87 protein-coding genes, 5 pseudogenes and 1 riboswitch are annotated in these 95,978 nt (G+C 37.3%); of the genes and pseudogenes, 77 read left to right on the top strand and 15 right to left on the bottom strand.

The features are described from left to right. Window positions 1-93 precede the first annotated feature (93 nt). The 4 genes from HMPREF2542_RS04770 to HMPREF2542_RS04755 all read right to left on the bottom strand — a co-directional run bounded on the left by HMPREF2542_RS04770 (window position 94) and on the right by HMPREF2542_RS04755 (window position 2,767). Complete coding sequence (locus tag HMPREF2542_RS04770) at window positions 94-411, bottom strand: DUF960 domain-containing protein (RefSeq protein ID WP_006269734.1); 318 nt, start codon at window positions 409-411, stop codon at window positions 94-96. Between the two features lie 119 nt (window positions 412-530). Next, window positions 531-1,064: a nucleoside tri-diphosphate phosphatase gene (locus HMPREF2542_RS04765; RefSeq protein ID WP_058670202.1), complete on the bottom strand. Its 534-nt coding sequence runs from the start codon at window positions 1,062-1,064 to the stop codon at window positions 531-533. 86 nt (window positions 1,065-1,150) lie between these two features. Next, the gene (gene recX / locus HMPREF2542_RS04760; RefSeq protein ID WP_058670203.1) at window positions 1,151-1,927 is read right to left on the bottom strand and encodes a recombination regulator RecX; all 777 of its coding nucleotides are present in this window, start codon (window positions 1,925-1,927) and stop codon (window positions 1,151-1,153) included. Window positions 1,928-1,990: 63 nt separating this feature from the next. Next, window positions 1,991-2,767: an aminoglycoside 3'-phosphotransferase gene (locus tag HMPREF2542_RS04755; RefSeq protein ID WP_058670204.1), complete on the bottom strand. Its 777-nt coding sequence runs from the start codon at window positions 2,765-2,767 to the stop codon at window positions 1,991-1,993. 56 nt (window positions 2,768-2,823) lie between these two features. Here HMPREF2542_RS04755 and rlmD point away from each other — a divergent pair, with 56 nt between their 5' ends. Continuing rightward, window positions 2,824-4,188, top strand: coding sequence for a 23S rRNA (uracil(1939)-C(5))-methyltransferase RlmD (gene rlmD / locus HMPREF2542_RS04750; protein ID WP_058670205.1), 1,365 nt, complete (start codon window positions 2,824-2,826; stop codon window positions 4,186-4,188). Between the two features lie 629 nt (window positions 4,189-4,817). Here the strand turns inward: rlmD and HMPREF2542_RS04745 are convergent. Beyond that, window positions 4,818-5,750: a nitronate monooxygenase gene (locus tag HMPREF2542_RS04745; RefSeq protein ID WP_003070210.1), complete on the bottom strand. Its 933-nt coding sequence runs from the start codon at window positions 5,748-5,750 to the stop codon at window positions 4,818-4,820. A 335-nt stretch (window positions 5,751-6,085) separates the two neighbouring features. Here HMPREF2542_RS04745 and HMPREF2542_RS04740 point away from each other — a divergent pair, with 335 nt between their 5' ends. The 12 genes and pseudogenes from HMPREF2542_RS04740 to HMPREF2542_RS04690 form a co-directional block, all read left to right on the top strand. Then, complete coding sequence (locus HMPREF2542_RS04740) at window positions 6,086-6,319, top strand: DUF1858 domain-containing protein (protein ID WP_003070208.1); 234 nt, start codon at window positions 6,086-6,088, stop codon at window positions 6,317-6,319. Continuing rightward, window positions 6,319-7,680 (top strand): DUF438 domain-containing protein, encoded by a 1,362-nt coding sequence (locus tag HMPREF2542_RS04735; protein ID WP_058670206.1) that lies wholly within the window; start codon window positions 6,319-6,321, stop codon window positions 7,678-7,680. The genes HMPREF2542_RS04740 and HMPREF2542_RS04735 overlap by 1 nt, the downstream gene beginning before the upstream one ends. A gap of 12 nt (window positions 7,681-7,692) precedes the next feature. After that, window positions 7,693-7,947 (top strand): DUF1912 family protein, encoded by a 255-nt coding sequence (locus tag HMPREF2542_RS04730; protein WP_039676675.1) that lies wholly within the window; start codon window positions 7,693-7,695, stop codon window positions 7,945-7,947. Between the two features lie 385 nt (window positions 7,948-8,332). Continuing rightward, complete coding sequence (locus HMPREF2542_RS04725) at window positions 8,333-8,914, top strand: GNAT family N-acetyltransferase (protein WP_049476497.1); 582 nt, start codon at window positions 8,333-8,335, stop codon at window positions 8,912-8,914. After that, a complete protein-coding gene (locus HMPREF2542_RS04720) occupies window positions 8,911-9,888 on the top strand; it encodes a hypothetical protein (protein WP_049476498.1) in 978 nt (325 codons plus the stop codon). The genes HMPREF2542_RS04725 and HMPREF2542_RS04720 overlap by 4 nt, the downstream gene beginning before the upstream one ends. After that, window positions 9,881-12,526: a valine--tRNA ligase gene (locus HMPREF2542_RS04715; RefSeq protein WP_058670207.1), complete on the top strand. Its 2,646-nt coding sequence runs from the start codon at window positions 9,881-9,883 to the stop codon at window positions 12,524-12,526. Before HMPREF2542_RS04720 ends, HMPREF2542_RS04715 begins: the two co-directional genes overlap by 8 nt. Before the next feature lie 7 nt (window positions 12,527-12,533). Further along, window positions 12,534-12,923 (top strand): hypothetical protein, encoded by a 390-nt coding sequence (locus HMPREF2542_RS04710; RefSeq protein ID WP_003070197.1) that lies wholly within the window; start codon window positions 12,534-12,536, stop codon window positions 12,921-12,923. Between the two features lie 67 nt (window positions 12,924-12,990). Continuing rightward, the gene (locus tag HMPREF2542_RS04705; RefSeq protein ID WP_058670208.1) at window positions 12,991-15,807 is read left to right on the top strand and encodes a hypothetical protein; all 2,817 of its coding nucleotides are present in this window, start codon (window positions 12,991-12,993) and stop codon (window positions 15,805-15,807) included. Window positions 15,808-15,965: 158 nt separating this feature from the next. Further along, window positions 15,966-20,462, top strand: a complete 4,497-nt coding sequence (locus tag HMPREF2542_RS04700; RefSeq protein WP_070484426.1) for an NACHT domain-containing protein — start codon at window positions 15,966-15,968, stop codon at window positions 20,460-20,462. A gap of 148 nt (window positions 20,463-20,610) precedes the next feature. Then, entirely contained in the window at window positions 20,611-20,772 is a 162-nt protein-coding gene (locus HMPREF2542_RS09910; RefSeq protein WP_003070190.1) for a DUF6290 family protein, read from the top strand. Window positions 20,773-20,853: 81 nt separating this feature from the next. Further along, window positions 20,854-21,000 carry a hypothetical protein gene (locus HMPREF2542_RS04695; RefSeq protein ID WP_020998973.1) on the top strand — a complete coding sequence of 49 codons (147 nt, stop codon included), beginning with the start codon at window positions 20,854-20,856 and terminating at the stop codon, window positions 20,998-21,000. Between the two features lie 211 nt (window positions 21,001-21,211). Further along, window positions 21,212-21,487 (top strand): annotated as a pseudogene (locus HMPREF2542_RS04690) (cell filamentation protein Fic); the annotation flags it as partial. 205 nt (window positions 21,488-21,692) lie between these two features. Here HMPREF2542_RS04690 and cysK read toward each other — a convergent pair. Both cysK and HMPREF2542_RS04680 read right to left on the bottom strand, forming a co-directional pair. After that, on the bottom strand, window positions 21,693-22,622 hold the full coding sequence (cysK, locus tag HMPREF2542_RS04685) for a cysteine synthase A (RefSeq protein WP_058670211.1): 930 nt from the start codon (window positions 22,620-22,622) through the stop codon (window positions 21,693-21,695). A 99-nt stretch (window positions 22,623-22,721) separates the two neighbouring features. Beyond that, window positions 22,722-23,357: a YigZ family protein gene (locus HMPREF2542_RS04680; RefSeq protein ID WP_058670212.1), complete on the bottom strand. Its 636-nt coding sequence runs from the start codon at window positions 23,355-23,357 to the stop codon at window positions 22,722-22,724. A gap of 56 nt (window positions 23,358-23,413) precedes the next feature. Between HMPREF2542_RS04680 and HMPREF2542_RS04675 the strand changes: the two genes are divergently transcribed. The 9 genes from HMPREF2542_RS04675 to HMPREF2542_RS04635 all read left to right on the top strand — a co-directional run bounded on the left by HMPREF2542_RS04675 (window position 23,414) and on the right by HMPREF2542_RS04635 (window position 30,735). Beyond that, window positions 23,414-24,721, top strand: coding sequence for an ATP-dependent helicase ComFA (locus HMPREF2542_RS04675; RefSeq protein WP_058670213.1), 1,308 nt, complete (start codon window positions 23,414-23,416; stop codon window positions 24,719-24,721). Then, window positions 24,718-25,383: a ComF family protein gene (locus HMPREF2542_RS04670; RefSeq protein ID WP_003043136.1), complete on the top strand. Its 666-nt coding sequence runs from the start codon at window positions 24,718-24,720 to the stop codon at window positions 25,381-25,383. Before HMPREF2542_RS04675 ends, HMPREF2542_RS04670 begins: the two co-directional genes overlap by 4 nt. A gap of 79 nt (window positions 25,384-25,462) precedes the next feature. After that, entirely contained in the window at window positions 25,463-26,005 is a 543-nt protein-coding gene (hpf, locus tag HMPREF2542_RS04665) for a ribosome hibernation-promoting factor, HPF/YfiA family (protein ID WP_003032381.1), read from the top strand. A 187-nt stretch (window positions 26,006-26,192) separates the two neighbouring features. Then, window positions 26,193-26,741, top strand: a complete 549-nt coding sequence (gene rsmD, locus HMPREF2542_RS04660; protein ID WP_172459566.1) for a 16S rRNA (guanine(966)-N(2))-methyltransferase RsmD — start codon at window positions 26,193-26,195, stop codon at window positions 26,739-26,741. Then, window positions 26,731-27,228: a pantetheine-phosphate adenylyltransferase gene (gene coaD / locus HMPREF2542_RS04655; RefSeq protein WP_058670214.1), complete on the top strand. Its 498-nt coding sequence runs from the start codon at window positions 26,731-26,733 to the stop codon at window positions 27,226-27,228. Before rsmD ends, coaD begins: the two co-directional genes overlap by 11 nt. Further along, window positions 27,209-28,264: a SepM family pheromone-processing serine protease gene (locus tag HMPREF2542_RS04650; protein ID WP_058670215.1), complete on the top strand. Its 1,056-nt coding sequence runs from the start codon at window positions 27,209-27,211 to the stop codon at window positions 28,262-28,264. Before coaD ends, HMPREF2542_RS04650 begins: the two co-directional genes overlap by 20 nt. Before the next feature lie 286 nt (window positions 28,265-28,550). Beyond that, complete coding sequence (locus HMPREF2542_RS04645; protein WP_049481726.1) at window positions 28,551-29,108, top strand: YutD family protein; 558 nt, start codon at window positions 28,551-28,553, stop codon at window positions 29,106-29,108. Between the two features lie 33 nt (window positions 29,109-29,141). Continuing rightward, a complete protein-coding gene (gene rlmN / locus HMPREF2542_RS04640; protein WP_039676704.1) occupies window positions 29,142-30,224 on the top strand; it encodes a dual-specificity RNA methyltransferase RlmN in 1,083 nt (360 codons plus the stop codon). Next, window positions 30,217-30,735 (top strand): VanZ family protein, encoded by a 519-nt coding sequence (locus HMPREF2542_RS04635; RefSeq protein ID WP_058670216.1) that lies wholly within the window; start codon window positions 30,217-30,219, stop codon window positions 30,733-30,735. The genes rlmN and HMPREF2542_RS04635 overlap by 8 nt, the downstream gene beginning before the upstream one ends. Here HMPREF2542_RS04635 and HMPREF2542_RS04630 read toward each other — a convergent pair. Further along, on the bottom strand, window positions 30,730-31,404 hold the full coding sequence (locus tag HMPREF2542_RS04630) for a prepilin peptidase (protein ID WP_058670217.1): 675 nt from the start codon (window positions 31,402-31,404) through the stop codon (window positions 30,730-30,732). The two genes, HMPREF2542_RS04635 and HMPREF2542_RS04630, sit on opposite strands and share 6 nt — an antisense overlap. A 150-nt stretch (window positions 31,405-31,554) precedes the next feature. Between HMPREF2542_RS04630 and HMPREF2542_RS04625 the strand changes: the two genes are divergently transcribed. The 3 genes from HMPREF2542_RS04625 to HMPREF2542_RS04615 all read left to right on the top strand — a co-directional run bounded on the left by HMPREF2542_RS04625 (window position 31,555) and on the right by HMPREF2542_RS04615 (window position 32,944). After that, window positions 31,555-32,082, top strand: a complete 528-nt coding sequence (locus HMPREF2542_RS04625) for a Dps family protein (protein ID WP_058670218.1) — start codon at window positions 31,555-31,557, stop codon at window positions 32,080-32,082. A 263-nt stretch (window positions 32,083-32,345) separates the two neighbouring features. Beyond that, window positions 32,346-32,570: a YqgQ family protein gene (locus tag HMPREF2542_RS04620; RefSeq protein ID WP_003070161.1), complete on the top strand. Its 225-nt coding sequence runs from the start codon at window positions 32,346-32,348 to the stop codon at window positions 32,568-32,570. Then, the gene (locus HMPREF2542_RS04615; protein WP_003070160.1) at window positions 32,564-32,944 is read left to right on the top strand and encodes a rhodanese-like domain-containing protein; all 381 of its coding nucleotides are present in this window, start codon (window positions 32,564-32,566) and stop codon (window positions 32,942-32,944) included. The genes HMPREF2542_RS04620 and HMPREF2542_RS04615 overlap by 7 nt, the downstream gene beginning before the upstream one ends. A 20-nt stretch (window positions 32,945-32,964) precedes the next feature. On the opposite strand, the gene HMPREF2542_RS04610 is transcribed toward HMPREF2542_RS04615, so the two are convergent. Then, window positions 32,965-33,690 carry a 16S rRNA pseudouridine(516) synthase gene (locus HMPREF2542_RS04610; RefSeq protein ID WP_058670219.1) on the bottom strand — a complete coding sequence of 242 codons (726 nt, stop codon included), beginning with the start codon at window positions 33,688-33,690 and terminating at the stop codon, window positions 32,965-32,967. 180 nt (window positions 33,691-33,870) lie between these two features. Between HMPREF2542_RS04610 and typA the strand changes: the two genes are divergently transcribed. From typA to HMPREF2542_RS04530, 17 genes and pseudogenes are all read left to right on the top strand, one after another. Then, window positions 33,871-35,712 (top strand): translational GTPase TypA, encoded by a 1,842-nt coding sequence (gene typA / locus HMPREF2542_RS04605; protein ID WP_049481734.1) that lies wholly within the window; start codon window positions 33,871-33,873, stop codon window positions 35,710-35,712. 64 nt (window positions 35,713-35,776) lie between these two features. Further along, entirely contained in the window at window positions 35,777-36,055 is a 279-nt protein-coding gene (locus tag HMPREF2542_RS04600; protein WP_003070154.1) for a DUF3165 family protein, read from the top strand. 79 nt (window positions 36,056-36,134) lie between these two features. Further along, the gene (murD, locus tag HMPREF2542_RS04595) at window positions 36,135-37,487 is read left to right on the top strand and encodes a UDP-N-acetylmuramoyl-L-alanine--D-glutamate ligase (RefSeq protein ID WP_058670220.1); all 1,353 of its coding nucleotides are present in this window, start codon (window positions 36,135-36,137) and stop codon (window positions 37,485-37,487) included. A gap of 1 nt (window position 37,488) precedes the next feature. Next, window positions 37,489-38,559, top strand: coding sequence for a UDP-N-acetylglucosamine--N-acetylmuramyl-(pentapeptide) pyrophosphoryl-undecaprenol N-acetylglucosamine transferase (locus tag HMPREF2542_RS04590; RefSeq protein WP_058670221.1), 1,071 nt, complete (start codon window positions 37,489-37,491; stop codon window positions 38,557-38,559). Then, complete coding sequence (locus HMPREF2542_RS04585) at window positions 38,556-39,614, top strand: cell division protein FtsQ/DivIB (protein ID WP_058670222.1); 1,059 nt, start codon at window positions 38,556-38,558, stop codon at window positions 39,612-39,614. The genes HMPREF2542_RS04590 and HMPREF2542_RS04585 overlap by 4 nt, the downstream gene beginning before the upstream one ends. Before the next feature lie 122 nt (window positions 39,615-39,736). Continuing rightward, window positions 39,737-41,122 carry a cell division protein FtsA gene (gene ftsA / locus HMPREF2542_RS04580; RefSeq protein ID WP_070484423.1) on the top strand — a complete coding sequence of 462 codons (1,386 nt, stop codon included), beginning with the start codon at window positions 39,737-39,739 and terminating at the stop codon, window positions 41,120-41,122. Window positions 41,123-41,140: 18 nt separating this feature from the next. Further along, window positions 41,141-42,415, top strand: a complete 1,275-nt coding sequence (ftsZ, locus tag HMPREF2542_RS04575) for a cell division protein FtsZ (protein WP_037597659.1) — start codon at window positions 41,141-41,143, stop codon at window positions 42,413-42,415. 1 nt (window position 42,416) lies between these two features. Then, a complete protein-coding gene (locus HMPREF2542_RS04570) occupies window positions 42,417-43,088 on the top strand; it encodes a YggS family pyridoxal phosphate-dependent enzyme (protein WP_058670223.1) in 672 nt (223 codons plus the stop codon). Window positions 43,089-43,097: 9 nt separating this feature from the next. Then, a pseudogene (locus HMPREF2542_RS10275) lies at window positions 43,098-43,188 on the top strand (cell division protein SepF); the annotation flags it as partial. 86 nt (window positions 43,189-43,274) lie between these two features. Further along, window positions 43,275-43,640 (top strand): annotated as a pseudogene (locus HMPREF2542_RS04565) (cell division protein SepF); the annotation flags it as partial. A gap of 4 nt (window positions 43,641-43,644) precedes the next feature. Then, entirely contained in the window at window positions 43,645-43,908 is a 264-nt protein-coding gene (locus HMPREF2542_RS04560) for a YggT family protein (RefSeq protein ID WP_003028359.1), read from the top strand. Window positions 43,909-43,912: 4 nt separating this feature from the next. After that, complete coding sequence (locus tag HMPREF2542_RS04555) at window positions 43,913-44,704, top strand: YlmH family RNA-binding protein (protein WP_058670224.1); 792 nt, start codon at window positions 43,913-43,915, stop codon at window positions 44,702-44,704. A gap of 9 nt (window positions 44,705-44,713) precedes the next feature. Further along, window positions 44,714-45,475, top strand: coding sequence for a DivIVA domain-containing protein (locus HMPREF2542_RS04550; RefSeq protein ID WP_003070139.1), 762 nt, complete (start codon window positions 44,714-44,716; stop codon window positions 45,473-45,475). A gap of 263 nt (window positions 45,476-45,738) precedes the next feature. After that, complete coding sequence (ileS, locus tag HMPREF2542_RS04545) at window positions 45,739-48,531, top strand: isoleucine--tRNA ligase (RefSeq protein WP_058670225.1); 2,793 nt, start codon at window positions 45,739-45,741, stop codon at window positions 48,529-48,531. A 481-nt stretch (window positions 48,532-49,012) separates the two neighbouring features. Continuing rightward, window positions 49,013-50,137 (top strand): AI-2E family transporter, encoded by a 1,125-nt coding sequence (locus HMPREF2542_RS04540; RefSeq protein WP_058670226.1) that lies wholly within the window; start codon window positions 49,013-49,015, stop codon window positions 50,135-50,137. A 246-nt stretch (window positions 50,138-50,383) separates the two neighbouring features. Then, window positions 50,384-52,030 carry a phosphoenolpyruvate carboxykinase (ATP) gene (locus HMPREF2542_RS04535; RefSeq protein WP_058670227.1) on the top strand — a complete coding sequence of 549 codons (1,647 nt, stop codon included), beginning with the start codon at window positions 50,384-50,386 and terminating at the stop codon, window positions 52,028-52,030. Window positions 52,031-52,143: 113 nt separating this feature from the next. Further along, window positions 52,144-53,484, top strand: a complete 1,341-nt coding sequence (locus HMPREF2542_RS04530; protein WP_058670228.1) for a hemolysin family protein — start codon at window positions 52,144-52,146, stop codon at window positions 53,482-53,484. Window positions 53,485-53,538: 54 nt separating this feature from the next. On the opposite strand, the gene treR is transcribed toward HMPREF2542_RS04530, so the two are convergent. After that, on the bottom strand, window positions 53,539-54,252 hold the full coding sequence (gene treR / locus HMPREF2542_RS04525) for a trehalose operon repressor (RefSeq protein ID WP_006267488.1): 714 nt from the start codon (window positions 54,250-54,252) through the stop codon (window positions 53,539-53,541). A 175-nt stretch (window positions 54,253-54,427) separates the two neighbouring features. Between treR and treP the strand changes: the two genes are divergently transcribed. From treP to HMPREF2542_RS04485, 8 genes are all read left to right on the top strand, one after another. After that, a complete protein-coding gene (treP, locus tag HMPREF2542_RS04520) occupies window positions 54,428-56,440 on the top strand; it encodes a PTS system trehalose-specific EIIBC component (protein ID WP_058670408.1) in 2,013 nt (670 codons plus the stop codon). A 180-nt stretch (window positions 56,441-56,620) separates the two neighbouring features. Further along, a complete protein-coding gene (treC, locus tag HMPREF2542_RS04515; RefSeq protein WP_058670229.1) occupies window positions 56,621-58,252 on the top strand; it encodes an alpha,alpha-phosphotrehalase in 1,632 nt (543 codons plus the stop codon). A 158-nt stretch (window positions 58,253-58,410) separates the two neighbouring features. Then, window positions 58,411-60,615 (top strand): endonuclease/exonuclease/phosphatase family protein, encoded by a 2,205-nt coding sequence (locus HMPREF2542_RS04510; protein WP_070484420.1) that lies wholly within the window; start codon window positions 58,411-58,413, stop codon window positions 60,613-60,615. Between the two features lie 166 nt (window positions 60,616-60,781). Continuing rightward, window positions 60,782-61,579 (top strand): pyruvate formate-lyase-activating protein, encoded by a 798-nt coding sequence (gene pflA, locus HMPREF2542_RS04505; protein WP_049476527.1) that lies wholly within the window; start codon window positions 60,782-60,784, stop codon window positions 61,577-61,579. 143 nt (window positions 61,580-61,722) lie between these two features. Next, the gene (locus tag HMPREF2542_RS04500; protein ID WP_037597626.1) at window positions 61,723-62,658 is read left to right on the top strand and encodes a manganese-dependent inorganic pyrophosphatase; all 936 of its coding nucleotides are present in this window, start codon (window positions 61,723-61,725) and stop codon (window positions 62,656-62,658) included. Window positions 62,659-62,708: 50 nt separating this feature from the next. Then, entirely contained in the window at window positions 62,709-63,221 is a 513-nt protein-coding gene (locus tag HMPREF2542_RS04495) for a YiiX/YebB-like N1pC/P60 family cysteine hydrolase (RefSeq protein WP_058670231.1), read from the top strand. Further along, entirely contained in the window at window positions 63,214-63,912 is a 699-nt protein-coding gene (locus HMPREF2542_RS04490; protein WP_058670232.1) for a DUF1803 domain-containing protein, read from the top strand. Before HMPREF2542_RS04495 ends, HMPREF2542_RS04490 begins: the two co-directional genes overlap by 8 nt. Window positions 63,913-64,308: 396 nt before the next feature. Next, window positions 64,309-65,067 (top strand): CPBP family intramembrane glutamic endopeptidase, encoded by a 759-nt coding sequence (locus HMPREF2542_RS04485; RefSeq protein WP_058670233.1) that lies wholly within the window; start codon window positions 64,309-64,311, stop codon window positions 65,065-65,067. A gap of 119 nt (window positions 65,068-65,186) precedes the next feature. On the opposite strand, the gene HMPREF2542_RS04480 is transcribed toward HMPREF2542_RS04485, so the two are convergent. After that, the gene (locus HMPREF2542_RS04480; protein WP_058670234.1) at window positions 65,187-66,632 is read right to left on the bottom strand and encodes a UDP-N-acetylmuramoyl-L-alanyl-D-glutamate--L-lysine ligase; all 1,446 of its coding nucleotides are present in this window, start codon (window positions 66,630-66,632) and stop codon (window positions 65,187-65,189) included. 85 nt (window positions 66,633-66,717) lie between these two features. Here HMPREF2542_RS04480 and HMPREF2542_RS04475 point away from each other — a divergent pair, with 85 nt between their 5' ends. The 13 genes and pseudogenes from HMPREF2542_RS04475 (at window position 66,718) to HMPREF2542_RS04420 (ending at window position 80,386) form a co-directional block, all read left to right on the top strand. Next, complete coding sequence (locus tag HMPREF2542_RS04475; protein WP_070484418.1) at window positions 66,718-68,346, top strand: putative polysaccharide biosynthesis protein; 1,629 nt, start codon at window positions 66,718-66,720, stop codon at window positions 68,344-68,346. Window positions 68,347-68,517: 171 nt separating this feature from the next. Then, window positions 68,518-68,613, top strand: a pseudogene (locus tag HMPREF2542_RS09545) (PLP-dependent transferase); the annotation flags it as partial. A 1-nt stretch (window position 68,614) separates the two neighbouring features. Continuing rightward, a complete protein-coding gene (locus HMPREF2542_RS04470; protein WP_070484415.1) occupies window positions 68,615-69,781 on the top strand; it encodes a MalY/PatB family protein in 1,167 nt (388 codons plus the stop codon). Between the two features lie 68 nt (window positions 69,782-69,849). Then, a riboswitch (M-box (ykoK) riboswitch) is annotated at window positions 69,850-70,002 on the top strand. Between the two features lie 208 nt (window positions 70,003-70,210). Next, window positions 70,211-72,865, top strand: a complete 2,655-nt coding sequence (gene mgtA, locus HMPREF2542_RS04465) for a magnesium-translocating P-type ATPase (RefSeq protein ID WP_058670237.1) — start codon at window positions 70,211-70,213, stop codon at window positions 72,863-72,865. A 97-nt stretch (window positions 72,866-72,962) separates the two neighbouring features. Then, on the top strand, window positions 72,963-73,592 hold the full coding sequence (gene upp, locus HMPREF2542_RS04460; protein WP_003025639.1) for a uracil phosphoribosyltransferase: 630 nt from the start codon (window positions 72,963-72,965) through the stop codon (window positions 73,590-73,592). Window positions 73,593-73,680: 88 nt separating this feature from the next. Next, entirely contained in the window at window positions 73,681-74,295 is a 615-nt protein-coding gene (locus tag HMPREF2542_RS04455; protein WP_225791046.1) for an ATP-dependent Clp protease proteolytic subunit, read from the top strand. Window positions 74,296-74,385: 90 nt separating this feature from the next. Beyond that, entirely contained in the window at window positions 74,386-74,655 is a 270-nt protein-coding gene (locus HMPREF2542_RS04450) for a DUF2129 domain-containing protein (protein ID WP_006269844.1), read from the top strand. An 82-nt stretch (window positions 74,656-74,737) separates the two neighbouring features. Continuing rightward, window positions 74,738-75,901: an ABC transporter substrate-binding protein gene (locus tag HMPREF2542_RS04445; protein WP_058670238.1), complete on the top strand. Its 1,164-nt coding sequence runs from the start codon at window positions 74,738-74,740 to the stop codon at window positions 75,899-75,901. A gap of 383 nt (window positions 75,902-76,284) precedes the next feature. Then, on the top strand, window positions 76,285-77,154 hold the full coding sequence (locus HMPREF2542_RS04440) for a branched-chain amino acid ABC transporter permease (RefSeq protein WP_003043257.1): 870 nt from the start codon (window positions 76,285-76,287) through the stop codon (window positions 77,152-77,154). A gap of 3 nt (window positions 77,155-77,157) precedes the next feature. After that, window positions 77,158-78,108, top strand: a complete 951-nt coding sequence (locus HMPREF2542_RS04435) for a branched-chain amino acid ABC transporter permease (RefSeq protein ID WP_003070047.1) — start codon at window positions 77,158-77,160, stop codon at window positions 78,106-78,108. Continuing rightward, a complete protein-coding gene (locus HMPREF2542_RS04430; protein ID WP_003070045.1) occupies window positions 78,108-78,872 on the top strand; it encodes an ABC transporter ATP-binding protein in 765 nt (254 codons plus the stop codon). The genes HMPREF2542_RS04435 and HMPREF2542_RS04430 overlap by 1 nt, the downstream gene beginning before the upstream one ends. Continuing rightward, a complete protein-coding gene (locus HMPREF2542_RS04425) occupies window positions 78,872-79,582 on the top strand; it encodes an ABC transporter ATP-binding protein (RefSeq protein WP_049481782.1) in 711 nt (236 codons plus the stop codon). Before HMPREF2542_RS04430 ends, HMPREF2542_RS04425 begins: the two co-directional genes overlap by 1 nt. 147 nt (window positions 79,583-79,729) lie before the next feature. After that, window positions 79,730-80,386 (top strand): CBS domain-containing protein, encoded by a 657-nt coding sequence (locus HMPREF2542_RS04420; protein ID WP_003070042.1) that lies wholly within the window; start codon window positions 79,730-79,732, stop codon window positions 80,384-80,386. A 57-nt stretch (window positions 80,387-80,443) separates the two neighbouring features. Here HMPREF2542_RS04420 and HMPREF2542_RS04415 read toward each other — a convergent pair whose 3' ends face one another. Then, complete coding sequence (locus tag HMPREF2542_RS04415) at window positions 80,444-81,307, bottom strand: YitT family protein (RefSeq protein ID WP_058670239.1); 864 nt, start codon at window positions 81,305-81,307, stop codon at window positions 80,444-80,446. A gap of 152 nt (window positions 81,308-81,459) precedes the next feature. Between HMPREF2542_RS04415 and tmk the strand changes: the two genes are divergently transcribed. The 7 genes from tmk (at window position 81,460) to nth (ending at window position 85,857) form a co-directional block, all read left to right on the top strand. Further along, window positions 81,460-82,098, top strand: coding sequence for a dTMP kinase (gene tmk, locus HMPREF2542_RS04410; protein WP_058670240.1), 639 nt, complete (start codon window positions 81,460-81,462; stop codon window positions 82,096-82,098). Then, window positions 82,095-82,988, top strand: coding sequence for a DNA polymerase III subunit delta' (locus tag HMPREF2542_RS04405; RefSeq protein ID WP_058670241.1), 894 nt, complete (start codon window positions 82,095-82,097; stop codon window positions 82,986-82,988). The genes tmk and HMPREF2542_RS04405 overlap by 4 nt, the downstream gene beginning before the upstream one ends. A gap of 34 nt (window positions 82,989-83,022) precedes the next feature. After that, the gene (yabA, locus tag HMPREF2542_RS04400; RefSeq protein WP_009568211.1) at window positions 83,023-83,340 is read left to right on the top strand and encodes a DNA replication initiation control protein YabA; all 318 of its coding nucleotides are present in this window, start codon (window positions 83,023-83,025) and stop codon (window positions 83,338-83,340) included. A 2-nt stretch (window positions 83,341-83,342) separates the two neighbouring features. Next, window positions 83,343-84,206 carry a 16S rRNA (cytidine(1402)-2'-O)-methyltransferase gene (gene rsmI, locus HMPREF2542_RS04395; protein WP_058670242.1) on the top strand — a complete coding sequence of 288 codons (864 nt, stop codon included), beginning with the start codon at window positions 83,343-83,345 and terminating at the stop codon, window positions 84,204-84,206. Window positions 84,207-84,217: 11 nt separating this feature from the next. Continuing rightward, window positions 84,218-84,727, top strand: a complete 510-nt coding sequence (locus HMPREF2542_RS04390; RefSeq protein ID WP_058670243.1) for a methylated-DNA--[protein]-cysteine S-methyltransferase — start codon at window positions 84,218-84,220, stop codon at window positions 84,725-84,727. Between the two features lie 17 nt (window positions 84,728-84,744). Beyond that, on the top strand, window positions 84,745-85,098 hold the full coding sequence (locus tag HMPREF2542_RS04385; protein ID WP_058670244.1) for an arsenate reductase family protein: 354 nt from the start codon (window positions 84,745-84,747) through the stop codon (window positions 85,096-85,098). A gap of 135 nt (window positions 85,099-85,233) precedes the next feature. After that, complete coding sequence (gene nth, locus HMPREF2542_RS04380; RefSeq protein WP_058670245.1) at window positions 85,234-85,857, top strand: endonuclease III; 624 nt, start codon at window positions 85,234-85,236, stop codon at window positions 85,855-85,857. A gap of 26 nt (window positions 85,858-85,883) precedes the next feature. On the opposite strand, the gene HMPREF2542_RS04375 is transcribed toward nth, so the two are convergent. Further along, a complete protein-coding gene (locus HMPREF2542_RS04375) occupies window positions 85,884-86,711 on the bottom strand; it encodes an exodeoxyribonuclease III (RefSeq protein WP_024052028.1) in 828 nt (275 codons plus the stop codon). Window positions 86,712-86,795: 84 nt separating this feature from the next. After that, window positions 86,796-87,467, bottom strand: coding sequence for a methyltransferase family protein (locus tag HMPREF2542_RS04370; protein ID WP_058670246.1), 672 nt, complete (start codon window positions 87,465-87,467; stop codon window positions 86,796-86,798). 425 nt (window positions 87,468-87,892) lie between these two features. On the opposite strand from HMPREF2542_RS04370, the gene HMPREF2542_RS04365 reads away from it, so the two are divergent. The 3 genes and pseudogenes from HMPREF2542_RS04365 to metG all read left to right on the top strand — a co-directional run bounded on the left by HMPREF2542_RS04365 (window position 87,893) and on the right by metG (window position 91,796). Continuing rightward, a complete protein-coding gene (locus HMPREF2542_RS04365) occupies window positions 87,893-89,215 on the top strand; it encodes an AbiH family protein (protein WP_058670247.1) in 1,323 nt (440 codons plus the stop codon). Window positions 89,216-89,316: 101 nt separating this feature from the next. Beyond that, window positions 89,317-89,670 (top strand): annotated as a pseudogene (locus HMPREF2542_RS04360) (DUF421 domain-containing protein); the annotation flags it as partial. A gap of 128 nt (window positions 89,671-89,798) precedes the next feature. After that, window positions 89,799-91,796 carry a methionine--tRNA ligase gene (gene metG / locus HMPREF2542_RS04355; protein WP_058670249.1) on the top strand — a complete coding sequence of 666 codons (1,998 nt, stop codon included), beginning with the start codon at window positions 89,799-89,801 and terminating at the stop codon, window positions 91,794-91,796. Window positions 91,797-91,885: 89 nt separating this feature from the next. Here metG and HMPREF2542_RS04350 read toward each other — a convergent pair whose 3' ends face one another. Beyond that, a complete protein-coding gene (locus HMPREF2542_RS04350) occupies window positions 91,886-93,067 on the bottom strand; it encodes a DUF2974 domain-containing protein (protein WP_058670250.1) in 1,182 nt (393 codons plus the stop codon). Between the two features lie 91 nt (window positions 93,068-93,158). Between HMPREF2542_RS04350 and HMPREF2542_RS04345 the strand changes: the two genes are divergently transcribed. The 4 genes from HMPREF2542_RS04345 to HMPREF2542_RS10130 all read left to right on the top strand — a co-directional run bounded on the left by HMPREF2542_RS04345 (window position 93,159) and on the right by HMPREF2542_RS10130 (window position 95,926). After that, window positions 93,159-93,845, top strand: a complete 687-nt coding sequence (locus tag HMPREF2542_RS04345; protein ID WP_070484412.1) for a response regulator transcription factor — start codon at window positions 93,159-93,161, stop codon at window positions 93,843-93,845. Then, window positions 93,829-94,809: a sensor histidine kinase gene (locus tag HMPREF2542_RS04340; protein ID WP_070484409.1), complete on the top strand. Its 981-nt coding sequence runs from the start codon at window positions 93,829-93,831 to the stop codon at window positions 94,807-94,809. Before HMPREF2542_RS04345 ends, HMPREF2542_RS04340 begins: the two co-directional genes overlap by 17 nt. Window positions 94,810-94,932: 123 nt before the next feature. After that, a complete protein-coding gene (locus tag HMPREF2542_RS04335; protein ID WP_070484406.1) occupies window positions 94,933-95,691 on the top strand; it encodes a TraX family protein in 759 nt (252 codons plus the stop codon). A gap of 106 nt (window positions 95,692-95,797) precedes the next feature. Then, the gene (locus tag HMPREF2542_RS10130) at window positions 95,798-95,926 is read left to right on the top strand and encodes a hypothetical protein (RefSeq protein ID WP_006269833.1); all 129 of its coding nucleotides are present in this window, start codon (window positions 95,798-95,800) and stop codon (window positions 95,924-95,926) included. Window positions 95,927-95,978: the final 52 nt, after the last annotated feature.

The raw sequence follows: 95,978 nt of genomic DNA, 5'->3' as shown, positions 1-95,978 counted from the left end.
TTTTTTATAGCAAAGGGACTATTGTCCCAGACTCACTTATTCTCAGATATTTTTAAGCAGCCATCAATCTTGTATGCTTCAGATTTTGTGCTATCATATCAAAGTATATTCATCTGGCAGCATAATGGTTTCTTTACCGTTATTGTCAGTTACAAAGATTTCTCGTGGAAAAAATGGGTCGAAAGTGTCATTAAAATCAAAGGTAAGAATGGTTGCTAGACTATCTTGTGAAAATCGGAAAGTTGTTTTTCCTTTGTTGTTGATGAGTTCAAACTGAAGCAGTTCGTCTAGCTCAAACACACCCTTTAGAAAATTATCAATAATATACCAGAAAGAATCAATGATATTATCTGGTAAACTTGTTACAACGCCAAAGCTAGCATAGCGTCCACGTGTATTTGTAAAAGCCATTGTCTCTTCCTTTCTGTACTTATTCATCAAAGGATTTTCTATATGATACATAAAATAACCTTGAATTGCAAGAAATTGTTCTTTGAAAATCAAAAAGGACCAGTGGTCCTTTGGAAACTTTAGCGACTCTTTAGCTCCACATAACGTTTGTACCAAATATTAACATAGGCTTGCGAAAAAGGTCCGCGCTTATTGTTAATCCAATCTACTAAGATTTTGACATTCTCTTTGAGGATATAATCTAAATCATTAGAGTAGTTCATCTGCCGTTTGTGACGCTCGTATTCATCGACATCAAGTAATCGCTTTTCACCATTGGTAAAGACTTTGACGTCTAAATCGTAGTCTATGTATTTTAATGCTTCTACATCAAGATAATACGGACTGGCTAGATTGCAATAGTAAGAAACCCCATTTTCGCGAATCATAGCGATAATATTGAACCAATATTTTTTGTGAAAATAGATAATAGCTGGCTCACGTGTCACCCAACGTCGACCATCACTTTCTGTGACCAAGGTGTGGTCATTGACACCAATAATGGCATTTTCTGTTGTTTTTAGTACCATGGTGTCGCGCCAAGTGCGGTGCAGACTTCCATTATGCTTATAACTTTGAATTGTAATAAAGTCGCCTTCTTTTGGAAGCTTCATCTTCTACCAACTTTCTACAATTAATCAGGTTATCGCTCTTATTGTAACATATTTTCATGAAAAAACATAAATAAACCTTACATTTTTTATAGATATTCTCTGAGAGCGCTAGCAATATCAGAAAAATCGTAGCCTTTGCGCGCAAGAGTTTGAGTAAGACGTTGTTTTAGCTCATATCCATTGTATTTTTTAGAATACTTGCGGTATTGCTTGTCTAATTCTTTGTACAGTAATTTCTGCTGAGTTTCCTCATCTTCTTTGATATCTAAGGTTTGATAAGCTGCCTTAGCTTCGGTATAGGAAAAGCCTTTGTTCATCATAGATTGAAGAATTTTATCCTGCAGGGCCTTACTTGGTAGTTTGCTTTGATAGTTGCGGAGTAGTTTTGCAGCGACTTTTTGACTTACTTCTGTAAAATCAAATTTGCATAATTCTTCATCAATAATAGGAGCTGTGATACCTTTTTGAGCCAATTTTTGCTTGAGGACAAAAGCACCTTTATCACCAGATAGAAGATTGGAATGAATAAAGGAATAAGCATATTGTTTGTCATCTATCCAGTTATCTTTTATGAGAATCGTTAGGACTTTCTCGATAGTATCTAAGGAAATCTCGTGTTTTGTCAAATAATCCCGCACTTCTTTGACAGTTCTTTGCTTGAAAGAAAGATAATATAGAGCTAGATTTTTTCCGTAAGAAAACTGTGCGTAGTCCTGAATTTCTTTTAATTTTTGCTCACTGATATTCATGCCTTTTGATAACATAAAGTGAACAATAGTATCTTCAGTGATGTAAAGTTTGTCAGTTTCGTCCAATTCTAAAAGATAGAGACGCTTTTTCTTTTCAATTCTAGTGATTTTCATAATCATTCTTTCGATAACTTGTGTGAAATTTGGAGCTGATAGATGGAATAGTAAGTGTGACTATTAGCCAAATGCTTCAAAAGCTGCGATAAGTCGTAATTTCTCGGAGTTGATATTTTCTCGACCATAGTAGTCCAAAAATAGGTCGCCGTATTTTGGATTGCCTAGATTATAATTCAGTGACCAGATAGCCCAGTAAAGGTCAATGTGGTGATCACTAAAGCCAGATAGCCCAACATCAATGAAACAGGAGAACGTCTTAGCGTCTTTTAAGATAAAGTTGGGCAAACAAGCGTCACCGTGAATAAATGCATCTCTTGTAAGAAGATGTCCCTGTTCTTGGATAAGCTGATAGGCTTCTTTTCTACTGCGAATCTGAAATTGTGGCAGGAGAGCTTTTTCATAGAAAAGCCCTTTTTGATAATCCTCTTCCGCTAGCTGAATATAGTTCTTTAGAAGTGAGTTTGTGGGAAAGTGGACTGGTTGGAGGTTATGGAGCTGTCTTAGCGCTGTTGCCATGGTTTGGCAGAGGACTTCTGGTTGGTCTAGCACTTCCAATCCTGATATGCCGGATGCTTCTTTAGTGAGCAAGTAGTCCCTGTCTTGGCTGATGTATGTCAAGACAGGAACACCGAGCCCTTGTTTGTCAAACCATTTAGCACATTGTGCCTCTCGTGCTAGCTTTCCTTTTTGGTCTATTTTAAGATAGTAGCCTGTGTCTAGATAAAGCACGGTTGCGCCTGAGTGGGAAGAACTGTCATACAAAGTGGCTTTCTCTGTATATATTCGTAATTCTTCTGGGAATTGAGAAATTGTGAGAGTTACTTTTTCTTTTTTCATACTGATTATTGTACCATATTCTCAACATTATCGTGTTAGCGTGGTATAATAGAAACATGAATCTGAAAGTAAAGCAAAGAATCCCTTTAAAAATTAAGAAAATGGGAATTAATGGGGAAGGGATTGGATTTTATAAAAAGACCTTAGTCTTTGTACCAGGTGCTTTAAAAGGTGAGGATATTTTTTGTCAAGTTACGACGGTTAAGCGTAATTTTGTCGAAGCAAAGCTCTTGACGATTAATAAGCATTCTAAGTATCGAGTAGAGCCGCCTTGTGAGATTTATGAAAAATGTGGGGGCTGCCAGATTATGCACTTGCATTATGACAAACAGTTAGAATTTAAGACAGATTTATTGCGGCAGGCTTTGAAAAAATTTGCACCAGCTGGTTATGAAAACTACGAGATTCGTCCAACGATTGGCATGCAAGAACCACTTTACTATCGGGCTAAGCTTCAATTTCAGACACGGAAATTAGCAGATGAAGTCAAAGCAGGGCTTTATGCGCAGAATTCCCATTATCTGATTTCTTTGAAAAACTGTTTGGTTCAGGATAAGGTAACGCAGAAAATCATCAATAAAGTGGCTCTCCTTTTGGGGAAGTACAATCTTCCTATCTACGATGAGCGTAAGAGAGCAGGCGTTCGGACGGTTATGATTCGCAGGGCTCGGAAAACGGGACAGGTGCAGATGATCTTTGTCACGGGAAAGAAGTTGGACTTCTCTCCAGTCATTCGAGATTTAACAGCAGAATTTCCAGAATTAGAAACAGTGGCGGTCAATTACCATACGACAAAATCAAGTGAAATTTATGGAGATAAGACGGAAATTATCTGGGGAAAAGAGACAATTCAAGAAGGTGTTTTGGATTACGAGTTTTCCTTATCGCCTAGGGCTTTTTACCAGCTCAATCCAGAGCAGACAGAAGTGCTTTACAGTGAAGCAGTCAAGGCGCTTGATGTGACATCTGAAGAGCATTTGATTGATGCTTATTGTGGCGTGGGAACGATTGGCTTTGCCTTTGCTAAAAGAGTCAAGTCTCTGCGAGGTATGGACATTATTCCGGAAGCTATTGAAGATGCTAAGCGAAATGCTGCTCGCTTAGGCTTTAACAATACTCATTATGAGACTGGGACTGCTGAAAGCATTATTCCTCGTTGGTATAAGGAAGGCTATCGGGCGGATGCTTTGATTGTCGATCCACCACGAACTGGCTTGGATAAAAAGCTGCTTGAGACGATTGTCCGTTATGCACCTAAGAAAATGATTTATGTCTCTTGTAATGTCTCTAGTCTAGCCAGAGATTTGGTGCAATTAAGCAAGATCTATGATGTCCATTATATCCAATCGGTGGATATGTTTCCGCACACAGCTAGGACCGAGGCTGTAGTGAAATTGGTGAAAAAGGAAGAGGACAATTAAGGTCAACATAGATTTGACTTGTGTTCAATTAAAGATAATGTCTTGAGAAAAAAACTAGTTTTAATAGAGTGGGAAAATGACAATGAATCAGAAATGAAGCCCAAAGATTTCCAAATTGTCTATCTGACAAAGAAGCGTCTATTACAACATTAGGGATATTATGGAAATAAAAATAGATGGAGAAAAGTCCTATCTTGAATATAGCGAACGAGCAAATTCTTAGTGAAAATGCTCGTTTTATTTTATTCGTTTTTTTAAATAGATGTATTTGAATTAAATTTTGTGATTTTTGCTGTTTAGTTTGCAAAATATGTCTATAAATTGGGAGAAATAAAATCAAAGGTTGCCTTAAAATGTGGAAGTATTAACTTATAATAAAAAGACAAGTTGTCAATCAATTTAGGGAATTATATACCTGTTTACACAACTACAAAGTATAGTTGTCAAATTTACAAAAATCTTATTTTAAGATACTATATATTGTGATTAGGGTAAAGTGCTATATAGTTCCCATAATAAATTCAGATAATTATTGTGGTAAATACTAAAATGTTAAACCGCACCTCAAAGTTTAGATTTTTCTCTAACTTTTGGGGTGCGGATTATTTTCATAATATTTTCATAAACATTTACAGCCTAATCTCTGTATTTTCCAGCACTTTTTGGGCATTGGCTACGATGGTTTCAATGATGTCTTTGCATGGTCGGATTTCGTTTATCATGCCAGCGATTTGACCGCACATCATGGAGCCATGTTTGGTATCTCCTTGATAGACAGCTTTTGAGAGGGCACCGATTGTGATTTCTTCTAGTTCTTCACGATTGGTCCCTTTGTTTTCAAGTTCTATGTAGTGATCGGTCATTTCGTTTCGAATACAGCGAACAGGTGCACCAGTAATGCGCCCAGTTACAGCTGTGGCTGTGTCATTGGCGTGGATGACAGCTTCTTTATAGCTTTCGGCAATGGGGCATTCTTCTGAGGCGAGGAATACAGTTCCAAGTTGTGCGCCTTGTGCACCTAAAACAAAAGCAGCAGCCAGTCCACGCCCATCCGCAATTCCACCTGCGCCAATCACGGGAATATCAACAGCGTCAACAATTTGTGGCAACAGAGCCATCGTATTTGTTTCTCCGATATGACCGCCCGCTTCTGATCCTTCTGCGATAACGGCATCAACACCTAATTCTTGCATTTTTTTAGCATGCTTCACGCTTGCAATAACTGGGATAACTTTGATACCGGCTTCTTTTAAAAAGGGTAGAATGAATTTTGGAGTACCTGCACCAGTTGTGACAACAGGGACTTTCTCTTCAATGATGACTCTGACAATTTCTTCGATATTTTTCATCATTAGCATCACATTAACGGCAAAGGGCTTGTCTGTTAGCTTGCGTAATTCACGAATTTCTTTACGCAGTTGTTCACCAGTCATGCCACCTGAAGCGATAATTCCCAAACCGCCTGCCTCTGAAACAGCAGCAGCTAACTGATAGTGAGAAATTTGAGCCATAGCACCTTGAACAATTGGATATTTGATGTTCAGTAAATTTGTAATAGACATAAAATCTCCTTAATCTGTTTTTTTCTATTATTATATCACGGGTAGAAAAGCGTTTTCAACTCTAGTATTTATTAAAATTTCTTTTGTTTGTGATACAATTCACTCTGAGCACTTGATTTATCAATTTCATTGATTGTGAAAAAGAGTAAAATAGATATCCTATAACAATAATTTATAGCCTATTAAAAATAGTTATAGGTTATTTCAATGAAGAAAAGCAATTTATAAAGCAGAATTTGGGAATCCCTAAAAGAGAATAATACTTGATTTCATTTTACTGAGAAGTCGACACTTTTTTATGTTATAATGATAGAAAAATGAGGATGAGGTGAGGAATGGACAATATCATTGATGTATCAATTCCTGTTGCAGAGGTGATTGACAAACATCCAGAGGTGCTGGAAATTTTAGTGGAGCTTGGGTTTAAACCTTTGGCAAATTCTCTCATGCGTAATACAGTTGGGCGGAAAGTTTCGCTGAAGCAGGGGTCTAAGCTGGAAGGCACACCGATGGAGAAAATTGTTAGGACCTTAAAAGCAAATGGCTATGAAGTGATAGGACTAGATTAATGGTAGATGAACGAATTGAGGTTTTGAAGAATATTTTGCTTGATTTGCACCATGGAGCAAAGGCAGAAGCAGTTCAAGAAGAATTTAATAAACATTTTACCGGTGTTTCTGCTATTGAAATCAGCTTGATGGAACATGAGCTGATGAATTCCGACACGGGTGTAACCTTTGAGGATGTGATGTCTCTTTGCAATGTCCATGCGAATCTGTTTAAGGGAGCTGTTAGAGACGTTGAAGTTGCAGATACGGATCATTCAGGTCATCCTGTGCAGATTTTCAAGCAGGAAAATTTGGCTTTGCGAGCAGCTCTGATGCGAGTAGGTAGACTGCTGGATACTTATGCAAATTCTGATGAGGAAATGCAGGAAGAAATTCGCAAGGGCTTGAAACGACAGTTGAGCTTGGTGGAACAATTTGAGCGCCACTACAAGCGCAAAGAAGAACTCATGTTTCCAATCATGGAGAGCTATGGACATGATTCACCACCTAAGGTCATGTGGGGTGTGGACGACCAAATCCGTGAATTATTTAAAGAAGTGAAAACAGCGGCAGAGCAGTTGCCTGCTTTAGACATTGAAGAGGTCGCAGAAAAGTTTCGATTATTTGCAACTGAGTTTGAAGCCATGATTTTTAAGGAAGAATCAATTTTACTCATGATTCTGTTGGAATCTTTTACACAGGATGATTGGTTGAAAATTGCGGAAGAAAGTGATGTTTATGGTTATGCAATCATTCAGCCGGCAGAGAAGTGGATTCCGCATCGTCATTCATTCTCGGAGAAAGAAACAGACAATTCTACTAAGGTGACAAGCGAAGTGCTAGTCCGTTCAGAGCAAACTAATGATGGCAAGTTTCAGCAAGTTATTGACACACCTGATGGGCAGGTCACCATTTCTTTTGAGCCAAAAAAGAAAAAGGTAGAAAACAACTTTGCTCGGCAGACCCAACAGCCATTTGGACACGGCTATTTGTCAGTGGAGCAAGCAAATCTGATCCTGAATCATTTGCCAATGGAGATTACCTTTGTCAATAAGGAAGATATTTTCCAGTATTATAATGACAGTGTACCAGCAGAGGAGATGATCTTTAAGCGAACACCGTCTCAGGTGGGGCGCAATGTTGAGCTGTGCCATCCGCCTAGATTTTTGGAGAAAGTGCGCCAGATTTTTAAAATTTTGCGTGAAGGAAAGAGGGATAAGTTTGAGATGTGGTTCAAGTCGGAATCGCGGGGAAAATTTGTCCATGTGACTTATGCCGCAGTACATGATGAAGCGGGAGAATTTCAGGGGGTGTTGGAATATGTGCAGGATATTCAACCTTTCCGTGAGATAGATGGTGATGTTTATCGTGGTTTGGATTAGAAAGAAGGAACAATGACGTACGAACAGGAATTTTTAAAGGACTTTGAAGCTTGGGTTGAAACTCAAGTTAAGATTAACCAGATGGCGCTCAAGGAAAGTCAAGCTGTCTATGAAGCTGATAAAGATGAGCGAGCAAAGGATGCTGCGATTCGTTATGAAAGCCGGTTAGATGCTTATGAGTTTCTTGTAGGAAAATTTGCTAATTATCGAGCAGGAAAAGGATTTCATGATTTGCCAGACGGGCTTTTTGGTGAGAGAAGTTATTGATTTTCCGTAGGAAACATGATAGAATAAGGTCATTAGAGGTGTTTTGAGTCCCATTTGTCACAGAAAGCGGTGTTGCTGAGAAATCCGTACAAATGTCAAAACTGGTTGCTAAAACTGAAAATGAAATAACAGTGTCTTTTTGTTTACTTTTAGAACAAGGCAGCGAGCTGCAGGTTGCTCAGAGCATTGCTTTGAGGGTGTAGATAAGGCTGACAAAGTCAGTAAAAGGCGTACGCCCAAGCGAGCTAACGACGTCCTAAAAGAGCAACAAGAAGACTAGAGTTGCGGGCATGGCCCGAAATTGGGTGGTACCGCGGATAATTGCATCCGTCCCTGTCATGTATGGCAGGGGCGAATTTTTATAAGCGGAATGGGGAGAGAAATTATGATAAATATTTTAGGTCAAATTGAAGATAATAAACTTCCTGATATTGAGACAGAGCGGCTGTATTTGCGCGAACGTCTAGTCTCAGATGCTAAAGAGATTTTTGCTTATGCGAGTTTGGCAGAGGTGACTTGGCCAGCTGGTTTTCCACCTGCAGAAAGTGTGGAAGAAGAGGAAAATTATCTCGAAAACATTATGCCAAAGCGCTGGATTGAGCAAAAAATACCGTCTGGTTATGGTATCTGCTTGAAAGGAACAGATGAAGTCATTGGCTCGATTGATTTTAATAATCGCTATGCTGATGATGTTCTTGAAATGGGCTATTTGCTTCACCCAGATTATTGGGGGCAAGGGATTGTGACAGAAGCTGCGCGTGCGCTGTTGGAAGTTGGATTTACCCTACTCAATCTTCACAAAATCGAAATTGAATGCTATGGATACAACAAAGCAAGCCAGCGTATTGCTGAAAAACTTGGCTTCACCCTCGAATCTCGCATCCGTGACCGCAAAGATAGCCAAGGCAAGCGCTGTGATGATTTACGATATGGATTGCTAAAAAGTGAGTGGGAGGAGAATAAGTGAGAAAGAAGATTTGCGAATTTTTAAGAGATACAGGGGCGTTCCAAACTTTTCTTAGTCTCGTATTGGTTTTTGTGTTCATTGTGGATAATCTCATTCCTTCACTAGGTATTTCAATAAAAGAGAACAATTTCTTTAATTGGTCAATCATCACTACTTTCTTCATTTCATCCTTGTTTTATATTTTTAAGTATAGGCCGATGAATGTTGGATATATTGAAAAAAGTACAGATTATAAAAAAATTATTTCCTTAATTAGGGAAATTGATTATACAATTTCTTTAATAGTGGTGACTGCTGTTGTTTATCGTTTTTGTATGCTAATAAATATTTTGTCAGTTAGTACAGAAAACAGTTTAGGTATCATAAACATAATAGCGCTAATAATAACCATTAGACTATACTTTTCTGTTATTTCAATTATTATCGGATTAAAAAAGTGGGTATTATTATTACTTATAATAATTGGAGTTCCTCTGATATATTTAGTAGGTGTGTTTGATATTAGTTGGTGGGCGCTAATATCAGGTTTAATGATTATATGGAATTTTATTAATTCAAAAGATTTTCTAACACTTTTTAATAAAGGGACAGAAATTGATAAAGTTCCTAAAAAATTAAACTTTATTTGGCAAAGAAATAAAATAGTTTTTTACATAGTTACAACGTTAATCTACCTAGTATTGATAATCTCAGGCTCTTTTGAAAACAATAAAATGAGTATATTAGATAGGGCAAATGTAAGAATAACAACCTTAGCACTATTGATGATGGCTATCGTATTTATATTCGTGGTAATTTTATTGCTTAAATACTTATTTAGTCATAATAAAATGCTGCAAAAATTTGTAAAAGGAAGAAAAGAAAACTGGTTTTTTATCAAGCTAGCAAGTATTATTGAATTTTATCTTAAGTATCACAAGTATATAATAAGTCTAAATAATAAAAATAAATATAGGAGAATAAAAAATGACTGAACTTTCACCAAAATACAATCCAGCCGAGGTTGAGGCTGGACGTTACGCTAAATGGCTTGAGGAGGGTGTTTTCAAGCCATCAGGCGACAAAAAAGCACCCCCTTATTCAATTGTCATCCCACCACCAAATGTGACGGGGAAATTACACCTTGGTCACGCTTGGGACACGACTTTGCAGGATATTATTATCCGCCAAAAGCGCATGCAGGGCTTTGATACGCTCTGGCTGCCGGGGATGGACCACGCTGGTATTGCCACACAGGCCAAAGTAGAAGCTCGTTTGGCTGAAGATGGCATTTCCCGTTATGACCTTGGTCGTGAGAAATTCTTGGATAAGGTCTGGGAATGGAAGGACGAATATGCGGCAACCATTAAAGAACAGTGGGGCAAGATGGGGATTTCTGTTGATTATTCGCGGGAACGTTTCACCCTTGATGAAGGCTTGTCCAAAGCGGTCCGCAAGGTTTTCGTAGAACTCTATAAAAAAGGATGGATTTACCGCGGCGAATTCATCATTAACTGGGACCCTAAGGCCCGCACAGCCCTTTCTGATATCGAAGTTATCCACAAGGACGTGGAAGGTGCCTTCTACCACATGAACTACATGCTGGAGGATGGTTCACGCGCCCTTGAAGTTGCGACAACTCGTCCTGAAACAATGTTCGGTGACGTTGCCGTTGCAGTTAACCCAAATGATGACCGTTACAAAGATTTAATTGGGCAAAATGTTATCTTGCCAATTGTTAACAAGCTGATTCCAATCGTAGCAGATGAACATGCTGACCCTGAGTTTGGAACAGGTGTGGTTAAAATCACACCTGCCCATGATCCTAACGACTTCCTCGTTGGTCAGCGTCACAATCTGCCTCAAGTCAATGTCATGAACGATGACGGAACCATGAACGAACTGGCTGGCGAATTTGCTGACATGGATCGTTTTGAAGCTCGCAAAGCAACTGTTAAAAAGCTAGAAGAAATTGGTGCTCTTGTCAAAATCGAAAAACGTGTTCACAGTGTTGGTCACTCAGAGCGGACTGGCGTTATGGTCGAGCCACGTTTGTCTACCCAGTGGTTTGTCAAGATGGACCAATTGGCTAAGAATGCCATTGCCAACCAAGATACTGATGACAAAGTGAAATTCTACCCACCACGTTTCAACGATACTTTCCTTCAATGGATGGAAAATGTTCACGACTGGGTCATTTCCCGTCAACTCTGGTGGGGCCACCAAATCCCTGCTTGGTACAATGCAGATGGCGAAATCTATGTCGGTGAAGAGGCTCCAGAGGGTGACGAATGGACTCAAGATGAAGATGTCCTTGACACTTGGTTCAGTTCAGCTCTATGGCCATTCTCAACAATGGGTTGGCCGGATGTGGAGTCTGCAGACTTCAAGCGCTATTATCCAACATCAACCTTGGTGACTGGCTATGATATTATCCCATTCTGGGTATCTCGGATGATTTTCCAAGGTTTGGAATTTACCGGCAAGTCGCCATTCAAAAATGCCCTCATCCATGGCCTTATCCGTGACGAACAAGGCCGCAAGATGTCTAAGTCACTTGGTAACGGTATTGACCCTATGGATGTTATCGAAAAATATGGTACGGATAGTCTGCGTTGGTTCCTTTCAAATGGCTCTGCACCAGGTCAAGACGTCCGCTTCAGCTATGAAAAGATGGATGCTGCCTGGAATTTCATTAACAAAGTTTGGAACATTTCCCGCTATATTCTCATGAACAATGACGGTTTGACCCTTGACCAAGCTAGCCAGAATGTTGCTTTGGTGGTAGAGGGAAAAGCTGGGAACGTCACTGATTGCTGGATTCTTCATAATCTCAATGAAACCATTGCCAAAGTCACCGAAAATTTCGACAAGTTCGAATTCGGTATAGCTGGTCATATTCTTTACAACTTCATCTGGGATGAATTTGCTGACTGGTACGTTGAATTGACGAAAGAAGTACTTTACAGCGACAATGAAGACGAAAAAGTTATCACTCGTTCTGTTCTTCTTTACACACTTGATAAGATTTTGCGCCTCCTTCACCCAATCATGCCATTTGTTACAGAAGAAATCTTCGGTCAATACGCAGCTGGTTCTATCGTGACAGCAGCTTATCCAACTGTTAATCCTACTTTTGAAAATCAAATGGCGCATTCTGGCGTGGAAAGTCTCAAAGACCTGATTCGAGCTGTACGTAATGCGCGTGCAGAAGTCAACGTAGCCCCAAGCAAACCTATCACCATCCTTATTAAAACAAGCGATAGCAACTTGGAAGACTTCTTCAAGGCCAATGTCAACTACATCAAACGTTTCACAAACCCAGAAACATTTGAAATCAGCTCTGCCATTGCCACCCCAGAACTAGCTATGTCAGCAGTTATTACAGGTGCAGAAATCTTCCTGCCGCTGGCAGACTTGCTCAACGTCGAAGAAGAACTAGCCCGCCTCAACAAAGAACTGGCCAAATGGCAAAAAGAACTAGACATAGTTGCCAAAAAACTCGGTAACGACCGCTTCGTCCAAAACGCCAAACCCGAAATCGTCGAGAAAGAGCGACAAAAACAAGCTGATTACCAAGCCAAATACGACGCCACAGTGGAACGGATTAAAGAGATGGAAAAGTTGGGGTAGTGGCTAAATGAAAAATTTAGTTGAGATGATAACAATCTTACTGGGATTATTTACTTTATTTTTTGGAATTTTACAATATTTTTGGCAAAAAAGGTTTGATGAAAAACTGCGAGTTTATAAAAACTATCTTGCAGTAGTTGCATTGTCAACTTTATCACCAGAAAAGCAAAGGGAAATTCAATTACAACAAAAACACATCCTTTCAAAACAAGAATTAGTTCTCTTTGCTCCTGAAGAAATTGTAGAATTAGCAGGGAAAATTGAACCTATAAATTTTGCTAAAAATAATGAACAAAAATATTTGGAATATTTAAAACTAATCAATCTCATGAGGATAGATTTGCAGAGATTTAATAAAAGAATTTCAGAGGAATCTCTTAGAAAGTTACTTGGTTAGCAACTTTTATAAGCACAGTTGAAAGACTGTGTTTTTTGGTATAATAATAAAAACGGGAGGTTGATTAGTGTTTAGTTTAGTAAAAATAGTATTATGGTTTATTTTTTTCTTTGCGTGGTTATTTGGTAAGTTGAGATGGAATGAAATTCGTACAACCTTTCAAGATTGGTTTCCATTTTTATATTTTATATATTTATTTTTGGTCGTTATACTGCCAGATAATGTTCAAGGATTTAATTTTATTGGTTTTGTAGTATTTTTCTTTTTTGTTATTTCAATTTATAAGGACTTTTTCCGAGGATTGAGATATTTCATAAGCCAATTGCGAGTTGGAAATAAATCTATTGAAAGATTTGATAAGATAAAAAGATATCTATTTAAAGAGAAATTAGAAGATGTTTCAGAATTCTTGCTAGCTATAGTTTTAATTGGACTTATGTATATCCAAATCAACTACGCTACTCCAACTATAAGCTTGGTTAATAAAAGTAATGTGGAATTACTAGGTTTTATTGTAAGCATTTTTGGTATGTATGGAATCTATATTGGTTTCTTGCAGTATCTAGCTGGTGACGTAAAATCAGATACCTATCTAGGGGAAAGTAAAGTTAATTATCTTATTGGACAATCATTTTGGTATCATGTAACACAATCAAAAATATTTATTTTGATGTTACTAGCCGCCATAATTATTCCAGTAACAGTAAAATTAAATACAGCTTTTATAAAGGAGCTTACCATACTGTGGCAGACTTCTTATATGCTATTGTTAGTTATTTATATTTTTTTACTAAGCATGAGTCTATATATTATCCGAGTTGCTTTACTGATGAAAACTAAGGATGATGAAAATCTAAAATACAACATGAGGAAACAGATTCAGGAAGATTATACAGAAACCTTTTGGTTGATTTATCGCAATAGAAGTGTATATGTGAATGATTTTCTTAAAAATAAGTTAACAAGAGATTTTGCTAAATTAGATGTAAATGAATACGAAGAATTTGTGACAAATATTTTTAATTTGGATTATTTTGATACTAGGAATTTATACTGGACCATTTTAAACAAAACAGAGAGAGGGTTTGAATTAACGAGAACTCAGAGGTTTCGTAATAAGCTTTTACTTGATGATAGATCATGGTTGGAAACTTATCAAGATAAGAACGAGTATGACTTAAGACAGGAGTGGAAAAGTTTTTATAAGTACTTTAGAACATTTATTTTTGAGAAATGGAAATTTTTAAAACAGTATAGAGATAATTTTTCTGTTGAAAATTGGAAAAATCTAATCTTAGAAGATTTAAAAATCATTGATAGGATTGTAACAAATGATCCAACATTAGAGTCTTTAAAAATTGAGTATCCAGAAAAAGGAGAGACTAGATTTGTACGATTTCATAGAGATGAGAACAATAACGTTAGAGAGTTTTTGTTTAAAGTATTAATTAACAAAGAAGATATAAATTTAGATGGTCTTTTTGAAGATGTAAAACAGGAAATACAAAATTATAAAGAAAATAAGACCGATCATTTTTACAGATATACATATGATTTTTTAAAATTTAGATTAGTAACAATTCTAGATAAGCATGAAAATGGAGATGTAAACATAAGTTTACCAGAATTTAGAAGACTGTCCGATTACGATGTGTTTCAAAATGGTCAACGAAATGATTATGAAAACAGTATGCTTTATTCTAAAATTTGTTTCAACTACTTAGATAGAGGAAGAATTGAAGATTTTAATCAAAGTAAAATTGAAAAATCGGGTAACGTTGAATTGAGAAAACAAAAAATTAAAAATTTAATCTTAAGTATGAATGAAGAATACCGATTAGCTTTTATGTTATATCAACTATTCTATACAGATCATACTCAGTGGGATGGTAATCTTGGATTTTATGATATAGGAATCACACAAATAATGAGTTATGATGAACAATATCACTATTATTTATTTAATCAAGCGAAAAAGATTATTATTTCTGAGACAGATATTGATCATCGTATTACTGAAAGCTTCTTAAAAAAGCTATGGGATACGAGAGATAATATGATTAAAGATTTTTCTTGGTTTGACCAATTTGGTGAACAACATTTAATGTCAGATTTTAAAATTTTGTACGTCCAATGGTTGTTAACAAGAAAAGAATACCCCCGTGCGGAGAGTAGATTTAATATTGAAAGGGAATTTCCTATTAAAGTATGCAAATCACTTGTTGGAAAAATAAAAGGAAAAGAAAATCGGAAGATTTCAGTTAAAGATTTGAAATGGAGAATTAGATATAAAAAAGAAAGGATTAGTTGTTTTTGCCGAGACTATTTATTATTAACAGATCAATTAACGACTATTTTTACAAAAGAATCTTATTCTCATAAACAAAATAATGTACAAATATCAGTTGAATATCTTTTGCATAGTGGTAAAGTGAATTTATCAGATGTCATAGATAATATATCTGTAGTCAGTTTATTTCGCTTGGAATGGATTTTAAGATGGAACTATTATCAATATACTAGGGAGTCTAACTACACTAGTAGAACATTTTTTGATACGATGACTTCTAATAGTCGCTATTATTGGTCTGGTGGAGATGGGATATTAGAATTTTACATTGTTAAAATTATTGATAATTTTTATCATGATTTATATCAAGATAGAGAGTTTATAGATGGTTTTAAATATCATTTAGAATCACAACTAAATTCATTGAATAAAACTGTTGAAGAATATGTAGAGTCAATTGCTAAGAAAATTTCTGGAATAAATAATATTTCAATTCTACAGAAAGGACAAATTCTCCTAAATCTGAATGATATTTTGCATTATCAGAGCAAATGGGTTGAATTAAAGCCAAAACGGAAATATCGTTATAAATAATGAATTTTTATAACAGGATGGTTGATTCTCTGCTGTATTTATTTTAAAGAAAAAATGGATTAACTGATTTATATAATCTTATAAGCAAGTCTAACTGCAAAGTTAGGCTTGTTTTTGATATAATGTAGGTGAATATATCATTAATAAAGAGGTGTCGTATGCCTTACGAATCAGGTGGAAGAGCAGATAAATTAGGTAATAAATATGAGTTCAACTGGATTGTTTTAAAATTTATTGATATTATTGCTGAAAAAATAGATGCTATTAAAGTTGAAGCTATAGGTGAAGAAGAAGAGGGGGTGGACGTTTGGGTTAGATACTCTAACGGAATAACAGAAGCTCAACAATGTAAAGGAAGAAATGCTAGTAAAGATTATTGGACTTTGTCAGATTTAAATAGTCGTGGAATTTTGAAATGTTGGAAATTACATCTAAGCAGAGACTTGACAACTAAAGTTTCATTAGTTAGTCCACTTCCGTTTACAAACTTTTCTGATTTAATTTATAGAGCTAAGACTAATGATAATGCTCAGTCTTTTATTGATTATCAAGTTAATACATCTTCAGAGCTTAAAAACTTATTTGATAACTATGTTAAGCATTTGGGATTTTCTAAGGAGAAAGACATTCGAAAAATTATAAATTTTTTAAGTAGAACGGTGATTAGACAAGAGCCGTATCCAGAAAATGAAGAATTTATTAAAGATAAGGTTAGTCAATATTTTATTGGTGATGCTGCTAGCATAAAGTCAAAATTCATTAATTTAATTTTACAAGGTGAAATTTATGGAAGATGGCTTTCATTTCAGGATTTGGAGAAATTTATTAAAAATGAGAAAATTGAATTCAGAAATTTAGCACGTGATGATAGGATAATACCTAGAATAAATATTTTAAATGATGAGTATAAAAACAGCTTTAAAACATTGGATTCCGGTCTAAAAATTCGCACACAATTTGATGAATGTAAGAAATATATTCAAGAAGGAAAATCAATTATCATTCACGGGAAAGCTGGGAATGGTAAAAGTGGTTTAACAGAAAATATTATTGATTGGTGTAATAAAAGTAATATTTTACACTTAGATTTAAAACTAGATTGTTATATTCCTGAGGGTACAGCACAAGTATGGGGGGAGAAATTAGGATTTCCTGCTAGCATCAGTTATTGTTTGAACGCTTTTTCTAAAGAGGATAATGCTGTTCTTATATTAGATCAACTAGATGCATTAAGATGGACAGCAAGAAATTCTAAAAGTTCACTTGCGACTTGTTTGGAGTTGATTCGAGAGATACGGAACCTCAATTCGGAAAGAGAAAACAAAATCTCAATTATTTTTGTTTGCAGAACTTATGATTTAGAAAATGATAACGGAATTAAGGCGTTATTTGAAAATAAATCGAAAGATGATACTGAATCTTGGCATAAAGTTGAAGTTAATGAATTATTGGAAAATGAGGTTGAGGAAATTTTAGGGAGTAAATACCATAATTATCCCAACAGATTAAGACAGTTGTTAAGGACCCTGAGTAATCTTTATGTTTGGGAGCAAATTAATGACAATGAAGAATACTATCAAATAAAAAGTACTTATAACCTAGTTGATAAATGGTGGAGGGATTTATCAGAAAAATGTAAGGAAGCCGATTTAAGTGAAGATGATCTGAATAAATTAAAAGAAAAGCTTGTCAATTTATTTGCTGATACAGGTAAAACGGTGTTTAGTAAGAGAAGAATAGTAGGTAATGAGAAAGCTCTGCGATATTTAATTAGCCAAGGGATGTTAACAGAGCGTTCCAACAAAGTTTCTTTTGTTCATCAGTCATTCTTAGACTGTTTTGTTGCAGAGCGAATGATTCTTGATTACTATACTAATGCTGATGCTGATGTAAACGACATTCTTGGAAATAAAACACAACAGAATCCAACAAGACGTTATCAATTTCAGATTTTTCTTCAATCATTATTAGAAGAATCAGAAAAAGATTTTTTAGATTTTGGAACTAAATTAATAAAGAGTCATAATGTCAGGTTTAATTTCAAATATGTTTTCTTTGAAATCTTAGGAAGTATTCAAGAACCATCTGAAAATATTTTAAATTATGTGAGAAAGCTGATTCAAGAGGCAGAGTATAGAAATCATTTGTGCCAAACGGTAATTAGTGGTCACCCAGTATATGTTAATTTTTTAATAAAAAAGAGAGTTTTGCAAAAATTTTTAGATAGCAATAAATTATTGGTAATTGATTTATTAAGTAGTATTTCTCCATATTACACAACTGAAACTACTCAATTTATAAAAGATTCTATAGAAAATTCTAACGATAAGAGCGAATGGGGTAGTTGTTTTAATAGTAACTATAATAATGACTCTGAAGACTTTTTTAATTTAAGATTACATTACTGGAGATATTATGCGGGGGATTCTAAGGGGAATATAGTATTCTATAATGATTATCGTAAGAATCTAAATAACTATAAAATTAAGATTATTTGCTTGTTGCTCGATAAATTTCAAGACTCTGATAATAGCAATAGATTTTATAGTGAATCAAAGAAATTCGATGAAGATTCCCATAATTATATAGATGAAAATTGTATAAAAATAGTCCAAATATTATTGCCTTATCTTAAAAAGTATTCCGAGAATAATTCTACTAAATACAATCTAACCCTGAAAGAACGCGATAGCTTACAAAGATATTACCTTCATTTATTAAATGAAGCAAATAAATGTCTAATTTCGAAACATCCTGAGATTTTTTGGGAAATTTATAGTAATTATATGGGAAATGGTGATTATCTCTATAATGAAGTTATTTTAGATGCAATGTATTACTTGCCTACGAATTATTTTGATACTTGTATTGAATATTTACTGGCTGATTTTGATAAAACACTCTTTGAAAAATCTCAAGGCCATTCAAGCAAATTATTTTTAGCCAAACGATTGATTTCTAAAGTTACACAGAGATGTTCATTAGAAATGTATGATAAACTTGAAGAACAAATTATTCATTATGTATCACCTGAGGCTAAACAAAGACTAGCAAGGAGAATTGAAACAAATAAATCTCAAAATGATGTTAGGGGTTATTGGCCGTTTTGGGGAGATTTACAGCATAGATTGTTATCAGTTTTACCGAAAGAAAGAATGAGTAATGAAGCTATCGAATTACTAAAGGTATTAGAACGATCTAATAGTTTTCCTGATTCTTTTTATGGTTCACATTGTGGAAGTGTAGTTTCTCCGCTACAAGGAAAGAATATTTCTCCTAAATCTTGGAGAAATATTCTCATCATCAGCCCAAAAGGTGAGACAAAATGTAGATGGGATAGTGAGAGAAATATATTTATTGAGTCTTCTCCTAGAGAATTGGCTACTGATTTTAGAAGTGCTGTTTCTAAAAATCCTAAAGAATACGTTTCTTTATTTTTAAACTTATCGTCTAATCATAAAATCAATGAACATTATATAGATGGTCTACTGGGGGGGATTGTAGACTTAGAAAAAATTCCAGATACTGTTTTAAGTGATCTTGAATTCATCCTACTAAATTTTGTAAATGAAAATAATTGGGAGAATCTTTATTATTTTTTCCAAGTCATAGAGAAACACGCAAATATGGGATGGTCCGATGAAGTTTTTGGAAAGCTTAATTATTATCTTAAGAAAACTGATTTAGATGCTCTTGATAAATTTCATGAAGCTAAGACAATGGAAGATTATGTGAGACAATCATATTCAACTTTAAGAGGATATGCGATTCATGCTTTCGACAAGTTAATAACAAATACACCGACACTTGTTTCATATTTTAGGGAGACAATTCTTTTATTGGCAAAAGATAAGACACACTATATAAGAATGAATTCTATTTTTCTCATCTCTACTATTTTAGATTTAGATAAAGAATTTGCTAAAGAATTATTTGAGTTGGTTTTTGATAAAGATAAAAGGATGTTAGCGCATTGGTATAGCGGTTACGTTGTTTATAGATTATATGATGATTATAGAGAAAGAATTCAGTTCTTATTGAAACTAGGTTTTGAGTCTACGGATCAACTCCTTGTAAAAAAGTCGTCCTCTTTGATTACAGAAATTTACTTAAATAAAGGAGATATGGAATCAACTGTATATAGTGGAAGTGGACTTCAAGCAGAAACTATTTGTCAGATGGCGATTGATTATTTAAAAGGGAAGAATTATAAAGAAAAAGCAAAGGAAATCATATTACATTATTTATCATATGATAATATTGATTTTGGAAAGATTTTACCACAGTTATTTATGGATAATTTATTAGACGTTGAAGAAGATAAGGAATTGATATTTAATTTACTAACTTCTAAACATAAAGGAAAGCTATATTATTATTTCTTAGAGTTTCTTGAAAAACAAGTATCTATTTCGAACTACGAAGAAATCATTTTTAAAACGGTAGCAAGTATTATATCTAAAGATACGAAATTAGAATCTGATCCTTATTATGATAGGTTAATTGAAGAACATCTTTCTAAATTAATGCTGAATCTCTATGATGAGCATAAGGGAGATGATACAGCAGAACAGTGTCTAGATATTATTGATCAGATGTTTGAATGTGAATTTGGTAGCTCGCGGATGCTTATTAATGAATTAATGAAAAAATAAACTTTATTTATAGTTAATTACCCTAAGGTTTATATTCTTTTTGGCACCTTCTTCAAATAATAAGCCAAACATCCCATCCACCTTGTTTCCTGTTCCAAAATGTAGTAAAAGATAACTACAAAATAAAAATTTAAAAAGAAGTGATTTCATGGCTGTACCAACATCAGCCCGTTTGTTGGATGAGTTAAATAAAAAGCTAAGTTCATGGACAAATTCTCACAACATCAGTAAATCAGAATTTATTGCGCAGGTTTTGGCGGAAAAATTGGAAGAGCTCTATGATATACAAGAAGCTGATTTGGTTATGTAGAATGCCTTGACGATGGGCAAGTGACCTACTCTCATAAATGTTGATTTTCCTAAAGTACTGGGAAAATATCTGACAGGCAGTTTGCCTGATTATGTTCGCTTTCATGTAGGGGCTTACTGTATCATTGCCAAAGTTGATGACGAGGATTTTGTCATTATGAATGTTCATGCGATTAAGCGTTCAGATGTTTATAAGTTTAAAGGCAAAGGGCGAAAACAAATCTCCTAGAACAAGTCTAACTGCAAGGTTTGGCTTGTTTTTAGTATAATAGAATGTAATAATACTCTTCAACAATTAAAACTATGCATTGTTGCCTTCTACATCCTATACTTCAGTATTGTCTGTGGCTTGTCGCCTAGTCTAATTTTGATTTTTATTGAGTATAAAGCGGAGAATTTTTTTATAAAAATGTCTGGTATTGATTTTAACAAAGGAAAGTTCAGGCATTTGGCAGATTCATCTTTTCTGAGAGAGAAATAATAGAACGATGATAGTTTTTCTAATCAATTATTTACGTGAATTCGGTTTTGAAGTTGACAATACACTCTTTCAAAAACATGCTAAATTTTTCCGAGATATCTTGGCTTTGGATGATGTTAAAATTTTGCAGAAATGTCTCGAGTTTTTGACTGCATTTTGCGAAACTCTCTTACTTGATGGAGAAAATGACCTGTCTAGTGAGAAACTGTACCGAAAGTTAGGTTTGGATAAATAGAGAATCAAACTAACATCTGAGGGCAGAAAGGTTTCAACTATACATATCTGAAGTAGAGTACCTGAAATAATAAAGTTCCCTATATTTCCAACAAATAAGTCAACATTACTTCAACAAAAAAACAGCTCAACAGTAGAGCTGTTTTTTTAACCTATTTGCAAGTTTAAAATTGTGATTGGTCTTGTATTTACGGATGATTAGACGTTTAAACTTCAACATTATAAAGATCTGTTGATAAATAGCGTTCGCCATTATCTGGAGCAAGAGCTAGAATTTTTTTACCTGTTCCTAGCTTCTTAGCTACTTCAACAGCAGCATAGATAGCTGCGGCAGAAGAAATACCTACCAGAAAACCTTCTTGTCCACCGATACGACGCCCAAGTTCAAGTGCTTGATCAGAAGTAACGCGGACAATACCATCGTAAGCTTGAGTGTCTAGTGTTTCTGGGATAAAACCAGCAGAAATACCTTGAATCTTGTGAGGCCCAGGCTCCTCACCGGACAGGATAGCGGATTCATCTGCTTCAACTGCATAAACTTGTATATCTGGATTGACTTTTTTGAGAGCATGCGAGATACCAGAAATGGTACCACCTGTGCCAACTCCTCCGACAAAGGCATCCAAACCTTTCTTACCGAAAGCAGCAATAATTTCTGCTCCTGTTATTTTTTCGTGTACTTCTGGGTTGGAGAGGTTGTTAAATTGAAGTGGTAGCCAGCCGTTTCGTTCTTTAGCAATTTCTTCAGCTTTGGCAATCGCTCCCTGCATTCCTTCGCTTCCGGGAGTTAATACCAATTCTGCACCATAAGCTTGGATAATTTTGCGACGTTCAACACTCATAGTTTCTGGCATGACAATAACAACCTTATAACCTTTTGCAGCACCAACCCAAGACAAACCAATTCCGGTATTTCCGCTGGTTGCTTCGACAATGGTTGCACCTGGTTGAATCAAGCCCTCTTGCTCAGCAGTCTCAATCATGCTGAGAGCAATGCGGTCTTTGACGGACGACCCCGGATTGAAAGCCTCTAGTTTGACATAGACATCAGCAGCACCTTCTGGAACAAGCCTGTTTAATTTCACGATAGGAGTATTTCCGATGAGTTCTGTAATGTTACGATAAATTTTTGACATAAAATAATACCTCAATTCTGTTGATACCATCAGTATAAAACGAAAAGAAGTCTTTGTAAAATATAAAAAAACTATCAAGGTGATAGCTTTTTTTAATATTTAGGATAAAGAAATGGGAACTTCAACTTTCCGCAATCCCTGGTCAGTAATGTCGATTTTTCCATTAAACAACTCAATCAACTCCTCTATAACGCTGTCCTTATCATCTTTATCAACAAAAATGGTCGTTTGGACTTGTTCTGTAAAGGATGTATCTTGTTCTTGTAAATGGTTAGCTTTAAGAAAATTGGGTAATTCTTGATATTGACTGTAAGAGAGAGCGATCCTCAGTCCAAGTTGTTCTTTTATATGGACGATCCCGATTTCTTTGATAGCTAAAGCAACGTTGCTGCTATACGCCCGAATAAGACCTCCTGCCCCTAGCTTGATACCACCAAAATAGCGTGTCACGACAGCACAGACATTAGTTAGTTGATGATTTTCTAAAACGCCTAACATAGGTACACCAGCAGTCCCACTTGGTTCTCCATCATCGCTACTTCGCTTCATTTCACTCCGTTCTCCTAATATAAAGGCAGAGCAGTTATGAGTAGCTTTGTAGTGTTCTTTTTTGACAGCTTGAATAAAATTTCGTGCTTCGTCCTCTGTTGTTACACGCTTGATGTGACAAATAAAGCGCGATTTTTTGATTTCTTCTTGGACTTGTCCGTCCTCTTTAATTGTTCTAAACTCCATATTTTCATTTTACAAAAAAACTTGTATTTTGCCAAAGTTTTTTCGAATAAATAGATATGATAGAATTACAAGATTGCTTAGGTCGTATGTTTACAAAAGCACAACTACCAGCAGAATTGCAATTATATGCGCAAACTTTACCAGCAATGAAAGAAGAAAAAGGGAAATTATGTTGCAATCGCTGTGGGCAAGCAGTTGATAAAGATAAAGAAAGACACCAACTGCCAATAGGTGCTTACTACTGTAGATCCTGCTTGATCTTAGGAAGGGTCAGAAGTGATGAAGAACTCTACTATTTTCCACAGGAAGAGTTTCCTAAAGCGGATGTCTTGAAATGGCAAGGAAGGTTAACAGATTACCAAGCTAAGGTTTCTCAAGGTCTTGTAGAGGCAGTTGCCAAGCGAAAAGATAGCCTGGTTCATGCAGTCACGGGAGCTGGAAAAACAGAAATGATCTATCAGGTGGTAGCACAAGTTATTGATCAAGGCGGGGCCGTCTGCTTGGCTAGCCCACGAATTGATGTCTGTTTAGAACTTTATCGTAGACTGAAAATAGATTTTGCTTGTGATATTTCACTTCTGCATGGCGAATCAGAAGCGTATTTTCGCAGTCCTCTCGTAATTGCCACAACGCATCAGCTTCTCAAATTTTACCGAGCATTTGATCTGCTCATCGTTGACGAAGTGGACGCCTTTCCTTATGTAGACAATCCAATGCTTTATCATGCGGTTCATCAAGCAGTCAAAGAACAAGGCACGAAAATTTTCTTGACAGCAACCTCCACAGATGAGCTGGACAAAAGAGTTAGCAAGGGAGAGTTAAGCCGCTTAAGTCTCCCTAGACGTTTTCATGGTAACCCTTTAATTGTTCCTCGAAAAGTTTGGTTGGAAAATTTTCAAAAATACTTGAATCAAAAAAAGCTAGTTCCTAAGTTGGAACAATTTGTTAAAAAGCAAAGAAAAACAGGTTTTCCTCTTCTCATTTTTGCTTCTGAGATTAAAAGAGGACAAGAATTTGCAGAGGTTCTCCAAAACAATTTCCCTAATGAAAAAGTTGGCTTTGTTGCTTCGACGACTGAAAATCGACTAGATGTTGTAGAGAAATTTCGTCGAAAAGAAATCACAATCTTAATATCAACGACGATTCTGGAACGTGGCGTGACTTTTCCTTGTGTAGATGTTTTTGTGGTGGAAGCTAACCATTGTCTGTTTAGTCGCAGCGCTTTGGTACAAATTGCTGGTCGTGTTGGTCGTAGTATGGAGCGACCAACAGGCGAGTTAATCTTTTTTCATGATGGTACAACTATGGCGATAGAAAAAGCTATTAAAGAAATTCGGGAGATGAATCAGGAGGCTGGTTTATGAATAACTGTCTGTTATGTGAAAGTCTACTTGATGAAAAGCTAACATTTTGTGATTTGCTGACTTTGAAGAAGCCCAAAGCAAAAGCTTGTGATGCTTGTTTTGAAAAATTCCAGCGTATTTCAGCGCAACATTGCCCTAAGTGCTATCGTGACGGAATAGATGAAATCTGCATAGACTGTGATGTGTGGACAAAGAAAGGAAAAGAAGTTTGCCATAAGAGTTGTTTTGTCTATAATGAAGCTATGAAAAACTTCTTTAGTCAATATAAATTTCAAGGAGATTATGCTCTTTCTTCTGTATTTACTGAAGTTTTGCATCAAGAATTAAAAAATTATAGCGATTATACGCTCGTGCCAATTCCTGTGAGTGTAGAAAAGTATCAAGCAAGAGGGTTTAATCAAGTAACAGCTTTTCTTGAGGGTACAAAGTTGCAATTTAAGGAAATTTTAGAAAAATATGATACAATTGCTCAATCAAGCAAGATGAGAGAGGAGCGATTGCAGAGCCAGCAGTGCTTTAAAGTAAAAGACAAGGTTACACTTCCAGCAAAAATTCTTTTGATAGATGATATTTATACCACAGGAGCAACCTTACAACTTGCCAAAGATATTTTAGTGGAAGCGGGTGTGAAAGAAATTTTGACATTTTCATTAGCAAGATAACAAAAAATTTGCAAAAAAAAAAATGAAAGCGTTATAATGAAGTAAAGAAAAACAAAATGCTTAGAAAGAAGGTACTTATATGATTAAATATAGTATCCGTGGTGAAAATCTAGAAGTAACAGAAGCGCTTCGTGATTACGTAGTTTCTAAACTTGAAAAAATCGAGAAATATTTCCAAGCTGATCAAGAATTGGATGCTCGTGTAAACTTGAAAGTATATCGTGAAAAGACAGCTAAGGTTGAAGTAACCATCCCACTTGGCTCTATCACTCTTCGTGCAGAAGATGTTTCCCAAGATATGTATGGTTCTATTGATTTGGTGACAGATAAAATTGAACGTCAAATTCGTAAAAATAAAACAAAAATTGAACGTAAAAACCGTAATAAAAAATCAACTAGTCAGTTATTTACAGACGCTGTTATTGAAGAAGTAGAAGCTGCACCTGCAAAAGTGGTACGTTCAAAACAAATAGACTTAAAACCAATGGATTTAGAAGAAGCTCTTCTTCAAATGGATTTATTGGGACATGATTTCTTCATCTATACTGATGTAGAAGACAACACAACCAATGTTCTCTATCGTCGTGAAGATGGTGACGTTGGCTTGCTTGAAGTGAGATAATCAATCGGTCCTCTGATTTATATCAGGGGATTTTTGTTTGGTTTGCAATTATCTTGAGTTAATTGCAAAAAACTGTATTGAGAAATCATCATATTTGAGCTGTATTCCAAAAGTAGGACAGAAAAAACAATTGATTTACAGCTATCACAGAAGAAAAACTGATACATTCTTTAGAGATTTTGTTATAATATTCTTTATGAGAGTTGTTGCAGGGAAATATGGGGGACGTCCTCTCAAAACGTTAGCAGGTAAAACGACTAGACCAACGACCGATAAAGTTAAGGGAGCTATCTTTAATATGATTGGTCCTTATTTTGATGGAGGGCGGGTTCTAGATTTGTATGCTGGAAGTGGTAGTCTCGCTATTGAAGCTATTTCGCGAGGCATAGCATCGGCTGTTTTGGTTGAAAAAGAGCGCAGAGCGCAAGCGATTATCAGCCAAAATATCAAGATGACTAAAGAAGAAAAGCGGTTTGAACTTCTTAAAATGGAGTCTAATCGAGCACTTGAATTACTAGCAGGGCAGTTTGACTTAGTTTTGTTAGATCCGCCGTATGCAAAAGAGCAGATTGCTGCAGATATTGAAAAATTGGCTGAACGAGAGCTTTTGAGTGATGATATACTGGTTGTTTGTGAGACAGACAAGTCGGTGGATTTACCAGAAGAAATCGCAGGGTTAGGTATCTGGAAGCAAAAAATATATGGAATTTCAAAGGTGACGGTTTATGTCAGATAAAATTGGATTATTTACGGGTTCTTTTGACCCGATTACAAAGGGGCATGTTGACTTGATTGAGCGAGCTAGCAAGCTCTTTGATTGTCTTTATGTTGGTATTTTTTATAATCTTGAGAAAACGAGTTTTTTTAGTATTGAAGCGAAAGAAAAAATGATAGCAGCTGCTCTAGTTCATTTGGATAATGTTAAAATTGTCATTTCTCATGACGAATTAGCAGTAGAAGTGGCACGAAGATTAGGAGTGACAACTCTTGTACGGGGATTACGGAATAGCCAAGATTTGGATTATGAGGGAAAGCTCAACTTTTTCAATCATGAATTGGCACCTGAATTGGATACCATCTTTTTGATTAGCACCCCAGCTTATCAGCATCTCAGCTCATCAAGAATTCGTGAATTGATTGCTTTTGAGCAGGATGTTTCAAAGTATGTGCCCGAAAGTGTCGTAAAGGAGTTAAAGAAACAACATGGAAAAATCACGAACTAAATTTAAAAAATGGCCGATAGTGGCTGTAGTAGGGCTGCTTCTACTGTTCATGTCTTTTATAGTTCCTCTGCCTTATTACATTGAGGTGCCAGGTGGTGCAGCAGATGTTCGGCAAGTATTACGTGTAGATAATAAAGTGGATAAGGAAAAAGGTTCTTATAACTTTGTCACTGTTGGGATTCAGCATGCAACCTTTGCTCATTTGGTTTATGCTTGGTTGACTCCTTTTACAGATATTTATTCGGCGAAAGATCTGACTGGCGGAACTTCTGATAAAGAATATATGCGAATCAATCAATTTTATATGGAAACATCACAAAACTTAGCCAAATATCAAGGGTTAAAAAAAGCAGGCAAGGATATTAGTTTGAAATATTTGGGTGTTTATGTGTTGCAAGTTACCAAGAATTCAACCTTTAAAGGGATTCTAAATATTGCAGATACTGTGACAGGCGTGAATGATAAGACTTTCAACAGTTCAAAAGATTTGATTGATTATGTAGGCTCACAGAAAATTGGCAGCAAGGTCAAGGTGAACTATGTAGAAGACGGTCAGAAAAAATCTGCTATAGGTAAAATTATCAAACTTGAAAATGGGAAAAATGGGATTGGTATTAGCTTAATTGACCGAACAGAAGTCACAAGTAATATACCAATTGAATTTTCAACAGCTGGGATTGGTGGACCAAGTGCGGGTTTGATGTTTAGCTTGGCGATTTATACACAGATTGCAGACCCGACATTGAGAGATGGCAGAAATATTGCTGGGACAGGATCGATTGACCGTGAAGGAAAAGTTGGTGATATTGGTGGGATTGATAAAAAAGTTGTTTCAGCAGCTAAAAATGGCGCAGAAATTTTCTTTGCGCCAAATAATCCAGTCACCAAGGAAGTGAAAAAATCCAATCCTAAAGCGAAAACAAACTATGAGACAGCTTTGGCAGCTGCTAAAGAAATTAAAACTAAAATGAAAATTGTACCTGTCAAGACCTTGCAAGACGCAATTGATTACCTCAAAAGTACTAAAAAATCTTAAATAATGAAGAAAACTAAAAGAACCAGTTGGCAATATGAGACTGAGACGAAGGTCTTCAGTTTCAAAGAATACAATGCAATAGTTGAGTAATTTCTAATGTGCTGAGGCTATCGGCTTTTGCAGACTTACTCAACTTTGCCGGGGGTGAGGCGATAAAATCGATTTCTTACGAAATATCGATTTTTGTCCCATTCCCTTTTTTCATTCCATATTTCAACTGTCAAAAACACTTCTTTTTATGGTAAAATAAGATAATACAAGTAAATAACGTTTATAAAGGATAACTATGCGAAAAGAAATTGCACCTGAATTATATAATTACAATAAATTTCCTGGACCGGAATTTCGGCAAATAGGAACAAAAGTGATGGCTGAGACAATTGAATTTGAGTTGGTGGACAACTACAAAGAAGGTTTTGATGTCACAGCTTTTAATCAGCGTTTTTCAGATATTTTAACAAAATTTGATTATATTGTTGGCGACTGGGGCAACGAGCAGTTGCGTTTGCGTGGATTTTATAAAGATGACAAGGCAAATGAAAGCGAGGAAAAAATCAGTCGCTTAGAAGATTATTTGTTAGAATACTGCAATTATGGTTGTGCTTATTTTGTCTTGGAAAATTTGAAACCGCGTCGTGCATCATTTGATAAAAAATCTCACCACAAAAAAGAAAATGAAATCAAACCACGCCGATCTAAGAAAGCTCGTTTCCGTAAAGAGCAGGAACAACCTAAACGTGAAAATCGTCAGCGTAGCAGACGCCAAAAACAGAGAACAAAAAGACAGAATGAGGGAAAGCAGCAGACAAACAATCAACGTCACTTTGTTATTCGTCAAAAATAGCAAAAACTGGGAGCTGGTATAGAGAGGAAGAACATGAAACCATCAATTTATAGTTTGACTCGTCAAGACTTGATAAATTGGATAGAAAGTAAAGGAGAAAAGAAATTTCGAGCTGCTCAGATTTGGGAGTGGCTCTATCGCAAACGAGTTCAATCTTTTGCAGAAATGAGCAATATTTCAAAGGATTTGTTGGCAAAATTAGAAGATGAATTTGTTGTGAATCCACTGAAGCAACGAATTGTGCAGGAATCAGCAGACGGAACAGTGAAATATCTGTTTGAATTGCCAGATGGCATGTTGATTGAGACAGTTCTTATGCGGCAACATTACGGTCTTTCAGTCTGTGTAACCACGCAAGTGGGCTGCAATATTGGCTGTACTTTTTGTGCCAGCGGGCTGATTAAAAAGCAGCGTGACTTGAATAACGGAGAGATTATGTCTCAGATTATGTTGGTACAAAAATATTTTGATGAGCGAGGACAAGGTGAGCGAGTTAGTCATATTGTGGTCATGGGGATTGGAGAGCCTTTTGATAACTATGACAATGTTCTCAAATTTGTGCGAACCGTCAATGATGACAAGGGACTGGCTATTGGGGCTCGTCACATTACGGTTTCAACCTCTGGATTAGCGCATAAAATTCGTGATTTTGCAAATGAAGGAGTGCAGGTTAATTTAGCTGTTTCTCTTCATGCACCCAATAATGAATTGCGCTCCAGCATTATGAAAATCAATCGTGCCTTTCCAATTGAGAAGTTATTTGCGGCAATTGAATATTATATTGAAACGACCAACCGCCGAGTGACCTTTGAATATATTATGTTAAATGAAGTCAATGACGGAGTAGAGCAGGCATTGGAATTAGCTGAATTGCTCAAAAACATCAAAAAGCTATCGTATGTCAATTTGATTCCTTACAATCCAGTTAGCGAACATGATCAATATAGTCGCAGTCCCAAAGAACGTGTAATGGCTTTCTACGATACTCTGAAAAAGAATGGCATTAACTGTGTTGTTCGTCAAGAGCATGGTACGGATATTGATGCAGCTTGCGGTCAATTGCGCTCAAACACCATGAAGCAGGACAAGGAGAAAGCTCTTACCAAGCATGCTTAAATTGAACAATCTATTGAAAACAGATGGTGAATTAACCGTTAAGGGACGTACTTTTCTTACTTGGGGAAGCATTTTCTACATTTTATTATTATGTCTAATGTGTTTTCTCCCTCAAGTGCCAGAAAAGGGAATGGGGACGCCGGGGATTCAGCAGTTTGGTCGTATTGTAGTGCTTCTCATTCCTTTTAATTCTTTTATCAATCTTGGGCAAATTACTTCTTTCTTTCAATTAATTAAGGTTTTTGTACAAAATATAATGAATATTTTTCTGCTTAGCCCACTGATTTTTCAACTTCTCTGGCTTTTTCCTAAGATGAGGAGCGCTAAGCGTGTGCTATTTGCCAGTTTTTCAATGAGCTTGTTTATCGAATGCACACAGATTTTACTAGATATTTTAATTGATGCCAATCGTGTTTTTGAAATAGATGACTTATGGACAAATACATTAGGCGGATATCTAGCTTTTCTATTTTATAAATTTTTGGTAAAGCAACTCTCAAATAAATCATAAGGCATTTTGGTGAAGAACGATAAATTGTATCATTATCAGGATGCTGCTACCACAGAAAAGACAGGGAACAAAGGCTAACCTGTCTTTTTTTGATTTTAAACCAAAAAGGAGCAGACCAATGATACTAGCAATTTGAATAATGAGAAGAACTTCAGTCAGATGAAAAATAGTTGAGCAAGATGCCAGAAAAAGAAAGTCTCCTGCACCGATACGTAAATCAACGAAGTGAGCCAAAATCCCAAGGGCTAAAAAACTAATCATTAGAAGATTAAAACCTACCAAAAATAGGAGAAGAAGATGAAAGAACAACCAAATGAGGATAGGATATTCCTGTTCTCTTTGATCATAAAGGGATAAGGTCATTCCCATTGCAAGCAAAACGAGCCGGTTGATGTTTAGATAACCTAAAGATGTTGCAAGAAAGAGACAGCCACCAGTTAGTTCTAGAAGGATGTAACGGATGGGAATTTTTGAGTTGCAAAAACGGCAACGCAGCCGATTGATAAGCTGTGAAAGAACAGGAATTAAATCACGAGGTGCTAATTTCTGTCCACAAATGTTGCAATGACTAGCAGGTGTGATAATAGACTGTTCAGGAAAGCGATCAACGACCAGTCCTAAAAAGGAAGCTACAATACTTCCAACCAAGAAAAAATAAAAATGAATCATACTTTTTTATTCGTAAATTATTCTAAAAAATTGCAACTTCTCTAATAAAAGAAATTTATGAGTTTAATTAGTTGACTTTCTTATTTAGAAACATTATAATTAAATTATAATAAAAATTAGAATCATTCTAAATAAAGTGAGGTAAAGAAAATGATTAAAATAAACAACGAAGCAGTCAAGGATGTTGCAACTTTCTCAAGTGTTGGATCTTTGAATAAGTCTCTTCCCAAAACAAAAGTGGTATTGAACCAAGCGGTAGCAGATTTATACACTGCTCGTATTGCTCTTCACCAAGTACATTGGTACATGCGTGGAGCTGGTTTCATGGTTTGGCATCCTAAGATGGATGAATATATGGAATCCTTGGATACAACTTTGGATGAAGTGAGTGAACGTTTGATTACTCTGGGCGGAACTCCATATTCAACTTTGAGTGAATTCATCCAACACAGCAATATTGAAGAAAAAGAAGGAAAATTTAGCAAGAGTGTAGAAGAAAGTTTGGAACGTGTCATCGAAATCTTCCGTTACTTGGTGGGTCTTTACCAAAAAGCTCTGGACGTAACAGATGAAGAAGGAGATGATGTAACGAACGATATTTTTGTTGGTGCCAAAGCCGATTTGGAAAAGAACATTTGGATGTTGACAGCAGAAATTGGACAAGTTCCAGGATTGTAAATAGAATTTTGAAAGTAGAAAATAAATTAAAAAAATTTTTTAGAGTTTAAGATAAGTTTAAGGAGATAGCGTTATACTAATACCATCAGATGAAGACCTCCTAACTTTATTTGATAAAATCCTAAACTTTTCTTTTTCATAATAATCTCCCTATAGAAGTCACCAAATTCGGTGGCTTTTTTGTCTGTTTTTGAATGCTTAAAGAGATAAACATCCTCTTTTTAACCTTGAAATACTCTTAAAATTCTGGTAAAATAAGGCTCATGAAAACACTTTATGATGTACAGCAATACCTCAAAAGTTTTGGCATTATTATCTATATGGGGAAGCGCTTGTATGATATTGAAATGATGAAAATTGAGCTAGAGAGGATTTACGATGCAGGCTTGATAGAAAAACTAGACTATCTAGAAGCTGAAAGCATCTTACGAAGAGAGCATCGATTAGAATTACAATATTTGAAAAAGAATGAGGAGAAAACATGTTAAACTGGATTTTATTGGCAATTATTGTTGGAATGTTAGGATGGATGGGCTTTAACTATGTACGTGTCCGTCGTGCGGCTAAAGTGGTAGATAATGCGGAATTTGGTGATATGATTCGTCAAGGTCAGTTGATTGATTTACGAGATCCAGCCGATTTTCGTCATAAACATATTTTAGGGGCACGAAATATTCCGTCACAGCAATTAAAAACAAGCTTAGGAGCGATTCGTAAGGACAAGGCTGTTTTACTATATGAAAATAGTCGTGGACAACGTGTGATGAATGCAGCTATTCTATTGAAAAAGCAAGGTTATCAAAATATTTACATCCTCTCTACAGGACTAGATGGATGGAAAGGAAAAGTTAAAAGTGAGTAATCTAAAAGGATTGCTCACTTTTAATAGCTTTTTTCTAGGTAGTGCTTCACTATTTCGAGTTCTGATTGGTTGAATGCTCGATATTCTCCTGTGGCTAAGTTTGGGTCTAACTCAAAAGCTCCAAAATGAGTCCGTTTAAGAGAAGTAACTTTGACACCGACAGTCAAAAACATTTTTTTGATTTGATGAAATTTTCCCTCAGAAATAGTGACTGTCGCAGTACTTTTGTTTGGAGTAGAAGAATGAATTGTAAGTAGAGCTGGTTTACAAATTGTTCCATCAAGAAAAACAATCCCCTTTTGAAAGGCTTTTATCATCTGGTTATCTAGGAGACCATTAACCTCTACCTCATACATTTTTGTGATGTGATACTGAGGATGTAGTAGTTGAAAACCGAGTGGACCATTGTCAGTGATTAACAGCAATCCACAGGTATCTCGATCAAGTCGACCAACAGAATATAGGTCTTCATTGAAGTCTTCAGGTCTGATGAGATCCAGAACGGTTTGGTGTTTCCTATCAGAGTTAGCAGTCACAACACCAAGTGGCTTATTCATCATAAAATATTGATGTGAATTGATGAAGATAGGTTGTGCCTCTATTGTAATCGTCTGCAAGCCTGTATCAACATTTTGGCTAAGTTTTCGAGCAGGGCAGTCATCTACCAAGATTTTCTTTTTTAGGAGAGCTTGCTTCATTTTTTTACGGCTAATGTGAGCTTGAGCTAGTAGGACATCTAAACGCATATCATTTCCCTTGAATTTTTTCTTATCATACCATAATTTTTTGTGATAAGAAATGGAAATAAAATTGGAGAAGATTGATTTTTTAATGAAAACATTTACACCTGGTTTAACCGTGTTTTTTACCTCAATCTGTGATATAATTGTTCAGTTAGAAATAAAACATAAGATATAGAGGACAAAATGACAAAATTAAGAGAAGACATTCGCAATATCGCTATTATTGCTCACGTCGACCACGGGAAAACAACCTTGGTTGATGAGTTGCTTAAGCAATCACATACATTGGATGAGCGTAAAGAGTTGCAAGAACGAGCAATGGACTCCAACGATCTTGAAAAGGAACGCGGGATTACCATTCTCGCCAAGAATACAGCTGTTGCCTATAATAGTGTTCGCATCAATATTATGGATACGCCAGGGCACGCGGACTTTGGTGGAGAAGTTGAGCGGATCATGAAAATGGTTGATGGGGTTGTTCTAGTTGTTGATGCTTATGAAGGAACTATGCCACAAACTCGCTTTGTGTTGAAAAAAGCTTTAGAACAAGATCTTGTACCAATTGTAGTAGTAAATAAGATTGATAAACCATCAGCTCGTCCAGCGGAAGTCGTGGATGAAGTTCTTGAACTTTTCATTGAACTTGGTGCTGACGATGACCAATTAGATTTCCCAGTTGTTTATGCTTCAGCTATTAATGGGACATCTTCTATGTCAGATGATCCGGCTGACCAAGAACACACTATGGCACCACTTTTTGATACAATTATTGATCATATCCCAGCACCAGTTGATAACTCAGATGAGCCCCTTCAATTCCAAGTTTCTCTTTTGGACTACAATGACTTTGTGGGGCGTATCGGGATTGGTCGTGTTTTCCGCGGAACGGTGAAAGTTGGTGACCAAGTTACTCTTTCTAAACTAGATGGCACAACGAAAAACTTTCGTGTTACCAAGTTATTTGGTTTCTTTGGGCTAGAGCGTCGTGAAATTGACGAAGCCAAAGCAGGTGATTTGATTGCTGTATCTGGTATGGAAGATATCTTCGTTGGTGAAACCATTACTCCGACGGATGTGGTAGAACCATTGCCGATTCTTCACATTGACGAGCCAACACTGCAAATGACTTTCTTAGTGAACAATTCACCATTTGCTGGTCGTGAAGGGAAATGGGTAACGTCTCGGAAAGTTGAAGAACGCTTGCAGGCTGAATTGCAAACGGACGTTTCACTTCGTGTGGATCCGACTGACTCACCAGATAAATGGATTGTGTCAGGTCGTGGAGAATTACACTTATCAATCCTAATCGAAACCATGCGCCGTGAAGGTTATGAGTTACAAGTATCGCGCCCAGAAGTTATCGTCAAAGAAATAGATGGAGTACAATGTGAGCCATTTGAGCGTGTGCAAATTGACACTCCAGAAGAATATCAGGGTTCGGTTATCCAAAGTCTTTCTGAACGGAAAGGTGAAATGCTAGATATGGTATCAACAGGAAATGGACAGACTCGTTTGATTTTTCTTGTTCCTGCACGTGGTTTGATTGGGTACTCAACTGAATTCCTTTCTATGACGCGTGGTTACGGGATTATGAACCATACTTTTGACCAATACCTACCATTGATTCCAGGTGAGATTGGCGGTCGTCGTCGCGGAGCTCTTGTTTCGATTGATACAGGAAAAGCAACGACTTATTCAATCATGTCTATTGAGGAACGTGGAACCATTTTTGTCAATCCAGGTACAGAAGTTTACGAAGGAATGATTATTGGTGAAAATTCACGTGAAAACGACTTGACGGTCAATATTACAAAAGCCAAACAAATGACTAATGTACGTTCTGCAACGAAAGATCAAACAGCGGTTATAAAAACACCTCGTATTTTGACATTGGAAGAATCACTCGAATTTTTGAATGATGACGAATACATGGAAGTGACACCAGAATCGATCCGTTTGCGGAAACAAATTCTTGATAAAAATCAACGTGCCAAAGCTGCTAAAAAGAAAAAATCAGCTGAATAATGAAAGAACGATTTGCTTCGTTGCTAATGTATTAAAGAAGCAAATAGGCTAGAAAGGAGCAGAAATGTTTTATTTAATCTTTGGAATTCTCATTCTGTTATTTTACATTTTTGCTGCTCCGCAAAGTATTAAAGGGACTTTAAATGTAGTAGTTTTAGTGATTGCCCTAGTAGCCTTTATCATTTTATTAGGATTAGCAGTATTTCAGATTTTTCAATTACCGTCTGAATTTTTCATAGGAATTGCAATGATTGGCGTAGCATATTTTTCGCTACGTGATATTTCAAAATTGTCACAAAAAGATAAAAAAATATCGTTTCACTCAAAACTTCGTGACAGATAAGAATAAAAAGCCATAAAGGCTTTTTTATTTTCTGAAAAAAAGGTAAAATAGAGACAGAAGAATTAAAAAGAGGCGTGTTATGAAGCACATTACAAATTTTGCAAATAAGAAAGTTTTAGTTTTAGGCTTGGCCAAGTCTGGTGAATCTGCTGCTCGTTTATTAGATAAGTTAGGAGCGATTGTTACAGTGAATGACGGGAAGCCATTTGAGGAAAATCCTGCTGCTCAGTCTCTCCTTGAAGAAGGAATCAAAGTTGTAACAGGTGGGCATCCTTTGGAACTCTTGGATGAAGAGTTTGAATTGATGGTCAAAAATCCTGGTATTCGTTATGACAATCCTATGGTAGCAAGAGCTTTGGAAAAGAAAATTCCAGTTATAACTGAAGTTGAACTGGCCTATTTGATTTCAGATGCTCCAATTATTGGGATTACGGGTTCTAATGGAAAAACAACGACAACAACAATGATTGCGGAAGTCTTGACTGCAGGTGGTCAAAATGGTTTGCTTTCTGGGAATATTGGTTTTCCAGCCAGTCAAGTTGCAACAACTGCAACAAAAAATGATACTTTGGTCATGGAGTTGTCTTCTTTCCAACTCATGGGCATTGAAACCTTTCATCCAAAAATTGCAGTGATTACCAATCTGATGCCAACTCATATTGATTATCATGACTCTTTTGAGGAATACGTAGCGGCTAAGTGGAACATTCAAAACAATATGACTAAAACGGATTTTCTTGTATTGAATTTCAACCAAACATTAGCGAAAGAGTTGGCTGCAAAGACACAGGCGACTGTCGTACCCTTTTCAACAAAAGAAAGAGTAGATGGTGCTTACTTAGAGGGAAATGTTTTGATGTTTCGTGGGGAGGCAATTATGGCAGCTGATGAGCTTGGTGTGCCAGGGAGTCATAATGTTGAAAATGCCCTCGCAACTATTGCAGTTGCAAAACTACGTGGCATTGAAAATCAAGTCATCAAAGAAACATTGGCAGGTTTTGGTGGCGTTAAACACCGCCTTCAATATGTTGGTGAAATGAACCATGTAAAATTTTATAATGACAGCAAATCCACAAATATTATAGCAACACAAAAAGCCTTATCTGGTTTTGAGAATAGCAAGGTTATCTTGATTGCTGGTGGACTGGATCGTGGCAACGAATTTGACGAATTGATCCCAGATATTCAAGGATTGAAGAAAATGATTATTCTTGGAGAATCCGCAGCACGTGTCAAGAGAGCAGCGGCTAAAGCAGATGTTAGCTATATTGATGCTACTGATGTGAAAGATGCAACTAGAAAAGCTTTTGCTGAAGCTCAAGCAGGCGACATTATTCTGCTCAGTCCTGCAAATGCTAGCTGGGACATGTATCCAAATTTTGAAGTTCGGGGCGATGAATTTATTACAACATTTGAAGAATTAAAGGGTTAAGATGAAAAAGATTATATTTACAGGCGGAGGAACAGTTGGTCATGTGACGCTAAACCTTTTGCTCATTCCAAAATTCCTAGACGCAGGCTGGCAAGTTCACTATATTGGTGATAAGCACGGAATTGAATACCAAGAAATCAAGAAGTCGGGTTTGGATATCACATTTCATTCTATAGCAACAGGGAAATTACGTCGCTATTTTTCTTGGCAAAATATGTTGGATATTTTCAAAGTAACGTGGGGGATTTTACAATCTTTAGGGATTATGGTAAAAGTTCGTCCACAAGTTCTCTTTTCCAAAGGGGGGTTTGTATCGGTTCCTCCTGTCATTGCAGCGCGTTTATCTAGAGTACCAGTTTATGTGCATGAGTCAGACCTCTCGATTGGTTTGGCCAATAAAATTGCTTACAAATGTGCTACGAAAATGTATTCGACTTTTGAACAAGCTCATGCTTTGACAAAAATTGAACATGTAGGAGCTGTAACAAAAGTAGGAGAAAAAATAACTGCACCAAATGAGCAGGTTCAAAGGATTCAGCAACATTTTGATAAAAATCTTCCGACCCTTCTGTTTGTTGGTGGATCGGCTGGTGCTAAGGTCTTTAATGATTTGGTAACGGAAAATAAAATAGAATTAACTCAGCACTACAATGTTATCAATTTATCAGGAGATGCTCATTTAGATGAATTATCCAATCATCTCTATCGGGTTGCCTATGTGACAGATCTCTATCAACCATTGATGAACTTAGCAGATGTCGTTATAACACGTGGCGGATCTAATACTATTTTTGAGTTATTGGCTATGGCAAAACTCCATGTGATTGTTCCTTTGGGACGAGAAGCAAGTCGTGGTGATCAGATTGAAAATGCAGATTATTTTGTAAAAAAAGGCTATGCTAAGAAGTTGGACGAGGGTCAACTAAACTTTGAAAATCTACAAAAAGTGATTGCCGAAATGCTTGAGCGGAAAGAAATGTATGAACGAACCATGAAACAGTCTCAAGAAATAAAATCGTTAGATGAATTTTATAACCTTTTAAAAAATGACATAGATAAAGGAAGAAAATGACAAAAAAGAAGCAAGAGGATCAGAAAGGACAAGAGACAGGAAAACTTTCTGAGTGGCAAAAAAGAAACAAGGAATATCTTGAAAAAAAAGCTCAAGAAGAAGCTGAAAAAGAGAAAGAACTGGCAGAGCAAAAAAAGCAGCATTTGCCAAATCCTGAGAAATTAGATGCAGGCGAGGAAGATGAAAAGCCAGAAGTAACATCTGATACTCAAAAAGCAGAATCAGAAGACTTGGAAGAATCCACTAGTACAGAGTTCTCTGAGGAAGAACAAGATAAGCCTCTTGATAAAACAGACTTGAGAAAAAAGAAGAAAGCAGAGCGCAAACAAGCCAAACAAAATGAAAAAGAGACTAGAGAAAAAATTGCTCCTCGTCATGTTTACCGTGCTCTTCCAGTCTTGATTCTCAGTTCTGTTTTGTTGATTTTAGCTGTTTATTTTATTAGTCCTTATTCAAAATTAAAGAATATAGAGGTGACGGGGAATAAACAACTGTCCAAAACAGAGGTTCTGGAGGCTTCTAGTATTCAAAAAGAGGATTACACCTTGACAACCTATTTGAGCCAAAAAGCCCATGCTAAGAATATCAAACAGTCAAATTTATGGGCTGAAAAGGCAGAAATAACGTACCGGTTCCCCATTACATTCAAAATTAAAGTGACAGAATATAAAGTTGTCGCTTATGATTATTCTGGAGAGCAATATTTTCCAGTATTATCTAGCGGAGAAGAAATTGCTAACCCAGTTACTAAATCACAATTACCTAAAAGTTATATTAGACTTGATTTTTCAGATAAAGCTATGCTTAAGAAATTTGTGCGACAATTAGCAGGTATTTCCGATACGATCAAATCGGAAATTCAAACAGTTCAGCATACACCAAGTAAAGCGACCGAGGATTTGTTGACTCTCATGATGACAGATGGAAATAAAATTATAGTTCCTCTGTCAGAAGTGGCCAAAAAGCTACCTTATTATGAAAAAATTAAACCACAATTAACCGAAGCAAGTATTGTGGATATGGAAGCAGGGATATTTAGTTATCGAATTAGCTAAAATAATGCAGAAAATCTAACCACTTTTTAAATTTTTATGTTATAATATGCTTTGAATAACTATACTTTTTTGATAGTTAAATTGATAAGTGAGAAACTTGGTAAACAGAGAGGAATGGTCTAATGGCTAGAGATGGCTTTTTTACAGGATTAGATATCGGAACAAGCTCCATTAAGGTCTTGGTAGTAGAACACGTAAACAATGAATTAAATGTAATTGGGGTTAGTAACGCCAAAAGTGCTGGTGTCAAAGATGGTATCATTGTAGATATCGAAGCAGCAGCAAGTGCTATAAAGTCTGCAATTTCACAAGCAGAGGAAAAAGCAGGGATTTCAATTAAGTTGGTGAATGTTGGTTTGCCTGCTAACTTGTTACAGATTGAAGCAACACAAGGTATGATTCCTGTGACAAGTGAAACGAAAGAAATTACAGATGCAGATGTTGAAAATGTTGTACGATCTGCTTTGACAAAAAGTATGACTCCAGACCGGGAAGTTATTACCTTTATTCCAGAGGAATTCATCGTAGATGGTTTTCAAGGAATTCGTGATCCTCGCGGAATGATGGGAATTCGTTTAGAAATGCGTGGTCTTCTATATACAGGTCCACGTACTATTCTTCATAATTTGAGAAAAACGGTTGAGCGTGCAGGAGTTCAAGTTGAAAACATTATCATTTCTCCGCTCGCTATGACAAAATCCGTTCTGAATGAAGGAGAGCGTGAGTTTGGTGCAACTGTCATTGATATGGGGGGCGGCCAAACAACTGCAGCTTCTGTTCGCAATCAAGAATTACAATTTACCAATATCTATCAAGAAGGTGGCGAATATGTTACAAAAGACATCTCTAAGGTTTTAAAAACATCTAAGAAGTTGGCAGAGAGCTTGAAGTTTAACTATGGAGAAGCATACGTACCTGCCGCTAGCAATGAGTCTTTCCAAGTGGAAGTAATTGGTGAAGTGGAACCAGTTGAAGTGACAGAGCGTTATTTAGCAGAAATTATTTCAGCGCGTGTTAAACATATCTTTGAACAAATCAAGCAAGATTTAGAGAGAAGACATTTATTAGAGCTTCCAGGTGGTATTGTTATTATTGGAGGCGGTGCGATTTTGCCGGGCGTGGTTGAATTGGCACAAGAAGTTTTCGGTGTTCCCGTTAAATTATATGTTCCAAATCAAATCGGTATTCGTAATCCAGCGTTTGCCCATGTTATTAGTTTATCAGAGTATGCAGGAAACTTATCTGAAGTTGATGTTCTAGCACAGGCTGCTGTTCATGGTGATGAACTTTTACGGCATCAGCCAGTTGAATTCTCTCGTTCAACACAGCAAAGTCAGTCGTTCAATCCGTTGCAACGCTTTACTCAACCACAACAGCCAACTGCGGCTTTGGTTGATGAAGCAGTAGAAGAAGTTGAACGTCCAGAACCACTTCCAACACAATCTCAACAGCCAAAAGAAAAATTGACAGATCGTGTTCGAAATCTGCTTGGTAATATGTTTGATTAAAGGAGAAGGTAATACATTATGACATTTTCATTTGATACAGCTGCGACACAAGGAGCAGTAATTAAAGTTATTGGTATCGGTGGTGGTGGTGGCAATGCCATTAACCGCATGATTGATGAAGGAGTATCAGGCGTTGAATTTATCGCTGCCAATACAGATGTTCAGGCTCTTAGTGGTTCAAAAGCAGAAACAGTCATTCAGCTTGGTCCAAAGTTGACGCGTGGTCTTGGTGCTGGAGGACAGCCTGAAATCGGTCGTAAAGCGGCTGAAGAAAGCGAAGAAACATTGACAGAAGCTCTTACAGGAGCTGATATGGTCTTTATTACAGCTGGTATGGGCGGTGGCTCTGGTACAGGTGCTGCACCGGTTATTGCTCGTATTGCAAAAGGACTGGGAGCTTTAACAGTTGCAGTTGTCACTCGTCCATTTGGCTTTGAAGGAAGTAAGCGGGGGAACTTTGCAATTGAAGGCATCAATGAACTTCGTGAGCATGTAGATACGCTTCTCATCATTTCAAACAATAATTTGCTTGAAATCGTTGATAAGAAAACCCCTCTGCTTGAAGCTTTGAGCGAGGCAGACAATGTCCTTCGACAAGGTGTGCAAGGAATTACAGACTTGATTACAAGCCCAGGACTTATCAACCTTGACTTTGCTGATGTGAAAACAGTTATGGCAAATAAAGGCGATGCTCTTATGGGAATTGGTATTGGTAGTGGTGAAGAACGTGTTATTGAAGCTGCGCGTAAGGCTATCTATTCACCACTTCTTGAAACAACGATTGATGGAGCTGAAGATGTTATCATAAATGTTACAGGTGGGCTTGATATGACTTTGATTGAAGCAGAAGAAGCATCAGAAATTGTCAATCAGGCAGCTGGTCATGGTGTGAATATCTGGCTAGGAACATCTATTGATGATAGTATGAAAGATGAAATTCGTGTGACAGTTGTTGCAACAGGTGTTCGTCAAGAAAAAATTGATCGAGTAAGTGGTGTTCGCCCAGTTGCTCAACAAAATTCTTATTCAACTGCAGTTCGTGGAAATCGTAATTCTCGAGGAACTCAAGGCTACGATCGTAACTTTGACTTGACTGAAAATCTTGAAGTACCAAAGCCAAGCCATCAACGAGCAGAAAGCCCAAAAGTTTCAGCATTTGGTGACTGGGATTTGCGTCGTGAAAATATTGTTCGTTCAACAGAAACGAATACTACACCAGCTGTAGAACGTTATGAAGATACTAGTTCTGATGACGATGAATTAGAAACACCACCATTCTTTAAAAATCGCTAAAATGGATTTAGAAAAGAATACATCTCAAATTTTGGAGAATGTAGCACAGGCTACACAACAAGTTAATCGCTCAGAAAAATCAGTAGAAGTAATAGCTGTCACCAAGTATGTTGACAGCTCTACTGCTAAAGAACTGATTAAAGCAGGGATTCATCATATCGGTGAAAATCGAGTAGATAAGTTTCTAGATAAATATCAGGCTCTACAAGATGAACATGTGATTTGGCACTTAATTGGTACGCTTCAAAGGCGAAAAGTGAAAGACGTCATTAATTATGTTGACTATTTCCATGCCTTGGATTCAGTAAAATTAGCTCAAGAAATCAACAAAAGAGCAGAGCATATCATTAAATGCTTTTTACAAGTCAATATTTCCAAAGAAGCCAGTAAACATGGTTTTACTGTAGAGGAAATTGATACTATTTTACCTGAGCTAGAAAAACTTGAAAAGATTCAGATTGTTGGTTTGATGACAATGGCACCATTTGAAGCGAATGAGGCTGAATTAAATGCTATTTTCCAACAAGCTAATCAATTACAAAAAAGATTACAACGTAAACAGTTACCCAACATGCCTTTTACTGATTTAAGTATGGGAATGAGCCGCGATTATGCAATAGCCATTGCAAATGGTTCGACTTTTGTCAGAATTGGTACCGCATTTTTTAAATAGGAAAGTATTATGTCTCTTAAAGATAGATTTGATAAATTCATTGATTACTTTACAGAAGATGGTGAAGACGCAAGCGTTCAAACGCCAGAGTTGCCACCGCGTGTGAGTAATCAATCTACACCTACCAAAGAAAGACTAGTACATACAGCGAGTAGCTCTTCACAATCTTCTACAAAGTCGGGAGCAAATGAGAACATTACTCGTCTGCATGCACGTCAGCAAGAATTGGCACAACATCGGACAATTTCAGATGACAAAGTGACAATCAATGTTCGTTATCCAAGAAAATATGAAGAAACAACTGAAATTGTTGATTTGTTAATTGTTAATGAAAGCATTTTGATTGATTTTCAATATATGACAGAAGTGCAAGCTCGTCGTTGTTTGGATTATTTGGATGGTGCTCGTTATGTGCTTGCAGGAAATATAAAAAAAGTTGCAAGTACAATGTACCTTTTAACACCAATCAATGTTGTTGTAAATGTTGAGGATTTGAAATTACCTGAGGATTTACAAAGTGGCGAATTTGATTTTGATATGAAACGTAGATAAAAACATGGTTTGGATTGTAAATATACTTTATAATTTGGTAAGAGTGTATTCATTTATTTTAGTGGTGTATGCTCTCTTATCTTGGTTTCCAGGTGCCTATCAAACATCACTTGGTCAGTTGATTTTACGGATAGTAGAGCCTGTTTTGAAACCATTTCAACGTTTCAATTTACAATTTGCTGGTCTTGATTGGACGATTCTTATCGTTATCTTTCTTTTGAATTTGGTTTCTGGCATCATTTTGAATGCTCTTTTGCTTTTAGCTTAAATTCATGAGGAATATTAAACATTTATACCAACATTTTACAGAAGAAGATCGTGAATTTGTTGATAAAAGCTTAGAAAAGATGCAGCGAGTTGAGGATTCTTATTCTTTTGAAGTAACTTCGTTTGTGAATCCACACCAAGTTGAAATTTTACGGAATCTTGGAAATCATTTGCAATTGCAAATATTTTCAAGTTCGGATTATTATACGAGTGAATTGGCTAAAGTCATTATTGCTCCTCTCTACTATGAGTTGCAAGTAAGTGATTTTGAAATAGATCTGTTAGAAATCAGCTATGCGAATAAATTTCACCACTTAACCCATTCGCAAATAATGGGAACAGTGCTGAATCAATTAGGAATTGAGCGCAAAGTTTTTGGTGATATTCTTGTTGCTTCTGGTAGAGTACAAATTATGGTAGATAGAAAATTTACTCAATTTTTCATCGATCATATCTCAAGGATAGCAAAGACATCTGTAAAATTGAAACAAGTGGATTTTTCACAACTGATAGCTGTTCAAGCAGATTCAAAGCTAAGAGATGTGCTTGTTTCTAGTATGCGTTTGGATAAAGTCTTAGCTGCTTCATTTCGTTTGTCACGAAGTGTTGCGACTAAGTTGATAGCAACAAAGCAAGTTAGGGTAAATTATTCTATGTTGGATAATCCTAGTCATCATTTGTTATTAAATGACTTGATTAGTGTACGAGGATATGGAAGAGTAAAAGTTTTAAGAGAAAATGGCTTTTCAAAAAATGGAAAGTACAAATTAACTGTTGAATTATTGTCTAGTAAGTAAGGAGAAAATATGGCTATTACATCATTAGAAATTAAAGATAAAGCTTTTGCTCACAAATTTAGAGGATATGATGTTGACGAAGTAGATGAATTTCTTGACATCATTGTCCAAGATTATGAAGATTTGGTTCGTGTCAATCATGAGCAAGAGTCAAAAATTAAAAATCTGGAAGAACGTTTGACTTACTTTGACGAGATGAAGGATTCCCTTAGCCAGTCTGTATTGATTGCACAAGATACAGCAGAACGTGTGAAACAAGCGGCAAATGACCGTTCTGAAAACATTGTTCATAAAGCTGAGCAAGAAGCCCAACATTTGTTGGATGAGGCAAAATACAAGGCTAATGAAATTCTTCGTCAAGCGACAGATAATGCTAAGAAAGTGGCTGTTGAAACAGAAGAGTTGAAAAATAAAACGCGTGTCTTCCACCAACGTTTAAAATCAACAATTGAAAGTCAATTAAGCATTGTGAATTCTTCAGAATGGGAAGATATTCTTCGTCCAACAGCTACTTACTTGCAGACAAGCGATGAAGCTTTTAAAGAAGTTGTTCAATCAGCTCTAGGGGAAGTTGTTGAGACAGCAGAAGAAGATGAAATTGATCTGACACGTCAATTTTCTCCGGAAGAAATAGAAGAACTACAGCAACGCATTGAAGAAGCAAATCGTGAATTAGCAGAAACACAAGCATTTGAAACTTTAGACGAGTCTGTTTTGGGTTTGCATTTAACAAATGATGAGAACTCAACAGAATCAGTAGATATTTTATAAGAAAATGTAAAAACAAGATGCTAACAAAATATTCGCAGCGAGCAGGTGACGGTGAGAGACCTGTAATCCCTTTTGTTAGGATTATCATTTTACAAACTTAGATCTGAAAAACAGTAAGATTTAGCGCCTAACTCACGTTACGAGTAAGAGGGATAGGAATATTATTCTTGTCTAAATGAAGGTGGTACCACGAATTTTCGTCCTTTGGATGAATTTGTGGTTTTTTTATTTTAATATGTTACTAATATGAAAAAGGAGAACTTATGAAATTAAAGGAAACTCTTAATCTTGGAAAAACAGCTTTTCCAATGCGTGCTGGTTTGCCGAATAAAGAACCTCTTTGGCAAAAAGAATGGGAAGATGCAAAATTGTATCAACGCCGTCAAGAATTGAATGAAGGAAAACCGCATTTCACACTTCATGATGGACCTCCATATGCCAATGGAAATATCCATGTTGGTCATGCTATGAATAAGATCTCAAAAGATATTATTGTGCGTTCAAAATCAATGTCTGGCTATTATGCACCTTACATTCCAGGGTGGGATACGCATGGTCTTCCAATCGAGCAAGTTCTAGCGAAGCAAGGTGTGAAACGAAAAGAAATGGATTTGGCAGAATATTTAAAGCTTTGTCGTGATTATGCACTGAGTCAAGTGGATAAACAACGTGAAGATTTCAAACGCCTAGGTGTCTCAGGTGACTGGGAACATCCATATGTGACTTTGACTCCAGACTATGAAGCTGCTCAAATTCGTGTTTTTGGAGAAATGGCGAAAAAAGGCTATATCTATCGTGGTGCGAAACCAGTTTACTGGTCTTGGTCATCTGAATCAGCCCTTGCTGAAGCAGAGATTGAATACCATGATTTGGTTTCAACTTCACTTTACTACGCCAACAAAGTCAAAGATGGAAAAGGCGTTCTAGATACAGATACTTACATTGTCGTATGGACAACAACTCCATTCACCGTCACAGCTTCTCGTGGGTTGACAGTGGGTGCAGATATTGATTATGTTTTGGTACAGCCAGCAGGTGAAACTCGCAAGTTTATTGTAGCGTCTGAATTGTTGAATAGCTTATCTGAGAAATTTGGCTGGATTGATGTTCAAGTGTTGGCTACTTACCGTGGTCAAGAGTTGAACCACATCGTGACGGAACACCCGTGGGATATTGAAGTAGAAGAACTTGTCATCCTTGGTGACCATGTTACAACAGATTCTGGTACTGGTATTGTCCATACAGCACCAGGCTTTGGTGAGGACGACTATAATGTCGGTGTTGCCAACGGCTTGGAAGTGTTTGTCACTGTTAACGAACGCGGTATCATGATGGAAAATGCTGGTCCTGACTTTGAAGGCCAATTCTATGACAAGGTTGCACCAACTGTTATTGAGAAACTTGGTGACTTGCTCCTTGCTCAAGAAGAAATCTCTCACTCTTACCCATTTGACTGGCGTACGAAAAAACCAATCATCTGGCGTGCCGTACCACAGTGGTTTGCATCTGTATCAAAATTCCGTCAAGAAATCTTGGATGAGATTGAAAAGGTTAAATTCCACTCAGAATGGGGAAAAGTGCGTCTTTACAACATGATTCGTGACCGTGGCGACTGGGTTATCTCTCGTCAACGTGCTTGGGGAGTGCCACTTCCAATCTTCTATGCAGAGGATGGGACACCGATTATGACAGAAGAAACGATTGAGCATGTAGCAGAACTTTTCGCTGTTCATGGTTCGATTGTTTGGTGGCAACGGGAAGCGAAAGACTTACTTCCAGAAGGATTTACTCATCCAGGATCACCGAATGGTATATTCACTAAAGAAACAGATATTATGGATGTGTGGTTTGATTCAGGTTCTTCCTGGAATGGCGTAGTTGTGAATCGCCCAGAATTGACTTATCCTGCTGATCTGTATCTTGAAGGTTCAGACCAATATCGTGGTTGGTTCAATTCTTCTCTGATTACTTCTGTTGCAAATCATGGTGTGGCTCCTTATAAACAAATTCTTTCACAAGGGTTTGCTTTGGACGGTAAAGGCGAGAAAATGTCGAAGTCTCTCGGCAACACGATTGCTCCAAGTGATGTTGAAAAACAATTTGGTGTGGAAATCTTGCGGCTCTGGGTAACGAGTGTAGACTCCAGTAACGACGTTCGTATCTCTATGGATATTTTGAGCCAAGTTTCTGAAACTTACCGTAAGATTCGGAATACCCTCCGTTTCTTGATTGCCAATACATCTGATTTCAATCCGAAAGAAGATACTGTTGCTTACGATGATCTTCGCTCCGTTGATAAATATATGACTGTTCGTTTTAATCAACTTATTAAGACCATTCGTAAAGCTTATGCGGACTTTGAATTTTTAGATATTTATAAAGCAATTGTAAACTTTGTGACAGTTGATTTATCAGCTTTCTATCTTGATTTTGCAAAAGATGTTGTTTACATTGAAGCAGCTAAATCATTAGAACGTCGTCAAATGCAAACCGTCTTTTATGATATTCTAGTAAACATTACAAAATTGTTGACTCCTATTATTCCACATACAGCAGAGGAAATCTGGTCTTACTTAGAGCATGAACCTGAAGAGTTTGTTCAGTTAGCGGAATTGCCAGATGCGCAGACTTTCCCTAATGAGGAAGAACTGTTGGATACTTGGACAGCCTTTATGAACTTCCGCAGTCAAGCTCAAAAAGCTTTGGAAGAAGCACGTAATGAAAAGGTTATTGGAAAATCCTTGGAAGCTCACTTAACGGTTTATCCAAATGAAGTAGTGAGAACATTGCTTGAAGCGATTAATAGTGATGTTGCTCAACTTCTCATTGTTTCCGAATTAACAATTGCAGATGAAATAGCCCCGGAAAATGCGGTTGCTTTCGAGGATGTAGCTTTTACAGTAGAGCATGCAGTAGGTCAAGTTTGTGAACGTTGCCGTCGAGTAGATGAAACAGTCACAGAACGTAGCTATCATGCAATTGTTTGTGATCACTGTGCAGAAATTGTTGAAGAACATTTTGCGCAAGTGCTTGCAGAAGGTTTTGAAACGAAATAAAGAGACTGAGCACACACTTAGTCTCTGGTCAACATAAAGGAATGAACAATAACAGAAAAGATTAAGCTCAACGTTTTTACTAACTTGGGCTTAGTTTTTTGTATAACGAGAATATTTGAACGGGAGAAACTATTTACTTTGGTTGTGTTCTAACGGCGACATTTGCTCGCAGTCAAGGACTTGGGTGCAAGTTAATCAGGAGACTTGTGCTGAAAAATGGCTTGAAAGAGAGATTCGGATAGAGGAGCAAGAGTAGGTTGTTGGTTTGTATGAAAAATTTGGGTTTAAATCTATTAGCGAACCCTTTATTCTAGAATCACGAGTCTATGTTATCATGATTTATAAGCAAGTGAGAAAAATGAACTAGTTTTTGGAATTGTGAGATAGAAGTACATCTTCTTAAAAAATAATTTGATTCATTTTTAAAAAAGCACTCATTTTTCCTGGAAAATATGATAGAATAGCTGTTAGGAGGAACAGTATGTTTCATAAAAGTAAGTTATTTTTTTGGACCACCGAAGTCTTACTACTGACAATTATCTTTTTTATCTGGCGACAAATGGAAGGTCTGATTTCTCCCTTTGTGAGTGTTTTAAATACGGTTTTAATTCCTTTTCTTATCGCAGGCTTTTTATATTATGTAACCAATCCATTGGTGAAATTTTTGGAGAAAGAACTGAAAGTTAAGCGGATTTTTGGTGTTTTAATTACCTTGGTGCTTTTGTTTGGGCTTATTACCTTGGGTATCATTTATCTCTTGCCTATTTTAATTACGCAGTTGACCAGTTTGATCAATTCTACTCAGGATGTTTATGAAGGGTTACAAAAGTGGATTAATCAACTTTCTCAGAATGAATTATTTAAAAACTTTAATATTCAATCAATCTTGCGGCAGTTAAATTTATCTTATGTGGATATTTTACAAAATATCCTAAATGGTGTAACTAATAGCTTGGGAAGTGTTGTGTCAGCTGTTTTAAACACGCTTTTAATCTTGATTATGACACCGATTTTCTTGGTTTATTTCTTAATTGATGGAGACAAATTGCTTCCGATGTTGGAAAGAACTGTTCTGAAGCGAGATAAGCTGAATATCAGTAAGCTGTTGATCAATCTAAATGCAACGATTGCACGATATATTAGTGGGATTTCGATTGATGCTTTTATTATAGGAACGTTGGCTTTCATTGGTTATAGCATCATTGGTTTGAAGTATGCTTTGGTATTTGCTATTTTTTCTGCTATTGCAAATTTAATTCCCTATATTGGGCCAAGTATTGGTTTAATTCCAATGATTATTACCTATTTGATTATGGACCCTCAAAAAATGGTTATTGCTGTTCTTTATATGCTCATTGTGCAACAAATTGATGGTAATATTCTCTACCCACGAATTGTAGGTGGTGTGATGAAGGTGCATCCGATTACCATTATGGTTCTCTTACTTTTGTCGAGTAATATCTATGGGATTGTTGGGATGATTGTAGCAATTCCAACTTATTCCATTCTGAAAGAAATTGCGAAGTTCCTAGCAAATTTATATGATAATCACCGATCAACACAGGAACAAAAGAAAAACGAAGAGTATGGGATTATCAACAAGTAAGAAGGGAAACAAAATCGGTATTGCGAAAGCAATTGATTTTGTCAGCCCACTCTCAACTACTGCGCTTCGTTATAAAAACAATATCTTGTAAGAGTTTGGGAAATTTGTATCCCAGACTTTTTGTTTTAAAGTTATCTGAATTACGTTCCGAGCTGGAAAAGACTTCTTTTTTATAATGCGTTTTATTAAAACTAAAAATGTATTTTTATGCTAAAATAGAACTAATAAGATAGAGGAGGTGCACTTATGGTAACACGTCGTAAATATTCTCCGCAGGAAATAAGAAAAGATTCTTCTTATTTTTCTCCCTTGAAGGCAATAATTGAAACAGCTTTTTATGAAAATCAGGTTGTTGCAATAAAAACAGTGGAAGAAGCCTATCAATTAGCTTCTACAGCTGCTGGAACAGTTGTCCTAGATATGCCTGTGATTCATACAAAGGAACTAGGCTTGCCTTCTTATGCACGCGTTTTATTAACAAATTCCGGAGCTATAGTGGGTCGAACGGCTGAGGCTCGACGGATTTTTGGTAGAGACAGTGAGGAAGATGAAAGGCTGCTTTCAATTGTACGTAGTGCAATCTACCAGGCTCATCATCGGAGATTTTATAAGGCAGATGCAGTTGTGGGGCTTGATGAGGCTTTTATGGCTTGTGCTCATCTCATAGTTCCCGAGGATGAAATCAATAATTTGTATTCATGGCTTTTAAATTTCCAAATTTTAGATGAAGAATTTAAAAATCGGTTGAGAGCTTCTAAAAAGTATGATGAAAATGATATATTTGTCTTTTTCGATCCAAAATGGAAACATCCGGATTATCCTGAAGGATTGGTTTATTTTGACACTCGGCATAATTGTGTTACTATTCTGGGCTTAAATTACTTTGGTGAGTTAAAAAAAGCAACCTTAACCTTAGCTTGGGCAACAGCTGCCAGAAATGGTTATGTGGCGTGTCATGGCGGTTTAAAAATTTTCAAACAAGAAGCTGAGAAACAAGACTATGTAGCGTCTTTCTTTGGTTTATCTGGTTCAGGGAAATCCACACTGACACATGCCAAACACAATGGAAAATATGATATTAAAGTTTTGCATGATGACGCCTTTATTATTTCTATAAAAGATGGCTCGTCCATTGCTTTGGAACCATCCTATTTTGATAAAACGAATGATTATCCAATTGGACATAAGGAACAAGATTTCTTTGTGACCGTTCAGAATTGTGGTGTAACACTAGATGACAATGGATTAAAAAAATTAGTGACAGAAGATATTCGAAACGGAAATGGTCGGACAGTCAAGTCTCGTTTTGCAACGCCAAATCGGGTCGATCGAATTGATGAATCTATCCAAGCTATTTTCTGGATTATGAAAGACGATTCTCTCCCGCCTTTAGTTAAAATCAATGATCCGCTGATGGCTTCTACGATGGGGTGTACATTGATGACCAAGCGTTCTAACGCTGAAAATGTGATTGGCAAGCATGATGATTTGGTGATTGAACCTTATGCCAATCCATTTAGAGTGTATCCGTTGGTAGAAGACTATCGGAAATTTCGCAGCCTTTTTGAATCTGGTGTCGACTGTTATATTATCAATACTGGATTTTATATGGGAAAAGGAATTTCAAAAGAGATTAGTCTGAGTATTATTGAAAAAATTGTTGATGAAGAGGCAATTTTTAAACCATTTGGCTCGTTGGAAGGTTTTGAATATATGGAATGTGAGGGCTATCCTGTTCCAAGTTTTGATTCTCGCTATAAACAATTAATCAGAGAAAGAATGCAGGTACGGTTAAATTTCTTGCTTGCTTTCAACCAAAAATACCCGAAAACGGCGCTTCCTGTTGATGCAATCTCACGCCTGGAAACCGTTTTGCAAAATTTAGAATCTTAATAAATAATTTTCTTTGTAATTTCCTTCCAAATTTTTCTTTTTAATACTCCCTGTGCAAGAAGTCAAAAAGTATGCTATAATTAAGATTACTTATATATGAGGAGAGAACATTCATGGAAGACCCTAGCAGTCAGACCTTGTTACTGCAAGCTTTACTATTATTGGTTTTAACACTATTAAACGCCTTTTTTTCAGCAGCTGAGATGGCTATGGTGTCTTTAAACCGCGCTCGTGTGGAGCAAAAGGCTGAAGAAGGCGATGCAAAATATATTCGCTTATTGAAAGTCTTGGAAAAACCTAATCATTTTTTATCCACCATTCAAGTTGGAATTACTTTGATTACAATTTTATCAGGAGCTAGTTTGGCTAATACACTCGGTCGGGAAATTGCTTCTTGGATGGGAAATTCTGAGACAGCAAGAGCGATTGCAAGCTTCTTATCTGTTGCTATTTTGACTTATGTTTCTATTGTTTTTGGGGAATTATATCCAAAGAGAATTGCTTTGAATCTCAAAGATGCTCTAGCAGTTCGTACAGCACCAGTTATCATTTTCTTAGGGAAAATTGTTGGTCCCTTTGTTTGGCTTTTATCAGCCTCCACTAATCTGCTTAGTCGGATAACGCCGATGACCTTTGACGATGCTGATGAGAAAATGACTCGTGATGAGATTGAATATATGCTAACGAATAGTGAAGAAACCCTGGATGCTGACGAGATTGAAATGTTGCAAGGAATTTTTTCACTAGATGAGATGATGGCGCGTGAAGTGATGGTTCCTCGTACCGATGCTTTTATGGTGGATATCAATGATGATACCAAGGAAATTATTGAAAGTATTTTGAAGCAGAACTTTTCACGGATTCCGGTTTATGATGATGACAAAGACAATGTTATTGGACTGATTCACACCAAGCGTCTATTAAATGAGGCTTTTACCAATGGATTTGATAATATTGTCTTGCGAAAGATTTTGCAAGAGCCGCTTTTTGTGCCAGAAACGATTTTTGTAGATGACTTGTTAACAGAGTTGCGGAATACCCAAAATCAAATGGCAATATTGCTAGATGAATATGGTGGTATGTCTGGCTTAGTAACGCTTGAAGACTTATTGGAAGAAATTGTCGGTGAGATAGATGACGAAACAGATAAAGCTGAAGTAGAAGTTTATCAGGTCTCTGATCATACTTACTTTGTCCTTGGAACCATGAGTTTGAATGATTTTAATGAGTATTTTGAAGTGGAACTGGAAAGTGATGATGTTGATACGATTGCTGGTTATTATCTGACGGGTGTTGGCTCCATACCGGATGCTAAGGAACGTTTGAGTTATGAAGTAGAAAGTCAGAATAAAAAGCTCATTTTAACCAATGATAAAGTGAAAAATGGACGTGTGACAAAACTCAAAGTAGAAGTCTCTGAAATAGTAGAAGAAGAAAAAGAAGTTGAGAAATAATCTCAGCTTCTTTTAGTTTTTTTAAGTTGTGAAAGTGGTATTTCTGAGGGGTAGTTAGCGTTTTTGTCGCTTAGCAAAGTCAATAAAACGGAATTTTTCCAGTTTATGGCGGCTATCTGTGAATTGGAATTGCTGTCCATCTGTAAGATAGACTTTGGATTTAACAGAAACGACGTGTTGATCATTTTCAATGTCCATCAAAATTTTATCGCGGTTTGTAGCTAGATCAATTGTGATTTCTTTTTGGGCATAAGCAATGTGCAGCCCTAGTTTTCCTTCTAGATAAGCATAAATCGATTGTTCTGCTATTTCTCGAGTCATGGAAGGGACAAGGCTCTTATCAAGGTAATCAATATCTAAGACGGAAGCGACGTCATCGACTACTCTCTGGCGGACAATTCGCCATACCAGACGGTATTCAGGAAAGCCTGTGAGATTGGATAACTTTTTATCAACCGTGATTTTTTCTAACTGAATGACATTTGTTTTAGAATTTATCCCATGCTGTTGCACGAGTTCTTGGTAACTAGTCAGATTGGAGACAGGAAAGTCAATCTGTTCTTGTTTAGTAACTTTAGAGCCCTGCCCTTTCAGTTTTTGGATAAGACCAGCTTTTTGAAGTAAATCAAGTGACTTGCGAATGGTATCACGGCTGACTTTGTAGGTTTGGACGAGTTCATGCTCGCTAGGGAGATAATCATTAACTTGATATTTTTCATTTAGAATATCTTGTTCTATGAATTTAAAAATTTGTTCATATTTCTTCATAATTCCCTAACTTGTTTGTTTTTTATCATACAACTATATTAATTTTATCAAAAACATGAGGAATATGCTACACACAACTTGCATACATCTTTGCTATCGTTTACAATAAAAACATCAATTGTACAATGATGAAAAAAAGAAGGAGAGTGTTAGGTTGATCCTAGCCAAGCAGAAAATGGGAAAATTTGAGAAAGATGCCAAGATTTTATTAGATGCCATTGGTGGCAAAGAGAATATCTCCGCAGTTAGCCATTGTGCGACTCGGATGCGTTTTGTGCTAGCTGATGAGAAGAAAGCAGATGTAAAAGCGATCGAAGCCATTCCGGCGGTTAAAGGAACTTTTACTAATGCAGGGCAGTTTCAGGTTATTATTGGAAATGATGTTCCAATTTTTTACAATGACTTCACAGCTGTATCAGGGATTGAAGGTGTTTCAAAAGAAGCAGCAAAAGCCGCTGCTAAGAGCAATCAAAATCCAGTGCAGCGTGTGATGACAATGTTGGCGGAAATTTTCACCCCAATCATTCCAGCGATTATCGTTGGGGGGTTAATTCTTGGATTTCGTAATATTCTTGAAGGAGTGCAGATTCAAGCTCTGGGGCAAAAGATCGTTGATGGTGTAGCACAGTATGCTAAAGATGGTACACCAGTTTATAATACGATTGTGGATGTTTCACAGTTTTGGAGTGGTGTTAACTCTTTCTTGTGGCTTCCTGGTGAAGCGATTTTCCACTTTTTACCAGTTGGAATTGTTTGGTCGGTTTCTCGTAAGATGGGAACTAGTCAGATTCTTGGGATTGTCTTGGGAATCTGTTTGGTATCTCCGCAATTGCTCAATGCTTACTCAGTAGCTGGTACGCCAGCTTCAGAAATTGCCAAAAAATGGGTTTGGGATTTTGGCTTCTTTACCGTCAGAAAGATTGGTTACCAAGCACAAGTTATTCCTGCCCTACTTGCAGGCCTGTCTCTTTCCTATCTTGAAATTTTCTGGCGGAAACGGATTCCAGAAGTTGTATCCATGATTTTTGTGCCTTTCTTATCATTAATTCCGGCATTGATTTTAGCTCATACAGTTCTTGGACCTATCGGTTGGACACTTGGGCAATGGTTGTCAACAGCAGTGCTTGCAGGGTTGACTGGTCCCGTTAAATGGCTCTTTGGTGCGATATTTGGTGCTCTCTATGCTCCGTTTGTTATCACTGGTTTGCATCATATGACCAATGCTATTGATACACAGCTCGTTGCCGATACAGGTGGCACAGCTCTATGGCCAATGATTGCTTTGTCAAATATCGCCCAAGGGTCAGCTGTATTTGCTTATTATCTGATGAATCGTCGTAGTGAACGTGAAGCACAGATTTCCCTACCTGCAACAATTTCTGCCTATCTTGGAGTCACAGAACCGGCACTATTTGGAGTTAATGTGAAATATGTTTATCCATTTGTGGCAGGGATGATTGGTTCTTCTATTGCAGGCCTCTTGTCTGTAACATTTAATGTTACAGCAAATGCTATCGGAATCGGTGGGATTCCGGGTATCTTGTCTATTCAAGCGAAATACATGCTGCCATTCTTCTTTGTCATGCTGGTGGCTATTGCAGTACCGATGATTTTGACATTCTTCTTCCGTAAGACAGGTGTGTTTACAAAAGCAGAAGATGAAAGTGTCAAATCACCGCAAATTGAAGCCATTGAAGAAGCAAAAGAAGCAGCTCCAAAAGTGGATTTTGCAGAAATTGCTAGCCCACTTGCTGGAGAAGTGAAAGAATTAAGCCAAGCAACTGATCCTGTTTTTGCACAAGGTGTCATGGGACAAGGTGTAGTAATTGAACCGAGCGAAGGTGAACTTGTTGCGCCAGTAAATGGAGTTGTGTCAGTGCTTTTTCCAACTAAACATGCTGTAGGAATCGTTTCTGATGAAGGTGTCGAGTTATTGATGCATATCGGTATGGATACGGTGAATTTAGAAGGAAAAGGCTTCGAAGCTCATGTGGCTCAAGGAGATAAAGTTAGTGTGGGAGATAAGTTGATTTCTTTTGACATGTCAGCAATGAAAGAAGCAGGTTATGTGACAGAAACGCCGGTGATTATCACCAACCAAGATCAATTTCAAGCAGATGAACGTGGTCAACTTCCACGGATGATTGAACTTGGTGATAAGCTCATGATGGCTACACGAATTGGCTAACATTCGTCGCAGGTAGACTGAGCTAGGTGAATGAGTAACTGAACAAAGTATAGTCTGCAATAAAATATTCTTCTCTGATAAGTATGAAGTTTGAAGAAATTCGTGATACAATATAAAACTATACAGGGGTGGGAGCGTAAGCCCCATCTCTTTCTTTTGTAAAATAGAAAAGGAAAACAAATGACATTCGATAAAAGAAAAGTAGTCTATCAGATCTATCCAAAATCTTATAAAGACACTACAGGAAATGGTATTGGAGATTTACAAGGGATCATTGAAAAAATTCCTTATCTTGCTAAGTTGGGGGTGGATATGGTTTGGCTCAATCCTTTCTATCCTAGTCCACAGCATGACAATGGATACGATATTTCTGATTATACTGCGGTAAATCCACTCTTTGGGAGTATGGACGACTTTGAAGAAATGATTCAAGTTGGAAAAGAATATGGTATCGAGTTTATGTTGGATATGGTGCTCAACCATTGTTCGACAGAGCATGAGTGGTTTCAAAAAGCCTTGGCTGGAGATAACTATTATCAGGATTTCTTTTTCCTACGTGATGAGCCGACAGACTGGTTGTCTAAGTTTGGCGGCAGCGCTTGGGCTCCTTTTGGAGACACGGGTAAGTATTACCTGCATCTTTACGATGTGACGCAGGCTGATCTCAATTGGCACAATCCTCATGTCCGTGAAGAACTTTTTAAAGTTGTTCATTTCTGGTTAGATAAGGGTTTGAAGGGGTTCCGTTTTGATGTTATTAATGTCATCGGGAAGGATGAAATATTAGAGAATTGTCCGGAGAATGACGGGAAGCCAGCCTATACTGATAGACCTATCGTACACGAGTATCTTCACATGTTGAATGAGGAGACTTTTGGAACGGATGAGGCTATTATGACTGTTGGTGAAATGAGCGCTACGAACATTGAAAATTGTATTCTTTATACAGCTCCAGAACGCCACGAATTATCTATGGCTTTCAATTTTCACCATTTAAAAGTAGATTATGAAAATGGACAAAAATGGACGTTGAAGAATTTTGATTTTGAAGAATTAAAGCGCCTTTTCCATACATGGGGCAAAGAAATGAGCGACCATAACGGTTGGAGTGCTCTGTTTTGGAATAATCATGACCAACCCCGTGCACTGAATCGTTTTGTAGATGTTAAGAATTTTCGCAATGAAGGAGCGACCATGCTTGCGGCAAGCATTCATCTGTCTCGCGGAACGCCATATATCTATATGGGAGAAGAAATCGGTATGATTGACCCCGACTATGACAGCATGGAAGATTATGCAGATGTCGAATCTTTCAACGCTTATCAAATGCTATTAAATGCTGGCAAAACACCAGAAGAAGCGTTTAAGATTATTCAGGTCAAGTCTCGTGACAATTCCCGAACTCCTATGCAGTGGGATGATTCAGCAAATGCTGGCTTTACAAGTGGAACACCTTGGTTAAAAGCAGCTAAATCCTACTCTGAAATCAATGTTAATAATGAAATTCAAGGTCCAATTTTTACTTTTTACCAAAAATTGATTGCTCTTCGTAAAAAATTGCCTCTTATAGCGGAGGGCAGCTACAAACCAGCTTATGAAGATAGTCAGCAAGTATATGCCTTCGAGCGTCAATTGGGTGATGAAAAACTGTTAGTGCTCAATAACTTCTACTCAGATCCGATTACAGTAGACGTGTTACCGGAGTACCAGAATGGTGAAGTCCTCCTTTCTAATTATGAGGTAGCTCAAATAGCAGCAGTTGTGACCTTGAGACCTTATGAAAGTTTGGCAATTATTGTGAATAAGCGCTAGATACAGTAAGAAATTCCAAAATCGACTGAATCATTCAGCCGATTTTTAAAGCTCGAGAGAAAGCGCTTGCAATATTCTTCCGTTTTATTTATAATAGTTACGGTAGAAATACATCTCAAGGAAAGCTGATTTCCAATTTATGATGTAAAGGAGAATATATGAAAAAAACATCAAAACAATTACCTGTTTTGTTTGCGACAGCTATTTTGCTCGCTAGCACTGTTGTAAGTCCTCTTGCTCAGGCGAATGAGACAAGTTCTTCATCTTCGAGCTCAGAATCATCTGTAACGACTTCGAAATCTAGCTCAGTTGCTTCAACGACACAATCACTGCCATCAGAAGCAATTTCTGACAGTTCAACGAGCAATACGAATGAGCCAAGTAATACAAGCGAAGAGACGCCTAAGACAGAAGCTGCAAGCGGTGAAGCCCATGTTACAACTTCTGAATTTACAACAGTGGCAAATATCGGTCAAATACAAGGGGAAGCCCATGAATCACCTTATAATGGGAAGAAAGTCAAGGTTTCAAATGTTGTTGTAACAAAGACAGATCGGTATGGCTTTTATGTACAAGATCTCAAAGCTGATGGCAATGCTAAGACCTCGGATGCTATTTATGTCGTCTCAAAAGAAAAGGTTGCAGTTGGTGATCAGTTGACGATTGAAGGTCAAATCAAAGAAGGTTATATGGAAGAACTCAGTGTTCGTCCTGGACAAACTTTCCGTAAACCAACTGACAGCTTAACTGTAACACAATTGTTTGCTTCTAAGGTAACGAAAAACGGTACAGCCGCACTACCAGAACCAGTTAATATTTCAGATCGTATGCCAAAAGATATCGTGGATAATACTCCGACTACTTATGATCCAGAACATGATGCATTGGATTATTGGGAAAGTCTGGAGGGTATGTTGACAACAGTGAAAAAACCTCGTGTGCTTGGCCCACAATATCGAGGAGATATTTATCTCTTGCCGAATGGTTATCAAGCGCTGCCGCTCAATAATATCGGTGGTGTCAACCTTCGCCCTAATGTCCAAAATACAGCAACTATCCCCGTTTATGTTGGGAATAAATATATTGCAAAAGCTAAAGATTACTTTAATGAAGATGTTTCTGGTGTTGTAACTTATCGCAGCAAGGTTTATAAGTTGGAGCCAACGAAGTTGCCAGATCTGCAAGATGGCGGTCTACAAAGAGAGGTTTCTAAGATTTATCCAAGTGAAGATAAATTGACTATTGCTTCTTATAATATTGAAAACTTCTCAGCAAACAATGCAGCAGGTGAGACGCCTGATGCAAAAGTGGAAAAAATTGCTAAATCTTTTATCAACGAAATTCACAGTCCAGATATTATTACCCTTATAGAAGTTCAAGACAATAATGGAAGTGTTAATGATGGTACTGTCAGCGGTGTGCGAAGCGGTGAAAAACTGGCTGCTAAAATTAAACAATTAGGTGGCAAAGAATACAAATATACCGAAGTCGCCCCTGTTGATGGAGCAGATGGTGGAAAGCCGGGCTCCAATATTCGTGTGGCTTACTTGTATAATCCTCAACGAGTGAAGTTAGTTGAGCGTGAAGCAGGAAGTAGCACAGAAGCAGCTGCCTTCAAAGATGGGCATTTGGTGAAAAATCCTGCAAGGATCGATCCAACCAATCCAGCCTTTACGAAAGTTCGAAAATCTTTAGCAGCAGAGTTTGAATTTAAGGGCGAGCATATTGTCGTGATTGCCAATCATTTAAAATCCAAACTCGGTGATGATGCAGTATATGGTTCTAAACAACCAGCAGTGCAAAATACATTAGCACAGCGGATTGAGCAAGGGAAGTTGTTGAATGCTTTTGTTAAAGAAGGTTTAAAGCAAAATCCTAATTTGAAGTTTGTCTTGACTGGTGACTTTAATGACTTTGAATTTTCAGAAACTGCCAAAGCAGTGGCTGGTAATGAATTAGTCAATATGATGCTGAATCACGACGCAACAGACCGCTATTCTTATTTTTACCGTGGTAGCAATCAAAGTTTAGACAATATCTTTGTTTCAAAAAATATTGCTGATAAAACAGTGTTCTCACCAGTTCACATTAATGCTTCTTTCATGGAAGAACACGGTCGGGCATCAGACCATGATCCCGTCATTGCACAGCTTGACTTTAGTCAGAAAAAAGATGACACGACGCCGACTCAACCAACTGAGCCAAAACCTTCTGGTGACAGCACAACTTCACCAAATAGAGATGATAAACCAACTAAAAAGAGAATTTTACCATCTACAGGAACAACAGGTGCTGAAGTAGCTGTTGTAGGGCTTGTCATCCTAAGTGCAACCCTCCTTTGGCGAAAGAAAGTGACGGATTAAAAGGAATAGATGAACGAGAGAGTTTTAAGATTCTCTCGTTTTTTTGAAAAATATTGAAAATGAAACTGAAAAACAGATTATTTTCTAAAAAATAGACAAATTGTCCCTCTATCTAGAAAAGAAGTGTTATAATAGTATTATAAAACGTTTTCAAGAGGATAAGACGATGGAAAAAGAAGTCATTGATTATGGAAAAGTAACAGGTATGGTCCATTCGACTGAAAGTTTTGGAGCTGTTGATGGACCTGGTATCCGTTTCATTGTCTTTTTACAGGGTTGTAAAATGCGTTGCCAATATTGCCACAATCCAGATACATGGGCAATGGAAACCAATAATTCAAGAGAGCGAACGGTTGAAGACGTTTTGCAAGAAGCGCTTCGTTATCGTGGCTTTTGGGGTAAAAAAGGTGGGATTACAGTAAGTGGTGGTGAAGCTCTTTTGCAGATTAATTTTGTGACTGCACTTTTTACCAAAGCTAAAGAATTGGGAATTCATTGCACTTTAGATACTTGTGCGATGCCTTTCCGCAATACACCAGAGTATCTCAAAGTTTTTGATCGCCTGCTTGAAGTGACAGATTTAGTGTTGCTGGATATTAAAGAAGTCAATGATGCTCAGCATAGATTTGTAACAGGGCACACTAATAAGAATATTTTGGAATGTGCAAAATATTTATCTGATAAAGGTGTTCCAATGTGGATTCGCCATGTTTTGGTTCCAACGTTAACAGACCGTGATGACGACTTAAAAGAATTAGGTGAGTTTGTCAAAACGTTAAAAACAGTTGATAAATTTGAAGTGCTACCTTATCATACAATGGGAGAATTTAAATGGCGTGAATTGGGCATTCCTTATCCATTAGAAGGTATAAAGCCGCCAACTGCTGATCGAGTAGCAAATGCCAAAGAACTTATGAAAACAGAATCTTATACCGAGTATATGAACCGCGTACATAATAGTTAATAAAAGCAGGAAGTGAGATTTTGATCAGCACTCAAAAAGTTAGACAGGAAAACTAACGATTGGGTGCTTTTCTATTCCTCTCTTTGTGAAAATCTTAAAATTGTGCTAAAATAAAGTATATAAAAAGTTTACGAGGTACGATCATGTCTAAAATTTTAGTTTTCGGTCATCAAAATCCAGATTCAGATGCGATTGGCTCAGCTGTGGCCTTTGCTTATCTTGCGCGTGAAGCTTATGGCTTGGATACAGAAGCGGTTGCTTTGGGAGAACCAAATGAAGAAACAGCTTTTGTTTTGGATTATTTTGGAGTAACGGCACCGCGTGTGGTGACATCTGCCAAAGCAGAAGGAGTTGAGCAAGTCATTTTAACAGACCATAATGAATTTCAACAATCTATTTCTGACATTGCAGAAGTAGAAGTCTATGGCGTTGTGGATCACCATCGTGTGGCAAATTTTGAAACAGCTAGTCCACTTTATATGCGTTTGGAGCCTGTCGGTTCAGCTTCTTCTATCGTTTATCGCATGTTTAAAGAATCTGGTGTAGCTGTACCAAAAGAACTCGCAGGTTTGATGCTCTCAGGTTTGATTTCAGACACGCTTCTTCTGAAATCACCAACCACTCATCCGAGTGATAAAGTGATTGCACCTGAGTTGGCAGAGCTTGCAGGAGTTGATTTGGAAGAATACGGTTTGGCTATGCTTAAAGCTGGAACCAACTTAGCTAGCAAAACAGCCGAGGAATTGATTGATATTGATGCTAAAACATTTGAATTAAACGGAAACCAAGTTCGTGTAGCACAAGTCAACACAGTTGATATTGCAGAAGTCTTAGAACGTCAAGCTGAACTGGAAGCAGCTATTGAAAAAACAAATGCGGCTAATGGTTATTCTGACTTCGTTTTGATGATTACCGATATTATCAATTCTAACTCAGAAATCCTTGCACTTGGAGGCAATATGGATAAAGTGGAAGCAGCTTTCCATTTCACACTTGAAAATAATCATGCTTTCCTTGCTGGTGCGGTTTCTCGTAAAAAACAAGTTGTACCACAATTGACTGAAAGTTTTAATGGATAAAAATTTGGAAGAAAAAGGAGTTTCGGCTCCTTTTTTGATACAATAGTTCTATGAAGATTCAAGATTTACAAAATGGAGATTTAATTTTTGTATCCAGTCAATCTGATATAGCAGAGGCCATTCAGCGATCAACTGGTTGGTATAACCATGTGGCAATCTTCTTTGCTGGTTGGATTTACCATGCGACAAGCAAGCGCGGTGTCATTAAAGAACCGATAGATCAATTTTTACAGGTTGATGAATGTTATGCTGTTTATGCTTGTTCTGACATAGATGTAAAAGCTGTCTGGAAAAGAGCAGAGCAACACCTTTATAAACCTTATAATAATAGCTTTTATCCAGATACGATAGGCTTTTATTGTTCTGAATATATTGCAGAAATCCTCCCCATTTTTGAAACCATTCCTATGCAGTTCGGTGATGAAAAAGAGAAAATTGCTCCTTTTTGGCAGCAGTATTACAAAGAGTTAGGTTTAGCAGTTCCTCTTCATCAGCCAGGAACCAATCCTAGCCAATTGGCTCAATCCGAAAAATTAGTTTATAAAGGAAGATTAGATGATTAAAGTAATCAATCCCAGTCGTTTAACACGTCAGCCTTTTTTTCATGAATTGATAAATTATTTAGACCGACATGATGATGTTACTTTGCGAGAGATAAAGTGCGAATTTGCAAACTTTTCCAATATTGATCGCTCTATAGAGGACTATATCAAGGCAGGCTACGTGGTTCGAGCAAACAAACGGTATCAACAAACCCTTCCTCTACTGCAAAATGTGACGGATTTGTCTTTGGATCAGGAAGTATTTGTACGAGATGACAGTTCTCTTTATAAAGAATTGCGGAATGTGCGCTTTAAGACACGCTTGACCAATCAGACCAACCAGGCTATTTTAGTGGAAACAACAGATTTTCTCAGAGAGCAGCTGACACTTTCCAATTATTTTTATAAGCTAAAGCAACAATATCCATTGAATAATCAGCAACAAAAGCTTTATAAGTTGATAGGAGATGTTAATCCGGAGTATGCTCTAAAATATATGACAACTTTTTTGCTAAAGTATGGTCGTAAAACTGAGCTGATGCAAAAACGGCGCGATATTTTTGTAGATGCTCTAGTGATTTTAGGCTATATCGTACCTAACGAATCAGGAAACTATGAGTTGAAACTGGATTTTGATAAAGAAACCTTAACCTTTCGTGTACAAAAGTCTGTAGACTTTTACAATAAACATCATAGAATAATAAAATTTTAAGATTTTTTGATAGATTTATAGGTATAATGGTTATGGTTGGTATGAGGCTGGGATGAAAGTCTCTAGCTTCAAAGGATACGGTGCAATAAATCAACGATGCAGTAGCTGATTGCTCCAATAGTCTACTGGACTATTGGAGGTTGAAAAGCCCCCTTCCATGAAGATGTGTCAAAAGCACAGCTTTGAATTGGCGGATAGGGGATTAAAGCAAGTTTCAAGGTTTGTTCGCTTTTCAAGCTCGGAAGAGTACTTTTGACGAAAATTTCGTTTTCTGCACTCGCCACCTCAACAGGCTCCCAGACTGTTGAGCAACCTTGCGGAGTGAGACTATAAACTAAAGATTTTTAGTTTTGAGTTCCGTCCCTCTCCCATTTCGTTTTATGAAAGGAATATATCGTGAATCTTTTAGCAAGAATTTGTCCCACTCAACCCTTGAAGTATCTGAAATGGTTTGATATTGTCATCGTGACGGTCTTGCTATTTGGGCGATTTATCTATCGTTCAACAGAACTTTATCTTGCTAGCTTGTCTCCGTCCACTACAACAGCAGTAGCAGATGCAACTAGTAAAACAGCAAATGATGGAGCCGCTTATTCTAGTAACTTAGAATTACAACTTCTCATGTTAGCTCTGACGGTAGCCTACTTAATACTTCGTCGGTTTGATTTTAGACAGTTGCCGATTCGTCTATCGTGGTCTGTACTCTTTTGGGTTCCATTTATTTTTGCAGTTATGGGGATTCTAGCAGATACCGTGACGACCCTTAGCGGAGAATATAACTATTTTGATCCCCAGTTATGGAAATACATTGATCTATTAGAAATTTTCCGTAAGTTTACCGATTTGACACCGATGATGATTCTCTATGCTTTGCTAAATGGCTTTTATGAAGAATTTTTCTTCTTAGGCTTATTAACTTCGGTAAAAGAAAAATATAAATGGTGGGTTCTTCTTTATTCGATGATTATTCGTGTTTCTTTCCACACTTATCATGGAATGCTCTGGGCACTGACGATCGGTGTTGGTTTTGGACTTCTCTATTATTGCCTTTACAAATATAAGGTTAAAAATCTCTTACCTTTCTTCCTCGCGCATGCTCTTGCGGATATCTATGGTTCAAGTCTAATGTATGTTTTGATTAGTTGGAGAAAGTAAAATCATAAGGCAAGATTCTGATTTCTAAAAAATGATGCTTATTTTACTTTACTAATATAAAGTTGTCGTTTTTTCAATAATTAAAGGTCGAAGACTGTTATCTCGACCTTTATTCAATTCTATAAATACCTTTCCGCAATCGCGTAATCGCCTAGATAGTCTGTTTTTTCTCCATTTATGATTTGGTAACAATCAGCACCTTTACCAGCTAGAATAACAGCATCACCTTCTTTGTTTGTTAAGCTAAGAGCTTTTTTGATAGCTTCTTTGCGGTCTGCAATCGTGTAAACGTCAAAAGAAATGTAGCTGGCAATTTCTTTAGCAATGGCAATCGGATCTTCGTAGTTAGGGTCATCTGCTGTCAAGATAACTATCAATTCTGGATGGCGATTGAGTAGTTGTCCAAAATCTTTGCGACGACTTTCTCCTTTATTTCCGGTTGCACCAAGTACTAAAACAATTTTGCCTTTTTGGTGTTCTTGAACGACAGATAAGAGATTAGCCAGACTGACACCATTGTGCGCATAATCAACAAAAACTTTTGCACCATTGTTTTGAGTTAGCACTTCCATGCGCCCAGGGACACGCGTAGCAACAATGCCTTTTTTTATATCAGAAATAGTGGCACCTAAGCGTAGACAGGCAAGGCTAGCAGCAAGTGCATTTTCTTGGTTAAAACGTCCGATTAGCTGAATGTCAAATTTTTCTGTGAGGATTCCGCTTGTTTCAAAAGAAAATGCTTGCGAATGATGAATTTGATTGTCGGAATATTGTCCATAGAAATCATGTTCTATAGATGCAACTTGCTCAGCCACCACTTGGAAATAATCCATTTCGCTATTAACGACAACAGTTCGGCTATTTTCCATGAGGAGTCGCTTATGATAAAAATAATCTTCAAATGTCGGATGTTCAATTGGTCCGATATGATCAGGGCTGATATTAAGGAAAACACCAACGTCAAAAGTTAAACCGTAAACTCGCTTTTTTAAATAAGCCTGACTGGAAACTTCCATAATCAGATGAGTTCGACCATTTTCAAGCGCTGTCGCCATCATTTTGAACAAATCTAAGCTTTCCGGTGTTGTCAAAGTAGACTTGAAGAAATGTTCTCCATCGAGCGTCGTGTTCATGGTAGACAACAAAGCAGGCTGATGACTTTGTTGGAGAATGTGATAGGCAAAATAAGCCGAAGTTGTCTTTCCTTTGGTTCCTGTAAATGCGAGCAGTTTGAGTTTGTCTTGCGGATTTCCATAAAATTCCATGGCAAGAAGACTCATGGCTTGTTTGACATCATTGACTAGAATCACTGGGATAGTTACTTCAAAATCCGTCTCACTGACATAGAACCGTAAGCCTGATTCAACCGCTTTTCCCAAAAATTCTTTTTTAAAATTGTCACCTTTGACAAAGAAAAGAGTTGAAGCAGTCACATCGCGGCTGTCATAGCTGATGTTATCAAATGTGACATCAGTAATGTTATAATAGTATTCACCTTTATCAATGATTTCGCGGAAATTGTGATCATTTTTTAAAATTTTTAATGCGTTCTCAATTGTTATCATATTTCTATTGTAAACCTAATGGCGAGGTTTTACAAGCGGAAAGGAAAAGTTTATAATAAGATAAGACTACTTTTAGAGGTTATGTATGGATCAACAAACAACAACTCAACAAAAACAAATGCTTCTAGGGACAGCTTGGTTGACAGCAAGTAACTTTATCAGCCGTTTTTTAGGGGCGATTTATATCATTCCTTGGTATATCTGGATGGGCAAACATGGTGCAGAAGCTAATGGCTTGTTTACGATGGGATATAATATTTATGCTTGGTTTCTTCTGATTTCCACAGCAGGCGTACCTGTTGCGGTCGCTAAGCAAGTTGCGAAATACAACACAATGGATCAAAAGGATCATAGTTTTACCCTCATTCGTGAATTTTTGAAATTTATGCTCTTGTTGGGAGCCATTTTTGCAGTAGTGATGTATCTCTTATCACCTTTCTTTGCGCATGTATCAGGCGTTGGGAAAGAACTCATTCCTGTCATGCAAAGCCTATCTTGGGCAGTACTGGTATTCCCAGCTATGAGTGTTATCCGTGGCTTTTTTCAGGGATTTAACAATTTAAAACCATATGCAATCAGTCAAATTGCTGAGCAGGTGATTCGTGTTATTTGGATGCTTTTGACAACATTCTTTATTATGAAATTGGGTTCTAAAGACTATGCTGCTGCAGTTACACAATCAACATTTGCTGCTTTTATTGGCATGTTTGCCAGTATGGCGGTTTTGGTTTATTTCCTCTGGAAAGCGAATTTGCTGTCATCTATTCTGCATAAGCCAGTGTCAAGCACCAACATTAACAGTCGTGCTCTTTTAGTGGATACGATTCGGGAAGCTATTCCGTTTATTATCACTGGTTCTGCCATTCAGCTTTTCCAGATTATTGACCAAGTAACTTTTATCAATGTTATGAAATGGTTTACAAACTATACTAATTCTCAGCTGGTGGTTATGTTTAGCTATTTCTCCGCTAATCCCAATAAAATTACGATGATTTTGATTGCGGTAGCGACTTCTATCGGGGGTGTAGGAATTCCACTGCTAACAGAAAACTATGTCAAAGGTGATTTGAAGTCTGCAGCACGTCTTGTTCAAGATAACTTAAGTATGTTACTGTTATTTCTCTTACCAGCAACAATTGGCTCTGTCTTAGTGGCGCGTCCATTATACACAATTTTTTATGGGCGACCAGATAGTTTAGCTTTAGGTTTGTTCATTTTTGCTATGTTACAGACAATTATTTTAGGCATTTATACTGTCTTGTCGCCAATGATTCAAGCGCTTTTCCAAAATCGCAAAGCTATTATCTATTTTGGCTATGGAGTTCTTGTTAAGCTTATTTTGCAAATTCCATTTATTTATTTATTCAAAGCTTATGGTCCGCTTCTTGCAACGACAGTCGGACTGATTGTTCCAATTGTTTTGATGTACCAACACATTCGCCAAGTAACAGGACTCAATCAAAGAATTCTCGTTAAACGGAGTTTATTGATAGGGATTTTAACTGCTATCATGTCTCTTTTAATTGCTATTGTGGAAGTGGTACTGGGAGTTGTCTTTTATCCAAATGGACGCATTTCTAGCATGCTTTATTTAATTATGATTGGTGGTCTGGGAATGATCATTTATGGAGCAATGGCTTTGCGGGTTCGCCTGTTAGATCGATTTATTGGTGAAAAAGCTCAAGTTTTACGTGAAAAATTTCATATTCATTAAAAGGTCGTAAGGCTTTTTAATGTTGTAGAAAATTTATAAAAATTAAGCTATAATAAAAATAGCTATTCTTGCAATAAAAGTTTATAAATGATGAATCCTTCAATAAAAATTATAGAGCAGCTTTTTTGAAAGGATATTTAATGCTAGGATATTCTAGCGAAGATATCAAGATGCTATGGTTTAACAGATGATTTTTTCCGATTGTCCATTGGGATTGAGGATAGCCAAGATTTGATAACAGATTTAACATTTGCTTTGGAGGTATAATATGAGCAAATACAATTTTCAAACAGCACCGAATCGCTTGTCTCACCACACTTATAAATGGAAAGAAACAGAGACTGATCCTCAATTGCTACCAGCATGGATTGCAGATATGGACTTTGAAGTCATGCCAGAAGTGAAAAATGCGATTCACGACTATGCAGAACAGTTAGTTTATGGCTATACGTATGCGAGTGATGAGTTGCTCCAAGCGGTGTTGGATTGGGAAAAAAGCGAACATCAGTATTCGTTTGATAAGGATTCTATTGTTTTTGTGGAAGGTGTTGTGCCAGCCATTTCTATTGCGATTCAAGCCTTTACCAAAGAAGGAGAAGCGGTCCTAATCAATTCTCCTGTCTATCCACCCTTTACTCGTAGTGTCCAGTTAAATAATCGAAACTTAGTATCCAATTCTCTAAAAGAAGAACATGGTCTGTTTCAAATTGATTTTGAACAATTGGAAAAAGATATTGTCGAAAATGATGTGAAACTCTATCTTCTTTGTAACCCGCACAATCCCGGAGGACGTGTCTGGGAAAAAGAAGTTCTAGAAAGAGTAGGTCAGCTTTGTCAAAAGCACCATGTTATTTTAGTATCAGATGAAATTCATCAAGATTTGACTTTGTTTGGTCATCAACATGTTTCCTTTAATACTGTTTCACCGGATTTTAAAGACTTTGCTCTGGTACTTTCTAGTGCTACCAAGACTTTTAATATTGCAGGCACCAAAAATTCCTATGCCATTATTGAAAATCCTACGCTATGTGCACAGTTTAAACACCAGCAACTTGTTAATAACCACCATGAGGTGTCAAGTTTAGGGTACATTGCGACAGAAACGGCCTATCGTTATGGCAAACCTTGGTTAGTGGCACTAAAAGCTGTTTTAGAAGAAAATATTCAATTTACAGTGGAGTATTTTGCCAAAGAGGCTCCGCGTTTAAAGGTTATGAAACCACAAGGGACCTATCTGATTTGGCTTGATTTCAGTGCCTATGGTTTGACAGATGATGAACTCTTTACTTTATTGCATGACCAAGCAAAAGTCATTCTCAATCGAGGAAGTGATTATGGAAGTGAGGGCGAACTTCATGCAAGGCTGAATATTGCAGCACCTAAGTCTTTAGTAGAAGAGATTTGTAAGAGAATCGTGCGTTGCTTGCCCAAATAAAATAAAAAGAAATGTTCGAAAACAGTCACTTTTGGTTGACAATCATTCTTAAGTGGAGTATAGTTAGTATGAAAAATCGGTAGGTGAGGCTACCATAGGGATACGGATGACTACCGCAAAGTAGTGGAGACACTATGCGCTGGTTAGCAGTTGAGATCGCTAAGGTTTTGACTAATGTCATTTCACTGCCCTACGGAGTTAAAGCTTGAACGGTAACACAAGACATATAGTCCTGCCATGTTTTTCATGGTAGGATTTTATCGTTTTGAGCTGATTTTTTAAAGAAAAAATGCAAGGGAAAGGAGTGAGGAATATGAAAATAGACGATCATCCGGGACCGCAGAAACTCAGTCAATTACTGATGTTGCGCATTCCTCATGAGTATATGTATATAAGTGATTGACTCCTTAAAAATAAAGGAGATTTCCTATGAAAACAGCAAAAAAACGATTAACAGATGCTCTTCGTATGTCTGTAGTGGATACGATGACCTTTTTCAACACATCTAGATTGGGTTTGACAGAGGAGCAAGTAGAAGAAAATCGCGATCTATACGGTGAAAATGAATTGACCAAAGGGCAAGAAGATTCAATTGTTAAAAAAATTTATGAGTCTATTATCAACCCGTTTACCGTTATTCTTTTACTCATTGCATTGGTGTCTTTGGTTACCAATGTTTGGCTGGCAAAGCCAGGGCAAGAAGATCCGACAACGTTTATCATTATTGTTGTCCTTGTCTTGCTGTCTGGTAGTATTCGCTTTGTGCAAGAATTGCGGAGTGACAAAGCTGCCAGTAATCTTTCGCGTATGATTGTCAATACAGTGACAGTTGTTCGTGAGGGAAAAGAGCAAGAAATTCCGATTACAGAATTAGTGGTGGGAGACATTATCCGCTTGAGTGCAGGAGACATGTTGCCAGCAGATGTGCTAATTTTGGATTCGCGCGACTTCTTCGTACAACAGTCAGGTTTGACAGGTGAAAGTGATGCGGTTGAAAAAATGGCACTGGATAAATGTGAGATAAAAGAAACTGAGAGTTTACTTGAATCTGACTCACTTGCCTTTATGGGAACCAATGTAATCTCTGGTCGTGCTAGCGCGCTTGTGCTTGTTGTTGGCGACGACACAAAAATGGGAGCTATTGAGCAAACGCTTAACACTTATGATGAACCAACTTCATTTGAACGAGAAATGAACAGTATTTCATGGTTGTTGATTCGTCTTATGTTGGTACTCGTACCTATTGTCTTTTTTATCAATGGTCTGACAGATGGAGATTGGCTAGAAGCTGGGGTATTTGCATTAAGTGTCGGTGTCGGTTTGACGCCAGAAATGCTTCCTATGGTCATCACAGCAAGCTTAGCGAAGGGTTCAATTCTTATGGCAAAAGAAAAAGTTGTCATCAAGAAACTCAATGCCATTCAAGATTTAGGAGCAATTGATATTCTTTGTACGGATAAGACAGGGACATTGACACAAGATGAGATTGTTTTGGAGTATCCACTTGATATTCATGGAGATCTTGATTTGGCAGTGCTTCGTCGAGCTTATCTTAATTCTTATTATCAAACAGGGTTAAAAAACCTGATGGATCGTGCCATTATCAATCGGACAGAAAAAGAAGCTGAAAAACACGAAATCGTTCGCAATTTAGACCAAACTTTTAAGAAAATTGATGAATTACCTTTTGATTTTGAACGTCGCCGCATGAGTGTGCTGGTTCGAGATGATGAGAATGTCGTTAGCATGGTGACAAAAGGTGCTTTAGAAGAAATGCTGGCCATTTCAAATTATGTCGAAGACAAGGGGAAAATCCTTCCTTTGACAGAAGAAATCCGTCAAGAAATTTTAACAGAGGTCGCACAGTTAAATGAGCAGGGTCTGCGTGTGCTGGGAGTCAGTTATCGTTCGGACTTGGATGCTGATTATGAATACACGGTCAAAGATGAGTCTGACATGATTCTGACAGGTTATCTTGCTTTTCTCGATCCACCAAAACCGTCAGCAGCCCCTGCTATTAAAGCATTAACCGAGTATGGCGTAGCTACCAAAATTTTAACAGGTGACAATGAAAAAGTTACAGAAGCAGTTTGTGAGAAGGTTGGCTTAGATGCAAAGAACATCTTGCTAGGCTCTATGATTGAAACGATGTCGGATGAAGAATTGAGCAGAGTTGTTGAAACCACAACTGTTTTTGCTAAATTATCGCCTGACCAAAAGGCGCGTATCATTTTACAACTGAAAGCAAACGGGCACAAGGTTGGTTATATGGGTGATGGAATCAATGATGCTCCTTCTATGAAAGTAGCTGATGTAGGTATTTCAGTTGATACAGCTGTTGATATTGCGAAAGAAACAGCTGATGTTATTCTGTTAGATAAAGACTTATTGGTGCTTGAAAAAGGCTTGGTGGAAGGTCGCAAAGTCTATGCCAACATGACCAAGTACATCAAGATGACAGTGAGTTCCAACTTCGGAAATATCTTTTCCTTGCTAATCTCAAGTATTTTCTTACCATTTTTGCCCATGGCACCGATTCATTTGATTGTGTTGAATTTGGTCTATGACATTTCTTGTATCGCTTTACCATTTGACAATGTAGATCGTGAATTTTTGCAAAAGCCTCGCATTTGGAGTGCAAAATCCATTACTCGCTTCATGGCCTGGATTGGTCCAATTAGTTCTATTTTTGACTGTACAACCTTTTTAATTTTGTTCTTTATTATTGCACCAATGATAACAGGGTCTGTTTATCATCATGGTATGTCTAGCAATTTCATTACGATTTTCCAAACAGGCTGGTTTATTGAGTCCATGTGGACGCAAACGATGGTTATCTATATGTTGCGCTCACCCAAGTTACCATTTATTCAAAGTAGGCCAGCTTTATCTGTAGTCATGACCACTCTAGCGGCAGTCTTCTTTGTGACTTTATTGCCCTACGGTCCTTTTGCAGCTCTTTTAAAAGTCACTCCATTAAATGGGATGTATTTCTTATTCCTAATCCTCATTATGGTATTGTATATGGCAAGTGTTACATTTGTGAAGCATTTATATATAAAAAAATACCACGAATGGTTATAAGGACTTGGTAATCTTTGAAAAGGCTTGTTTATTATAAGCCTTTTTTATGTTTTTTTGTTATAATAAGAAGAATAAATTGAAAGAAGGAACACCAATCATGGAAAAATTTCAAGTGATCGCACATCCGCTCATTCAGCATAAATTGTCTATCTTACGCCGTACAGATACATCTACCAAGGCTTTTCGTGAGTTAGTAAATGAAATTGCTATGCTAATGGGTTATGAAGTTTTACGTGACTTACCATTAGAAGATGTGGAAATTGAAACACCCATTACAAAGACAGTTCAAAAACAACTAGCTGGTAAAAAATTAGCTATTGTCCCAATCTTACGTGCAGGTATTGGTATGGTAGATGGTCTTTTGAGTCTTGTACCAGCTGCTAAAGTCGGACATATTGGAATGTATCGTGATGAAGAAACTTTGAAACCAGTTGAATACCTTGTGAAATTACCGGAAGATATTAGCCAACGTCAAATTTTCGTAGTGGATCCGATGTTAGCAACAGGTGGCTCAGCTATTTTAGCTATTGATTCACTGAAAAAACGTGGAGCACACAATATTAAATTTGTCTGTCTTGTTTCAGCTCCAGAAGGCGTGAAAGCTTTACAAGAAGCTCACCCAGACGTGGAAATCTTTACGGCAGCCCTTGATGATCACTTGAATGAAAATGGCTACATTGTTCCAGGATTGGGAGATGCAGGAGATCGTCTTTTTGGTACAAAATAATAAGTTTTATGTTTGACCTTTTTTGACCAAAAGGCTATAATAGTCTCATATTTGAAAAATCTTACTAAGAATTGTTGGTCAGATTAAAATATCAGATGAAAAGGAGAATACAATGATTCCTGTAGTTATTGAACAAACAAGCCGTGGGGAACGCTCGTACGATATTTACTCACGTCTTTTAAAAGATCGCATTATTATGCTAACTGGAGCAGTTGAAGACAACATGGCCAATTCCATTATTGCCCAATTGCTTTTCCTAGACGCTCAAGATAGTACAAAGGATATTTATCTTTATATCAATACACCAGGAGGTTCTGTATCGGCGGGTCTAGCGATTGTCGATACAATGAACTTCATCAAATCAGATGTTCAAACAATTGTCATGGGAATGGCTGCGTCCATGGGAACCATCATCGCTTCAAGTGGTGCTAAAGGCAAACGCTTTATGTTGCCAAATGCAGAGTACATGATTCACCAACCAATGGGTGGAACTGGTGGCGGTACGCAACAAACCGATATGGCGATTGCTGCTGAACATTTGCTGAAAACTCGAAACAATTTGGAAAAAATTCTTGCAGATAACTCTGGTAAGACCGTTAAGCAAGTTCATAAAGATGCTGAACGTGACTACTGGATGAGTGCTCAAGAAACACTAGATTATGGTTTCATTGATGAAATCATGGCAAATAACAACTTGAACTAATGCTCTCTTTGCTATTATCTGAAAAAAATGTCCTCTGATGGGCATTTTTTTGATATACTTATAAATGAAAAAATGTTAGAAAGAAAACTCATGTTTAAAAAAGAAGAACGAACAGGTATCATTGTCTATTTATATTATAATCGTGACATAAAAAGAATTGCGTCCATTGGTGATATTGTCTATCATTCCAAAAAGCATCGTTATCTCCAGTTGTATGTGGATACTGTGCAAGTAGATGGTATTGTTGAGAAACTATCTAAGGAAAAATATGTCAAACAAGTACGGGTTTGTCATATTCAAGAATTGGATACAGACTTCGTTGGAAGTTTGTTTAGAGAGAAGGAAAACGTAAACATGTAAAAAAATTCTGTTGACTACTTGACAATTGTCAGATAATTCGGTATATTCTTAACATATTATTTTGAAACAAGGAGTTAAGAATATGAAAAAGAGAATTGCGCTATCATTTGTTGCTCTTGCAAGCGTTGCTCTTCTTGCCGCTTGTGGGGAAGTGAAGTCAGGTGGATCTAATGCAACAGGTACAAAAGTTGCTGATAAGACGATTAAAATTGGATTTAACTTTGAAGAGACAGGCGCAACAGCTGCTTATGGTACAGCCGAGCAAAAAGGCGCTCAGCTTGCAGTTGAAGAAATCAATAAAGCAGGTGGTATTGACGGAAAAAAACTAGAAGTAGTGGACAAAGATAATAAATCTGAAACAGCAGAAGCAGCTTCTGTAACGACTAACTTAGTAACCCAATCGAAAGTCAATGCAGTTGTAGGACCTGCGACTTCTGGTGCAACGGCAGCAGCTGTTTCTAATGCGACAAAAGCAGGTGTACCGTTGATTTCACCTAGTGCTACTCAAGATGGCTTGACAAAAAATCAAGAGTATTTATTCATTGGGACTTTTCAAGACAGTTTCCAAGGGAAGATTATTTCTAAGTATGTCACAGAAACGTTAAAAGCGAAAAAAGTTGTGCTTTATACGGATAATTCAAGTGATTATGCTAAAGGTGTCGCAAAAGCTTTCCGCAATGCGTATAAAGGCAAGATTGTTGCAGATGAAAAATTTGTCGCTGGTGATACGGACTTCCAAGCAGCTTTGACCAAGATGAAAGGGAAAGATTTTGATGCAATTGTCATCCCTGGTTACTATACTGAAGCTGGTAAAATTGTCAACCAAGCGCGTGGTATGGGAATTGATAAACCAATCGTTGGTGGTGACGGCTTTAATGGTGAGGAATTTGTCCAACAAGCAACTCCAGCCAAAGCCTCAAATATCTACTACATCTCAGGTTTTTCTTCGACAGTTGATGTCTCAGCGAAAGCTAAGAAATTCCTAGAAGCTTACAAGGCTAAATACAACAATGAAGAACCTTCAACATTTGCAGCGCTAGCATATGATTCTGTTTATCTTGTTGCCAATGCTGCCAAAGGTGCGAAAACATCTGTTGACATTAAAAACAATATGGCTAAGACAAAGAATTTTGAAGGTGTAACAGGTGATACCAGCTTTGACAAGCATCATAACACTGTAAAAACAGCCTTTATGATGACCATGAATAATGGGAAAGTCACAGCAGCTGAAACAGTTAAGCCATAATCTTTCATAAAGAACTGCTTAAAATATATTTTATAGTGTATAGAAGAGTAACTATTTATGGTGGACATCGTAGATAGTTACTTCTCTTTATATGGGTTAAAAGAGATAGTTAGGATAGATATCTTAGTGTTAAGAATGTAGCTCATTATGATTTGTAAGATAGAGTAACTGCTAGCTCTGTCTTAAATTGTTTAACATCAATCAGCTATAAGGTGAGAAAAAGGAACTGACGACTTCTTTTGCTCAAACTTGGAATAGAGAGTAAGGAGAACCAATTTCTTTGAAACCGCGACTTACTCACTCTTTTTTTGCGATAGGATAAGAAAGATGTGAATCACCACATCATCCTTTCATCGATATTATATTTAGAAAGTGTGGTGGCCATGCTCCAACAACTTGTTAATGGTCTAATTTTAGGGAGCGTCTATGCTTTGCTCGCTCTCGGCTATACTATGGTTTATGGAATTATCAAACTCATCAATTTCGCTCATGGAGATATTTACATGATGGGTGCTTTTATGGGGTATTTCTTGATAAATTCCCTTCATCTTAATTTTTTCCTTGCCTTAATCTTGGCAATGATTGGGACAGCGGCTTTAGGCGTACTAGTCGAATTTTTGGCTTATCGCCCGTTGAGAAATTCGACTCGAATTGCAGCTTTGATTACTGCAATTGGTGTTTCGTTTTTCTTGGAGTACGTGATGGTGTATTTTGTAGGAGCCAATACTCGTTCGTTCCCCCAAGTGATTGAAACGGTTCGTTATAGTTTTGGACCGATTAGTCTCACCAATATCCAATTAATGATTTTGGCTGTTTCCCTAATTTTAATGGTGTTGTTACAAGTCATCGTTCAAAAAACAAAAATGGGAAAAGCCATGCGGGCAGTTTCGGTCGATAGCGATGCGGCGCAACTAATGGGAATTAATGTCAATCGTACGATTAGTTTCACTTTTGCTTTGGGCTCGGCTTTGGCAGGAGCGGCAGGTGTGCTCATTGCGCTTTATTATAATTCCCTTGAACCATTGATGGGAATGACTCCAGGGCTGAAATCGTTTGTTGCCGCAGTTCTTGGTGGGATTGGCATTATCCCTGGAGCAGCATTAGGAGGCTTTGTCATTGGTTTGTTAGAAACCTTTGCAACAGCCTTTGGTATGTCAGATTTCCGTGATGCGATTGTGTATGGTATTTTAATCTTAATTTTACTCGTTCGTCCTGCAGGGATTCTTGGTAAGAATGTGAAAGAGAAGGTGTAAGCTATGAAGAAGAATTTAAAAATAAATATTTTATGGTTTGTTCTCCTTCTTGCTGGGTATGGGTTGATTACCTTGCTTGCTAGTGCAGGAGTTTTGAATGATTTTTATCTACAAATCTTACAACAAATTGGTATTAACATTATTTTGGCAGTAGGTTTAAATTTGATTGTCGGTTTTTCAGGTCAATTTTCTCTGGGACATGCTGGATTTATGGCAATTGGTGCCTATGCAGCTGCGATTATTGGCTCGAAATCAGCTACTTATCCGGCCTTTTTTGCAGCTATGGTATTAGGAGCGTTGATTGCAGGAACAGTAGCTTTGATTGTCGGGATTCCTACTCTTCGCTTGAAAGGTGATTATTTAGCGATTGCAACGCTTGGGGTCTCTGAAATCATTCGCATTTTAATCATTAACGGTGGTGATTTGACCAATGGAGCTGCGGGTATCTTGGGTATTCCTGCCTTTACCAATTGGCAAATGGTATATTTCTTTGTAGTTATTACAACTATTTTGACCATCAATTTTTTGCGGAGCCCAATTGGACGAGCAACCTTATCAGTTCGTGAAGATGAAATTGCGGCAGAATCTGTAGGGGTCAACACTACTAAAATTAAAGTGGTTGCGTTTGTCTTCGGAGCTATAACAGCTAGTATTGCAGGCTCACTTCAGGCTGGATTTATTGGTTCTGTTGTGCCGAAAGATTATACCTTCATCAATAGTATCAATGTCTTGATTATCGTGGTCTTTGGTGGTCTTGGTTCTATGACAGGTACTATTGTTGCAGCAATTCTCTTAGGTATCTTAAACATGGTGCTACAAAATGTGGCAAGTATTCGTATGATTATTTACTCTCTTGCTTTGATTTTAGTGATGATTTTCCGACCAGGTGGACTTCTTGGTACTTGGGAATTGAACTTCTCACGCTTCTTTAAAAATGATAAGGAGGTCAACTAATGGCGCTTCTTGATGTAAAAAATCTAACAAAAAATTTCGGCGGGCTGACCGCTGTTGGTGATGTAACCTTGGAGCTGAATGATGGGGAATTAGTCGGTCTCATTGGCCCAAACGGTGCAGGGAAAACAACGTTGTTCAACTTGTTAACGGGTGTTTATGAACCAAGTGAGGGAAGCGTGACCTTGGATGGCCATTTGATTAATGGCAAGGCTCCTTATAAGATTGCTTCGTTAGGGCTTAGTCGCACATTCCAAAATATTCGATTATTTAAGGATTTGACAGTGCTAGATAATGTCCTGATTGCTTTTGGAAATCATCACAAAGCACATGTCTTTGCTAGCTTCTTTCGTTTGCCAGCTTTCTATAAAAATGAGGCAGCATTGCGTGAGAAAGCATTGAAATTGCTAAAAATCTTTGATCTAGACGGAGAAGCAGAAACACTTGCTAAAAATTTAGCTTACGGACAGCAGCGGCGCTTGGAAATTGTGCGTGCTCTAGCAACAGAACCCAAAATTCTCTTTTTAGATGAGCCTGCTGCGGGAATGAATCCGCAGGAAACAGCGGAATTGACAGAGTTAATCCGTCGTATTAAAAATGAATTTCAAATCACAATTATGTTGATTGAGCATGATATGAGCCTCGTCATGGAAGTAACAGAGCGAATCTATGTATTAGAATATGGTCGGTTGATTGCACATGGGACTCCTGATGAAATTAAAAATGATAAACGTGTTATCGAAGCTTATCTGGGAGGTGGAGCCTAATGTCTATGCTAAAAGTTGAGAATCTTTCTGTCCATTATGGCATGATTCAGGCAGTCCGAGATGTCAGTTTTGAAGTCAATGAAGGAGAAGTTGTTTCTCTTATTGGTGCAAATGGTGCTGGAAAAACGACGATTCTTCGGACAATTTCAGGACTGGTTCGTCCAAGTTCAGGAAAAATTGAGTTTTTAGGAAATGAAATTCAGAAAGTTCCTGCTCAGAAAATTGTGGCGGCAGGACTGTCTCAGGTACCGGAAGGACGCCATGTATTCTCAGGTTTGACTGTTATGGAAAATCTGGAAATGGGTGCCTTTCTGAAAACAAATCGTGATGAAAATCAAGCAAATCTAAAGAAAGTTTTTTCACGTTTTCCACGTTTGGAAGAGCGTAAGAATCAAGATGCTGCAACTCTTTCTGGAGGTGAGCAGCAGATGCTTGCCATGGGACGGGCTCTCATGTCTACTCCTAAACTCGTGCTTTTAGATGAGCCCTCAATGGGATTGGCTCCTCTTTTCATCCAAGAAATTTTTGATATTATTCAAGATATTCAAAAGCAAGGCACAACTGTCTTATTGATTGAGCAAAATGCTAATAAAGCGCTCTCGATTGCTGACCGTGGCTACGTTTTAGAAACAGGAAACATTGTCTTGTCTGGTACAGGAAAAGAATTGCTCGCTTCTGATGAAGTTCGCAAAGCTTATCTTGGTGGGTGAAATGAGGAAAAAAAGAAGTGGTTTTCTGCTTCTTTTTTATTCACTAATTTATTATTGGAAAGCGGAACAATGACTTTGAAAGCGTTTGAAATAAGCTGAAAAATACAGTATAATAGAACTGAAAATTAGAGATAAAGGAGAATTTCCATGGCTGTTAAAGATTTTATGACACGAAAAGTGGTATACATTAGTCCAGATACGACAGTAGCACATGCGGCAGATATCATGCGGGCGCAGGAACTTCATCGACTTCCCGTTATTGAAAATGACCAATTGGTCGGTTTGGTGACTGAAGGAACGATTGCAGAAGCAAGTCCTTCAAAAGCAACAAGTTTGTCTATTTATGAGATGAATTATTTGTTAAACAAGACCAAAATCAAAGATGTCATGATTCGTGATGTGGTGACAGTGTCGCAATTCGCTAGCTTGGAAGATGCAACTTATTTAATGTTAAAAAATAAGATTGGGATTTTACCGGTTGTGGATAACCAACAAGTTTATGGTGTTATTACAGATCGTGATGTTTTTAGAGCCTTTCTGGAAATTGCTGGTTATGGAGAAGAAGGCATTCGTGTCCGCTTCATTACAGAAGATGAAGTCGGTGTGTTGGAAAAAATTGTTCATTTAATTGTTGAAGAAAATCTTAATATCTCTAATGCTGTCAATATTCCACGAAAAGATGGGAAAGTTGTTATTGAAGTGCAAATCGATGGCGATATTGATTTGCTAGCTTTGAAAGCAAAATTTGAAGATAAAGACATTCAGGTTGAGGATATAACCCGTACTTCAGCAAAAGCTTTATAACAAAATAAAAACGCATGGAATCAGTAAAAACTAGTAACATGCGTTTTTTTATAGTTATTATTTTTGAAGTGGTTGTTTATTAGCATCTAGAGTAAACCCTTCACCTAAGATTTCATGAGCATCTGTAATCGTAATAAAAGCACGTGGATCAACACTATGAATCACATTTTTCATCGTTTGCATTTCGTTCCGTCCAACGACACAGTAAATGAGTTTTAAGTTGTTTTCACTATAGTAACCTTGTCCATTGATGAAAGTAACTCCGCGGCCGAGATCTTCATCGATTTTCTTTGCTAACTCTTCTGGATGATTTGTGATCACCATAAATCCTTTACCAGCATAACCGCCTTCACTAATCAAGTCAATCACTCGTGAAGCGATAAAGACAAAAATCAAGGTATAAGTCACTAGGCGAACATCTTTAAAAACAAGTACAGTGAAAATAAGGACGAAGAAGTCTACAGTAAACATCAATTTTCCCATGGAGATGTTCGTATACTTGTTAGCGATTCTAGCAATGATGTCCGTACCACCCGTGGTGCCACCAGCATTGAAAACAATTCCCAGTCCAACGCCAGCAATAACCCCGGTTAGGAGCGCTACAATTACGAGATCGCCTTCAAGGTTAATCACGAAAGGAATTTTCTCAAAGATAGTCAGCCAACCAGAGACTGCAAAGGTTCCTAAGATGCTAGAGTATAATAGCCGTGAGCCAAAGACTTTCCAGGCAATGATGAAAAGAGGAATGTTGATGATGAGATTCATTAGTGAAACGGGAATTTTAAGTAAATAGTATGTGATGAGAGTCACCCCAGTCGCGCCCCCTTCATACAAATGATTTGGAATAATCAGATAATTGATGGCGAAAGCAAAAATTCCAGCTCCTAGAATAATCGTCAGATAGTTTTTAAACTTAGACATGATAACCTCCTAATAGTTTCTGCACACTCTATTGTATCAAATCTTGAAAGCTTATGTACAATTTTGAAACTAATTTTTAAAGTTTTTTTGTCGGTGATTTTTCTTTCTTTTTTTGATAAAATAGAGAATAGAAAAATTAGAAATGAGTTACTATGTCAAAAGGAATGTTCATCTCTTTAGAGGGACCAGATGGTGCAGGGAAATCAAGTGTTTTAGAAGCTTTGATTCCTATTTTAGAAACAAAAGGGCAGGCGTTTATCACAACGCGAGAACCTGGTGGAGTAGCGGTTGCTGAAAAAATCCGTGATATTATTTTAGATCCTAAGCATACAGAAATCGATGAAAAAACAGAATTGCTCCTTTATATTGCCAGCCGCAGGCAGCATTTGGTGGAGCGCATCGTACCAGCCTTGAACCGCGGTGAGCTTGTGTTAGTAGACCGTTTTATTGATAGTTCTGTTGCTTATCAAGGATTTGGTCGCGGGCTCAAGGTAGCAGACATTGACTGGCTAAATAATTTTGCGACAGACGGTTTGAAGCCAGATTTGACTCTTTATTTTGATATTGAAGCAGAAGAAGGCTTAGCCCGCATCGCTAAGAGTAAGGATAGGGGAGCAGATCGTTTAGATCAAGAAAGTGTGGAATGGCATAAACGAGTGCGTGAAGGATATTTATCTATTCTTGAAAAAGAGCCAAATCGTATGAAAAGGATTGACGCCAGTCAGCCACTTGAAAAAGTAATTTCCGATACGGTAGCAGTGCTAGCAGAGCATGTTGAGAGTCTAAGATGAAAATAGAAGAATTAGCTCAGTTACAGCCAGTCTTGTTTGAGCGTTTTGAACAAATTTTACAGCAGAATCGTCTGAATCATGCTTATCTGTTTACAGGAGCTTTCGGCAGTTTTGAGATGGCTAAATGTTTAGCTCAGAGTTTGTTTTGCACTAATAAAAATGGTGTCTTGCCTTGTGGAGAATGCCGAAATTGCCGTTTGATTGAGGAAGAGGATTTTTCAGATGTGACGGTTGTTCGACCAATCAATAATATTATAAAGACAGAGCGAGTCAGAGAATTGGTACGCAATTTTTCTCAGTCAGGATTTGAGAGCAACAAGCAAGTTTTTATCATTTGTGACGCAGAAAAAATGCATGTCAATGCGGCTAATTCATTGCTGAAAGTGATTGAAGAGCCGCAAAGTGAAGTGTATATTTTTTTACTAACGGCAGATGAAAACCTTATTTTGCCGACCATTAAAAGTCGAGCGCAGCAATTTTATTTTCCGAAAAATAAAGCATATTTGTTTAAGAAATTAGAACAAGCTGGAGTGATGAAGACGCAAGCAGAATTGTTGACGGTTTACAGTCAGACGGAAGAAGAAGCTATGCGTTTGGCGGCTAGTTCATCATTTTTTGAACTAGTTAATGAATGTGAATGTTTTGTATCTTTTTGCTTGAATCAAAAAGCAATCGCCTATTTGCAGGTTGCGAAGTTAGCTAGTCTGGCTGATGATAAGGAAAAGCAAGGACAGGCTTTGAAGGTGCTGGAAATTTTATTTGCTAAAGAGATGGAAACAGAGTGTGGACGCTATTACTTAGACGGTATATTTACAGCGAGGAAAATGTGGCAAGCAAATGTTAGCTTTCAAAATGCACTCGAATATATGGTGTTACAAGAAAGAATCTGATGTGCTGTATTAGCATAGGAAAATGGTAGTGGGGATGAATAAAAAAGAATTATTTGATGCGCTAGATGAATTTTCTCAAAACCTACTTATTACTTTAGCAGAGGTAGAGGCAATTAAGAAAAATCTGAAAGGCGTAGTAGAAGAAAACGTAGCGCTTCGTTTGGAAAATGATAAATTACGAGAGCGATTGGGCCAAGTGGAGCATACAACAACACCAAAAACAAAAAGAAATCGCGATAATCTGCGTAAATTATACGAAGACGGTTTTCATGTCTGTACGGATTTTTATGGCCAACGCCGTGAAAATGATGCAGAATGCATGTTTTGTGACGAGTTGCTGTTTAGGGAGTAGGCATGCAGATTCAAAAAAGTTTTAAAGATCAGTCGCCTTATGGAAAGCTTTATCTAGTGGCAACTCCGATTGGGAACATGGATGATATGAGTATTCGCATGGTGAATACTCTAAAAGAAGTCGATTATATTGCAGCAGAAGATACTAGAAACACTGGTCTTTTGCTTAGACATTTTGACATTGCGACGAAGCAGATTAGCTTTCACGAGCATAATGCCAAAGAAAAAATTCCTGATTTGATTCGTTTGCTGAAAAGCGGGCAGGATATTGCTCAGGTTTCGGATGCAGGTTTGCCTAGTATTTCTGATCCAGGGCATGATTTAGTCAAGGCTGCTATTGCTGAGGGAATCGCAGTAGTAACTGTGCCTGGACCGAGTGCGGGAATTTCAGCGTTGATAGCAAGCGGTCTAGCTCCGCAACCTCATGTTTTTTATGGATTTTTGCCACGCAAGGCTGGACAACAGAAAGAATTTTTTGAAAGTAAGAAATCTTATCCTGAAACTCAGATTTTTTATGAATCTCCTCATCGGGTCAAAGCTACTTTAGAAAATATGCTCAGTATCTATGGGGATCGTTCTGTAGTACTAGTACGGGAATTAACTAAGATTTATGAGGAATACCAGCGTGGACGGATTTCCGAAGTGATAAATTTTGTTTCGGGAAATCCACTCAAAGGAGAATGCTTGTTAATCGTAGAAGGTTTTAAGGAAGAAGAGGTTGAACAGTCAGAAGCGGATTTGTTGGTAGAGGTTGATCTTCTAGTAGCATCAGGAGTAAAGAAAAATCAAGCTATCAAACAAGTGGCAAAAAAATACGGTTTGAATAAAAGTTCGCTTTATGCACGGTACCATGAACAAGCGAAATAGTGAGAAAAATCATGATTTTTTACAAACAAATGTATCTCTCTCCTTTAGGAGAAATGTCTCTTGTTGCTAATGAATCAGGTCTTGTTGGAGTTTGGTTTTTACAGCAGAAATATTTTGAACATGGTTTAGAAGAAGGAAACCTGCTTCTGGAAAAAAATGACATTTTGAAAGAAACGGAACTTTTGCTAGAACACTATTTTAGCGGAGATTGTCCAGATTTTTCGAGTCTTCCTTTAGCTTCTGTTGGGACAAATTTTCAACAACAAGTTTGGGCTTATCTGCAAACTATTCCTTACGGAGAAACAGTTACTTATGGTCAGATAGCAAAGAAGTTAGGTAATCGTTCTGCGCAGGCTGTTGGCGGTGCTGTAGGTAGAAATCCTTTTTCTATCATCGTTCCTTGTCATCGGGTGCTAGGCAGTCAAGGACAACTAACTGGCTATGCTGGGGGGCTGGACAAGAAACGGTGGCTTTTGGAGCATGAGGGCGTTGAGCTTAACGAGAAAGCTTTAGATAAATGATAAATGGAGGAGAAAATATGTTACGATTTATTGAATATCCAAAATGTTCGACCTGTCGCAAAGCCAAGGCTGAGTTAGAGCGGCTGGGTTTGGAATTTGAAGCAGTAGATATTGTCAAGGAAACACCGTGTAAAGAGGAGATTCTAACTTGGATTGAAAATTCTGATTTGTGCCTTAAATCTTTCTTCAACACTAGCGGACTCAAATATCGGGAGTTAGGTTTGAAAGACAAACTATCAGGATTGTCAATTGAGGAAGCCGCAGATCTTCTAGCAGCAGATGGCATGCTCATCAAGCGTCCGATCTTAGAAAAAGATGGGAAAATCCTGCAAATAGGCTACCGTACAGAGTATGCGACATTAGATTTATAGAATAAAAAGGAAGTGAGATGACGAAATGGATTTCTTTGAAACCATGACGGTTGTCCCACTTTTTTAAGCTCTACATTTTGGTATCATTGGCGTTCATGTTATAATATTTTTAATAAACAAAGGGAAAGGGGAAAAATGGTTTTATCAAAAAAACGTGCACGAAAAGTGATTGAGGAGATAATTGCTCTATTTCCAGATGCCAAGCCCAGCCTAAATTTTAGAAATCATTTTGAACTGCTGGTAGCGGTCATATTGTCAGCTCAAACAACAGATGCAGCGGTTAATACGGTTACACCAACCCTTTTTAAAGCTTATCCGACTCCATTAGAAATGGCTGCGGCGTCAGAAAGCGAAATTGCTAGCTATATCGCTCGTCTGGGACTGTATCGTAATAAAGCTAAATTTTTGAAAAAATGTGCTCAGCAATTGCTCGCTAATTTTGATGGGCAGGTACCTCATGCACGGAAAGAATTAGAAAGTTTGGCTGGTGTAGGGCGCAAAACAGCAAATGTGGTTATGAGTGTCGGTTTTGGTATTCCCGCTTTTGCAGTGGATACCCATGTGGAGCGAATCTGCAAACACCATGATATTGTCAAAAAGTCAGCTACACCGCTTGAAGTTGAACAACGAGTGATGGAAGTTTTACCAAAAAATGAATGGTTGTCTGCACATCAGGCTATGATTTGCTTTGGACGCGAAATTTGCCATCCTAGAAATCCTAAATGCGATCAATATCCGCAGTTGTACCATTTTGATTGAAAAAAAAAGAGGGGAAACCTCTTTTTTTATAACTCAATTTCCAATACAATTGGTGTGTGGTCTTGCCTTGTACCTGAGTCAATCATTTCTGACTTGGTTACTTTATCTGCAATTCGATTGCTGGTCAGCCAGTAATCAATTCTCCAGCCACTGTTATTGATTTTGCTGGTCTTGCTGCGTTGTGCCCACCAGCTATAAACATTTGGAATATCGCCGTGAATGTAACGGAAAGTATCCGTAAAACCACGATTTAACAGATTGGTAAATCCGGATCGTTCTTCATCTGTAAATCCAGGTGATCGACGGTTGCTAGAAGGATGAGCGAGGTCAATCTCATTGTGGGCTACATTGTAGTCCCCTGTCGCAAGGACAGGTTTTTCTATGTCTAAAGCTGTTAGATAGTCAGCATATTTTTTGTCCCAGATTTGTCGTTCTTCTAAACGTTTTAAACCATCACCTGCATTGGGAGTGTAGACTTGTGTGACAAAGAATTTTTCAAACTCAAGGGTAATAATACGCCCTTCGGCATCCATAGTAGAAGGTGCACCGATTTCTGGGAAGGTTATTTTTGGAGATAGATTCTCTTTGTATAAAAACATAGTTCCGGCATAACCTTTACGTGCAGGTTCTATAGAAGAGCGCCATGTAGTTTCATAATGTGGGAATAATTCATCCAAAACTTTTAGATGTTTTTTAGTTGGTCCGTTAGCAGATAATTTAGTCTCTTGAATGGCGATAATATCAGCGTCTAATCCTACTAAAGTCTGTAAAACAGCTTGTGACAATTGCGCGCGTGCAGAATCACTGGTCAGGGCAGCGTTGAGGGAGTCAATATTCCAAGAGATGAGTTTCATAAGGGTACCTTTTCTAGAGTTATTTTTTTCTATTTTACCAAAAAAAGGCTAAGCAGGCGAGTTTTGGGTTTGTCATTTTCTTTGTTACCATAGGAATGGAATGATTTTTGTAGTGACTTGATTTTTGTATTCTTGATAGCCTTCTAGATTCTTTTCTAAGAAAGCCTCTTCTCCTTTTATGCGCTGGTTGATAATAGGAATATAAAGAAGCATGACAAGGAAAGCTAAAAGTGAACCTAAAATGAGCGGAATGCTCAGAAACAGGCCAAGGGTTGCTAGATACATAGGATGTCTGACGATTCCGTAAAGCCCAGTTGAAATGACGTTTTGCTGGTCTTGAACATCAATAATTCTAAATAAATGGTTATTTTCTCGCAGAACTTCAGCATAGAGGAGATAGGATGCTAGAAAAATGAAACTTGCACACCATGTGATTCGGCTGGAAACTTGAAACCAAGAGAAACGATAGTCTAAACCAGCTAAGATAAAGGTAGCAAGAAAGAGTAAAGCACTCAAAAAAATGATCTGCTTTTGTTCCTTTTCTTTCTCTTTCATTTCCAGTCTTTTTCTAAGGAGGTCAGGTTTATAAAGGAACAGAAGGATTCCAATCAAGAGCATTGGTAGAAAGACCAATCCCACGAGAAGCCAGCCCTTCCAAAAGTCTAAACTTCCTGCTGGTATAAAAATGAGCAAAATCAAAAACATAAGACCAGACAGGTATTTTAGAATAACTTGGCTAATAAGATGTGTTTTCATTTTTAGCCCTCCTTTGCTCCATTATACTAAAAATCTGTGTAAAAATTCACTCGGAAGGCATCGATTGCTAAAAATTATTTGCAAAAATTCACTCGAAGAGCATCAAATACAAAAATTTATTTGTAAAAATTAGCTAGAAAGGTTTAAATGATAAAAATTTTGAGTAAAAATTCATTCAAAGAGTAGCGGGCGCTAAAAATTATATGTATAAATTTAATTGAAGGGTATTGAGTTCAAAAAATACCTACAGAAAATTGAGTTTAATCGTCCAACTTTATGCAAAACTATTATTGAGAACGTTTTTTGCTGAGTTGCTATGTTAATCAAATTTAAAGTCTTGATGATAGGTGAATCATGATATAATGTTAAGTAGCTAAATGTTTTAGAGGAGTATGTTACTGAAAGGAAAGTGAAGGAGATGGACAGTGAGTGAACGAGAAATTACTGAATTGTTTGTTGTTGGGAATGGCTTTGACTTACAATGTGGTTTAGGAACAACATATTATAATTTTTTATCATACGTCTTAACCAATCATTTCAAAGAAAATTTTGAACAAAAGCTTATTGATTCAGATAAGCCTGTTGTTGAACAATATGAGACTAGATTACGTGATTACTTGAATATCGCTGAGGACGTGGGGACATACCAAGTTCATCGTAATTATCCTGATTTTAAGGAGGTCAATATTTGGTATTTAATATTTTTGTTTGAAAAATCAAAAGGGCTAAAGAATTGGGCTTCGGTTGAAGAAATTATGGCTAATTATTTAAAAGACTATCAAATAATTGATTTCATTAGTCATACTATAGCGGATGCTGTTTCAGCCGAAAAAATTGGAACGAATCTCGAAAAATATGCAGAATTAGGACTTTCACGAACTCCTTATAGCGAGCGCTCTTTTATTCTAAAATTTATTACATATTCGATACTTCATAAGGATGTAAGCTCAATGCCTCAAAATGATATGTATAAAAAAATGCAAGAATGTTATTCAACGAAAGCGAATGTTGATATTGATCGTATAAAGGAATTGGTTACAACTATTTTAATGTTAGAGCTTAATGAGCTTGAATATGATTTTGAGTGTTTTATTAAGTGTCAAGTAGAAAAAAATGCTAGCTATCTAGCGAAAAGTAATGATCTTCTAAAACGTATGTTAAATCCTGAGTCTGATTCTATAACACCTGTAGAATCTAGACCATACTATTTGTTAAGTTTTAATTACACTTCTATTTGGTCGGAGAGCTGTAAACCTAAGTATTCACCGACTAAGTATGCCGATATCCATGGGAAAGTGCCTAAAAGTAGTATCAGATTAAGTAATATTATTTTTGGAATTGATCATGAAGGTGTGGATGCTACTGCTTTAGAGTATCGTTTTACTAAAACCTATCGAACGCTTCAACTCTATTCAAGAAATTTTGAAGATGTTGCGAATGATAGAGAAATTTATATTGATACTATTAAACAAATTAAGTTCTATGGTCACTCACTAGCAGAAGCTGATTATGCTTATTTTCAGCAGATGTTTGACTACTATGAACTGTATGGTAATCAAAATTTAGAACTGATATTTTATTATAGTGTTTATGAAGGAAGTGAGCCCGAACGGATTCAGCAAGAGCAGATGTTAAATATCTCTCGTTTGATTGAGAAATATGGTCAAACATTAGATAATAAAAATCATGGTAAAAATTTATTAACACGGTTAATTCAAACTAATAGGTTGAAACTAATTTGTATATAAGGTTAGTAACTCATATTCTTGAGTTTGATTGTAAGCTTATTGAGTAACATAAGGGAGAAGGGATAAATTTACTGACTTTAGTAAATTAACTTCAGATGTGCAGACCAACGATCTTGATTCAGCATGGAAAGCTAAGTTCAGAAGCTTGTCGTTCCGTTGGTCTTTCAACCGCAGATGTGGCCTTAAAACTACGTAGCCAGGGCATTTTCCAGCTTAAGCAGGTCAAGAGGGCGGTTATCGAGCAAAATGGTCAGCTCATCGTCGTGCAGGCAGGTGAAGAAAATCCCAAATATCCCATTGTCACAGATGGTGTTGTCCAGATTGATGTTTTAGAATGTATTGACAAAACAGAAGAATGGTCCGTCGAGAGACTGACTAAAAGCGGTTATCCTGACATTTCTAATATCTTTATCGCAGAATACGAAAGCGGCAGTTTGAACGTTGTGAGCTATTAAACCTAGAATCTTGTCTAGGTCTTTTTTATGCTTACAGAAGAAGAATTTGTCCTGTCGCAAACCCTGCAAAATATGGTATAATGAGATGTTATCAAAAAAGGTTTCATTAGCCTTGAAAGGATTAAAAAATGACTACAAAACAACCGTTTTATATTACGACACCTATTTACTACCCGTCTGGCAAGCTCCACATCGGGTCTGCCTATACGACCATTGCCTGTGATGTTTTAGCTCGCTACAAGCGTCTCATGGGGTATGATGTTTTTTATTTAACAGGGCTTGATGAGCACGGTCAAAAGATTCAACAAAAAGCAGAAGAAGCGGCCATAACTCCTCAAAAATATGTGGATGGAATGGCAGAAGAAGTAAAAGAACTCTGGGAATTGTTAGATATCTCTTATGATCAATTTATCCGCACAACTGATGACTACCATGAAAAAGTTGTGGCAGATGTCTTTGAACGTCTCTTGTCTCAGGATGATATTTACTTGGGTGAGTATTCAGGCTGGTACTCTGTTTCTGACGAAGAATTTTTCACTGAAAGTCAGTTAGCAGAAGTTTTTCGTGATGAATCTGGCAAGGTTATCGGAGGAATTGCCCCATCAGGTCATGAAGTTGAGTGGGTGTCAGAAGAATCTTACTTCTTGCGTTTGGGTAAGTACGCTGACCGTTTGGTAGAATTTTTCCATGCACATCCAGACTTTATTCAGCCTGATGGTCGTATGAATGAAATTATCAAGAACTTTATTGAGCCCGGTTTGGAAGATTTAGCAGTTTCGCGTACCTCATTTACGTGGGGCGTTAAAGTACCTTCAAATCCTAAGCATGTGGTTTACGTATGGATTGATGCCCTTCTCAACTATGCAACAGCTCTTGGTTATGGTCAAGATGACCATGCCAACTTTGATAAGTTCTGGAATGGTACAGTCTTCCACATGGTTGGGAAAGACATTCTGCGCTTCCACTCTATTTATTGGCCAATCATGCTCATGATGTTAGACTTGAAATTACCAGAACGTCTGATTGCTCATGGTTGGTTTGTCATGAAGGACGGCAAGATGTCTAAGTCTAAAGGAAATGTCGTTTACCCAGAAATGTTGGTGGAACGCTTTGGACTGGATCCGCTTCGCTATTATCTCATGCGTAGTCTTCCAGTAGGTTCTGATGGCACTTTTACGCCAGAAGATTATGTTGGTCGTATCAACTATGAACTTGCCAATGACCTTGGAAATCTCCTCAACCGTACGGTTGCTATGATTAACAAGTATTTTGACGGTCAAGTGCCGATTTATAAAGAGAATGTGACAGAATTTGATGCGGACTTGGCAGCAGTGGTAGCAGAAAATATCGCAATCTACCACAAACAGATGGATGCCGTGGATTATCCACGCGCCCTTGAAGCAGTTTGGAATATTATTTCTCGTACTAACAAGTATATTGACGAAACAGCACCTTGGGTGTTGGCTAAAGATGAAGCTAAACGTGATGATTTAGCAGCGGTTATGGCGCATTTGGCAGCCAGCCTACGTGTGGTGGCTCACCTCATTCAGCCATTTATGATGACTACATCAAATGCTATCATGGAACAGCTTGGTTTGGGGGCAGATTTTGACCTAGAAAATCTAAATTTAGCAGGACTGCCAACGGGTATTAAAGTAGTTGCCAAAGGGACACCAATCTTCCCACGTCTTGATATGGACGAAGAAATTGCCTATATCAAAGAGCAGATGGAAAGTGGCAAGCCAGCTATTAAGAAGGAATGGAAGCCAGAAGAAATAGAACTCACACTCAACCGTAAAGAAATCAAATTTGACGACTTTGATAAGCTGGAAATTCGTGTCGCAGAAGTCAAAGAAGTTTCTAAAGTGGAAGGGAGTGATAAATTACTCCAATTTCGCTTGGATGCTGGAGATGCAGAAGATCGTCAAATCCTCTCTGGGATTGCTAAATACTATCCAAACGAACAAGAGTTAGTCGGTAAGAAAGTACAAATCGTAGCCAACCTTAAGCCACGCAAAATGATGGGGCGTATCAGTCAAGGCATGATTCTCTCAGCCGAATATGGCGATCAGTTGACACTTCTGAGTGTTGACCCAAGCGTGCCAAATGGGAGTTTGATTGGGTGATTTAGAAAGAATAATATTAGAATAAAAAATGAATGACGGTCTTACAAATGTGACTAGTCATTCATTTTTTGATTAAATTAGTTAAAGTACTATTCATCTTTATTTAAAAATGAAAACCTCTCCGCCAGACTAGCCCAATTCCCTCGCATATCGGTCATAAAAGTGGCTGGATTGGGTGTTTTAAAATCATCAATCCAAGTCTGGTAACGGATTGAAATGAGGAGTCGAGTTAAGCGGTTCAGCATTTCTTTTTCTTGGTCTGTTAGGGCATGGGCGTTTTGGACAATAGTCAGTAATTTTTTGATACTGTTGGGTTGGAAAAAATCATCAATAGATGTAATTTGAGCGTCTAAAATGAGACCGAAAAAGACATCAAAGAAATCTTTTAGATCGTCATCTGGAACAGCATCCACCCATTCTTTTAGAGTTTTGTCTGTCTGAATGCTGTCTGGATTGAGCGTGTTAAGTAAAATAAAGTGCTTATTTTCAATCTGCCAAGAGAAAGTGTCATGTTGAGCAATTCCACCAATGGCTACGCTTTTAACGATGTGAGCTTGTTTAGGTGTTTCCAGCATCATTCCGACGATAGAGCCCTGCGGAATGTAGCGTTTGATTTTTGAAGCAATGCTTTGATATCCCTCTGTTTCAATAATCGTATGGTTTAATCCTGGAGCATCAAAACTGTAGATTTGCTTGATTCTATCTTGCAAAGCAGGCTCTACTTGGCTGCTAGCATAAGTCGCTAGATTACCACCTTTCGAATGTCCTGTCAGGATAAAGGTGGCTTTTGGAAATGCCTTCATAACCTTTTGAACGTAGTGCACAGCAGTTTGCTGGGCAGGGACATGTTCCATATAAGTCATATGGAAATCTTCTTTCCAGCCGATAATGGAATCATCTGTTCCGCGAAAAGCAATGACATAGGTGTCTAAGTTAATTTTATAAACCATAGCGGCAAATTGCTTTTGCATCTCAAGATCAATATCGTTTACATACCCAAAGAGTTTGAGGTTTTTATAACGCTTCACTATAGAAGCCTGTGTCAAAAGCTTTAAGCGATGTTTGGTATTCATCAGGGAGTTTACTTCAGACATATATTGTGGTACATCAATTAAACGGCTCGCTTTTTGTAGTTCAAGACTGTCCGTGACGATTGTATCGTAGTTTAAGTAAGTAATTTCGGTTAGGAGCAAAAAATCCAGCTCTGTAAAGGGCTGATCATAGATGTTATCGTATTGTATATCTTCTAAATAGTTAAAAATATTTCCCATAGTCATTCTCTTTCGTAGATTTACTGTTAGTATAGCATATTTCATCAAGTCTTTGTTATAATAGAAAAAGGAAACAGAAGAGAGGGATAGCATGCACAAGATATTATTAGTGGAAGACGATGCCGTCATTCGTCAACAAGTCAAAAAAATGCTGGAACAATGGGGATTTGAGGTGATTGCTGTAGAGGATTTTATGCAGGTGCTGACGATTTTTGTCAAGGAAGAACCGCATCTAGTCCTGATGGATATTGGTCTACCGTTGTTTAATGGTTATCATTGGTGCCAAGAAATTCGCAAGATTTCTAAAGTGCCTATTATGTTTTTATCTTCACGTGATCAGGCGATGGATATTGTCATGGCGATTAACATGGGCGGAGATGATTTTGTGACGAAGCCATTTGACAATAATGTCTTGTTGGCTAAGGTTCAAGGACTCTTGCGTCGTTCGTATGAATTTGGAACAGATCAAAGTTTGTTGGAATACCATGGGGTTATTCTCAATCTCAAGTCCATGGATATGATGTATGATGGAGAAGTGATTACGTTAACGAAAAATGAATTTCAAATTCTGCGTGTGCTATTTGAGCATTCTGGCAGTATTGTTTCGCGTGATGATCTCATGAAAGAACTGTGGGACAGTGATTTCTTTATTGATGACAATACCTTATCAGTCAATATCGCCCGCCTGCGCAAGAAATTAGAAGATGCTGGACTGAAAAATTTTATTGAAACCAAGAAAGGAATTGGGTACAGATTGACGAATGAATTCTCAAAATAAATGGTTGTTTTTCAGATATTATCTGCGTTCGCGTCAATTTTCTTTTATTATTCTGCTGATATTTTATGTGATATTATTTGCTTTTAGTTTACTGTATGATGATGCTCAGGCTGTATTGTACTATGTCATGTTGATGTTGTGTTTGCTTAGCATGATTGGTCTTGTGTTTGATATTGTTAAGCACTATCAAAACTTTCGACGAGCTGCTTTATATGGCGAGGGACAAGCAGATACACCTTTAGAAGCTCTGCTATTTTCCAAAATAGAAAAATTAGAGGATGAAAAAAAGGAGCTGAAAACACAGGAGCGAGTTAGGCAGAATGATTTGCTGGATTATTATACACTTTGGGTGCATCAGATAAAAACACCGATTGCTGCTAGTAAGCTTTTGGTGCAGGATTTGGGTGAGCAAACACTGAAAAAGCAGTTGGAACAAGAAATTTTTAAAATCGATTCTTATACCAATCTGGTGTTGCAATATTTGCGCTTGGAGAGTTTTCATGATGATTTGAGTGTCCAGAAAGAAAACATAGAGGAAATGGTCAAGGAAGTTGTCAAAAAATATGCCATTTTCTTTATTCAGCAAGGTTTAAGTTTGGACTTGCATGATTTGAAACAAACGATTATTACGGACAAAAAATGGTTTGTGGTGATTTTGGAGCAAATTCTCTCAAATAGTCTGAAATATACTAGTCAAGGTGGCATTGAGATTTATTTTAAAGATGATACGCTTTATCTGAAAGATACAGGTCTGGGCATTCAAAACAGTGATATTTTGCGTGTGTTTGAGCGTGGCTTCTCTGGTTATAACGGTCGTTTAACCCAGCAATCATCTGGTTTAGGACTTTACCTGTCTAAGAAGATTGCGGACGAGTTAGGACATGAACTGCACTTGCAGTCGGTTGTAGGCGAAGGGACAACCGTTATGGTTACGTTTAAAGAGCAGAAACTGCTGTTTGAATAAGCAAACAATCTTACAAAATTGTAAGAAAAAACGATACAAATGAAAGGTTATGTTATGGTGGCAACCTTTCTTTTTTTTGTATCATAGAGTTAGAAAATAAGTTCATATTTAGGAGAAACTAAAATGAAAACAAAAGGTTTAAATACTTTTCAGCTAAAATTGTTAATGGCTTTTCTCATGGTCCTTGATCATCTGGATAAAATACCAGGTTTGTTATCGGGGGGATGGGCTGGTATTTTTCATGCTTTGACACGCTGTGTTGCGGCTTGGTTTGCTTTTGCAGCAGTGGAAGGTTTTATCTATACTCGCAGCCGTTTGCTTTACAATTTCCGTCTCTTTTCTTGGGCTGCTGTTATGTTTATAGGAAATACAGTTATCAATTTTCTTTTCCAGGCAAAAAGCGTTCAGCTCAACAATAATATTTTCTTAACCTTGGCATGTGGCGTGCTTGTGCTCAATCTTTTTTTCGGCATTTCCAAGAGTAATCATACTTATCGAATGAAAGAAAATCCTATTCGTTTTCTTCTGGGGATTCTTGTTTTGCTGGCAGCTAGTTTCATAACGGAAGGTGGCCTGCCCTTGATTCCATTTATGCTGATTACGTATATCTGTCGAGAAAAGAAAAACTTACGAAATCTGCTGTATGGTATTTTAGCGCTTGCCCTATTTTGTATGAGCATTCAGATTTATCCGACATGGGTTACAACCCTCTCAATGATGCTTTATAATTCGGATTGGCTCTTTATTACAGTGCTGCCATTCATTTCGCTCTATAATGGTGAGCGCGGTCCTGTGACTAAGTGGAGTAAATATTTCTTTTATGTATTTTACCCTGCTCATCTCTGGTTGATTGCTCTGATTGCTTATCTAGTGCAAAAATGAATCTTACAAAAATGTAAGATAAAAGCAATAAATGAAAGATTAAGTTATGGATGAACACCACAAGATATCTTACAATAAACTTGTCAGAAAGAAGAAGGAGCAGAAGATGAGACGATTGAAAAAACAATTCAAAAGCAAAACTTCACAAGGTCAACCTAGTTTGAAAGAAATTGAACGAGCAGAATTTGGCTATGCAGTTCGTCAATCTGTTCAAACTCTCTACTTAGGATTTTAAAATAGATAGGAGAAAAACGATGACATTATTAGATGTTCAACATGTTAAAAAG

The organism is Streptococcus sp. HMSC034B05 (assembly GCF_001809055.1).
GTDB classification, from domain to species: domain Bacteria; phylum Bacillota; class Bacilli; order Lactobacillales; family Streptococcaceae; genus Streptococcus; species Streptococcus constellatus.
Note: the sequence above shows the minus strand (reverse complement) of the source record. Positions and strands in the feature narration are given on the sequence as shown.

Excerpts from the sequence above, each read along its gene's own strand:
- HMPREF2542_RS04770 (WP_006269734.1), bottom strand. The coding sequence starts at position 411 with ATGGCTTTTACAAATACACGTGGACGCTATGCTAGCTTTGGCGTTGTA.
- HMPREF2542_RS04765 (WP_058670202.1), bottom strand. The coding sequence starts at position 1,064 with ATGAAGCTTCCAAAAGAAGGCGACTTTATTACAATTCAAAGTTATAAG.
- recX (WP_058670203.1), bottom strand. The coding sequence starts at position 1,927 with ATGAAAATCACTAGAATTGAAAAGAAAAAGCGTCTCTATCTTTTAGAA.
- HMPREF2542_RS04755 (WP_058670204.1), bottom strand. The coding sequence starts at position 2,767 with ATGAAAAAAGAAAAAGTAACTCTCACAATTTCTCAATTCCCAGAAGAA.
- rlmD (WP_058670205.1), top strand. The coding sequence starts at position 2,824 with ATGAATCTGAAAGTAAAGCAAAGAATCCCTTTAAAAATTAAGAAAATG.
- HMPREF2542_RS04745 (WP_003070210.1), bottom strand. The coding sequence starts at position 5,750 with ATGTCTATTACAAATTTACTGAACATCAAATATCCAATTGTTCAAGGT.
- HMPREF2542_RS04740 (WP_003070208.1), top strand. The coding sequence starts at position 6,086 with ATGGACAATATCATTGATGTATCAATTCCTGTTGCAGAGGTGATTGAC.
- HMPREF2542_RS04735 (WP_058670206.1), top strand. The coding sequence starts at position 6,319 with ATGGTAGATGAACGAATTGAGGTTTTGAAGAATATTTTGCTTGATTTG.
- HMPREF2542_RS04730 (WP_039676675.1), top strand. The coding sequence starts at position 7,693 with ATGACGTACGAACAGGAATTTTTAAAGGACTTTGAAGCTTGGGTTGAA.
- HMPREF2542_RS04725 (WP_049476497.1), top strand. The coding sequence starts at position 8,333 with ATGATAAATATTTTAGGTCAAATTGAAGATAATAAACTTCCTGATATT.
- HMPREF2542_RS04715 (WP_058670207.1), top strand. The coding sequence starts at position 9,881 with ATGACTGAACTTTCACCAAAATACAATCCAGCCGAGGTTGAGGCTGGA.
- HMPREF2542_RS04710 (WP_003070197.1), top strand. The coding sequence starts at position 12,534 with ATGAAAAATTTAGTTGAGATGATAACAATCTTACTGGGATTATTTACT.
- HMPREF2542_RS04700 (WP_070484426.1), top strand. The coding sequence starts at position 15,966 with ATGCCTTACGAATCAGGTGGAAGAGCAGATAAATTAGGTAATAAATAT.
- HMPREF2542_RS09910 (WP_003070190.1), top strand. The coding sequence starts at position 20,611 with ATGGCTGTACCAACATCAGCCCGTTTGTTGGATGAGTTAAATAAAAAG.
- cysK (WP_058670211.1), bottom strand. The coding sequence starts at position 22,622 with ATGTCAAAAATTTATCGTAACATTACAGAACTCATCGGAAATACTCCT.
- HMPREF2542_RS04680 (WP_058670212.1), bottom strand. The coding sequence starts at position 23,357 with ATGGAGTTTAGAACAATTAAAGAGGACGGACAAGTCCAAGAAGAAATC.
- HMPREF2542_RS04675 (WP_058670213.1), top strand. The coding sequence starts at position 23,414 with ATGATAGAATTACAAGATTGCTTAGGTCGTATGTTTACAAAAGCACAA.
- HMPREF2542_RS04670 (WP_003043136.1), top strand. The coding sequence starts at position 24,718 with ATGAATAACTGTCTGTTATGTGAAAGTCTACTTGATGAAAAGCTAACA.
- hpf (WP_003032381.1), top strand. The coding sequence starts at position 25,463 with ATGATTAAATATAGTATCCGTGGTGAAAATCTAGAAGTAACAGAAGCG.
- coaD (WP_058670214.1), top strand. The coding sequence starts at position 26,731 with ATGTCAGATAAAATTGGATTATTTACGGGTTCTTTTGACCCGATTACA.
- HMPREF2542_RS04650 (WP_058670215.1), top strand. The coding sequence starts at position 27,209 with ATGGAAAAATCACGAACTAAATTTAAAAAATGGCCGATAGTGGCTGTA.
- HMPREF2542_RS04645 (WP_049481726.1), top strand. The coding sequence starts at position 28,551 with ATGCGAAAAGAAATTGCACCTGAATTATATAATTACAATAAATTTCCT.
- rlmN (WP_039676704.1), top strand. The coding sequence starts at position 29,142 with ATGAAACCATCAATTTATAGTTTGACTCGTCAAGACTTGATAAATTGG.
- HMPREF2542_RS04635 (WP_058670216.1), top strand. The coding sequence starts at position 30,217 with ATGCTTAAATTGAACAATCTATTGAAAACAGATGGTGAATTAACCGTT.
- HMPREF2542_RS04630 (WP_058670217.1), bottom strand. The coding sequence starts at position 31,404 with ATGATTCATTTTTATTTTTTCTTGGTTGGAAGTATTGTAGCTTCCTTT.
- HMPREF2542_RS04625 (WP_058670218.1), top strand. The coding sequence starts at position 31,555 with ATGATTAAAATAAACAACGAAGCAGTCAAGGATGTTGCAACTTTCTCA.
- HMPREF2542_RS04620 (WP_003070161.1), top strand. The coding sequence starts at position 32,346 with ATGAAAACACTTTATGATGTACAGCAATACCTCAAAAGTTTTGGCATT.
- HMPREF2542_RS04615 (WP_003070160.1), top strand. The coding sequence starts at position 32,564 with ATGTTAAACTGGATTTTATTGGCAATTATTGTTGGAATGTTAGGATGG.
- HMPREF2542_RS04610 (WP_058670219.1), bottom strand. The coding sequence starts at position 33,690 with ATGCGTTTAGATGTCCTACTAGCTCAAGCTCACATTAGCCGTAAAAAA.
- typA (WP_049481734.1), top strand. The coding sequence starts at position 33,871 with ATGACAAAATTAAGAGAAGACATTCGCAATATCGCTATTATTGCTCAC.
- HMPREF2542_RS04600 (WP_003070154.1), top strand. The coding sequence starts at position 35,777 with ATGTTTTATTTAATCTTTGGAATTCTCATTCTGTTATTTTACATTTTT.
- murD (WP_058670220.1), top strand. The coding sequence starts at position 36,135 with ATGAAGCACATTACAAATTTTGCAAATAAGAAAGTTTTAGTTTTAGGC.
- HMPREF2542_RS04590 (WP_058670221.1), top strand. The coding sequence starts at position 37,489 with ATGAAAAAGATTATATTTACAGGCGGAGGAACAGTTGGTCATGTGACG.
- HMPREF2542_RS04585 (WP_058670222.1), top strand. The coding sequence starts at position 38,556 with ATGACAAAAAAGAAGCAAGAGGATCAGAAAGGACAAGAGACAGGAAAA.
- ftsA (WP_070484423.1), top strand. The coding sequence starts at position 39,737 with ATGGCTAGAGATGGCTTTTTTACAGGATTAGATATCGGAACAAGCTCC.
- ftsZ (WP_037597659.1), top strand. The coding sequence starts at position 41,141 with ATGACATTTTCATTTGATACAGCTGCGACACAAGGAGCAGTAATTAAA.
- HMPREF2542_RS04570 (WP_058670223.1), top strand. The coding sequence starts at position 42,417 with ATGGATTTAGAAAAGAATACATCTCAAATTTTGGAGAATGTAGCACAG.
- HMPREF2542_RS04560 (WP_003028359.1), top strand. The coding sequence starts at position 43,645 with ATGGTTTGGATTGTAAATATACTTTATAATTTGGTAAGAGTGTATTCA.
- HMPREF2542_RS04555 (WP_058670224.1), top strand. The coding sequence starts at position 43,913 with ATGAGGAATATTAAACATTTATACCAACATTTTACAGAAGAAGATCGT.
- HMPREF2542_RS04550 (WP_003070139.1), top strand. The coding sequence starts at position 44,714 with ATGGCTATTACATCATTAGAAATTAAAGATAAAGCTTTTGCTCACAAA.
- ileS (WP_058670225.1), top strand. The coding sequence starts at position 45,739 with ATGAAATTAAAGGAAACTCTTAATCTTGGAAAAACAGCTTTTCCAATG.
- HMPREF2542_RS04540 (WP_058670226.1), top strand. The coding sequence starts at position 49,013 with ATGTTTCATAAAAGTAAGTTATTTTTTTGGACCACCGAAGTCTTACTA.
- HMPREF2542_RS04535 (WP_058670227.1), top strand. The coding sequence starts at position 50,384 with ATGGTAACACGTCGTAAATATTCTCCGCAGGAAATAAGAAAAGATTCT.
- HMPREF2542_RS04530 (WP_058670228.1), top strand. The coding sequence starts at position 52,144 with ATGGAAGACCCTAGCAGTCAGACCTTGTTACTGCAAGCTTTACTATTA.
- treR (WP_006267488.1), bottom strand. The coding sequence starts at position 54,252 with ATGAAGAAATATGAACAAATTTTTAAATTCATAGAACAAGATATTCTA.
- treP (WP_058670408.1), top strand. The coding sequence starts at position 54,428 with ATGGGAAAATTTGAGAAAGATGCCAAGATTTTATTAGATGCCATTGGT.
- treC (WP_058670229.1), top strand. The coding sequence starts at position 56,621 with ATGACATTCGATAAAAGAAAAGTAGTCTATCAGATCTATCCAAAATCT.
- HMPREF2542_RS04510 (WP_070484420.1), top strand. The coding sequence starts at position 58,411 with ATGAAAAAAACATCAAAACAATTACCTGTTTTGTTTGCGACAGCTATT.
- pflA (WP_049476527.1), top strand. The coding sequence starts at position 60,782 with ATGGAAAAAGAAGTCATTGATTATGGAAAAGTAACAGGTATGGTCCAT.
- HMPREF2542_RS04500 (WP_037597626.1), top strand. The coding sequence starts at position 61,723 with ATGTCTAAAATTTTAGTTTTCGGTCATCAAAATCCAGATTCAGATGCG.
- HMPREF2542_RS04495 (WP_058670231.1), top strand. The coding sequence starts at position 62,709 with ATGAAGATTCAAGATTTACAAAATGGAGATTTAATTTTTGTATCCAGT.
- HMPREF2542_RS04490 (WP_058670232.1), top strand. The coding sequence starts at position 63,214 with ATGATTAAAGTAATCAATCCCAGTCGTTTAACACGTCAGCCTTTTTTT.
- HMPREF2542_RS04480 (WP_058670234.1), bottom strand. The coding sequence starts at position 66,632 with ATGATAACAATTGAGAACGCATTAAAAATTTTAAAAAATGATCACAAT.
- HMPREF2542_RS04475 (WP_070484418.1), top strand. The coding sequence starts at position 66,718 with ATGGATCAACAAACAACAACTCAACAAAAACAAATGCTTCTAGGGACA.
- HMPREF2542_RS04470 (WP_070484415.1), top strand. The coding sequence starts at position 68,615 with ATGAGCAAATACAATTTTCAAACAGCACCGAATCGCTTGTCTCACCAC.
- mgtA (WP_058670237.1), top strand. The coding sequence starts at position 70,211 with ATGAAAACAGCAAAAAAACGATTAACAGATGCTCTTCGTATGTCTGTA.
- upp (WP_003025639.1), top strand. The coding sequence starts at position 72,963 with ATGGAAAAATTTCAAGTGATCGCACATCCGCTCATTCAGCATAAATTG.
- HMPREF2542_RS04450 (WP_006269844.1), top strand. The coding sequence starts at position 74,386 with ATGTTTAAAAAAGAAGAACGAACAGGTATCATTGTCTATTTATATTAT.
- HMPREF2542_RS04445 (WP_058670238.1), top strand. The coding sequence starts at position 74,738 with ATGAAAAAGAGAATTGCGCTATCATTTGTTGCTCTTGCAAGCGTTGCT.
- HMPREF2542_RS04440 (WP_003043257.1), top strand. The coding sequence starts at position 76,285 with ATGCTCCAACAACTTGTTAATGGTCTAATTTTAGGGAGCGTCTATGCT.
- HMPREF2542_RS04435 (WP_003070047.1), top strand. The coding sequence starts at position 77,158 with ATGAAGAAGAATTTAAAAATAAATATTTTATGGTTTGTTCTCCTTCTT.
- HMPREF2542_RS04430 (WP_003070045.1), top strand. The coding sequence starts at position 78,108 with ATGGCGCTTCTTGATGTAAAAAATCTAACAAAAAATTTCGGCGGGCTG.
- HMPREF2542_RS04425 (WP_049481782.1), top strand. The coding sequence starts at position 78,872 with ATGTCTATGCTAAAAGTTGAGAATCTTTCTGTCCATTATGGCATGATT.
- HMPREF2542_RS04420 (WP_003070042.1), top strand. The coding sequence starts at position 79,730 with ATGGCTGTTAAAGATTTTATGACACGAAAAGTGGTATACATTAGTCCA.
- HMPREF2542_RS04415 (WP_058670239.1), bottom strand. The coding sequence starts at position 81,307 with ATGTCTAAGTTTAAAAACTATCTGACGATTATTCTAGGAGCTGGAATT.
- tmk (WP_058670240.1), top strand. The coding sequence starts at position 81,460 with ATGTCAAAAGGAATGTTCATCTCTTTAGAGGGACCAGATGGTGCAGGG.
- HMPREF2542_RS04405 (WP_058670241.1), top strand. The coding sequence starts at position 82,095 with ATGAAAATAGAAGAATTAGCTCAGTTACAGCCAGTCTTGTTTGAGCGT.
- yabA (WP_009568211.1), top strand. The coding sequence starts at position 83,023 with ATGAATAAAAAAGAATTATTTGATGCGCTAGATGAATTTTCTCAAAAC.
- rsmI (WP_058670242.1), top strand. The coding sequence starts at position 83,343 with ATGCAGATTCAAAAAAGTTTTAAAGATCAGTCGCCTTATGGAAAGCTT.
- HMPREF2542_RS04390 (WP_058670243.1), top strand. The coding sequence starts at position 84,218 with ATGATTTTTTACAAACAAATGTATCTCTCTCCTTTAGGAGAAATGTCT.
- HMPREF2542_RS04385 (WP_058670244.1), top strand. The coding sequence starts at position 84,745 with ATGTTACGATTTATTGAATATCCAAAATGTTCGACCTGTCGCAAAGCC.
- nth (WP_058670245.1), top strand. The coding sequence starts at position 85,234 with ATGGTTTTATCAAAAAAACGTGCACGAAAAGTGATTGAGGAGATAATT.
- HMPREF2542_RS04375 (WP_024052028.1), bottom strand. The coding sequence starts at position 86,711 with ATGAAACTCATCTCTTGGAATATTGACTCCCTCAACGCTGCCCTGACC.
- HMPREF2542_RS04370 (WP_058670246.1), bottom strand. The coding sequence starts at position 87,467 with ATGAAAACACATCTTATTAGCCAAGTTATTCTAAAATACCTGTCTGGT.
- metG (WP_058670249.1), top strand. The coding sequence starts at position 89,799 with ATGACTACAAAACAACCGTTTTATATTACGACACCTATTTACTACCCG.
- HMPREF2542_RS04350 (WP_058670250.1), bottom strand. The coding sequence starts at position 93,067 with ATGGGAAATATTTTTAACTATTTAGAAGATATACAATACGATAACATC.
- HMPREF2542_RS04345 (WP_070484412.1), top strand. The coding sequence starts at position 93,159 with ATGCACAAGATATTATTAGTGGAAGACGATGCCGTCATTCGTCAACAA.
- HMPREF2542_RS04340 (WP_070484409.1), top strand. The coding sequence starts at position 93,829 with ATGAATTCTCAAAATAAATGGTTGTTTTTCAGATATTATCTGCGTTCG.
- HMPREF2542_RS04335 (WP_070484406.1), top strand. The coding sequence starts at position 94,933 with ATGAAAACAAAAGGTTTAAATACTTTTCAGCTAAAATTGTTAATGGCT.
- HMPREF2542_RS10130 (WP_006269833.1), top strand. The coding sequence starts at position 95,798 with ATGAGACGATTGAAAAAACAATTCAAAAGCAAAACTTCACAAGGTCAA.